The following is a 115,343-nucleotide window of genomic DNA, read 5'->3' as shown; positions in this document are numbered from 1 at the left end:
GGTCTCCCAGCCGACGGTGGGCCACTCTTCATCGGAATCGATGACATTGCGCATGCCCAGCGTGTCGAGCATGAAATTCGGAATGCCTTTGCGGCCCGCGACAAAAGGGTCGCTGTTGAGATCAGGGCTGGAGAACCAGAACACCGCCGACACGTTGTGGCTGCCGTGTTTTTTCGCCTGGTCGACGGCCTGGGCGAGACGCGCCTGATAGCCTGTAATCAGTTGTTGGCCGCGATCCTGTACGTCGAAGATCAGGGCCAGTTGAGCCAGGGTCTTGTACAGCGTCTCGACCTTGAAAGCCGTCAGGCGCGTGCCGTCCGCACCGACACGGTTGTTCTTGCCCTCACAGTCCGAAGGCAGAATGTAGGTCGGGATATTCAGGTCGTGAAACTGTTCCCGCGTGCCGACCGCGCCTTGAGGGCCGACCATCCATTCGAACTGGACCGGCACGAAATCCGGGTGCAGGCCAATCACGGACTCGAAGCTGGGGGCGTTGTCGGCCAGACGCGCAATGTGGTCGTTGTCGTTTTTGAAGGCGGGCAACACGTCGTTGAACCACAACGACGTGCCGATGACCTGTTGGCTGAGCCCCAATGCGTAAAGCATCTCCGTTGCGGCCTGGCCAATGGTCACGGTTTTTTGCGGGGGCTGGGTAAACGTCAGCGGCACGCCGCAGTTGTCGACCGTGAGCGGGTAATGCGTTGATGCCGCGAGGAGAGGGTTCGACAGCATCAGACCGGTGAACAACAACGCGAAGCGGCGCAGTGACATGAACGGGTATCTCCAGTGAACCTGATGGCTGAAAGCAGGCACTGGAAAGCACATCCCGCTCGCCGCTGCCGAGGCAGGGCAAGTGCCGATCACGCCGGAAAGGCGCGCACGGGTGTCCTTCCCGGACACCCCGCCGGTGAGTGATTAACGCTGGCCGGCAGGTCTCCTGACTGGCGCGTCCTCGCCTGGCTTCAGCCTTCCCGGGGGGACCCAGTGGCATTTTGAAGCAGGGCTCAGCGCCTACAGTTGCGGGGACAGTTCCGTTTGAGCCTGGCAAGGCAGGCCCGTGGATTCCCTATTAATTCCGAGTGGAAACCGGCGGCGGGGATACTAAACGATTCAGTCGCCTGAGGGGAATCACCTGTCAGTGAGATGTTCGACAGGGCGGGCATGCGCGCCGGACATGCCTGCGATCTGCCGATCATCGCTATCCTTCGGGCTCCCGTCCGGCAGCATCAGGGTTTGACCGGGACCGGCGCGTGTTGGGCAATGAGTCCTTGATCCCGCATCGCTTGCCAGAAACCATCCGGTACCTGGGCGTGAAGTGCCGTGACGTCTTCGATGATGCGTGAAGGGCGGCTGGCCCCCGGAATCACGGCAGCGACCAAAGGGTTGGCCAGCACGAATTGCAGCGCCGCCGATTTGATATCGACCTGATACTGACGGGCGATCTCTTGAATGTGCGCCACTTTGTCGAGCATCGCCTGCGGCGCGTCCTGGTATTCGAAATGCTTGCCGCCCACCAGCACGCCGGAGCTGTAAGGACCGCCGATGACGAATTCGGCGTTATGCTCACGGGCTTTTGCGAAGAGACGCTGCAGTGGCTGATCGTGGTCCAGCAACGAATACCGGCCGGCCAGCAGGAACCCGTCAGGTTGCGCCTCGGAAAGGTCCAGCGTCAGTTCGCAGGGTTCGACACGGTTGACGCCCAGCCCCCAGGCCTTGATCACGCCTTCCTCGCGCAAGCGCGTCAAGGTGCGAAAAGCGCCCTTGCGGGCGACGTTGAAGTGCTCGATCCACTCGTCCCCGTGGGCATCCTGCGCCACGTCGTGCACGAACACGACGTCCAGTCGATCGGTCTTCAGCCGCTCGAGACTGGCAGCGATGGAGCGCAGGGTGGCATCGGCCGAATAGTCGGTGACAATCCTGTTTTTCAGCCCATGGCTGAACGGGCCGCTTTGGGGTTCCGAATTCAACTCGTCGGAGATCAGCCGGCCAATCTTCGTGCTGAGGGTGTACTGCTCGCGCGGCACGTGGGCCAGTGCCCTTCCCAGGCGCTGTTCGGACAAGCCAGCCCCGTAGAGCGGCGCGGTGTCGAAATAGCGAATGCCCTGATCCCAGGCGGTTTGCACGGTCGCCGCAGCCTCTTCTTCGCTGATCTCACGAAACATGTTGCCCAATGGGGCGGCGCCGAAACCAAGGCGGCCGATGATCTTGTCGTGCAGACTCATTGAGGTGTCCTGTCTGGCGTCATGGAGATCCGGGTGTACGCTCTGCAATGAGCTTCCGGTGTTGATTACTGATCGTTGATTGAAGCAGGAGTTCTGGTTGATGGAGGCTGATGCCGCGCATTCCATCAGGACCGGCCTGCCGCCTCGGGTCTCCCGTGCAACTTTTCCGCAATGATCTGCAGCGTTGTGTGACTATCTATCTGAGCCAAACCCAAGGCGCGGCACACCCACTGGACTGTCAGCGGAAGCTAATCTGAACCTGTTGACCGGGTCTTGCCTGACCCCCACTGAATGTAAGGATCCTGCCATGCACACCCCTTTACCGAGCGACCTGGACACCGCGCATCAGCCCGACATTCACCCGGAGGAAGAGGACGTGGAGGTGGACGTTGATAACGATCCGGGCAATGAAGACCCCGGGTCGCAGTTTGACCGCGATGCCACGGTGCCTCTGATCGATCCGGACGCGTGACCTGGAAAAACGGCGATAGCGCAGAACTGGAAACAAAAGAGCGAGCGCTTTGGCCCTCGCTCGGTTCTCTGATCAACAGCTCATCAGGGCCAACGGCCTGGTGGCACCGTGGCCTCGTCGTCGTTACGTCCGAACCTGCTCCGATAGATCGATGCCTGCCGTTTGCCGGCTCCACATCTCCAGCAGGAAATCCGTTTCTTCATGCCGCAGCGTGCGTGTCAGCGGCAGGTGCCGGCTGATGAGTGCGTGAGCGTCAGCGCCGTGCATGGGACAGCCGTCGATCGGATGCAGCCAGTGGCACGCCAAGACTGCGCCATCCGGGGTGAGCGAGTTGGCAAGGCGTTCGATCACTGCCACGAACAATTCAGGTTCCAGGTAGTACGCCCACTCGCTGATCACGATCAGGTCAAACTGGCCTTTGGGCCAATCGTGCGGCAGGCACCCCTCGACGACCTGCGCCTGGGGAAACGGCGCGAGTCTCGTTCGCGCCAGTTCAACCGCCCGACTGCTCATGTCCATACACAGCAACTGATCGCAGCGTTCTGCAAGTCGCAGGCTTAACTCCCCATTCGCGCACCCCGGCTCGAACCCGCGTGCATAGCGTTGGCGGGGCAGGGCAGCCAAGGTGACGTCGCGTTTACGCTGTTCGTACCAGCGGGTGCGAAAGGCCCACGGGTCATCGTTATCGGCGAACAGTTCGTCGAAATAGTCGGCCGGTACACTCACAGAAGTACTCACAGAAACACCAATTCGAAAGGTTGAAGCAATCGCTCCAGGGTGACCGTGTCAAGGACTGGGGCGGCGCCCGTGCTGACGTCGTCGTGTAACTGGCTGGCATGAGCGTTGATTGCCCGGCGCTTGCGCTGCAGTTGCGCGTCGCTGAGCATGAACTTTCGCGCTTGCTGCCAGGGAATACGCGGGTCGTTGGGTTCGGCCCAGTGCCAGGCCCAGACGGGGATTTCCAGCAACGTAGCCCCCGTGTTCGCGACAGCCTGAGCGGCACAATGCCCGACCGTCTCATGATCGCAGTGGCCATCGTGACGCCAGGTGGTCACGAGCACATCGGTTGGCCGCAGATCTTCGGTCAGCAGCGCGATCAAGGCGTCTGCGCGGTCGGCGACCTGGCCGTCGCTCATGCCCAACCGCTGCCAGGCCAGTCGCGGCAGGTCGAAGCCCAAGGCGGTGACGGCACGCTCGCTTTCCTTGCGCCGTTCGACGCGCAAGCGTGAGCGAGGCCACTGCGTGGACCCCGGGTGACTGCCTTCGCCGTCGGTCACTGAAATCAGCTGTACGTCTTCCTGCCGGTTGGCCATGGCCGCCAGCAGCCCGCCGCAGGCGAGCACCTCGTCGTCGGGATGAGGTGCCAGCACAACCAGCCGCGCACCCGGTGGGACCAACGCGTCGAGTTCAACGGGGCGAACGCCGCTCAACGCCACGCTGTCGCGCCATTCGCTCAACGGTGTACCGGTGACCCCAAAAGGGGCTGTCTGATTCATAACGACCAATCCTCGGTTGTGCGGTGGCTCAACAGTTGACCCAATTGCGCGAGATCCCGTTCAGCATGGCTTTGCCGGATGAACACCGGCAGGTCCACGGCCAGCCGGGCAAAGTGCGGGTCGCGGCAGAACGGCGTCGCGCCCAGTGCGCGGCCGACATGGCGGCATACTTGCTCCACTGCCATTTCGACGTGGGCGCGAACGCGTTGTACGGGCAGCCGGGCATCGTCATGGGGGTGAGCATCGATCCAGGCTGCGCATTCCCTGAGAGCGGCGGAGGCGCCCAGCAGGGCGGCGTCCACCGATCCCAGGTGCGCGTCGGCATGCGGATCAGCGCGACCCTGTTGACGTTGTCGGTGGAGTGAACGAGCCAGTGCGACGGCGGCGCCATACCAGGACGCTGCGATACCCGCACCGCCTTGCCAGAACCCTGGACGCTCCAGGTACGCGCCGGGTTCTCCCACGCAGTAACCTGTCGCTCGTTCGAAATGGACGTCGACACTGGCCGTGCTGCCCATGCCCACTGCCTGCCAGTGTTGCGCATCGACACGGATGCCAGGTCCATTGAGGCGCACAGCGATCAATTGCGGTTGATCCTGTTCCGTCCAGGCGGTGATCAGCGCATAGTCGATCTGTTGTGCGCCGGAACACCAGGCCTTGGTGCCATCCAGGCGGACTTGATCGCCCTGTCGGTCACGGATGATGACCCTCGCGGTCGGCGGCTCAGCGGCCCAGACACCCCAGATGCCCGGCTCGGCGAACGGCGCGCAGCCAAGTTCCTGGAGAATGGCCAGCGCATCGGTATGACCCTCATACAGTTTGAGCAGGGCGAGGTCGGTTCCGGCGACGTGAGCCAGTTGTTGCCATCGCACCAATGTTTCACCGCTGCCCGGCAACGGCAAGCGATCCAGGTTGCGTGCGATGCACAGGCGCATCGCTTCGCTGAGCCGTTCGTCGGTCATGGGGACATTAGGCCGGCGGGCAAAAGCTGCCAACGCCGATTCAAGTCCTTCTTCATCGCGCATATCCAAATGTCTCCGCCAGGTTCAACGTCGACGCGACGTGCGTGCGCTGTTCGTGAAAGGCTGTTCATGAAATGAGGCATCTGGCGCCGGGCGGGGTTCAAAAAACTTCGGGACGGCATTTTCACGGGGATGGGCGGGCACACCATCGGGGAATGGCGGAGTTTTCAGACAACGACACCCGCTGCGCGGTTTTGTCGCACCCGGCAGTCCGGCGTCAACGGATGTCGCGGAGCGCAAAGCGGTAGAATGCCGTCCCATGAAATTCGTCCGAACCCATCAATCGCTCATTGCCTGGATGCTGTACGGCATCGTCCTGTTCAGTGGGCTTGTGTGCAGCCTGAGCCACGGGCAGATGCTGCGGGCGTTCAATCAACTGAGCGCGAACGTCCACTGTAGCGAGCATCAGGAACGCTCAGGGCACATGGACATGACGCAGATGGGCGAGCACGCTCAACTGATGAAGCTGTCGATGACCGATTGTGCGTTTGCCGGCGCGGTTGCACTGTCGCTGGTGTTTTTCATCAGCCTGAGCTGGCTGACACGTCTACCGCATCAGCGCGTGCCACGCTCCGATGACCGGCTGCGCAGACCACCTCGACAGGCCTTCCCCGGAATCGCCCCGCAGGCGCCTTGAGCGCAGCGGCATCAAACCGTGATGTTTAGGATCGTCCCTTCTTCGCCGTTCAAGGCAGGGTTCTGCCGTCAGTGAGAAGCGGGACGAGTCAAGGCCGGCGTTGGCGCTGGCTGCTGCCTCAGAGAGTTCGTCACATGAATGATTTACTGACCCGCCGTCAGGTGGTCACGGGTCTGGGCCTGTTGGGCCTCGGACTTCTTGCCGGGTGCGACGGTTCGACCACCGCGCTGGATTTCAAATACGGAAAGGATCTGAGCAACAAGATCATGGGCCGTACCTTCAAGCTCACCGACACCCAGGGTGAGGTCAAGACACTGTCCAGCTATCGCGGACTGATGCCGGTGGTGTTCTTCGGGTTCACCCAGTGCCCATCGGTGTGCCCGACGGCATTGGCGCGCGCGGTTCAGGCTAAAAAGCTGATGGGCGAAGACGGCAAGACCATGCAGGTAATCTTCATCACCGTCGATCCCGAACGCGATACGCCTGAAATACTCGACGCTTACGTCAAGCAGTTTGACCCGAGCTTTGTCGCACTGCGCGGCACGCTGGAGCAAACCCGGGCAGTGGCCAAGGAGTTTGGTGTGTTCTACGAAAAGGTCCCGGTCGGGGACACCTACACCATGTCCCACACGGCAACCAGTTTCGTGTTCGATTCGCGCGGTAACCTGCGCCTTGGCCTGTCGCCCTCGCTGTCCGCCAAACAATGCGCGGAAGATCTGCTCACTGTCATGGAGGTCTGCTGATGACTGCTCTTTTTTCCAACGCTGCCCGGGTTCTGATGGCGTCGCTGCTGGCCGGTTGCAGTCTGTCGGCTCTCGCGCAAACCACCGTGGAAGATGCCTGGGTGCGCACCTCAGTGCCGGGTCAGCCGTCCTCGGGCGCGTTCATGCGCGTGACCGCCGACAGCGACAGCCGGTTGCTCAGCGTCAGCTCGCCTGCCGCCAAGGATGTGCAGATTCATGAAATGAGCATGACCAACGACGTCATGCGAATGGGGCCAGTGGATTCGGTGGCACTGCCTGCCGGCAAGACTGTCTCGCTTGATCCTGACGGGTACCACGTGATGCTCATGGGGCTGGTCAGGCAGATCAAGGAGGGCGATCTGGTTCCGCTGACCCTCACTGTCGAGAACGACAAGGGCGTACGGGAAACGATCAACGTGCAGGCACCGGCGCGCGCCATGATGGAGAAGATGGACATGGGCCACGATCACGGCGCCATGAAATGACGTGAGCTCCAGATGCCGTTGATGTTGCTGACCCACCGCGTTCGCCAGCAAGCCGGCTCCTACAGGGTCTGCGGTCTGGACACCGGTTTACGAGCCAACCCGCGCTCTGTAGGAGCCGTCCGAGGTCACGAGGGTCTGGGCCGCACTCGGACGAATGCGGTGGGGCATTCACCATCGATGTCGCTGACCCACAGCATTCGCCAGCAAGCTGGCTCCCACAGGTCTGCGGTCTGGACACCGGTTTATGAGCCAACCCGGACTTGTAGGAGCCGTCCGAGGTTACGAGGGCCGCGAATGGGTGTCCCAGGTCTCACGCTCGAAACATGCCCACCAGCAGCACCAGATTCAGCCCGATGATCAACAGCGCGATGGCCCACGACAGTGTCGTTAACACCGGGCCGGTCACGAAGGCGCCCATCAACTTGCGGTCCGACACGAAGCGCACCATTGGCACGATGGCGAAGGGCAGTTGCATCGACAGGATGACCTGGCTGAGCACCAGCAGTTTTGCGGTCCCTTCGGCCCCGTAGAGGCTGGTGACCACCACCACGGGGATGATCGCCAGCCCTCGGGTCAGCAGGCGGCGGACCCAGCCGGGGAGTTTGAGGCTGAGAAAGCCTTCCATGACGATCTGACCGGCCAGGGTGGCAGTGACTGTTGAATTAATCCCCGATGCCAGCAGTGCCACCGCGAATAAGGCCGACGCTATCCCCACCCCCAGCATGGGCGAAAGCAGATGATAGGCCTGCTCAATTTCCACCACATCGGTTTTACCCGCCTTGTGAAAGACCGTCGCGGCGGTGATCAGGATCGCGGCATTGACAAACAACGCAATGGTCAGGGCGATGGTGCTGTCGGTCACTGCCCATCGCAAGCCAATCTTGCGGCCTTCATCGGTTCGTGGGTAAGCGCGGGTCTGGACGATGGAGGAGTGCAGGTACAGGTTATGCGGCATGACCGTGGCGCCGATGATGCCGATGGCCAAGTAAAGCGCTGCCGGGTTGGTCACGACCTCAGCCCTGGGGATGAACCCGGCAAACAGTTCGGCCATGTCCGGACGGGCCAGGACCATCTGAATGGCGAAACAACCGAAGATGATCAGCAGCAGCGCGATGACAAAAGCTTCCAGTGCCCTGAACCCTCTGCCCATCAGCAGGAAAATCAGGAAGACGTCGATGGCTGAAATCACCGCGCCCCACACCAGTGGAATACCGAACAGCAGATTCAAGGCGATCGCCGTCCCGATGACTTCTGCCAGGTCGCAGGCAATGATTGCAATTTCGCAGGCGATCCACAACGCGATGCAAACGGGCCGGCTGTACCGTTCGCGGCATGCGCGGGCCAGATCCCACCCGGTCACGATGCCCAGGCGTGCAGACAATGCCTGCAATACGATCGCCATCAGGTTGGAAAGCAGGATGACCGAGAGCAGGAGATAACCGAATTGCGACCCACCCGCAAGGTCCGTCGCCCAGTTGCCCGGATCCATATACCCCACGGCGACCATATAACCCGGCCCGGTAAACGCCAGCAGGCGTTTGAACCAGTTTCCGGTTTTGGGCATGGCGACGCTAGCACTTGGCATCCCGCCGCCCAAGGTGTCGTCCCCTGGATTGGCCCGGTTCTTTATCAGTTGCATCAGTCGCTGTCCCGCTCAGGTGAGGGCCGCCGTGTCGCAGATCGAAGTATCGTTGCGCGCAGTGTGCGGAGGGTTAGCCTAATAACGTTTGAGTCGCCAGTGAATTTAGATAATCGCCAAAGCCTTCTTTGCACCGGCAATGCTTGCGCGCGCTGGTCGTGACACTGTTTCGAGCGGTCCAGACGATCGCCGCCCCTGTGCGCTCCAGATCCTGCACCAGGTGAACATCCTCATGGGCCTTCAGCGCCCTGAACCCTCCGGCACGGCGGTACGCTGCTGACGACACGCCCAGGTTTGCGCCGTGAATGTGTCGATGCCCATCGACGGGACGGTACAGCGCGTCGTAACGCAGGCGAACCTGCTCGGAATGTTCGGACCAGTCACCGACCTGGACAATGCCGCAAACCGCATCCGCACCAAAGGCAACCTGCTCGGAAAGCCATGCATAAGGGACGACGCTGTCGGCGTCGGTAAACGCGAGCCAGCGGGCGCCCCGTTCGAGCATCAGTTGGGCGCCTGCCGCGCGGGTCATGCCGACGTTGCGGTGTTGGCATGCATGCACGGAAACGCCGTGACTGCGGGCAATCAATTCGGAGTCATCGGAACAGTCATCGAGCATGATCAGGATCTCTACCGCCTCGCCCCCGAGGTCTTCGTGACCGGAAGCGGTAATCAATGACTTGATGCAGTCATCCAGAAAATCTTCTTCGTTGTGCGCGGGGACGATGATTCCAATCATGGACAAGTCTCGTGTCGGGGCTTGCGATGATCGCGTGGGCCTTTCTATCTCGACGGGAGTGTGAATCATTGGTTTCAAGTTTTTTCGTTTACGAAGACGAGTTGTCGCCAAGACAGGTAGAGAATCGAAGGCCTCTGAAAAAAAATTGAATTAGTTGCGAGGGGGCTGCTCATACGTCGTGAGTGCGAGAGCTCCCCCGGTGGTCTGTACGTCGCTGTCTTCCACCGGGGTTATCGATTCCCCAAACGCATCGACGCCGCTAAAAAGCGGCGTCGATGCGTTTTTCGTTTAGGCGCTACGAAAAACTGGGCAGGTTCAGGCGGCCTGCAACGATTTGCCGATCGCTTCGTTGAACGCTGGCAGGTCGTCGGGGGTACGCGAAGTGATCAGCGTCCAGCCGTTGGCCGGGCACTCTTTGACTTGCGTGTCGACCCAGTCGGCGGCCTTGGCGTTCAGCAGGTCGGTTCGGACGCTGGGGTAAGAGGTCAGTGTCTTGCCGGCAATCACGCCCGCATCGATCAACAGCCAGGGCCCGTGGCAGATCGCTGCAACGGTTTTGCCCGCCTTGGCGAATTCGCTGACCAGACGTTGCGCGTCGTGGTCCTGGCGCAGGGTGTCGGCGTTGACGGTGCCGCCTGGAATGACCAGGGCGTCGAATTGATCGGCAGACAAGCCGGCCAGCGTGGTGTCTGAAGTGACGCTGGTGTCTTTATCGGTGTCGTGCAGGAAGGTCTGGGCGGTACCGCCCTTGATGGTCGCATGTGTCACCGCCGCGCCCATGTCTTTCAGCGCTTGCAGCGGCTTGAGCAGTTCATCGCGCTCGATGCCGGTGTTGGCGGTGATGATCAAAACCTTCTTGCCGTTCAGTTGGCTGCTCATGATGTGATTCCTCCTAGGTGAGACTGCACCCGCTAAAACGAGTGATACCGGCTCTCTAGAGGGAATCAAAAAAGTGAAGTTCAGTCCGATTGCTTCACTGGTATCACCCTGGATCAGGCATGACCGATGGCGGGTGCTGAAATCACAGGCACTCGCGTGCTGCTTTTTCCAAAGCACTTTGACCGAATGCCGAGGCAAGCGGTGCACGCTGATACAAGAACACGCGCGTGTTGGGGTTGCCTTTGAACACTTCGAGAATATCGTCCTGCGACAATTTGCCAGAGATCAGCAATTTGTAGTGTCCTTTGCCCTCGGACATCGTGGTCCCAGGCTTTAACTTCTGCCATTTGGGGAATACGCACTGGGCGTAGTCTGCGGCGGCCTTGGGCGTTTCCAGGTCGACGGAGGGGTTGTTGGGCGTGGAACCACAGCCCGCAAGGCTAATGGCCAGCAAACTTGTCAGCAGTAGAAGACGCATCTATTTCGTCCTGAAATCATAGAATGAGCTCACTTTAGAAGGCGGCACGCCCCAGCGATATATCAATTCAATATCATTGAAGGTCTGGGAAGAGGCGTTCGCAAGTGTTTGTTTTTTCGAAATTTTATGTGAAGGCGAGGTGTAAGACGTTTTCATTTACATCAGTTGACTTCGAGCCTGTTACGCCTGGGCACGTATGTTGACCAGCTCACGCTTAAATGAAAAGAGCGTTGCCGAAAAAATCTATGATGGCCGTCCTAAAGCGCAAGTGAATATTAGCCGGCGATCGCATGTTTACCCCCAAGAACACCGTCCGGCACTGGAGGACCCAATCGTCGGGCCTGATCTCTCCGATGTGACCTGTCAGCGCGAAGGCCTATGGCTAGGGCGCTGGTTCAAGGACCGGCTCTGATGCTGCCCGAGGAAGATTCCTGGTCATGCGTCTGATTCCTGGAATCGATACACGCATCGTCAAACGTAAGGGTTTTCACTGCTTTGATCCCAGTCACGGCAGAATCGAGCATTGACAGTGCTCGGTTTGCATATAAAGTGAGCTAAAACGAGCAGTGCGGATAGTATTCCCCATTGGGCGCCGCCGTGATCAACCGGGTGAAGGGCAAGTCAATGACAGATGAAATCGAAAGAGCCGCGTATGCGGTGTTGCTGCCAGCCGTTTCCAGCCTGGAGCTGGATGAAACCGTGCGCCGTTACTTGAGTCGGGGTGGGGTCTCGATCCTGCTGGGTGAGACACGCGATGAATACCTGGCGCGCAGCATGAGTTTCGAGCGCCGTCGTTCCGAAACCCAGGCGCACTTTGCGGGCATCGCCAGACAGGCCGCCGCCTGCGCGGGTTCGCCAGTTCTGGTGGCGGTTGATCAGGAACTGGGCGGCATCCAGCGCCTGCACCGTTTGGTGCCTGGGATGCCGTCGGCCGATGCGCTGAGAGACTTGAGTGTCGACGTCATTGAAGCACGCAGCTATGAGATGGCCAGTTCGGCGCGGGTCATGGGTGTGAATCTGTTCCTGGCGCCGATTGTCGACGTGGTCACCGGCATTAATCCGTGGTTGCATGACCGTCATCTGGGGGCAGATCCAGCCGAGGTTTCGCGCATTGCCTGCGCGTTCATTCGCGGCGTACAACGGGCGGGCGTCATCGCAACCGCCAAGCATTTCCCCGGTCATAACCAGACCGAGCACGATCCAGCAGTAGCGCACGCAATCGTGCACGGTGGAATGGAGGCGCTGGAGGATGGCCTGGAGGTGTTTCGCCAGGTAATCGCCGCAGGTGTTCAGGCCGTAATGCCCGGGCCGGCGGTATTTCCGGCGCTGGATCCAGCGCAATCGGCGAGCACCTCGCAGAAAGTCATAGGCCTGTTGCGGGACACGTTGGCCTTCGACGGTCTGATCATCTCCGACGACCTGGATGCGGTGTCGATTCTGCGTGGCCACGGCATCACCGAAACCGCGGTCACCGCGTTGAAAGCGGGGGCGCAGTTGCTGCTGGTATCAAGCGAGTCGGGGCTGGACCGCATTGCCCAGGCGATCATTGGCGCCGTGAAAAGCGGCGAGCTGGATCGACAGCAACTGTTGGGTGCAGCGGACAAGGTCCGTCAACTGGCGCACAAGTCACGAGCGCAGGTCGACGCAGGACTGTATGTGTCATATCCGATCTCCGCAGGTCATCTGACCCGTCGCGTGACGCTGTAAGCACCGGGCAGCAAGGCACCACGTTGCAGTAGGCAGGAGGCGGGTTGCGCTGCACAATGCACCCACGCCCAAAGACCTCATCTGCCAAGAGTCTGCTGCCCATGTTCACGCCTTTGACCTACGGACGGGCGTCAGGGTGCTGAGGGTGCAGGGCGTCGATGCCGTCCACGCACCGCTCTTCATTTGTGCTCCGCCAACGCAGGCTTTAACCTTCCCGGCATGCCTTTCACCACAAAAAGGAAACGCCTGATGAGTTGGTCAGCGAAGCAGTATTCGATGTTCGAGCAGCAGCGCACGCGTCCCGTCCGCGATCTGGTGGCTGCAATTCCGACCCGCGACGTCAAGACCGCGATCGATCTGGGCTGCGGACCCGGCAACTCCACCGAGGTGCTGGCCGAGCGTTTCACCGATGCGCGAATGACCGGCCTGGACAGCTCCGAAGACATGCTCAGCGACGCCCGTCAGCGTCTGCCAGCCCTGACGTTCGAACTGGCCGACATCGGTCGCTGGAACCCGCCGCAGACATACGATGTCATTCTGGCCAATGCATCCTTGCAGTGGGTGCCTGATCACGCGCACCTGTACCCGCGGCTGGTCAACCGGTTGAATCCGGGTGGCAGTCTGGCCGTGCAAACCCCCGACAACCTTGAGGAACCTGCACACCGACTGGCGCGCGACATTGCCGCCAACGGCCCGTGGGCGGACAAGATTGCCTCGGTCAGACACCCTGACCGGCATCCAGCGGCCTATTATTTCGAGCTATTGCAACCGCACTGCGCTGAGGTCGATGTCTGGCGCACGACCTATCATCACCCGCTGGCGGGCGGCCATGCCGCCGTGGTCGAGTGGTTCAAGGGCTCGGCGCTGCGCCCCTACCTGCAAAAGCTGGATGAAAACGAGCAACAGGCCTTTCTCGACACGTACCTGGAAGCGATCAGTCAGGCCTATCCAGCGCTGGGCGACGGCACCGTGCTGTTGCCATTCCCGCGTTTGTTCATCGTCGCTGTGCGCTGAGCGGGGCCTGCCATGACCGATGCCGAAAGCACGCTGGCCACGCGCCTGATTCGCAACTTCAATGAAGTGCCCTTGCAGGACGAACAACGCTTGCCGCGCTATCAGAGTCAGGCTGCGCGTCTAGCAGCGGGTACGGCGGCGCAGAAGCTGGGTGCGTCGGTGGATATCGTCCCTGCGGGCAAACGTTCGTGCCCTTACCACTTCCATTACGCACAGGAGGAGATGTTCGTGGTCGTCGAAGGGCAGGGCACGCTACGGGTCGCCGGGCAGATGCTGCCGATCAAAAGCGGCGACGTGATCTTCATTCCTCCGGGGCCGGAATACCCGCATCAGATCATCAATACCTCCAACGCGCCGCTCAAGTACCTCTCCATCAGCACGCGGGAAACGCCCGAGGTTTGCGAATACCCCGACTCCGGTAAATATCAGGCGATGGTGACGATCAACGGGGCGCGAGCGTTCACGGCGATACATCGGCCAGACACCCGTCTGGATTATTGGGAAGGGGAGCCCTGATCTCCCACGGGGACAGCCTGACGGTCGTGCCAGCGCGCCTGGTTATAACGATAGATCGTTTCGGTCTACTGTCTTTATAAGAAAGGTCGTTATCCTGCGCGCCAGTTTTTTCCCGCATTTGCGCATTCGTTAGGCATGACAATGGATTTTGGCAATATAGGTTTCGTCGTTGCAGGTTTGTTGGTCGGGTTCATTGTCGGCATGACTGGCGTTGGAGGCGGTTCGCTGATGACGCCGATTCTGTTGTGGTTCGGCATCAATCCTGCCACGGCCGTCGGCACCGATCTGCTGTACGCCGCCATCACCAAAAGCGGCGGCGTGCTGGTGCACAAAAAGAACGACAACATCGACTGGGGCATCACCGGCTGGCTCACGCTCGGCAGTGTGCCCGCCGCGGGGCTGACGCTGTGGTTTCTCAGCAGCCTGCATACAGCGCCCGAAGCGATGAATTCGGTGATCAAGCAGGGGTTGGGGTTTGTCCTCCTGCTCACCGCGCTGGCCATTTTTTTCAAGCAGCGCTTGCTTGCGTTCGCACATCGTCATGCTGGTGATCACTATCGCCTGAGCGACAAGAGCCTTAACACCCTGACCGTGATCACAGGCGTGGTGCTGGGGGGCATGGTGGCGTTGACCTCCATCGGTGCGGGCGCCCTGGGCACTGTTGCGTTGTTTATCCTCTATCCGTTCCTCGACACCCGTCGACTGGTGGGCACCGAGATCGCCCACGCCGTTCCATTGACCCTGATTGCAGGGCTCGGTCACGCCAGCATGGGCAACATGAACTGGTCGATGCTGGGCTTCCTGTTGATGGGCTCGTTGCCGGGCATCTACATGGGCAGTCATCTGACCGGCCGTATTCCTGACACTGTCCTGCGTCCGTGTCTGGCCGTGATGTTGATCGCCATCGGCTACAAACTCGCGTTCTGAGCACGGCGTCGTCGCCACTCCGAGCCTTGCCCCCAAGGAGATCCGACTGATGGATATCATCGCCGAACCCCAACGGATCCATCTGGTTACGGAGCGCCTTGTCCTTCGCCCGGCCCTGGGCGGGGATGCCGCGCAAATCCAGGCGTACAACATCCGCAACCGCAAGCATCTCCAGCCCTGGCAGCCGACCCGTCCTCCCGGTTTTTACGCGATCGAGAACGTCATTCGCCGCGTCAGCTTCATCGAGCAGGAACGGCTCGCGGGACGCGCCTTGCACCTGTTGATCTGCGAGCGGGACAGTGGCGAGATGATCGGCGAATGCAACTTCAGCAACATTGTCCTCGGCGTATTCCAGGCCTGCCACTTGGGTTACTCGCTGGCAGAGCAGGCACAGGGCAGGGGCCTGATGACGGAGGCCCTGCGCAAAGCGATCGGCTACGTGTTCGAGGACCTGCAACTGCACCGGATCATGGCCAACTATCGGCCAGAAAACGAACGCAGTGCACGGGTGTTGTCAGGGTTGGGGTTCCAGCGAGAAGGCTTTGCCCGTTCCTATCTGAAGATCAATGGCGAGTGGGCAGATCATGTGCTGACGGCGCGGGTGAATCCCGATCAGCACTGACCGGTTGCACCTGAGCCGCGACAACGAAAAACGCCGCGGGCCACTCGATAATCGAATGACCCGCGGCGTCAGGGTACGACTCAGCAGAGCCTGTCGATGACGCGTACGCCAGGTTCTTTCTGAGCGCTGCCCCATGCACTGCTCAGGGTGTCGAGTACCTGACCGAGGAACTGCTTGTCGGCAGCTGCTTTTTTGCCGACATAGCCTTGGCCTTTGCGGTACATCCTCAGTCGTGCACGCATGTGCGGGTGTTGTTCGTCGAACTGTTGTTCCTCGGTGCATGCACCCAGGCTGTCCATATGCACATCACCTTTCTCACAGACCCAGAGAATGTGGCTATCGAGGGAGTCCTTCTGCGCCGCGAACAGTCGAGCCAGTTGATCAATGGTAGGTTGATTGTTCAGATTCATGACCGGATACCCCTTTGTGCCTATTCGTTAATCTATCTGGTTAGTTCAAACGCAATGGCGAATCGTCCATCGATCCGCAGTCCTTTTACACGCTGACAAACAAGGTCCGTCGGTACACAGAGCCGGTACCGGGCGGTCTGGATGTAGTGAAAAGAAGAGGCTGCTACGGCATGTCGATACAGAGGAGAGAATCAGCGGGCGTCATGAGGACACTGGCGACGATGCGTGGTCGACCACAAGTGTCATGAGGACGTTTCGCCAGCGCTCGGCCTTTGGGTCGATCATGCCGGTTCAGCTCTTCAATCTGCCTTGTGGGCAGCCCACATCCAGAGGTTGTCCGACGGCTATGTCGAACGGGCCCGGAATACTTTTGCCAGCTCTCCCGATCGGGGAGACGCTTGAACTATGCCGTTACGAAAAAGCTTCGTCAACCATTTTGTAGTGAATATTTTCGCTCGCTACATATTTTGTAGTTTCAATACACAAAGGTCGATTCGTGACTACAAAGTCAGTGAAGTCGGGGGTTTCAAGCGGCGAAAAGCTGCCGTCAAAAAAATTGGCGAAGGCAGAGATTGCTTGTCCGTGGGAAATCCATACAAAGTAGCCGATGGACCTGCCTGTTGGCTCAACCCGACCTTTGAGGATGAATATGGACACCCTCCCACTGACGAACCTCGTGCTTCCCACCTATGACGACGTGGTCGCCGCTGCCGCACGCATAGAAGGCCATGCCCACAAGACACCGGTGTTGACCTCGCGCACGGCAAACCGTGAGTTGGGTGCCGAGGTGTTCTTCAAGTGTGAAAATTACCAGAGGATGGGGGCGTTCAAGTTTCGCGGCGCGTTCAATGCGTTGTCGACGTTCGATGCCACGCAACGCAAGCATGGCGTGGTCGCGTTCTCCTCCGGCAATCACGCGCAGGGCATCGCACTGTCGGCCCGATTGTTGGGCATCCCTGCAACCATCGTCATGCCCCACGATGCTCCGGCTGCCAAGGTCGCCGCGACGAAAGAATATGGCGCGACGGTCGTGCGCTATGACCGTTACACCCAAGACCGTGAGGCGATTGGGCGGCAGCTCGCCCACGAGCAAGGCCTGACATTGGTCCCGCCTTACGATCACCCGCACATTCTCGCCGGGCAGGGCACGGCGGCCAAAGAACTGTTCGAAGAGGTCGGCGCGCTGGACGCGCTGTTCGTCTGCCTGGGCGGCGGCGGTTTGCTCAGCGGGTCAGCGTTGGCCACTCGCGCGCTGGCACCCGATTGCAGGTTATACGGCGTCGAGCCCGAAGCCGGTAACGACGGTCAGCAATCGCTGCGTAGCGGACGCATCGTCAAGATCGAAACGCCGAAAACCATCGCCGATGGTGCACAGACCCAGTACCTGGGCAACTACACCTTCGGCATCATCCAGCGCGACGTCGACGACATCCTCACCGCCAGCGACGGGCAACTGGTCGAAGCCATGCGCTTCTTCGCCGAGCGCATGAAAATGGTTGTCGAGCCCACGGGATGCCTGGGATTCGCAGCCGCCCGGGCCATGGCGAGCGAACTGAAAGGACAGCGCGTCGGTGTGATCATCAGCGGCGGCAATATCGACCTGGGTACCTATGCAGCGCTGCTGGCGCGCTAGGCCATGCTTCTTCGCCGCTCCGGCCCGCATGCACCAAAAAGCATCTGAACCGCGCGTCGAGCGCCTTGGCGACGATGCAGGGCGACGTGCAGGCCGCCGAGTGCTTCATGTTCGATACCCTGCAGCGCGATCAGCGTTTCGAGTTGTTCTACCTGGTGGACCGCACCGGCACGCAGATCAGCGAGAACATCGGGTTGGAGAAGGATAGCGCCTCACCCAACTGCAAGGGCCGCAACTGGGTTCAGCGGCCCTGGTTTCGTGAAGTGGCGGAACACCTCACCAGCCACATTACGCCGGCTTATCGTTCTTCCGCGACGGATGCGTTCTGCATAACGGTGTCGGTGCCGATCTTTGCCGCGAACGGGCAGTTGCATCGGGTATTGGCGGCCGATGTGAGGTTATCGGCCTTGGTGTGACACGGAGCATGCCCTTCAGAAGGAGGGCATGCAGGCGTATGGAGGGCGTGAGCTGAAAACGCAGGGTCGAGAGTCCGCAGGACCGTGAGCACGATCCTGCGGAACCAGGGTCAAGCCTGACTTTCCTTTTGCAGCTCGAACAGCAGCAATGAACGCGGCGTCACTGTGTACTCCGTGCCGAATTCAAACTGTTCCTTGCCTTTGATTTCGGGCTGATTGGTGTCGACCAGGCAGGTCCAGTTCACACCCTCCGGCACCTCCGGCAGGGTAAAGTTGACGCCTTCATGGTGCGCGTTCACCACCAGCAGCAAGGTCGCTTCGGAGCCTCGACGACGAATCCCGGTTTCCTGAGCGCGGCCGTCCATCAGCATGCCCAGGCAGCGGCCATTGCTGTCTTCCCACTGCTCGATGGTCATCTCCTCACCGCTCGGCGAGAGCCAGGTGACATCCTTCACGCCCAGGTCTTCGTTGTAGTCACCGACCAGGAAACGCCCGCGACGCAGGATGGGATAGGTCATACGCAGCTTGATCAGGCGTTTGACGAAGGTGTGCAGCGCCTTGCCGTCCTCGTCCCAATCCCAGTTGACCCAGCCAATCTCGCTGTCCTGACAATAGGCGTTGTTGTTGCCGTGCTGGGTGCGGGCAAACTCGTCGCCGGCCACCACCATCGGCGTGCCTTGAGAGAACAGCAGCGTGGCGAAGAAGTTACGCATCTGACGCAGGCGCAGTGCGTTGATTTCCGGGTCTTCGGTCGGGCCCTCGACGCCATGGTTCCAGGAGCGGTTGTCGTTGCTGCCGTCCTGGTTGTTCTCGTCGTTGTCCTCGTTGTGCTTGTCGTTGTAAGAGACCAGATCGTGCAAGGTGAACCCGTCGTGCGCCGTGACGAAGTTGACCGACGCATAAGGCCGGCGACCGCGCTGGTTGAACATATTGCCCGAGGCGGTCAGGCGGCTTGCGAGGTCGGCCAGTTGACCTTCGTCGCCTTTCCAGAACGCACGTACGGTGTCGCGAAACTTGTCGTTCCATTCCGCCCAGCCCGGCGCGAACTTACCGACTTGATAGCCGCCAGGACCGCAATCCCAAGGCTCGGCAATCAGTTTGACCTGACGCAGCACCGGATCCTGCCGGCACGCCACGAGGAAGCTGTGGCGCTCGTCGAAACCGTCGTGATAGCGGCCGAGGATGGTTGCCAGGTCGAACCGGAAACCGTCCACGTGCATCTCGCTCGCCCAGTAGCGCAGGGAGTCAGTGACCATCTGCAACACGCAAGGGTGGCTCAGGTCGAGCGTGTTGCCGGTGCCGGAGTCGTTGATGTAAAAACGCTTGTCGTCGGGCATCAGACGGTAATACGAGGCGTTGTCGATGCCGCGCATGGACAGGGTCGGACCGCGTTCGTTGCCTTCGGCAGTGTGGTTGTAGACCACGTCCAGAATGACCTCGAGCCCGGCATGGTGCATGTGCGCGACCATCTCTTTGAACTCGGCGATTTTGCCATGGGCCAGGAACCGCGGGTCGGGCGCGAAGAACGCGATCGTGTTGTACCCCCAGTAGTTGGTCATGCCCTTTTGCAGCAGGTGCTGGTCGTTGACGAACGCGTGGATCGGCAGCAGCTCGACGGATGTCACGCCCAGCCCCTTGATGTGCTGAATGACGTCATCGACCATCAAGCCGGAAAACGTACCTTTGATTTCGTCCGGTACGGACGGATGACGCATGGTGAAACCGCGCGTGTGGGTCTCATAGAAAATGGTCTTTTCCCACGGCACGTTGACCCGCTGATCGCGGCCCCATGTATAGGCCGGATCGATGACCTTGCACTTGGGAACGAACGGTGCGCTGTCGCGTTCGTCGAAGCTCAGATCCTCATCCGGGTGACCTATGGTGTAACCGAACAGCGCTTCGGACCACTTCAGCTTGCCGACCAGTTGCTTCGCATAGGGATCGATCAGCAGCTTGTTGTGGTTGAAACGGTGGCCGTTTTTCGGGTCATAAGGGCCGTACACGCGGTAGCCGTATACCAGCCCCGGGTGAGCATCAGGCAGATAGCCGTGAAAAATCTCGTCGGTGTATTCAGGGAGCTCGATGCGCTCCAGTTCTTCCTCACCGGTGGAGTCGAACAGGCACAGCTCGACCTTCGTGGCATTGGCCGAAAAGATAGCGAAGTTGACGCCCAGGCCATCCCAGTTGGCGCCAAGGGGGAAGGGCAGACCTTCACGGATGCGCGTCGCATTGACCTGCGGGCTGTCAGCCTGGGCGGATTCATTCTGGGGGGATGTTTTTTTCTCTTGCTTGCTCATGTGTATTCCTGACGTGCGAATGATTTCCTGAGGGCGAACGAAGCCTGTGTCGCAGGCTGGGACTGCGCCATTCCTGATCCATTGATAAAACAAGCGGGTAAATGCCGCAGGGGGGTGTGATCGTTTTCAGGCGATCCCTGCGGCAAGGGTCTGCTGCGCGATGGATATTCGTCGACGACGAATACTCAGGGCGCGGGCGGCTTGGCGGCCGGCGGTGTTTTCTTTGCGGCCGGTTTGGCGGCGGGCTTGGCAGCAGGTTTTGCAGCGGGCTTGGCAGCCGTCGCATCGGCGCTGGCAGCCTTTGGCTTCGCGGCTGGTTTAGCTGGCGCCTTGGCAGCGGGCTTGGCCGCCGGTTTAGCGGCATCTTTCGCAGCGGGCTTGGCGGCTGCTTTGGCCGGCGCCTTCGCTGCAGGTTTTGCGGCTGCTGCTTTAGGCTCGGCCTTGGCGTCCGGTTTGGCTTTGGCGGTCTTGCTGGCGGCGGCTTTTTTCGGCGCTTTGGCCTCAGCCTCTGCCAGCTTGCGGGCCATTTCCCAATGACGCGCGTCCTGACCGTGGGGCTTGCCCTCCGTTTCCCAGATCTGGTGGGCTAGCTCACTGATTCTCTTTTCGTCGGCACTCATCTCGACACTCCCGGGTATTACAAGGTTTGAATAAGCAGGTTTACAGAAAATTCCTTGAGCGCTGCGCTGAGCGACAATTCCTTGTTGGTTGTGACTGTAGCCTGCGAAAAAAGTCCCTTCCAATTTGGATTTGAATCAGCGAACGGCAGGAGGATTCGTGTATCGCCCCAATGTGTTGCGTTGATCAATGGAGTTTGCGCGGTGCCCAATAGTTCAGCCGGCAAACGTGGAACCACAACAATAGCCCGCTGACCTCCTTTTTCCCGGGCAAATGCCAGGACGTGTCCGGCGTGTTCGCCCATCACGTCAAGCGGTTGGTATCGGCCTTCACTGAACAGGTCAGGGTATTGATTTCGCAGCATGAGCACCTGCGCGATCAAGGCCTGTTTGATCCGGCCGTCCTGCCACTGGGTAAGCAGCTCGCTGACCCCCACGGACTCGCCCAGGGCGCGTTCGCGAGCGGGATAATCGACCGGACGGCGGTTGTCCGGATCGACCAGGCTGAAGTCCCAGAATTCGGTGCCCTGATACAGATCAGGAACACCGGGCACCGTCATTCGCAGCAAAGTTTGCGCCAGACTGTTCAGGGCGCCCGCCGGAGCGATTCGATTGGCTGTGGCACCGATGGACTGACGCAAGGCGAGCGCCTCGGGGCTCAGCAGCAGGCGCTGCAAGAACTCGCGGCAGGCCGTTTCATACGCTTCGTTGGGCGCGCTCCAGCTGCTTTGGAGTTTGGCTTCGCGCAGGGCTTTTTCCTGCCATTGCACGAGACGCTTGGCGTAATCCTGAAACGCGCTTTCACCCTCAAGGCCAAACGGCCAACTGCCCAATATCGCCTGGTAGAGCATCAGCTCGTCGCCCGGGCTGATGTGGGTTTCGGCCGCTTTAAGCGGGGCGGACAGTTGCTGCCAGCGTTCGACCTGTTCGGCGTACCAACCGGCCTGTTCACTGAGCACTGCAAGACGGGTCCGCGTGTCTTCACCGCGCTTGTGATCGTGGGTCGCCGTGGTGAGCAGATTGTCCGGGAAGTGTGCACCGCGTTCGATGCACGCGTGATGGAACGCTTCCACCGGTGCACTGAAATGTTGCGGATGAAAGCCCACATCGTTGCGTGACAGCAACACGGCCGAGCGGTAGAACGAGGTGTCCTCGACCGATTTGGCCGCGACCGGCGAGGTCAGCTGCTGAAAGCGGTTATGGGCTTTGCGGCGCATCTCGCGAAGCGGGCCTGCCGGGTAGTCACGCAGGCGTTCGCCGCCCAGCCAGCGCTGAAGGTAATCGAGCACCGGCCAGTCGCCTTCGCTGAGCATTTCCCGCGCGCCTGTCATCGCCTGCTGGAAGAAGCGTTCATCTTCCTCGCAACGTCCGCTGGCGGTGATGTAGGTGCGATACACCGGGAAGTTGCTGACCAGCGCCAGCAACGAGCGGCGGATCGCGCCCAGGGTCAGATCGCGGCTCATGACGTCACTGCGTGCCACCTGAAGCAGCGCTTGAGCAAGGTTTTCGAAGTCGCCGGCCAGGGTGCCGTGCAGTACCAGGTCCCGGGCTTCCAGTACTTCCTGGTTAAAGTCGGCCGTACGTCCACTGACTCGGCTCCACAGCTCACCCAATACCGCTTCGCCTTTGGGATCGTGCTGCAGCAACGACACCTGGTTCATGAATTCGTAACCCGTGGTGCCGTCGACGTTCCAGTCCTGACGCAACGGCTCATCGACGCCCAAGATCTTCTCGACGAAGATCGGCACGTGATCCAGTTCGGTGCCCGCAGGACGTTGGCTCAGCAAGCTGTCGACGCGGCGCCGTAGTTTGCGGCAATAGCCGCGCGGGTCGGCAAGACCGTCGATGTGGTCGATGCGCAGGCCGTCCACCAGGCCCTCTGCGATGAGCTCGAAAATCTTTGCATGGGATGCCTCGAACACCTGCGAGCGCTCGACCTTGATGCCGCCCAGCTCGTTAATGTCGAAGAAGCGCCGCCAGTTGATATCGTCGCCAGCGGTGCGCCAACTGGCCAGGCGGTAGTCCTGACGCTCGAGCAGACGGTGCAGCTTGTTAAAGCCTTCCGGCTGCCGCGAATCGAATTGCGTAAGGCCCGTTTCGATGGATTGCGTCAGGTCCGGTTTGGCCTTCAGCAACGTCACCAGTTCGGCTTTGATGCTTTGCGCTTCCTGGTAGGCGTCTGCACGCTCGTCGAGCCGCGCAAAACGCTCCACCAGCTGATCCAGCTCCGGACGGTTGGCCGCCTTCAGCAACGGGCCGTAGGTGCCGGGGTTGATCGGGAAATGGTGCTGGTAATGTTCAACGCGGAAACTGCCGTGCTCACTGTCGAACCGCAGAGGCACCTCGCCATTCTGCAGCACGGTGCCGTAGTCGGTGCTGAGAAACGGCAGCAACAGTTGGCCCTTGAGCAGTGGGTCAGGCGAATTCCACTGGATGTCGAAGAACTTGGCGTACGGGCTGCGTTGACCCCACTCGAGCAGGTCCAGCCACCAGGGGTTGTCCGCGCCACCCACGGCCATGTGGTTGGAAACGATGTCCAGAATGAGCCCCATGCCGTGTTGCCGCAGCGCGGCCACCAGTCGCCGCAAGGCAGGTTCTCCGCCCAGCTCAGGGTTGATGACCCTCGGGTCGACCACGTCGTACCCGTGCATCGAGCCCGCTCGCGCCTTGAGCAACGGCGAGGCGTATACGTGGCTGATGCCCAGCCTGGCAAAGTAGGGAACAAGCTCGACGGCGTGATCCAGGGTGAAGTCTTTGTGGAACTGCAGACGTTGTGTTGCGCGCAGGGATTTTAATGGTGGATTGACAGACTGACTCATTGATCACGCTCCGCGGCCTGCAGTCGAGCCGCAGCCAGTATTTCCAGGCGCCGTGCAGCGTTGGCATTGTCCAGCAGTGTGGCGCTGTCTCCGGGCAGTCGACGACGCCAGTTGGGATGGCTGTCGATGGTGCCGGGCAGGTTGGCCTGTTCTTCGATGCCCAGTGCGTCTTCGATGGGCAGCAGCACCAGCGGTGCAGGGGTGTGCCCCAGATAACGCACGCTGCCGTCGATGAGGTCGCTGTCGGAGCTGTCGTGCATGCCGTAACTTTCCTTCAGCGCCGCGCGCAGACCCTGACGCTCGCGTTCTCGACCTTCGCGCCAATGACGTTCGGTGTCGTCATCGATGTGGCCCAGCGTCTTGTTCCACTCAATGTCCAATTCACTGAGCCAGCCGGTCAACGTGGGCAGGTCATGAGTGCTGGTGGTCGCCAAAGCGTCTCTGGACCATTTAATGATCGGTTTGAACTGCCCGTCGTTTTGTTCGAACAACAGCACGCGCATGCCCAGAATGCCGCGGGCGGAGAGTTTTTCGTGCAGGCCGTCGGGCACCGTGCCGAGGTCTTCACCCAGCACGATTGCCTTGTGGCGCCAGGACTCCAGGCACAGCAGGCGCAGCATGTCGTCCAGCGGATAGTTCAGGTAAGCGCCTTCGCTGGGCGGTGAACCCAATGGCACCACCCACAGGCGCTGCAAGCCCATGACATGGTCAATGCGCAGACCGCCTGCATGGGCGAAATTGGCCCGGAGCATCTCAATGAAGGCGCGAAACCCGTTACGTCTGAGGCCCGTGGGCGAAAATGCCGAAATGCCCCAGCTTTGACCGGAGCGATTGAGAATATCGGGTGGCGCACCGACGGTCAGTGCGGACAGCAATTCATCCTGACGGCTCCAGGCCTGGCTCCCCGCACCGTCGGCGCCGACCGCCAGATCGCCGATCAGGCCCACGCTCATGCCACTGCTACGCGCTGCCGTTTGCGCACGCTCCAGACCTCGGGCAATCAGCCACTGGGCGAAGGCATGGAAACCAATCTGCTCGCTGTGGCTGGCCGCGAAGTCGTCAATCGCCTTGCTGCGAGGGCTCTTGTATTGCTCCGGCCACTCGTGCCAGTTGCCGCTGATGCCGAGCAGGTCGCACTGATCGCGCATGGCCTCGAACCGGCAGTGGTTTTCCAGTGCTTCACCGCCGGCGTGACGAAAGCTGTTGAAATCTTCGTGCAGCGGATGGTCACTGGCGATGAAGGCAGCGTACAGCGCGCGCAAGACTTTCCACTTGGCCGAGGCCGCTGCGGGCCAGTCGATCAAGGGAAGCGTTTCAAGGCGCTTGAGTTCCGCACCCAGGCCTGTTTCCTCGATTGCCATGCGCACGGCGCGCTCGCCGAGGATCGCGCCGGGTGCGGCGTACAGTGCGTTGAGGAACAGACGACTCGAAGGGGAGTACGGACTGAAGCGTTCGCTATCACTGGCGAACATGGCGTGGACCGGACTGATTGCGACCGCGGCCGCACCCCGCTCGCCAGCCGAGCGGACAAAGTTTTCAAGGGCCTGGGTATCGCCGAAACCGCCGTCGCCCTCGCGACGCAGGTAGTACAACTGCAACGTCAGGCCCCAGGCACGGGGCACGGCAACATCGGTGGCCATGGCCAGCGTGTAGGCCGTTTTCGGGGCGACAGCAATGGTCAGGTGCTGACCATCGATTGCCAGTTGCTGATAACCCACGGTCGCCAGCGCGGGCAGTTCGGCGTTGGCGGTGAGCTTTGCATCCAGACGAGACCCGTCCTCCAGTTCGAGCACGAAGGGTGTTTCGGGTTTGAACCAGGGCGAAAGGTCGAGGTTGGTGCCGTGGTCGACCGTCAGCAGCGGTGGAGGCGAGGTGGAAAGGCGCTGGTCTTGCAGACGCTTGAGGCTTGCAGTGATCTGTTCATCGTTTTCAGCCGGGTAACCCAGGCCGTCGAGGACTTTGCGTAACACCTCTGGGCTCACCCGTTGCGGTCGTGCGTTGGCGTCTTTCCAGTCGACCGACAATCCTGCCTCGGCCGCCAGCATTTCCAGTTGCTCATTGCTCATCCTGTTCCTCCACAACGTCACTCGATATCAGGCTGACAATGGCCGTGTATGGATTGAGGCTGCCGCGTTGGGAAAGTTCTGCCGATTTTGGATGAGACTCATAAAGAACGTGCTGCACCGGGTGCTCGTCGATCTCGACCTTGTGCGCCCCAAGATTGAGATCGATGCGCAGGGTGCTGCCATCGCCCAACCGCCAGCGTGCGCTGACGGCTTTTTCCGCCAACACCTCGGCGCCGAGGGCCTCGGCGCCTGACAGACGCGGCACAATATGCGCGCGACGGATGTCCAGCAGCGTTCGATACAGTTCCAGCCAGTTGCGATGGTCCTGCCCCTTGTCGGTTTCCAGCAGCAGGGCATCCACGGCGGGGCGCGACGCCTCGAAGGTCTGCAAGGCATTCGGATCGGGGATGCGCTCGCGTTGAGCCGGGTCTGCGAATGCAGCGAAGTCGGCGAATTCGCCGCGACGGCCTTCGCGAACCGCGTCGGCGAGTTCGTCATGGAAGTCGGTGAAAAACAGGAACGGCTCGCTTGCACCCCATTCATCGCCCATGAACATCAACGGAATCATCGGCGACAACAGCAACAGGGCTGTCGCTGCGCGCAACGCTTCGGGCGGACACAGTTGCACCAGCCGCTCACCGAGGGCGCGGTTGCCGATCTGGTCATGATTCTGCAGAAACAGCACGAAGGCGGTCGGGGGCAGGTGCGCGCTGGGTTCGCCTCGAGCGTGACCGTGGCGGGTGGATTCGCCCTGATACACGAAGCCTTCGCTCAACAGACGTGCCAGCTTATGGGTGGGCTCGTGGGCGAAATCTGTGTAGTACGCATCCGTTTCGCCAGTCAGAAGAACATGCAGCGTGTTATGGCCGTCATCGTTCCACTGAGCGTCGTAGCCTTGATCCATGCGACTGGCTTCGTTGAACTCGTTTTCCAGCATCAGCCAGACATGGCGCTCGGATGACGTGTTCTGCCTGACGCGCTCGGCCAGCTCAGTGAGGAACGTCGGGTCTTCAATGGCATGCACGGCGTCGAAACGCAGACCATCGAAGCGGTACTCCAGCAACCACATCAGGCTGTTGTCGATGAAGAAGTCACGCACTTCACGACGCCGGAAATCGATGGCATCGCCCCACGGCGTCTTTTTATCACTGCGGAAGAAGTGCTTGGCGTAGCTCCCCAAATAATTACCGTCGGGCCCGAAGTGGTTGTAGACCACATCCAGAATCACCATCAGACCAAGGCCGTGGGCCGTGTCGATCAGGTGCTTTAGCTGCTCCGGGGTTCCATAGGAGGACTGCGGCGCGTACGGCAAGACCCCGTCGTAGCCCCAGTTGCGGTTGCCGGGAAACTGCGCGATGGGCATTAACTCGATGGCCGTGATGCCGATGTCCGCCAGCCGTTGCAGATGGCGTTCGACTCCGGCAAATCCACCCAGTGCACCTACGTGCAACTCGTAGATGACCGCTTCATGCCAGGGACGACCGAGCCACGCAGCGTGCTGCCACGTGTAGGCATTTGGGTCGATGACCACGCTGTAGCCATGCACCTCGCTGACCTGAGCCCGGGAAGCCGGGTCAGGTACCAGAAGGTCTTCATCGATTTTGTAGCGGTATCGCGTGCCCGCCGGGCATCGTGTTTCGAGGACAAACCAGCCATCGTCCTGCGGCAGCAGGGCCAGTGACGGCCCATCCTCTAACTCGACGCTGACGTAATAGGCATCCGGCGCCCAGAGGGCGAACCGAGTGTGTTCAGGATCCAGCAAGACGGCGCCGTGGCGCCAGCTTTTATCCGTGCGCGAAGGCATCCGTTACCCCTTTTCCAGTTCATGAATCAGTATTGCAGCGCAGCACCCACGTTCTTCTTCAACAGTTCCTGATAGAGATCGGCATACGGTTCTACCGCTTTGTGCCAGTCGAACGGAGCAGCCATGGCGCGGCACCGCATAGCGTTGAGCAGTGGCGGGTTAGCAAAGACATTGAACGCACGCGTCAGCGCTTCGGTATAGCTCTCCACCGTCGACTCATCGAACAGGAAGCCGGTGCATCCGTCTTCGATGGTGTCCGCCAGGCCGCCAGTACGGCGTGCGACCGGCAGCGAACCAAAGCGCTGGGCGTACATCTGACTCAGCCCGCACGGTTCATACCGTGATGGCATCAGCAGGAAGTCGCTGCCGGCGAACATGCGACGGGCATCGGTTTCGTTGAAGCCGACCCGTACGCTGATCTGACCGGGAAAACGAGCGGCGAGGGCGCGCATGGCGTCTTCTTCTTCCGGTTCTCCACGGCCGATGATCGCAATCTGACCACCGTTTTTGACGATGTACTCAGACACCCCGATGGTCAGGTCCAGGCCCTTTTGATAAACCAGACGGGAGACCACCGCGAACAGCGGGCCGGTAGAGGGTTCAAGCTCGAACAGCTCGCGCACGTGATCGGCGTTGATCTCCTTGCGCGTCCACTCGTTGGGACCGAAGCGGCAGATCAGGTGTTCGTCGGTCGCGGCATCCCAGCTTTCGTCGATGCCGTTAGGGATCCCGCTGAGCTGACCTCGATTGGCCTTGCTCTGGAGGAAGCCTTCCAGGCCGCAACCGAAGTCTGGCGTGGTGATTTCCTTGGCGTACGTCGCGCTGACGGTGGTGATGTGGCTGGCGTAGGCCATACCGGCCTTGATGAACGACAGCCGGCCGTAAAACTCCATGCCATCGGGCCCCAGTGCCTCATCGGGAATACCCAGCTCGCGACTCGATGCCGTGCTGACAAAACCCTGATACGCCAGGTTGTGAATAGTGAAAATGCTCGGCGTGCTCTGACCGCGCCACTTCATATAGGCGGGTGCAAGGCCTGCTGGCCAATCGTGGGCATGAACGAGTTCCGGGCACCACTGGGTTTTCACCGCCCCGGCGGCGAAGTCGGCGGCTGCCAGCCCCAGGCGCGCAAAACGGATGTGGTTGTCGGACCAGTCGCGACCCTGATTATCGCCATAGGGCGTGCCTTCGCGCTCGTAGAGTTCAGGGCAGATCAGCACATAAATGACCAGACCGTCTTTCATGTCCATACGGCCGATCTTGCAGGGAGGCAGCGCGGCGTGGCCGCTCAGCTCACTGATGATGTGAATCGGGTTACCGCTATTGATGACCTGTGGATAGCCGGGAATCAGCACGCGTACATCGTGCAGGTGGCGCATGGCGCGCGGCAGTGCAGCAGACACATCACCCAGACCGCCGGTTTTTACCAGATCGGCCATTTCCGATGTCACGAACAGGATTTTCTTCCTGTTCGCCATTGACATGCCTGGTTGTACAGGGGGCAGTTGCAGCAAAGGTGCGCTCGTCGTTGCGAAGACCGGCAGATGGGTCAGCTCGCTGGCCGGCTGATTAAAACTCTCTCCCTTCTGGGTTTTGACAGCGGCACTAATCATCGTTTTCTCCCATTCGATACGCAGTGTTGGTACAGCACATGAGTTGTAATTGGCCATGTCCGTTGGCCAGGCACACAAGGCCTACGCAAAATCGATACCCATTTACCGACTGCATAGTGAAGGACAAGGTGATAGCGGCCTCTGCTCGGGCTTCAACCAATAGCATAGGCGCTCTAATGTGCTGACCCAGTGCATTATCAGAAGTTTCGACTTTTTTTCTGGGAAATGTCTGGCACGCGGGATGGCGCGTTTTTGTAGGAAAAAATTCATCTCGCTACACCAAGTTGCTGACCGCGTCGTGCGCCGTTCTGGCGCACTCAAAGGGTTAAAAATAGCGCCGATACCGTCGGTCGGATTGTTCGACAATCAAACCAGTACACCGCGGATTCCGTCGTCTTTGAGGGCCTTCTGCCGGCGAGTCGGATCAGCACATTGGATGTATCGCCTTTTCTCGGTGCGGGGAAGCGCAAATCTTGTGCATAACGAGAAATTTCCTACTTCTGTATGGGGATATCTTGGTGCGCACCACGGTAGAATTCCGCCCACGAGACAAAACGGCGTCCCGCCGGTTGCCCATACCCCCCTGAATGTTAGAGGAAGTCAATGCAAGCCCCTGAGGTTCTGGTCCTGCAAGCCAGTTACACCAACCCGGTCCACGCTGAAGCCATCGGTTTCCTGCTCAATCAATATGCCGAAGATGCCATGGGCGGCGGCGAGTCCTTGTCACTGGACACTCGTCAGCAACTGGCGATCGAATTGGCCAAACGACCCCATGCGTTCAGCGTGCTGGCGTTTATTGCGGGTGAGCCGGTCGGGCTGGTCAACTGCTTCGAAGGTTTTTCTACCTTTGCCTGCCGGCCCCTGGTGAACATCCACGATGTCGCCGTCATTGCCAGCGCACGAGGGCAGGGCATCAGCCAGAAAATGCTGGCCAAGGTCGAAGAGATCGCCCGTCAACGCGGCTGCTGCAAAATGACCCTTGAGGTGCTCGAAGGCAATGAAGTAGCGCTCGGCGCCTACCGCAAACTCGGGTTTTCCGACTATCAACTCGACCCGCAAATGGGCAGAGCGCTGTTCTGGCAAAAAGCGTTGTAGTGCTTGAGTGGCGAGAGCCTGATTCAAGCCTGCCGCAGCGAATTCATTCGTCCGGCCTGTGTGCAACGGGAACCGAGTTTCCAGGAGCTGTGCCGGGCGAATCGATTCGCTTCCACAACGGACGCCTGCGGGCGCGGTCCTGTCCCATAGCGGCCAGGCACATCCTGGGGTGTTGCCCGGGCAACACTGTTCATAACATTTGTAACAGTTCTGTCCTGTAAGACCCTTCCCCCGCCGAGATAGGATCGCGTCCCGTATTCATCTCAGGACGCTCATGTCTCTTTCACTGGAACCTCCCAGTTGTCGATCTCGTTCGCTGAACGTTCACGGCTGCCTTTCGCTACTTTGCGCTGATCTGCGCCTCCTCCACTTTTCATTCGCGTGTACCGTTCCCGATTCCGTGACGTCGGTCGTTCACGTACCTGTCCTTTCGCCGCCCCCAAGGAATAACTGACCATGGAATGGATTGCAGATCCAACGGCCTGGCTTGGCCTCCTCACGCTCATCGTTCTGGAACTGGTGCTGGGCATCGACAACCTGGTGTTCATCGCCATCCTGGCCGACAAGCTGCCACCGGAGCAGCGTGATCGCGCGCGGGTGCTGGGGTTGTCGCTGGCGCTGATCATGCGTCTCGGGCTGCTGGCGAGCATCTCCTGGATGGTAACGCTGACCGAGCCTCTGTTTGACGTCTTCGGCAAGTCCTTCTCGGGTCGCGATCTGATCATGCTATTCGGCGGCATCTTCCTGCTGTTCAAAGCAACGATGGAGTTGCACGAGCGGCTGGAAGGACACGTCGCTCAGAAGACCGGCAGTGCGACCTACGCCTTGTTCTGGCCAATCGTCGCGCAGATTGTCGTGCTCGATGCCGTGTTCTCGCTGGATGCGGTGATCACGGCGGTGGGCATGGTCGATGAACTGTCCATCATGATGATTGCGGTCGTGTTCTCCATCGCCATCATGATCGTCGCCAGCAAACCGCTGACCGCTTTCGTCAACGCGCACCCCACCGTGATCATGCTGTGCCTGGGCTTCTTGATGATGATCGGCTTCAGCCTGACGGCCGATGGCCTGGGGTTCCACATTCCCAAAGGTTACCTGTACGCAGCGATCGGTTTTTCAATCCTCATTGAGGTCTTCAACCAGATCGCGCGTTCGCGCCGCAAACGCAGTCTCAAAGGGCATTTACCCCGCCGCGAGCGCATGGCGCACGCGGTGCTGCGCCTGCTGGGCGGGCGCAAACCGGATGTTGAGGAGGTGGGCGAGGACATCGTGGACATGCTGGAAGGCGATACCGATGAAGTCGTCTTCGATCGCCGGGAGCGCGTCATGATCAGCGGCGTCCTGCAGCTCGCGCAGAAGCCGATTCGCAATGTGATGACCGCGCGTACCGACGTCGACATGATCGATCTGGATGACGACGAAGCCGTTATTCGTCAGCGATTGGTGGCGTCGTCTTACTCCCGCCTGCCGCTTATTCGGGGTGGGCGGGTGGAAGAGCCACTGGGCTTTGTGCACAAGAAAGAGTTGCTTAACGGCTTGCTGGCGGGGGGCGCCCCGAATCTTGAACACCTGGCGCGCACCACGATCAACTTGCTCGACAGCTTTTCGATTCTCAATGCGCTCGACCAGATGCGGGCGGAGTCGACGCACATCGCGTTTGTGGTCAATGAATTCGGCGATTTTGTCGGCATTCTGAGCATGACCGACATCCTCGAGTCCATTGCCGGAGAACTGCCGGATGCGAGCGAAGCGGACGGTCCCGGTCTGGAGGAGGAGGGTGACAGCGTGCGGGTCGACGCGTCGATGAGCCTGACTCACCTTCGCGAGCGGATTGGCTTCAAGGCGCCCGCGACCGACGAATACCAGACGTTGGCGGGTCTGATCATGAGTTTGCTGGACCGTCTGCCGGTGTCGGGCGATGAGGTGCAATGGGAGGGCTGGCGCTTGAAAGTGGTCCAGGTACAGGAGCGCCGGGTGACCCGCGTGCTGATGCGCAAGCTGTGACACGGACGCGCTGAATACACGCGTAGATACGATGCGTAAATAAGTAGATACGACGCGACGCGTAAATACAAAGAAGGCCTGCATTGCGCAGGCCTTCTTTTTTACATCGCACCTGAATGCGACGGATTACTTGGCGGCCACTTCAGGCGTTGTCTGAGGCTGTTTGGCAACCTTTTCCATCACCGCAAAATCACTCAGGCCCTTCTGCGCATAAGGATCGCCGATCAGGCGCGGACGCGCCTTGAAGTCCAGGCTCACGAGGCTCTTGGTGGTGTCCAGTTCGTCAAAGCTCAGGCCGGCCAGTTGCGCCCACGTATGAATCAGGTTCGAACTGGTATAAGGACGGTCTTGAATACTGTCGAAATTCCAGTCGTGTGTCTGGCGCCACTTGGGTGAGGCGTACGCGATGAAGGGCACGGTGTACATCGGAATCGTCGGCTTGGCTTCGTTCCTGCCCAGCGTGTTGTGTCCCGCCGAGTCGTAGACGTCTTCACCGTGGTCGGACAGGTACAGCAGGAAGCCGTTCGGGTCCGCCTTGCTGTATTCCTTGATCAGACTGGAGACCACGAAGTCGTTGTACAACACCGCATTGTCGTAGCTGTTATAGAGCTCAAGCTTGCTGTCATCGATCGCCGCAGGCACGCCGTCACGACCGGTGAATTTTTCATAGTCCTGCGGGTAGCGGTACTGATAGCTCATGTGCGTCCCCAGCAGGTGGACGACGATCAGCTTGCGCGGTGCGGCATCGGTCAAGGCTTTGGCAAACGGTTCCAGCACATCGCCATCGTACTGGCGAGCGTTCTGGTTGCGGTTGTTGTTCAGGTAAACCTGCTCGTCAGCCTGCTCGGAGAACGTTGTCAGCATGGTGTTGCGTTTGGTCATCGTCTGCTGGTTGGTGATCCAGAACGTCTTGTAGCCTGCCTGTTTCATCACGCTGACAATGGAGGGTGTCTTCAAATACAGGTCCGGGTTTTCCTCGTCGGCGAAGGTCAGAACCTGCTGCAGCGCTTCGATGGTATAGGGACGCGGGGTGATAACATTGTTGAACACCTGCAACTGATCTTTCATCGCGTCCAGGTTCGGCGTGGTCTGGCGCGGATAGCCATAAAGGTGCATGCGGCCCCGGTTGGTGGACTCGCCGATGACCAATACCAGCGTGGTTGGCAGGCCGGCCTGTTGGTCCTTGAGGTTATTCAAGGGTGGGATGTTCGTGCTGCTGGTCAGCATGGCCTGCATGCTGTCCAGTTGCTGCGTGTAGCGGTGATAGGCCACCAGCATCTGCCAGGGCACTGCTGGCTCGATGCGCGATTCGAACGCTTCAAGGCCTGATGCCATGTCGTCGTGACGCGCCATCTGCTTGGCCAGCGGATAGCCGATGATTGCCACCAGCAGGGCGGTCGCGACAACCCAGGCGCGCCCTCGCGGCACGTAGACCGGGCGCAGACGCGTCCATAGGAAAATCGCGAAAGCGGTATGGGCAATAAACGCCAGGACAATCCACCAGGCGAAATACTGAGTCATGTACTCGCCCGCTTCAGAGATGTTCGACTCGAACATGATGAAGATGACGCTTTGCGAAAATTCTTGCTGGTAGATGAAGAAGTAGCCCAAGCTCGCCATCGAGCAGGCCCACAACACCACCCCGATGACCGCGGCCATGATCCGGGTCTTGTTGGGGAACAACAGCATGGGTGCCAGCCAGATGCCGCTCATCACGAACGCCTGACGGAACCCGGCGAAACCGGTAATGCCCGTCAGCTGAATCAGCAGTTGAGTGATCCCGGAAAAATACCAGAAGAAGACAAACAGCCAGACCAGTCCGGCCCAGTCGAAACCTTTCGGAGCCGGGGAGCTCCCTTTCATAGTTGCCATCAAGCGCTCCAGCTATGGATCTTTCATGCGACGGAGCAAGGCCGTCGCGTCGTGCAGGTGTAAGGGCCGCGCTATCCGACAAGGGTCGGCAGACGGCTCACACAAAGGTGCGCAAGTATGGTGATCGGCAGGTGAAAAAAATGTGAGTCGGGGGCAGGAGCGCGTCTAAAAGCACGGAATCGTGAATTTTCAAGGAGCAGGAACATTACAGAATGTGTCTGGTCCGACGGAAGACGCCCGTTGAAAGACGTTGGGAGAAGTGTGAAGGGTAGGCAACAGGCGGGCAAGCCGGCAGATCGGGCTTGCCGCGAACGGTCGGGACAATCGGGATAGATCAGGCCTGCAGGGCGGTACCGGGTGCCATGAGCTGGGTGTGCTGCAGCATCAGGGTCAACTGGGCAACTTTCTTTTTCAACTGATCGCGTTCGGCCTTGAGCTGGCTCAATTCGTCGCGACGGACGGTAACGTACAGGGTCTGTGGAACGCTTGCCGGTAGTACTGTGCCCATTGCTCACCTCGCAAATGGCGGATTCAACGTCGTAAAGGTTCAAGCAATGACGCAATCGCTGACCGACGTGTCCGTGCTCTTACTTCTATCGGCGCGAATTCTGATTTCTTTTGAGCGAAAAAGGAACTTTTTTATTTTTTAAGGTCGCGAACGTTTCCTGATCGCGAAAAACGGCGTCATAGGGCAGGCTTGACGCTTGAACATGAAACTATTTTTACCGGGAAACCTTCGTTTGCCTCCCCGGACTAACCCTACATGCGGCACTGGGCTATAAAATGAGGCACCCCTGTTTACGAATTAAGGAGCACCTCTACATGCAACTCGGGATTGTTGGACTAGGCCGCATGGGCGGCAACATCGCACGTCGACTGATGCTCAATGGCCACTCGACTGTGGTCTATGATCGCGATGAGCAGTCTCGCACCGTGCTCGCCAACGAAGGTTCGACACCAGCCAATGACCTCCAGTCGCTGGTCGCCGCGCTTGAGAAACCGCGAGCCGTCTGGGTGATGTTGCCGGCTGGCGCTCCAACAGAAGACACGATCAATGTGCTGGCCGACCTGCTCGATAAAGATGACGTGATCATCGACGGCGGTAACACCTTTTACAAAGACGACGTGCGTCGTTCCATCGCGCTGAAGGAAAAAGGGCTGCACTACGTCGATGTCGGCACCTCTGGCGGCGTCTGGGGCCTGGAGCGCGGGTACTGCATGATGATCGGCGGCGAAACCGAGGTGGTTGATCGCCTGGATCCGCTGTTCAAAACCCTGGCGCCCGGCATCGGTAATATCCCGCGCACCCGGGACCGTGCCAAGGATGCCGATCCGCGCGCCGAACAAGGCTACATTCACGCAGGTCCGCCGGGCGCCGGCCACTTCGTGAAGATGATCCACAACGGCATCGAGTACGGAATGATGCAGGCCTTCGCCGAAGGCTTCGACATCCTCAAGACCAAGAACTCGGACAACCTGCCGGCTGAACAACGTTTCGATCTGAATCTGGGCGATATCGCCGAGGTGTGGCGTCGTGGCAGCGTGGTCTCTTCCTGGCTGCTGGACCTGACCGCCGATGCACTGGCAACCGACCCGCAGTTGAACGCGTACTCCGGCTCCGTGGCTGACAGTGGTGAAGGCCGCTGGACCATAGAAGCCGCCATGGAACAGGCAGTGCCGGTTCCTGTGCTGTCGACATCGCTGTTCGCCCGCTTCCGCTCCCGTCAACAAAGCACGTACGGTGACAAAATGCTGTCCGCCATGCGTTTCGGATTTGGTGGTCATAAGGAACCAAAATAATGGGTTTATCCCGCAGCAAGCAAAAGGCCCCGGTCGCTCCGGCGACCACGCTGTTCCTGTTCGGCGCCCACGGCGATCTGGTCAAACGGCTGTTGATGCCGGCGCTCTATAACCTGTTCCGTGATGGATTGGTTGACGAGAACCTGCACATCGTCGGCGTTGACCACAACACCGTCAGCGATGCCGATTTCGCCAGGAAGCTCGAGGATTTCATTCGTCAAGAGGCGGCCAACAAGGTCGCGCAGGGCGGAGAAGAGCCTCTGGATCCGGCGCTGTGGGGCAGCCTTGCCAAACGCATCACCTACATCACAGGCGATTTTCTCGACGATGGCACCTACTCGGACATCGACGCGAAGATTAAAAGCACCGGCACTCAAAATGCCGTGTTTTACCTGGCGACCGCGCCGCGTTTCTTCAGTGAAGTGACCAAACGGCTCGGCTCCTCGGGCCTGATGGTCGAGGGCGACGACTATTTCCGTCGCGTGGTGATCGAGAAGCCGTTCGGCCACGACCTGCCCAGTGCGGTCGCGCTGAACAACTGCTTGCTGAAAGTGATGAGCGAGAAGCAGATCTATCGGATCGACCACTACCTGGGCAAGGAAACGGTTCAGAACATTCTGGTCAGCCGGTTCTCCAACGGTCTGTTCGAGTCGTTCTGGAACAACCACTACATCGATCACGTGCAAATCACTGCGGCTGAAACCGTGGGTGTCGAAACCCGCGGCAGTTTCTATGAGACCACCGGGGCGCTGCGAGACATGGTGCCCAACCACCTGTTCCAGTTGCTGGCCATGGTAGCCATGGAGCCCCCGGCAGCGTTCGGCGCCGACGCCGTGCGGGGCGAGAAGGCGAAAGTGGTGGGGGCGATTAGACCCTGGTCGGAGATGGAGGCGTTGGCCAACTCGGTGCGCGGTCAGTACAGCGAGAGCACGATCGGCGACAAGAGCGTGCCTGGCTACCGTCAGGAAGATCGTGTGGACGCCGGCAGCAACACGGAAACCTACGTGGCGCTCAAGGTCATGATCGACAACTGGCGTTGGGTCGGCGTGCCGTTCTATTTGCGGACCGGCAAGCGCATGAGTGTGCGCGACACCGAGATTGCCATCTGCTTCAAGCCCGCGCCATATGCTCAGTTCCGGGACACCGACGTGGACCGGGTCGAGCCTAACTTCCTCAAGATCCAGATCCAGCCCGACGAAGGCATGTGGTTCGACCTGCAGGCCAAGAAGCCGGGGCCGACCCTCGACATGCAGACCATCGAGCTGGGTTTTGCCTACAAGGACTTCTTCGAGATGCAGCCGTCGACCGGGTATGAAACCCTGATTTACGACTGCCTGACGGGAGACCAGACCCTGTTCCAGCGGGCCGACAATATCGAAAACGGCTGGCGTGCGGTGCAACCGTTCATTGATGCCTGGGCCAAGGATCCGCACGTGGAGATGTACAACGCCGGTGAAGATGGTCCTGCAGGCGCCGATGAACTGTTGGCGCGTGACGGCCGCAGTTGGCAGCGACTCGGATGAGTGATTCCACGCAGCCCCTCATCCGTTTCCTGTTGTCCGACATCGATGGCACGCTACTGCGACCCGATCACAGCCTGAGTCAGGCCAACATCGACGCGGTGCGGAAGTTGCGCGAAGCCGGCATCCATTTCACGGTCGCCAGCAGCCGCCCACCGAGGGCCATGCGTCAGCAGATCGAGGCCTTGGGCATTGACCTGCCGACGGTGGCATTCAACGGCGCCAACATCATCAAACCTGACGGCAGCCTGCTCAAGGCTCACCGTATCGCTCCCCAAGCGGCCCGGACCAGCCTCGAGCTGTTCGCCACCGAGCGAGTGTCGGTGTGGGTGTTTGCCGACGATCAGTGGCTGTTGCTCGACCCGCAGGGGGATTACGTCGAGCATGAACGCAATACGCTGGGGTACGACTTCGTTCAGGTCGAGCATTTCGATGATTACATCGATCGCATCGACAAGATCGTCGCCGCCAGCAAGGATTTCGAGCTGCTGAAGCGGCTTGAAGTCCGGCTCAATCCTCTGATCGCGGACACGGCGCTCGCCGCCCGTTCGCAGTCCTACTATCTGGATGTCACTGCACTGAACGCCAATAAAGGCACGGCGCTGGAAACCTTGTCCGAGGAATTGGGCGTCGCGCTGGCGCACACGGCGGCGATTGGTGATGCCGGCAACGATGTGGCGATGTTCCTGCGCGCTGGCCTGTCGATTGCGATGGGGCAGGCAGAAGCGATGGTCAAGCGCCAGGCCGACTACGTCACCGGGAGCAATCTCGAGGACGGGCTGGCGACCGCTGTCGAGCGATACATCCTGCCGCGTTGACCCCAGGCCCTGAGGGCCGGCAGGAGTTGGGCACGCTGACTCCCGCCGGTTCGCCGGATGCTTCGCGACTGAGCCGTCTGAACGTCTGCTTTCCGTGCTCGATGGTCGGGTACACCAAGAGGGAATATCGCCCCATGGCTGTATTGATTGAAGATTACGCGCTGCTCGGCAATTGCCGAACCGCGGCGCTGGTGGCTCGCGACGGGTCGCTGGACTGGTTGTGCTTTCCGCGTTTCGACGCACCTGCCTGCTTTGCAGCCCTGCTGGGCGACAGCGACAACGGTCGCTGGAAAATCGCGCCCTCTGAGTCTGGGTGCCAGTCTCGGCGCAGCTACCGCCACGGCACGCTGATTCTTGAAACCCTGTTCACCACGAGCACCGGTCAGGCGATGCTGATCGAGTTCATGCCGATGGAGACGGACAGCAGCGTTGTCCGTATGGTCGTGGGGGTGGAGGGAATCGTCGAGTTCACAATGGACCTGGCGATCCGCTTTGATTATGGCAGTACGGTGCCGTGGGTCGAAAAGCGCGACCCTCACACCATGACGGCGGTGGCCGGTCCCGAGATGCTGGTGCTACGTACGCCCGCCGAGCTGCATCCTCTGGATCACCACACGGCAAGCCGGTTCACGGTAAAAGCGGGTCAGCGCCTTGGTTTTGCGCTGGCATGGCAAGCCTCTCATGAGCCGGTTCGGGAATCGTTCGACGTTGAGCAGGCGTTGAAGCAAACCGAAACGTTCTGGCGAGCGTTTTCGGATCGCTGCCCCGATGTCGGCCCCTGGACCGATCAGGTCAAGCGCTCGCTGATCACGCTCAAGGCCATGACCTACGCACCCACCGGCGGTATCGTCGCGGCGGTGACCACCTCGTTGCCAGAGCAAGTGGGCGGCGAGCGCAACTGGGATTACCGGTTCTGCTGGTTACGCGACGCGACCATGACGCTGTTGGCCTTCATGAACCTGGGCTACTACGAGGAGGCGACGGCGTGGCGCAACTGGCTGCTGCGGTCCGTGGCAGGGAATCCCGAGCAGATCCAGATCATGTACGGTCTGGGTGGCGAGCGACGTCTGCCCGAGTATCAACTGCCGTGGTTGAGTGGCTATGAGGGTTCGCGCCCGGTGCGGATCGGCAACGGGGCGGCCACGCAGATGCAGCTGGACGTGTACGGGGAAGTGGCGGATGCCATGACGCAGGCGCTGAAAAGTGGTCTACCGCGTCTGCCGCGCAGCACGGAGATCCAGAAAGTGATCATGCCGTTCCTGGAGAGCGTCTGGCGGCTGCCGGATGCGGGCATCTGGGAAATTCGCTCCGAGCCGCGGCACTTTACCCATTCCAAGGTCATGGCGTGGGTGTCGTTCGACCGCAATGCAGGTGTGCTGGCGCAGAGCGATAATCCGCAAGACCGTGAGCGAGGCCGGCACTACCGGAAGGTCGCCGACGAGATCCACGCCGATGTCTGTCGCAACGGGTTTGATGCGCAACTGGGCAGCTTCGTGCAGACCTATGGCGGCAAGGAACTGGATGCGAGTCTGCTGCAGATTGCGCTGACCGGTTTTCTGCCAGTGGACGATCCGCGGGTCAGCGGCACTGTGGCGCAAATCGAGCGGTCATTGATGCACGACGGCCTGCTGCTGCGCTATGACAGCGAGCGCAGCACCGATGGCCTGTCGGGCAGTGAAGGCACTTTCCTGGTCTGTTCGTTCTGGCTGGCGGATGTGTATGTGCTGCAGGGGCGCGAGCAGGAGGCCAGCGATCTGTTCGATCGTCTGTGCGGCTTATGCAACGACGTCGGCCTGCTGGCCGAACAGTACGATCCGCGCGACGGCCGCATGCTGGGCAATTTTCCGCAAGCGTTCAGTCATATCGGGATCATCAATACGGCGCTCAACCTGCATCGTGTGGTGTGCCCGGTCAAGACGCGGGCGACGGTAGACGTCGTCGCCCCCTGACGCTGCCTGACGCGACGCCAGGGCGGCAGGTGCGACGAGCTGATGGCGTTTAGCGCGCCTTGCGGAAGGTGAAATTGATCCGCTGTTCACCGAGCTGTGGGTGCTCGGCCTGTTTGACGGGCATCACGCCATGAAACCTCAGCCGGTCTTCGCCGCCCCAGACCACCACGTCGCCATGAAACAGCGGCACGCGTTGGGTGGCATCGCTGCGCAGGTGCCCACCAAACAGGAACATGGCCGGGATGCCGAGCGAAATCGACACCACCGGCCATTCATAGCCCTGTTCATCCTTGTCCTGATGCAGCGACATCTTTGCGCCCGGAATGTAGCGGTTGATCAGGCAGGCATCCGGGACAAAGCCGGCGAAGCCCGCAGCATCGGCGGCCGAGCGCGCCAGCTCCATGAACACCTCAGGCATCTCGGGCCAGGGTTTTCCCGTCTGCGGATCAATGCGGGTGTACTTGTAGCCGCTGCGATCGGTGGTCCAGCCGAACTGCCCGCAACTGCTTAGCGCCACAGACATCGTGTGGCCCCCGGGTGTGACCATGTTGCGAAAGGGGGCGCGGGTGAGCACTGACGCAAGGGAGAGCAGCACGCGATCGATGAACGGCAGGGCGAAGCCGCGAAGCACAAAGGACCGAGGGCCGATGTTTTCGCAGGCCAACGGTTGCGGTGTGTCGTCGTCAAACAGATCGAGCGTAGCGGGGGTGGTGCCTTTGCGGTGCATCATCGCGGCGTTACCGGTTATAGGGGTGTCAGAGTGCCTTGCTGACTTTGACATCGCTGATCACATCGTTGCTGCCACTGTGCATTTTTTGCAGTGCAGCCAGGGCTTCTTCCGAGGAGGGCGATTTCAGGAGTGCAAACTCGAAGCGACGTTCACCGTTGAGTTTGTAGCTGATGGCATATTTGACGACAGGGGCAGTTGCGGTCACGTTGTGTTCCTTGAGAGCGGGATAAGGATGGCGCAGCAACAAAGCTTTCACGCCTGGCGGTGTTTAATGAGCGACTGGTCAGCGCAGGCGCGATGATGTTCGGCGCACGATTTTGATCGAGTGGGTGAACGTCGTTTTTCGACCGCCATGGGTGTCCATTTTGCGCCCGGCGGTGTCGATGGTGATGTTCCAGAAGCCGGTGCTCGGCACTGCGATCTTGGCCGGGAAGCGATCGAATGCGCCACCGTGATAAGTATGGCGTCCGCCGTTTTTGAAACTGCGGAAATTCGCGTCGCTCATCAGGCGGATGTTGCAGAGCTGGGAGCATTCGATGACGACCACGTCGTCCTCGTTAAGATGCTCGCGCTGGTGTACGAATTTCATGGGTGTCTCCGTGGGCAGGGCATTCTTGAAAACCCGAAACGATAGCACGGTGCATGCGGGCGTTGTCCGCACCCGCAGTGTCATGAGCGGATTTGCCGCTAAAAAAATGACGAGAGCACGGACTTTATCGAATGCCCGCTTGTCGTAGCACCTTTACTGGAGGGATTGTATGAAACTGGCTGTTGTTGTTCTGGCCCTGGCGATGACCGGCTGTGCCTCTGTCACCGAGATTGAGCACACGCCGCCCACCATGAGTGTGATGTCGGGCAAGAACCCTCAGGAATACACCGAATGTTTCATCGCGAGGATCGGTGACAGCCGAAAGCCTCCGCAGATCGAGGCCCATCATGAGGGCATGCGCATCATCGTTCCACAGAAGTTCACCAGCGATACGCCGACCGCGATCGTGGATGTCGAGAAGCGATCGGGGGGCAGTTCAATCAAACTGTTCGAAAGCGGTGGCAACAATCCGCTGCGACCCAAAGATATTCAGCACGCAGTGACTGCCTGCATTTCAGGAGAGTGATACCCCGCTGACTGACTGCCCTGAGAACGTGGACTATTTGCACACCACCAGGACATTACGCGTCTTGTAGTTGCCGACATCGGCACCCAGCGTCCGGTCGGCATCCTTGGGTTGCGGCGTACCGTTGGTGCTGATGATGTTGTAGCCAGTGCCGGCGCACGAGGCATCCGCTTTTTCGTAGCAGGCGGCCCAGGACATGGCTTCGCCGGAGCAGTCGATGCTCAGGGCCTGTTTGCCGTCTTTCAGGTAGGTGTCTTGCGCAGTTGCGCAGCCGGTCAGGCCCAGTACAACAATGATGGACAGGTTCTTGATCATTTCTAATGCTTCGCGATGAGAGCCGGTTTAATGGAAGGCTTTTGTAAGACTGACGGGCTGTGCCATCGTTCCGGCATCATCCAGAATATTTCACGTTTAGACGCCGCTCAGACGCATTTGTAAGGCCTGAGCGGCGGATCAGCGAAGAAATTATCGGTCGCTGCGGCGACGGGGAGCAGGCGTGTCCTCGAACACGGCGGCGACTTCAACAGCGCTGCGCTCGCTGTCGAACGGGCCGGCGACCGCTTCCTGGTCGTGGCCGACAAGCCACCATTTGCCGTCTTGCAGTTTTTGTATCTGGTACCCGTTTACCGTTTTGACTTCAGGCATCGACCTATCTCGATCAGTGATTCAGGCCGCCATGATACGGTGCAACGACATTATTTTCCTACGCAAACCAATGAAGCGGGCTACGCTTGCTCCTGTCATCAGGTGGCGGTTGTGAAGAGATGGACGGCTTCATACGCGTGACGCGACGGATCTTTAACGAACTTTCAACCCTAAAACGTTTGCGAGCAGCCTCTGGCCGTTTGTTGATGATCGGTGGTCGTAATATCTGAACGGGTGCGGAACTATCTGCGCATCCATTCCTCTACCATGGCAGCGAACGGCCAGTGGCGAGGCATTGTAAGGTGACCGCCGCCTGATTAGACTGCGCCGCAACACCCCCAGCCCCATCAAGGACTTATATGATCAAGAAATGCTTGTTCCCTGCAGCCGGTTACGGCACTCGCTTTTTGCCAGCGACCAAAGCCATGCCTAAAGAGATGCTGGCAGTTGTCAACAAGCCACTGATCCAGTACGGCGTGGAAGAAGCACTTGCTGCGGGTTTGAATGAAATCTCCATCGTCACCGGTCGCGGCAAGCGCGCACTGGAAGACCATTTCGACATCAGCTACGAGCTGGAACACCAGATCAAAGGCACTGATAAAGAAAAGTACCTGGTCGGTATCCGCCGCCTGATCGACGAGTGCAGCTTCTCTTATACCCGTCAGACCGAAATGAAAGGCCTGGGCCACGCAATCCTTAGCGGCCGCCCGTTGATCGGTAACGAGCCGTTCGCCGTGGTGTTGGCGGATGACCTGTGCGTGAACCTGGATGGCGAAGGCGTTCTGGCCCAGATGGTCAAGCTGCACCAGCAATACAAGTGCTCGATCGTGGCCATCCAGGAAGTCGACCCGAACGAAACCAACAAGTACGGTGTGATCGCCGGTGAGGAAATCAAGCCGGGCCTGTTCCGCGTCACCGACATGGTCGAGAAGCCAGCGCCGGATGTCGCGCCGTCGAACCTGGCGATCATTGGTCGCTACATCCTGACCCCGGACATTTTCGAAAAAATCGAAAACACCGAGCCGGGCAAGGGCGGCGAAATCCAGATCACCGACGCGTTGATGAAGCAGGCGGCCGAAGGCAACGTGCTGGCGTATAAATTCAAAGGCCAGCGTTTCGACTGTGGCGGCGCTGAAGGCTATGTGGAAGCGACCAACTTCTGCTTCGAGCACTTTTACAAAACCGGCAAATCCACTCAGTGATCTGGCTGTGTCGGTGAATTGATCGCCAGCTGTACCGCAAACAAGGCCACCTTCGGGTGGCTTTGTCGTTTCTGTCCTACAGACCTTGCCGAGCGCGCTGGAGCGGTTATGCTAGCCCTCCTGCCAAGGAGAAAGAAATGAGCTACGACTTCGACCTATTTGTGATCGGCGCCGGTTCCGGGGGTGTTCGCGCTGCGCGTTTTTCCGCAGGGTTTGGTGCCCGCGTGGCGGTTGCCGAAAGCCGTTATCTGGGCGGCACATGTGTCAACGTCGGTTGTGTGCCGAAGAAGTTACTGGTGTACGGTGCGCATTTCTCCGAAGACTTCGAACAAGCCAAAGGCTTTGGCTGGACCAGCGGTGAGGCCGAGTTCGATTGGCCCACCCTGATCGCCAACAAGAATCATGAAATCCATCGCCTCAACGGTGTGTACCGCAACCTGCTGGCCAACAGCGGCGTGACCCTGATGGAAGGGCATGCAACGTTGCGCGGCCCGCATGAAGTCGAAATCAACGGCCAGGTGCACACGGCCGAACACATCATGATCGCCACGGGTGGCTGGCCGCAGACGCCGGATATCCCGGGCCGCGAACACGCCATCACCTCCAACGAAGTGTTCTTTCTCGAGCAGATGCCCAAGCGTGTCGTGATCGTGGGCGGGGGTTACATTGCCGTTGAATTCGCGTCGATCTTCAATGGCCTCGGCGCAGACGTCTCGCTGATGTATCGCGGCGAATTATTCTTGCGTGGTTTCGATGGCGGCGTGCGTACTCACCTGCACGAAGAGCTGACCAAGCGCGGCATGGACATTCGCTTCAAGACCGAAATCGAAGCGATCGAGAAGCTCGCGGACGGCACGTTGCAGCTGTCGCTCAATGACGGCAGCAGTGTTAATACCGATTGCGTTTTCTATGCCACCGGACGCCGTCCTATGCTGGACAACCTGGGCATGGAAAGCGTCAACGTCGAGCTCGACGACAAAGGCTTCGTCAAGGTCGATGAGCATTATCAGACCACCGAGCCGTCGATCATCGCGGTGGGCGACGTTATAGGCAGGGTTCAGTTGACACCGGTCGCGCTCGCCGAGGGCATGGCCGTCGCTCGTCGTCTGTTCAAGCCCGAACAATACCGCGCCGTGGATTACCAGCACATTCCTACCGCAGTGTTCAGCCTGCCGAATATCGGCACCGTCGGGCTTACGGAGGAAGAGGCCCGACAGGCGGGTTACGACGTGCAGATATTCGAAAGTCGCTTCCGGCCAATGAAGCTTTCACTGACAAGCAATCAGGAGCGCACCCTGATGAAGCTGGTGGTCGATGCCAAAACCGATCGCGTGCTGGGTTGCCATATGGTCGGCCCGGATGCAGGTGAAATCATCCAGAGCCTGGCGATTGCGCTCAAGGCCGGGGCGACCAAGCAGATTTTCGACGACACGATCGGCGTGCATCCAACCGCAGCCGAAGAGTTCGTGACCATGCGTACGGCGACACGCTGACGCCGGGTGTCACGGTTCTGATGTGGCCCGGCCTCATGGATGAGGATCGGGAGGGCAATTGTTTTTGAAGGAAGGACCCACTTTTTGACCAGCAAGAGTTTTTCGGCATCCATGCCTTTGAATCCCTCTGCGCCTGACGACCACCCGATCGATCAGCAGTCGCCCGCTGTCGAACAAGCGTTGCACGAAAGTGAGCGGCAGTTCCGTACGCTCGCGGACAATATGAGTCAGTTGGCCTGGATAGCTGATCCGGCCGGTCGGATTTACTGGTACAACGCGCGTTGGTACAGCTACACGGGCACGTCGCATGAGGCGATGATGGCCCTGGGGTGGCGATCACTTCATCATCCTGATCATCTGGAGCGCGTGGATGCCCGCATGCGCCACTGCTTTGCCACCGGATCGATCTGGGAAGACACATTCCCCCTGCGTGGCAAAGACGGGCTGTACCGCTGGTTCCTGTGCCGGGCACTGCCCATTCGGGAGGAGCAAGGCAACATCACCTATTGGTTGGGCACGAGCACCGACATCACGGCGCAGGTCAGGGCCGAGGATGCCCTGCGTGAGCTCAATGAGAGTCTGGAGCGGCGCGTTGCGGAGCGCACGCGTGAGTTGGCGGAGATCAATGAGCGCCTGCAGATCGAGATCACCGAGCGCGCTCAGGCTGAAGAGGCATTGCGCCACGCGCAGAAGATGGACGCGATCGGGCAATTGACGGGGGGCATTGCCCATGACTTCAACAATATGCTCACCGGCGTGCTGGGCGCACTGGACCTGATCCAGCGTCGCGTCGCCGCCGGGCGTGTGTCGGAAATTGACCGCTACATCGAGGCAGCGATGAGCTCCGCTAACCGGGCGGCCTCACTGACCCATCGGTTGCTCGCATTTGCCCGGCGTCAGTCGCTGAACACGTCGGCGGTGGACATCAACCGCATGGTTGGCTCGATGGAGGAGTTGTTGCGGCGGACGATTGGCGAAAGCATCGAGCTGGAAATCGACCTCAACAGTACGCTGCGATTGACCCACACCGATGAACACCAGCTCGAAAATGCGCTGCTGAATCTGGTGATCAATGCGCGTGACGCGATGCCTGATGGCGGCCGCTTGCTGATCCAGACCGAAGTGGTTCACGTTGCCGTCCTGAACGATTCGCTAGCGCCAGGCGATTATGTGCGGCTGAGCGTCCAGGATACCGGCACCGGAATGTCCAGCGATGTGATCGCTCGAGCCTTTGACCCGTTCTTCACCACCAAGCCGATCGGTCAGGGCACAGGGCTCGGGTTGTCGATGGTGTACGGTTTTATCAACCAGACGGGCGGTCAGGTGCAGATCGACAGCGTTGAAGGGCAGGGCACGCGCATTGATCTGTATTTGCCGTGCCACTTCGAATCGAACGAGCGACAGGCGCCGACACGTGAAGAGTCGGCTACGCCGCGAGCCAGTCAGGGCGAGCGTGTGTTGGTAGTCGAGGACGAGCCGGATGTGCGGATGTTGGTGGTCGACGTGCTGCGCGAGCTTGGCTACTCAGTCGAGGTGGCGTCGGACGGCGCAGCGGCGTTGCCGATCCTGCTGGGCGCCGGGCGTATCGATCTGCTCGTCACCGATGTCGGGCTGCCGGGCATGAATGGGCGACAGCTCGCGGAAATCGCCCGTCAGCATCGGCCTGGACTGCACGTGCTGTTCATGACCGGATACGCACGCAATGCCCAGGTGCGAGGCGACTTTCTCGAAAGTGGCATGGACATGCTGACCAAACCCTTCAGCATCGACGAACTGGCGCAACGTGTGCGCGGGTTGATCGAGTCATCGTCGGATGGGGCCTAGCCTTCGCTGGGAGACTGTCCGGTGGCCTTTGCCGTTCGCAGGTTTTCCAGCGCTACTTCAGTCTTGATCAGGATGAGTTCCAGCACCCGGTTCTGTTGATCGCGTTCGGTCAGTCGTTCCTGGATTTTCTCGCTTTCCTTGACTGCGGTGTCCAGCCGTTCCTGGAGCAGCGCGCACTGGGTGTGCGATTGCAGATGCTGCGCTTCCAACGAGCGAATCTGCTCATCCTTTTCCCGCAGGCGTGACTCCACGTCCCTGGCGGCTTGGACCAGGCGCGTGTTCTCTTTTTGTTCCTTCTGCAGCTCCTTTTGTGTGCTGAGCAATGTGGCCGTCTGAGTACCCAGCTTTGTGGTTTGCAGGGCGTGGCGTTCGATCAGATCCGCCAACTGGCGCTGAGTCTGCTGCAGGGTGTCTTGCAGCACTTTCTTCTCGGCATCCAGCCTGGCTTGCGCTTCGTCGATATGCCCCTGCGCCTGTTCACGCAGGCGGCCAGCGAGTCGACTGACAAGGTTCATCAGCTCGTCGTCGATGTGAGCGGATGAAGCTTCGCCATCCGCCACGTCCAGTTCGCGCATCAAGCGGTGTATGGTGGTCTTTGAGCCCGTATTGCCCATCTCGATACGTACCGCATCGATACTAGGGTTCTCTCCGCGGGCGATCAATGCCAACCGTGCGGCCTGGACCTCTGCCTTGCTTATACCGCTGCGCGCCATGCCTTCTCCTGTCAAACCGTACCGCGTTACGTAAAGAGTGTTACATACCATCGAGACAGGGCATTGTGCGGGATTTGCCGCCGAATGTCTTCGCGACTTGAACAGATCCGGAAGAACTCGCTAGGCTGTGAGCGCATTTAAACAGGTGGGGGCTCAGGCTATTCGTCATGGCAGGGCGTGAGGCACGAACAGGTGTCACGGGTTTCTTCTATTTATAGAGTGGCTCTATAGCGAAAACCAATCGCCAGCATGAGGTTTGCCAATGAGCCATCGCCGACGAATGTGAGTAAGATCCTCCCCATCGATTTGACACACCGAATCTTTCAACCCTAAGGAGATCCACCCGATGCCTATCATTAACAGCCAAGTAAAACCGTTCAAAGCCACCGCTTTCAAAAACGGCTCTTTCGTTGACGTTTCGGATGCTGACCTGAAAGGCAAATGGTCTGTGGTGTTCTTCTACCCAGCCGACTTCACCTTCGTCTGCCCAACTGAACTGGAAGACCTGGCTGACAACTACGATGCGTTCCAGAAACTGGGCGTGGAAATCTACTCTGTTTCGACTGACACCCACTTCGCTCACGCTGCCTGGCACAACACCTCGCCAGCGATCGGCAAAATCCAGTACACCATGATCGGTGACCCAACCCTGACCATCTCCCGCAACTTCGACGTTCTGATCGAAGAAGCCGGTCTGGCCGACCGTGGCACCTTCGTGATCAACCCTGAAGGTCAGATCAAAATCGTTGAGCTGAACGACGGCGGTGTAGGCCGTGACGCTTCCGAGCTGCTGCGCAAAATCAAGGCTGCTCAGTACGTCGCTGCTCACCCGGGCGAAGTCTGCCCAGCCAAGTGGAAGGAAGGCGAAGCGACGCTGGCTCCATCGCTGGACCTGGTCGGCAAGATCTAAGTCCCCATGATGTTGATGGCCGGACCGGGAGCGATGAGCTCTAGCACGTAAACCGCATCGCCCCCAAAAAACGCCCGGGCGGTCATCGCCTGGGCGTTTTTATTTCCAGATTGTGAATTTTGAAGAAAAGGAAGCCGAATCATGTTGGACGCCAATCTTAAAGCTCAGTTGAAATCGTACCTGGAGCGGATTACTCGCCCGATCGAGATCGTCGCGTCCCTTGATGACGGCGCGAAATCCCAGGAAATGCTGGCACTGCTCAATGACATCGTCAGCAGTTCCAGTCAAATGACCCTGAACACCGATGGCAACGACGCACGCACGCCGTCTTTCGCCCTGAACAGCCCGGGCCAGGACATCAAGCTGCGTTTTGCCGGTTTGCCCATGGGCCATGAATTCACCTCACTGGTCCTGGCATTGCTGCAGGTCGGCGGTTACCCGTCGAAGTCCAGCGAGGACACCCTCGAACAGGCGCGTTCCCTGACCGGTGAGTTCAAGTTTGAAACCTATTTCTCGCTGACCTGCCAGAACTGCCCTGATGTGGTTCAGGCGCTGAACCTGCTGGCCGTGCTGAACCCGAATGTGCAACACGTCGCCATCGAGGGCAGCCTGTTCCAGCAGGAAGTGACTGACCGTCAGATCATGTCGGTACCCAGCATCTACCTGAACGGCGAGCTGTTCGGCCAGGGTCGTATGAACCTGGAAGAGATTCTGGCGAAGATCGACACCAGTGCCGGTGACCGTCAGGCCGAGAAACTCAACGCCAAAGAAGCGTTCGATGTGCTGGTCGTCGGCGGTGGCCCGGCCGGTTCCGCTGCGGCGATCTACGCTGCGCGTAAAGGGATTCGTACCGGTGTCGCGGCTGAGCGCTTTGGCGGTCAGGTGCTGGACACCATGGCGATCGAGAACTTCATTTCGGTGCAACACACAGAAGGCCCGAAACTCGCTGTCGCCCTTGAAGAGCACGTCAAGGAATATGAAGTTGACATCATGAACCTGCAGCGCGGCGCTCAGTTGATCCCGGGCAAGGACGGGGAGCTGCATCAGGTCAAATTCGCCAGCGGTGGCGTGCTCAAGGGCAAGACCGTGATTCTGGCGACCGGTGCCCGCTGGCGCGAAATGAACGTGCCCGGTGAACAGCAATACCGCAACAAGGGTGTCGCTTACTGCCCACACTGTGACGGCCCGCTGTTCAAAGGCAAGCGTGTGGCTGTCATTGGCGGCGGTAATTCGGGCGTCGAAGCGGCGATCGATCTGGCCGGCATCGTGTCGCATGTGACCCTGCTCGAGTTCGACAGCTCGCTGCGTGCCGACGCCGTGCTGCAACGCAAATTGAACAGTCTGCCGAACGTCACCGTGCTGACCAGTGCATTGACCACCGAAGTGACGGGTGACGGCCAGAAGGTCAATGGCCTGCGCTACAAGAACCGCACCACCGGCGAAGAACTCAACATCGAGCTGGAGGGTATTTTCGTGCAGATCGGTCTGCTGCCGAACACGGAGTGGCTCAAGGGCACCATCGAGTTGTCGCCACGCGGTGAGATCGTCGTCGATCAACGCGGTGAGACGTCGATCCCAGGCATCTTCGCGGCCGGTGACGTGACGACGGTGCCGTACAAGCAGATCGTGATCGCGGTGGGCGAGGGTGCCAAGGCTTCGCTGAGTGCATTCGACCACCTGATCCGCACCAGCGCACCGGCTTGATATCTGCCTGAGTCAGCCGAAACAAAAAAACCTCATGAGCGATCATGAGGTTTTTTTTCTGCTGTCGTAAGCATCTGTAGGCGTGAGCTTGTTCGCGATTGCGGTGTGTCTGTTCAAGCAGGGCTGACTGATCCGACGCCATCGCGGGCAAGCGCGCTCCTAAAGACAGCGTTATGCGGGTGTCAAACCGGAGTTGGCTGGATGATCTCGACCCAGTAGCCATCCGGGTCCTTGATGAAGGCCAGGCTCTTCATACGGCCGTCGGTCAGACGCTTCTGAAAGTCGACACCCAGCGCTTCAAAACGCGCGCAGGCAGCATGCACGTCCGGCACGGAAACGCAGATATGGCCGAAACCACGCGGATCGGTATTGCCGTTGTGGTAGGAAAACTCGGCATCTTTTTCGGTGCCGTGGTTGTGAGTCAGCTCCAGAACGCCAGGGATACCTTTCATCCAGACATTTCGCGCTGCGTCGTCAGCCGGAATCTGCGCCTTGTCGACCAGGGCCAGGAAGTAGAGGCTGAATTCAGCTTCGGGAAAGTCACGCTTTTCCACCAGGCTGAACCCCAGGACGCGGGTGTAGAAATCCAGCGAGGCAGTGATGTCTTTGACGCGCAACATGGTGTGGTTGAACACGAATTGCGCGGTGGCTGCGTCAGGTTGGGCAGTGACGCCAGGGAAAGTGTTCAGTTCGTGCAGGCTCATCGGTGACTCCAGGGTGGTCCTGTAAATGTTGCCTCATGATACGGGACGCGGCGCTTGAGCCAAAACCCAATGTGCAGAGGGCGACGCCGGGGTCTTGTGACTGCGGCGTGTCTGGCTCACACTTTCCGGCTCGACGTTCAGGTATTGGTCATGTTCTTCACGTTACGCACGTTCATCCTCGCGGGGCTGTGTCTGCCTATGAGTCTCAACCTCGCAGAGGCGGCGGACGCCATGATCCTCTGGCCGAGTGACTGGGAAGTGGAAGTCTTGCCTCAGACGCCTTCGACGCCTGACCATCCCTCCGTGCAAATCCGTCAGCGCGCCGTCAAGAAGGATCAGAACGGTGACCCGGCTATGGTGGTGGAGCTGACTCAGACCCGACTGCAACCTGGTCATGACGTCAACGTGCAGGGCGTGCTGCTGGAAATGCGCAAGGCGGTGCAGGTCAATTTCGTGCACAGCGGGTTTCAGAGTGTCTGCACCCGGATGAAAGACAGCACGCTGAGCGAAGTTCCCGCCATGGAAACGACCTGCACGATCACCCAGAACGGCGCCCATGTCATGACACAGACCCTTGTGGCCGCAGCCAACAAGGAGATGGCTTGGTCGTTGTCATACGCGGGGTCGGCGCTAGGCTATGCCGCCAACAAGGAGGAAGTCTTGCGGATCCGGGACAGCCTGCGTCTGAGCGACACGCCCTGAGCCTAAATCCGTCACCGCCCGATCACAGGCATCAAATCACAGGCATAAAGAAGCCCGCCGAAGCGGGCATGGGGTGCTAATCCTTTAGCTGTGTTCATCGTGTAGAACCGGGTGTGAAAAAAATGTGAAGATTTGCGCCCTTCGACGGATGGTGAGATGAGCGTCTCCTTCATTATCGGGAATGCTGGGAGGAGGGGTGTTATTTTGGCCCCTGAAATCAGTGTGGCTGATAACACGCATTCATTACTCTTTTTATTGCGCGTAACGCGGTGATGAATATCAGCGTGTCGAACGATGACTGGATTGAGTTCAAAGGTGTTATACGAAGTTGAACTGTCGTTCGGGAGGGAATCATTGTTCCGCTGCCCGATTGACCGGCTGTCAATAATCTGTCTGGTTAACTGCGCTTATAAAAAAGCCCCGAAGAACGGGGCATTTTTTATAACGCTTCGGGCGTGCAACCACGAAGATCAGCCACGCAACCAGGAATCGACAGTTTCGGCGCCGTACTGCTCTTTCCACGCCTTCAGGCCACGGTGATTTCCACCCTTGGTTTCGATCAGTTCACCGGTGTGCGGGTTCTGGTAAACCTTGACCACGCGGGCGCGACGGCGTTTCGGGCCAGCCGGCGCGGCGGTGACAGTCGACGGGGTCGGATCGAGGATGGCAATGATGTCACGCAGACTCTTGTCATACGTGCTCATCAAGGCCTGGAGCTTCTGCTCGAACTCGATCTCTTTTTTCAACCCGGCGTCATTCTTCAGGCTCTCCAACTGAGCCAATTGTTCCTGAAGGGCTTTTTCTGCTGCGCGAAACTCGGCAAGTCTGGACAAATATAGTACTCCGGCGATAAGTGGCTGTTGTCAGCCCAACGCAAGCTACATGGACGCACGTCAGGGTCCTGTGCTCATTTTGTCACTACCCCGATGCCTTGACAGATCAACACTTGAAGACACTAACGTTGCGCTGTCAGCGTCACGTCCGTGGCGGGGGTAGTTGTGATGCGCGACGGGCAAATAATGCACGTTTTTTTCGAGTTGTAAAATAGGGGAGGTGCATTTGTTATATGAAATATGAGGGCGAGATAAACCGGTCTGACAAAAACTGACATCATCGGTGTAAAGCCTTGTAAGTAATTTCTCAAACTAGGCCAATACCGGCAACTATCGGATATGCACGCAGTGCCGCCAGTCTTGCGTTCTACAGGCCCTGTTGTAAGGCGGGGTCATCGGGGTTCAACTGCTCAAGCTCTGCCAGGAGTACCTGAACTTTCTGCAACTGACCGTTTTCCTGCCAGTAACGGATAAGCAGCGTCCGGGCGCGCCGATTGGCCGGTTGCCGTTGCAGAATGTCTTCAAGCTGCCGCTGTGCCGCCTCCAGTTGATGAAGGTCATGAAGGGCAACTGCCAGATCGTATCGGTAAACGGTGTTTTCGGGTTCCAGTTCCACCGCCTTGGCCATGGCCAGCAATGCATATTCATTTTGCTGATGCCGCAACAGCCATTTGCCGAGTGCATATTGCAGCCTGGCGGACTGCGGGTGCTTCTCGAGGAGCTCGGCCAGCTGTTGGCGCGAACGATCAGTCTGGCCTTGCTGGTCAAGCAGTTGAACTTGAGCCAGTGCTGCCTGAAGGTTGTGAGGTTCCAGTTTCAAGGCCAGGTCCAGCGCGTCGAACGCCTTTTGAATGGCGCCGGTATTCACGAACAGTTTCGCCAGCTCCACCTGGCTTTGACCGCTGGGTGGCTGAGAAGCCAGCGTGCTCCGGTACTGCTCGGCAGCGTCTTGAACACTACCGTAATACAACCCCAGGTCATCAGGTGTCAGGCCGAGCAGTGCGCGGACGGCGCAGAAACGTACCCCCTGATCGGGGTCGTCCAGTAACGGACCGATCAGGACACTGCGCTGAGCGTCGGGGACCATGGCAGACACGGTTTCTATGGCGGCTTGCTGGACAAGAGGGGCTGGGCGTTTGAGGTCGCCGTCGAGAATTTTCAGGGCCTGGGCGCTGGGGTAATTGACCAGTTCCGCGAGCAGACCGGCGCGGCGAATGTCCGACAGGTCGGTTCTGCTCAGTTGCTGATAAAGCACCCTCGCAGCACCCGGTTTACCGTTGTGGGCTTGTTCCAGGGCTTCGGCATAACTGTGATTGACCACCGGCGCAGGTGGCGGTGAGTGCCAGCCATGGACCAGCAGGCCCACGGCGATGAGTAGCGCCACTGCACCCAGTGCGATCACGGTCTGCCAGCGGCGGCGAGAGTTCAAGTGAGCCGGGGAGTGCGGCGAAGACGGGTTAGGCATACCGGTTTCCGTTTCTGCGTGAGCAGCAGCTTCGGGGAGAGAGGGGCGAGTGTCAAACGGCAATAACCCCCTGAAAACGAAAAAGCCCCGAACCTTGTGAGCCCGGGGCCATGAGGGGCGATGGGTGAGCCGCCCCTCTGACGTTTCAACGCGTCAGGCGTTTGGCTGCCAGCCGCCACCCAGCGCTTTGTAGATCGCGACAATGCCGCGATACAGGTCGATTTCGGCCTGCGCCTGGCTGTCCTCAGCTGCCAGACGTTCACGTTCGGCATCCAGCAGGACCAGGAAGTCAGCAGTACCCTCCTTGTATTGAATGCTCGCCAGATTCGCCGCCGAGCGACTTGCCTCGCTCTGACGCACCAGCGACACCAGACGTTGTTGACGCTTGTCGTAATCGCTGAAGGCGTTCTCGGTTTCCTCCAGCGCGAGCAATACCTGCTGTTCGTAGTTGGCCAGGGCGCCTTCTGCATCGGCGTTGGCACCACGGATCCGCGCCCTCACGCTGCCCAGGTCGAACGCCGCCCAGGTAATGCTCGGGCCAAGGCCCCAGGCTTGCGCCGCGCCGGATCCAAGCTGCGACCCACGGCTGGCTGTGAAACCCAGAAAGCCGCTGAGGCTGACGCGCGGAAACAGGTCGGCGGTCTGCACGCCAATGCGCGCCGTCTGAGCGGCCAGTTGCCGTTCGGCGCTGCGCACGTCAGGGCGGTTTTCCAGCAGTTTCGTCGGATCGCCGATCGGCAAGGCCTTGGAGATCGCAGGCAGCTTGGCGGGTGCCAGGCTGACGGTCATGGCGTCCGGACGCTCGCCCAGCAGGGTCGCGATACGGTTACGTTCGCGTACCTGTTCGGCCTGCAACTGAGGAATGGTCGCCTCGACAGCGGCTAGGCGCGCGTCGGCACGGACCACATCGATTTCGTTGCCGACCCCTTCGTCACGCAATTGCACGGTCACGTTGCGCGATTCCTGTTGGTTCTTCAGGTTGTCGCGGGCGATGTGTTCGCGAAGCTGCGCGCCACGCAGTTGCCCGTAGGCATCGACCAGTTCGGCGATCATCGTCACCTGCAACTGGTACAGGTTGGCCTCGGCCACTTGTTGATCGGCTTCGCTGGCCTCCAGTTCGCGCTGGATGCGACCGAACAGGTCGATTTCCCACGCCATGTCCAGGCCCAGGTCATAGCGTTCCTGATTGACCCGGTGTTCGGTTTCACCCGGCACCTGCGCGCGGCCGATCTGGCTGCTGGCACGGCTGGTGACCACCGGCATGGCATCGTTGCTGATGTCATCGCGGATGGCGCGTGCTGCTTTCAATCGGGCAAACGCCACACGCAATTCACGGTTGCCTTGCAAGGATTGTGCGACCAACTGGTTCAGGGTCGGGTCGTCGAACTGCTGCCACCAGATGGTTTCCGTCCGGGTGCGGTCATACGCGCCCTGTGCAGCGGCCTGAATGTTGGCCGCTACGGTGTCGGGCGTCTTGTAGTCAGGGCCGACGGCACAGGCCGCCAGCGCCAGGACCAGCAGGCTCGGCAGAAAGAGTTTTGCAGCCTTCATCAATGAGCCTCCGCAGGGTTGTTCTGGACGCGTTGAGCCTTGGCCGCCTTGCGGGCCTCTTTGCGTCCAACGTAGTTACGAATCAGCACATAGAACACAGGGGTCAGCAACAGACCGAAGAACGTCACCCCAAGCATCCCGGAGAACACCGCCACGCCCATGGCATGACGCATCTCGGCACCGGCACCGCTGGACAGAACCAGCGGCACCACGCCCATGATGAACGCGAAGGACGTCATCAGAATCGGACGCAAACGCAGGCGGCAGGCTTCGAGCACGGCCTCCAGCGGGGTCTTGCCTTTCTCTTGCTCATCCTTGGCAAACTCGACGATCAGAATCGCGTTCTTGCACGCCAGACCCACCAATACGATCAAGCCGATCTGGGTGAAGATGTTGTTGTCGCTGCCCGCGATGATCACACCGGCAATGGCCGACAGCAGGGTCATTGGTACGATCAGGATCACCGCCAGCGGCAGGCTCCAGCTTTCGTACAACGCTGCCAGTACCAGGAATGCCAAGAGTACGCAGAGCGGGAAGACCAGCAGTGCCGTATTGCCCGACAGGATCTGTTGATAGGTCAGGTCGGTCCACTCGTAAGTCATGCCGTTAGGCAGTTCTTCCTTGAGCAGCTTGTTCATCGCCGCCTCTGCCTGACCCGAGCTGTAGCCAGGGCCCGCAGCGCCGTTGATCTCGGCCGTGATGAACCCGTTGTAGTGCATTACGCGATCCGGGCCGGACGTGTTGGTGACGTGCAGCAGGGTCGCCAGCGGAATCATTTCGCCCAGGTTGTTACGCACTTTCAGCTGACCGATCTGTTCGGCGTCCTGGCGGAACTGCTGTTCTGCCTGAACGTTGACCTGATAGGTGCGACCGAAACGGTTGAAGTCGTTGGCATACAGCGAACCCAGGTACACCTGAAGGGTGTCGAAGATGTCGCTGATGGCCACGCCGTGAGTCTTGGCTTTTTCGCGGTCGATGGCGGCGTCCACTTGCGGCACGTTCACGGTGTAGCTGGTGAACAGCGCGGCGAGTTCCGGCACGTTGCGGCTCTTGGCGATGACGTTCATCGTCTCTTTATAGAGCTCGTCGTAACCCAGGTTGCCACGGTCTTCGATCTGCAGGCGGAAACCCCCGATCGTGCCCAGGCCCTGTACCGGCGGCGGCGGGAAGATCGCCATGTAGGCTTCCTGAATCGACGCATACTTACCGTTGAGCGCACCGGCGATGGCGCCGGCCGACTCACTGGCGTCCTTACGCTCGTCGAACGGTTTGAGCGTCACGAACACGATGCCGGAGTTCGGGCTGTTGGTGAAACCGTTGATCGACAGACCCGGGAAGGCCACGGCGCTTTCGACGCCCGGTTGCTTCAGGGCGATGTCGGACATGCGCTTGATCACGTCTTCGGTGCGGTCAAGGCTCGCGGCGTCCGGCAGTTGCGCGAAGGCCACCAGGTACTGTTTGTCCTGCTGCGGCACGAAACCGGTCGGCGTGCTGGAGAAGCCCAGCCAGGTCATGACGATCAGGCCCGCGTAGACCACCAGTGCCACGCCGCTGATGCGGATCACGCGCCCGACCGTGTTGACATAGCCGTTACTGGCTTTGACGAAGAAGCGGTTGAAAGGGCGGAACAACCAGCCACCCAACAGTTTGTCGAGGAAACGCGAGAAGCCGTCTTTCGGCGCGTCGTGGGAACGCAGTAGCACTGCCGCGAGGGCGGGCGACAGGGTCAGCGAGTTGAACGCCGAGATCACCGTCGAAATGGCAATGGTCAGTGCGAACTGTTTATAGAACTGCCCCGTCAGACCGGAGATGAACGCCGCCGGTACGAACACCGCGCACAGCACCAAGGCCGTCGCGATGATCGGGCCCGTCACTTCGCGCATGGCGATTTGCGTGGCTTCCATCGGTGGATGGCCAAGTTCGATGTTCCGCTCGACGTTTTCCACGACCACGATGGCGTCGTCCACGACGATACCGATCGCCAGTACCAGGCCAAACAGCGACAGGGCGTTGAGGGAGAAGCCGAACAGGTGCATGACAGCGAATGTACCGATCAGCGACACCGGCACGGCGGCCAGCGGGATGATCGAGGCGCGCCAGGTCTGCAGGAACAGGATCACCACCAGCACCACCAGAATCAGGGCTTCGAACAGCGTGTGAACCACCGCCTCGATCGAACCACGGACGAAGATGGTCGGGTCGTAGACGATGCTGTAGTCCATGCCTTCCGGGAAGCTCTTCTTGAGCAGTTCCATCTCGCCGCGCACTTCATTGGAAATGTCGATGGCGTTAGAGCCCGGACGCTGGAAGATCGGAATCGCGACCGCAGGCTGGTTATTCAACAGCGAGCGCAGTGCGTACTGGCTAGAACCCAACTCGATCCGTGCGATGTCTTTCAGGCGGGTGATTTCGCCGTTCTCGCCCGCGCGAACGATGATGTTTTCGAACTCTTCCTCGGACACCAGGCGGCCCTGGGTGTTGATCGACATCTGGAAGCTGGTGGCGCTCGGGGAGGGTGGTGCGCCCAATTGACCGGCTGCGACCTGACGGTTCTGCTCGCGGATGGCGTTGACCACGTCCGTGGCGGTGAGGTTGCGCGAAGCGGTTTTGTTCGGGTCAAGCCAGACACGCAACGAGTAGTCGCCCATGCCGAACAACTGCACGTCGCCGACACCGTTCAGGCGAGCGAGCTCGTCCTTGATGTTCAGCACTGCGTAGTTGGACAGGTACAGCATGTCGTAGCGTTTATCGGGTGATGTCAGGTGGACCACCATGGTCAGGTCAGGAGAGGCCTTGTCCACGGTGATACCGATTCGGGTCACTTCTTCAGGCAGCTTTGGCTCGGTCCGGGTCACACGGTTCTGCACCTGCACCTGCGCGGTGTCCAGATTGGTGCCCAGCGCGAAGGTGATGGTCAGGGTGAGCTTGCCGTCGGCGGTGGCCTGCGAGGACATGTAGAGCATGTTCTCGACACCGGTGATGGCCTGTTCCAGCGGCGCGGCCACGGTCTCACCGATGACTTTCGGGTTGGCGCCCGGGAAGTTGGCGCGCACGACCACGGTCGGCGGCACGACTTCCGGGTATTCGCTGATCGGCAGCTGGAACAGCGAGATGGCGCCCGCGATCAGGATCAGCAGCGACAGCACCGCCGCGAAGATCGGTCGCGTAATAAAGAATCTGGAAAAATTCATTGAATGAGTCCCTTAACCGCGTGGCGTAGCGGCAGCGGCAACCTTGGCGTCCAGTTTTGACTGGGCGTTGGGTTGATTGCTGGCTTCAAATGCTTGGCGTTGTTGTTGCAGTGCAGCGAGCGTCTCAGCACTGGCCATCGGGGTGTCCTGCGGATCGATCGGCGAACCGGGGCGTACGCGTTGCAGGCCGCTGACCACGATACGGTCGTCCTTGGCCAGACCACTGCGTACGATGCGCAGACCTTCAAGCTTCGGCCCAAGGTCGACGTTGCGATAGGTCGCCTTGTTGTCCTTGTCGACCACCAGCACGAATTTCTTGCCCAGGTCGGTGCCGACAGCTTCATCCTTGATCAGCATGGCCGAGTAGGTGCCGCTGCCGACCAGCTTGAGGCGGGCATACAGGCCCGGGGTGTATTCGCCCTTGCTGTTGTCGAACACCGCGCGCCCACGGATGGTGCCAGTCCGCGGATTGACCTGGTTGTCCACGAAGTTCATCTGGCCCAGGTGCGGATTCTCGACTTCGTTGGACAGGCCCATGTACACCGGAGTGGTTGCGCCACGTTTACCGTCGCGCGCCAGCTGGTTGTACTTGAGGAACACACGCTCGTCGGCATCGAAGTAGGCGTAGACCTTGTCGGTGGAGACGACGCTGGTGAGAATGCTTTGATCCGCGGTCACAATGTTGCCGGCGGTGATTTCCGCACGACTGACCCGACCGCTGATCGGCGCGGTCACGCGGGTAAAGCTCAGGTTGAGACGGGCGAGATCAAGCTGCGCCTGAGTCGCCGCGACCGCTGCTTTGGCTTCTTGCGCCGTGGTCGTCCGGGAATCGGCCAGCTCGGCCGAGATAGCGTTGTTGGTGCGCAGGCGTTCACCACGCTCGGCCTCGTTGTTGCTGCGAACCGAGGCGGCCTTGGCCTGTTGCAGTTGCGCTTCCAGACGATGCACTTCGGCTTCGAACGGACGCGGGTCGATCTGGAACAACAGATCGCCTTTCTTGACCAGCGCACCGTCGGTGAACGCCACCGAATCGATCTGACCGGAGACACGAGGGCGAACCTGTACGGTTTCCGGTGCCTCAAGGCGCGCAGTGACTTCGTCCCATTCGTTGACCGGTTGCTCAAGCACTTTGGCGACGTTGACTTTGGCCGCAGCCGGGGCTTGCGCTGCCGATTCCGGGCCTTTTCCGCAAGCGCTGAGTACCACCAGAGCCAACGCGGCGAGGGGATAGCGCAAAGGAGTAAGTGACTGAACCATGGGAAAATCCGCCGATGTTATTGAGATGGGCGGATTCTGTTCCCGAGGGTTTTATTGCACGAATCGAATACGACGAAGGTAACTATCAGTGGGAATGATATTGATCGCCGCGAGGGCTCTGGAATGGGGGTTCAGACAAGTCGGTCCGGATCTCGGAAGAACGTTTTGACCTGAGCCTGGAATGCTCTTCCTGCTTGACCCCGCGGGCCTGGATCCGGGTGACGGCGGTGCTCTTGAGGCGCCCTTGAGGCAACAGACGTCCACACCTGGCTTATTACCGCTATGAGTCGGCGAACAGCCATGCCCTGCTCGAGCTCAGTACCTCTGGATCATGTCGGCCGCCTGTTGGGTGGCTTGGCTGGTCCGGGTGGCCAGCTTGCGAACTTCGTCGGCCACGACCGCAAAACCCCTTCCCGCATCACCGGCTCTCGCCGCCTCTATTGCCGCGTTCAGCGCCAGTAGATTGGTCTGTTTGGCGATGCTCTGGATGGCGGCGACGATCTGCGTCAGTTGAGCGAGGTTTTCCTGCATCGCTTGATGCTGACGTTCCTGAGTCTGGCGCAACTGGCCTTCCTCGCGCAAGGCGTGCACGTCCGTGATCGCCCCCACGGTACGTAAGGGCGTGCCGTCGCTGCTTCGCTGGGTCTGACCTTTGCCTCTGAACCAGCGATACTCGTCGTTACGGTGCCTGAGGCGGTAGGTCACGTCGAAGGGTGTCTGGCCGGAGCGGTCGGCGACATGATCGACAAACGCCTGTACGGCACGCTGCTTGTCATCGGGATGCAGGCGAGACAACCAGCTTTCGAATACATTGGGAAACTCTTCGAGGGTTTCGTAGCCGAGCAGGCGACGCATCTGTGACGAGAACCAGATGACGTTGTGCGGGTTGGCTGGATCGCCTGCGAGGATATTGATGTCCCAAAGTGCGTCCTGAATGCATTCACGGGAAATATCGAAGCGGACTGACAGCATCGCGAACTCCTGGTCTTGCAGGCGCCTGGAGTGGATGTCACGCACAATACCGACGCTGATCTGTGGCGTGCCCCGTTTGTCCCGGAGCGTTTCGCCGGCGATCTGGACCCAGCGGTAATCTCCCGAGTGGTCCGCGAGGCGCACCTCCACCTGATAGGGAGCATGCCCGTTATGATCGGCGAGGTGATGAGCCAGGGCATTCAGGTGGGTCTGGCGGTCATCAGGATGAAGGCGGTCGTTCCAGAGGCCGAAGTAGAGGGGGAGGTCCGTTTGGGTCGGCAGGTTGCCGAACCATTGCATTGCTGCGTTCGGGGCCGGCTGCAGGCTGCCATTGAGCTGCAATGTCCAGAGCAAATCCCCCGACGCGCAAGCCGCCAGTTGCCAAAGTTGCTCTTGATCGTGCAACCGGGTTTCGCATTCACCCATCTGACGATTGAGGCGTTGTCGCTCTGCATTAAGGTCGTCAACGCTGTCCCGGAGTGCCTTGCGATCGGCGAGCAGGCGGTCGATGCCGTCGAGTACTCGACGCAGTAACGAATCTTTCGCCGCTATCGACACCCTTTCGCCATCGGGTTGTTCCAGCCTGTCACCAAGCAGCTTCAATTCCTTGCGGGTGTTATTTCTGAAAAACATCAAATACCTCTGGTTCTGCTCACGAGGTGTGGGCCGGGCTTGCTCTCGGTGCCCCCGGGCATGACGGCCTTCGAATGCCCGGGGAGTCCGGTCTGGACGGGATGAGGCCGACTCAGGCGGCTTGGTACAGACGGCGCTCGAGCAGTGTGCTACCCCGCAGGCGGTGGGTGGCCTTGGCACCGGCCAGAACGGCCAGGTCCAGCAGCGGTTCGAGGGTGACGACTGTCATGTAGGCGCTGCCGAAGGTCAGAATCGACAGGGTGTTTTCCGCCGTGAAACCTCGACCGTAAAAGGCCCAGAAAGCCACCCAGGCGACAATCCCCGCCTGGAAAGCGGTCGACAGTCCCAAAGCCTGTCTGTAGCTCAGTTCCACATACGGCGTGTCCGGCGCGATGATGCGTTTCGCCAGGACAGCGACTGCAAATAGCGGTACCAGCAGGGTGGTGACGTTCATACCGTATTGCGGCAGGTCGAAGGGAGCGAAGAACAGGCCCTGAATCAGCAGTCCCAAGGCGAGCCCCGCCGCCGCGGGCGCGGCGCCAAGCAGCAAAAATAACGTTGACCCCAGGATCAGATGCACCTCGGAAACACCGACCGGGTAGTGCGGCAGTAACTCGAAGAAGCTGAAGACCAGGGCCGTGGCCGTGACAGTGCGAGCCAGTAGCGAAAAGACACCACGCTCACCGATGGTTTGCTTGGCGAGTTTGAGGGTATAGGCGCCGGCACCTGCGGCGGTGACATAGCTCAGCCACAGTTTTCCAGCTTCTACCAGATCAGGTTCGATATGCATGATGATTGCCCCTTGGCCGCTTCGCGACCTCGAAAGTGAAAAACGCGAAAGTAAAAAACAGGATGACGCCGGTCTCAGTGGGCAGCCCGGCTGATCGCTACCGGCTCGCGCCGTGGCAGGTGCTCGTGTTCATGGGCCGGCGGACAACTCGCATTAAGCAGCGTGACCGGTTGTCCATGGGGAGTGTTCAAGTAAGCTTGCTGCCATTGCTCGGTGCGCCGGGTGATGTCTTCGATACCGGTTAAACCGAGTGTGGTCACCATGCTTTCCATGGCAGCAAGCCACTGCCGGTAGTAAGCGTCTTTGACGCTTTCTCCGGGTTGCGCCGGGCTAGCCTTGATCTCGTCGCTGAATGTCTGCACCCATTCGTTCCAGGGAAAAAGACCGGTCTGGTGCAGGTGTACCAGCAGGGAAAAAGCCTGGGCCTGCCAGGGTTTGTCGAACACCGGACCTTCTTTGTCGAGAGACAGGCCGGCCATGGCCGGGATGTGAGGCGTGCTGGCGTTCATACGGCCTCCAGATAGTTGTCCCACAGATCGATGCAAACACTGTCCGGTCGCGCCACTCCCCACAGTTCTGTTGCACTGAAGCGAACGGCATAGACCTGTTGTGGTTGTTCGCCCAGACCGTGGGCCATCGTGTCTGGGGTGGCAAACGCGCCGTGTGCCATCTCGATGGTCCCGACCTTGCCCCGCGCGTACCGCGGCAGTCGGGTGTGGGTGGCTGGGTTGAAGTGCTTCGTCCGCACCCGGTCACCGACCCGGAAGCGGCCGCCGACCGGTTCCTTTGCCCTGGATGAGGCGCCTCCAAGCACCACCGCCTCGACGATGTCCGGTGTGAGCACGGCAGGGGGGTGCGCCGGTGAGCTCGGTTTGACCTTGCCCTGCAGTTCCTCAGCGCTGATCACGCCTTTTTCCAGCAACAGACTCTCGAAGGCATGCAGCCAGTGTTCGTAGTAACTCGACTGCAAGTATTCAGCCGGTTCCATGCGTTCGATGGCGTGGCGGAATTCGTCGACATTGAAGTATCCGCCGACGAAGAGCGAGGCGAACAGCGGAAAGATCTTGCGCTCCCAGTCATAATGGAAGACCGGTTCATTTTCGTCGGGGAGCACCGGTCCGAAACCGTGCATACCGCCTAAGTCGTGTATACCGTTCATGGTTTTCTCCTTCTCGGGGTCAGGCTTGGTCAGCCGGCGTCTTGGGCAGGCCAGTACCGATCATGGCGTCACGCGTCACTAGTTCGACCAGGCGTTCTTCGCTCCAGCCCTCAGTGCCCTCTGGACGCTGTGGCAATACCAGGTAGCGCAACTCGGCACTGCTGTCCCAGACCCGGACTTCTTTATCACTGGGAATCAGCAAACCGAATTCGGCCAACACGCCGCGCGGGTCGATGACGATCCTTGAACGATAGGGCGCGGATTTGTACCAGATGGGAGGCAAGCCCAGGGTCGGCCAGGGGTAGCAGGAGCACAGCGTGCAGACCGTCACGTTGTGCACGGTCGCGGTGTTCTCCACCACCACCATGTCTTCGCCCTGCACGCCGGAAAAACCCAGTTCGGCAATGGCCGCAGTGGCATCCGCCAGCAGCCGATGTTTGTAGTCGGGATCGAACCAGGCTTTGGCGACCACCTGAGCGCCGTTGCGCGGGCCCACCTTGTGCTGGTAAGTGTCCACCAGCACATCCATGGCCGTCGGGTCGACCAGCCCCTTTTCTACCAGCAGGGATTCGAGCGCCTTGACGCGCAGGGCGATGGCCTCGGGGGGCTCGGTGTGATCGTGATCGTGATGATGTTCGTGCGTATGGCTCATGTATTGACCCCTCTGGATTGAATACTCACTTTCAGTGCGACGTGCCGGTGTTTGTTTGCTCATGCGCCGCGCAGGTTTACAACGTCCGCCAATCGACAGAAGCCTCGAATGCCGCTGCGACCTGGTAGAGGGTGCCTTCGGCATAATGTTTGCCGACGAGCATCAGCCCCACGGGCAGTCCGTCCACCAGGCCGCAAGGGATCGACATGGCGGGGTGCCCGGTAACGTCCTGAGCGGCCGTATTGCCCAGCATCTCCAACGCACGCGTGACGGTTTCGGTGATTGAAGAGCCTGGTTCAGGGAGCGGCTGAGCGGTGGTCGGCACCGTCGGCATGACGAGCAGGTCGTAGGTGTTCAGCGCCTTGTCGTAGGCAGCGCGGGCAAAGCGCGCAATGTTCTGGGCCTTGGCGTAGTAGCGACCGTTGTAGCGCTGCAGACCGTACTCACCCACGAACATGCAGAGCTTGAGTGACGGCGACAGTGCGTTTGCCTGGTCGCGCCAACCGGCCTGTTTGTCCAGCAGACCCACGTCGTAAAGCCCTTTCCAGTTAAAACCCGCACCGTTGCCGTGCATCATTTGCATGGTTAGGCCTTCACAGCCGATAGGACCCCACAACGCCCCCGCCAAGGTGTGTTCGGGAATCGAAACGTGCTCGACCACCGCGCCCAACGCTTCGAGCCGGGCGATAGCGCTGCGCACCTTTTCTGCGATACGTGGATCCTGGTTAGTGAGTTGAAAGCCTTCCTGGAGAATGCCGATTCGGAGCCCGCTCACGCCTCGATCCAGATAGTCGCAATACGCATCGACCTGCGGAGCGGCCTGGCGAGGGTCGAGTCCGTCCGCTCCGGCCATCACTTCAAGCATGAGAGCGTTATCGCGGACATTGCTCGTCAGGGGGCCGACATGGTCGAAGGTGGATTCGATCGCCATGACCCCGGTATAGGGCACCAGACCGAAGGTGGGCTTCATCCCGTAAATGCCGCACCATCCCGCCGGAATGCGGATGGAGCCGCCCTGGTCGCCACCGACAGCCAGATCGACTTCGCCTGAGGCTACCAGCGCCGCGCTCCCGGAAGACGAGCCGCCGGTCGTGAAACCATGGCGAAAAGGGTTGTGCACGGGGGCTGGGTCTGAGGTGTGGCTACCGCCGGAGAGGCAGTAATGTTCACAGGTGGCTTTGCCGAGAATGGTTGCGCCAGCGTCGAGTAGACGCGTCACCACGGTGGCATCGAACGACGGTACGAAACCCTCCAGTGGCGCGGCACCGTTCATCATCGGGATACCGGCCAGAGAGATATTGTCTTTGAGCGCGACTCTCTTGCCAGCAAGCTTGCCCGAACGGGCGCCCATCACCTCGGTTCTGTAGTACCAGGCATTGAGCGGATTATCCGCGCTTGAGGGGCGGTAACCGGCACTGCGCTCGTAGCGCACCGGGGGGGTGAAGTCTGGCAACTCATCGACGAGATCGTAGGCATCAAAACTGGATTGCATAAGCGCCAGGTATTCGCTGGCTTGCTCGGGGGTCAACTGTATGTGCAGGCGGCTGGCGAGATCCTGCACTTGTTCGAGCGTTGGGCGGATGATGGCCATGGGGTGTCCTGTGTGCTGTGCCAACCTGCGGGGTTGGCAATGTCTGTTCAAACGTCGTCTCAGGGATGTCCAGGCACGATGCTCACCATTGGCGACATCGCGGCCGGGCTGATATCAAGCTATCTGCGCACGTTGAGCGGTGCTTGGTTGAGGAGGACATTCGCTTGGTTGATAAGGACATCGGGTGGTAGGGGGCCTAGAAAACCCTGACGTAGCGCAGGTTCATGCGAAAGTCCTCTTTGGGACCATTCTCCACCGTAAGGTCGCGCCCCAGTTGCACCTGGAATTGGTCCTTGGCGGTGAAGAACTTTTTGGCCGTGACGCGCACATTTGTGGTTTCCATCCTGTCGTCCTGGTTCACCCCATCGATCTGGTTTTCCCCACCCCAGTTGTGTCCAAAGCCGAGGGCCAGTTCACTGGTTTCATCGGGCATGTAGCGCCCGATCAACTGGGCACCATAGGAAACGTCCTGTTCGCGCCGAGCGGAGCTGGCGCCGAAGTCGTTGTTGTCCCCGTACCAGATGGCGTCACCGACGACGTCCATGGCCCATTTCTCTGTGAAGTGCTTGATGTAAGCGGACTGGAGATCGAACTTCCAACGGTTCTCGCCCAGGTTGAGCGCATGGTTTTTGTCATGGTTGCCGGTTGGCACGTACAGGTAAGCGGTCGCACCTACGGTGTCGTTGGCATCGTTGAGACGGTATTTGAGCGGCGCTGTCAGTATGAGGTCGCCGATGCCGCCTGCATCGCCCAGACCCGACGCGTCACCCCGTCCGGAAACATGACCGAAGGGCAGCAGGAATTGCGGAGAAATGGTCAGTCGTTCGCTCAACTCGTAGACGTGCAGCAGACGCAGAATGCCGACGTCGGACGTCAGGTTGAAATCGGAATCGGTCTTGTGCCCGTTGGAATAAGCGTTGTCCGTGGTGGCGTGCTGGTAGTAGATCAGGCCGACGGTCGATCCCGCGGGGAGCACCTCGTAGTCGCCAGGATCCACCTCGATCGCGTGGGAGGAGAGGCTGGGGAGAAGGGCTGCAAGCGGTAGATAGCGAAACTGTTTCATGATCGAAGATCCTTTTTTCGGGCAAAAAGAGCCCCGCTATCGCCAGTCAGGCAACGCGCAGGGCTAAAAGTGGAGTCAGCGATGCAATCAGGCGGGCGACATGTGTGCGTCGCGCATCATCCCGGTCTGGGGGTGGCAGTTGATGTATTCGAACAGTTGCTGGCTACCATCGGCCACCGAGACCTCGTGATACAGCCGCAGCTTCGAAAGCCCTCCGATCACGCGGAAGAATGTGGTGAAAATGCGCAGGTGAGTGGGGTGGGATTCCGCCCAGCGCTCCAGCTTGTCGAGCGATCGCCAGTGACCGATGTCGTAGGCGATGTCGAGGAGATTGCCATCAAGATCGATATTGCGTACGAAGCGGTTGCTGTAGCAGCCCAGTGCCTGACCCTCGTCGCGAAGGAAATTCATGCCGTCTTGCAGGGGCGGCAGCATCTCGTTGAAATAGAGCGCGCGTTCTTGCTCCCCGGCTTCGGCCCAGTCTTGTCCGGAGCGGATGAGCGTCAGGTTATCGTGGCCACGTACGACGACCCTGCCGCCTTTGGCGGGATCGCCTGAAATGACTTGCAGTTCGCTTGTCGGCTGCATCCAGTCGGTCTGTGAGATGGCGAAGCGATCGCGCGCCGAGCCCCAGTAGCCATGCTCTTCAATCTCGCCGCTGATGCCGTCCATTACCGCCCCGACACCCGGCAAATCGTCCTTGAATGCATACAGCGTCTCGAACTGGTCAGCGCGCGGCGCGATGACTTCGCGAAAATACCCCAACCCTTCGCTCAGGCGCGCCTCGTCGTCCCACCAATCGGCCACAGGCGCTGAACGTAACCATCGCTGATAGGCGGCAGGGTCACGCCAGTAGCCCACGGCGATGAAGTTTCCATACCCTTGATTGTCGAGGTGGTAGGTCAAGTCGTTATGCCCGGGGCCGTCGGCGAGCGCAAAGCTGGCGTTAATGTCGCGTAAGGCTTGAAGAGCGGCGGTGCGTTGTTCTTCGCGAAATTGCACCCCGAGGTAAGCCATCACAACCTGTTTCACGCTTTCGTCAGCCCGCCCCACAAACATCGGAAAGGGTGGCTGGTAATCGTCGTGAACACGACGCGACAAAGTCCGGGGACATTTAAGATGCTTATCGATTGCAGATTCCATCGGCGCTCCTTTATTTCCATCTCAAACGGACGGCACGCATGTTCCACATGCCTGTGGATGTTTTTGGTTTGCAGGTGGGACCCCGTCATTGGCGTTGCAGCGCCAGGGTCCCGAGTTACACCAGATCAGTGGCGAACTCTTCGGGTGCCATGTCCCATCGCTGTCATTACGAGGACGAATCGGACAGTCGCCGCTGTTCTCGTCGTTGCATGAGACTCCTCGTCATTCGCGTCGGGAGGGACACGGCATGGGGTGAAAATTATCGAGGCAGGATGGAATGCGCTTGGCTTGAATGGACAACCGCTTGGTTAAGAAGGACAGGTTTAAATGGCCGGCTTATCAATGTGCGGCAATGGTGCGGACCCTGTGAAACAAGGGAAAAGATGCCCCGGTAAGTTGCATGGGAAGTGCTTGTAACGAGCGGTCTACATACACTTCAGTCAAATGCGCAGAGGGCAATATGGCGGCGCCTCTAGTTGTCGGGGGTGACACTATGCGTATGGCCTGATAATTGCTGAGTTGGGCAAAAACATTACCGCGCTTTTTTGTTGAACCGCCGCTGCGAGATGAATGCAATGAGCCAGACATGTCAGTATTCAACCCTTGCCGTCACTGCACCCCATCGGTTCGATTATTGGAAGGAAGTGGTCTGCCACCACTGCCTCGACGCCGACAGCAAACTGCTGGCGCAGAGCGATTTTGACGGGGTGCTGGAGGTGCATGGAATGGGTGCATTGGACATCTGCACGTTGTCCGCCCCTTTGCACTATTGGGAGCGGTCCGCCCAGCACCTGCGCAGTGATCCGAATGATGATTTGTGGTTGGGCTTTACCCGCAGCGGTTATGGCGAACTGGAGCAGGCTGACCGGCGGACGAAGCTGAAGGCGGACGATCTGTTCCTTTATGATGCATCCCAACCGTTCAGATTCAGCTTCGGTGGCACCGATAATCACCTTGTACGCATTCCACGACACCTGCTTATCCAGCGGCTGCCCGGCATAGCGGATTGCACCGCTATGGTTCTGGATGATCGCCGACCAGGGGTGACTCCGTTACGCGAGATGTTACGCCAGGCCGCGAGCATGTCTTCAGGCTTCCATAATCCAGGCCTGTCCAGTCGTTACTCCAGTACGCTGCTCGACCTTCTGGTGGTCAGCCTGGAACTCCAGGATCTGAAGCAGACGCATGACGAGTTGGACCTGTATGGCCGGATCATGAATTACATTCGCCAGCATTTGACCGAGGCCGACCTGTCACTGGAGCGCATCGCTCAGGCTCACCATGTCTCCACGCGCACTGTGACGCGCGCTTTCGCCCGTCATCAGAAATCGCCAGCGGCAGAAATCTGGAAGGCTCGCTTGCTCGCCAGCCGCGACGCGATCGAGCGGGGTCAGGTGCGCAGTATTTCCCAGGCGGCGCTGGATTTCGGGTTCTCCGACTTCTCTCATTTCAGCCATGCCTTTCGCAAGGCGTTTGGCATCGCGCCTCAGACGCTGCTGCGGCGAGAGTGACAGGAGCGGAGTTTATCGCTTCTGCAACCAGGCCGATGTTCAATCCGTCATCACGCTCGCTGTGGACGTCGGGCGGGATCTGCTGCTGCCCGTGCGCATGTTGCGTTGACACAGCAACAGCTTCACCGGCCAGATCATCGGCATCTGCCTGTTCCGCTGTAGAGAGCTCTGAGGCGGTGTGCCCGATACGCTTGAGCAATAGCAGCATGCACACCAGCGACACCAGGGCATAACACGCCGAAGCGATGGCCACGCCAATGATGCTTCCCGTCGAATTCAGCAGCCCTTGTGCCAGCACCGGTGTCGCGCCGCCTACCAGCAGGGAGCAAAGTTGATAGGCAATCGATAACCCGCTATAGCGTACCTTGGTGGGAAAGGCACGGGCCAGAATGCCACCGACCGCGCCGTAGAACATCGAGTGAGGAATGGTCGCCAGGCACATGCCCACTACGGCAATCCAATAGACCTTGGTTTCCACCGCAAAGAACATCGCCGGCATCAGGATCAGTTCCGGGATCACCATGAAGGCGAAGGCTCTGCGCATATCGATCCTTGACACCAGGATGGCGCCAAAGGGCTGGGCGATGAACTGGACGATCAGGGAAACAATGATGACACTCAGAAAGGTGCTTTGTGCATAGCCCAGTTCCTTGGTGGCCCAGGACAGCGCGAAGGTGCTTTTAAAGTAAGTCACATGGATGATCGGCAGAACGCCGGCGCCCAGCAAGACGATCTGCCAATGATCGCGCAGCACCTCCAGGATCGGCAGCTTGACCGTCTTCTTTTGCGCCATCAGACGCTTCATGTCGTCCGATTCTTCAAGCTTGAGGCGGATGACCATCCCTACGATCACCAGCGCCGCGGACAACAGAAACGGAATGCGCCAGCCCCACAGCATGAAGTCAGTCACCGGCAGGGCGCTCAAGCCAAAGAACACCACCGTCGCCAGCAGGTTGCCGGCCGGTGAGCCTTGCTGGGCGAATGCGGCGTAAAGAATGCCTTTGCCTTTGGGCGCATTTTCGCTGGCGATCAGAATCGCACCGCCCCATTCGCCACCGACTGCGACGCCCTGGATAACCCGCAATACCACCAGCGCAATCGGCGCCCAGATGCCGATTTGCAGGTAGGTGGGCAGCAAACCGATGCACGTGGTGGCAACCCCCATCATCACGAGGGTGATGACCAAGGTGGTCTTGCGGCCGATTTTGTCACCCAGGTGCCCAAAGATGATGCCGCCGACGGGGCGAGCGATGAAGCCTGCCCACAAGGTGAGAAATGACAGCAGTGTGGCAGTCCCCGGGTCGAGGTCCGCGGGGAAGAATATCTTGCCGAAGACCAGCGCGGCCGCAATGCCATAGGCATAAAAGTCATACCACTCGATTGTCGTTCCGATGAACGAGGCAATGCCGGCTTTGCGGGCCCTCTTGTGAGCGGCAATATCCTGGCGGGTAGTCATGGTGGGTTCCTGTTGTTTTTATTGGATATAACCCTTCTTGCACGCTCGATGGGTTATTAGCGAAACGGCACGCCATGACAGTGCGGGGTGCCGTTCGCTAAGAGCCTATACAGGCCCCAACGATAAAAATAATGATTAATAATTATTGCTTGATACGGGATTTCGTATCGTAGACCGCCGGTTCGGATGCCTGCGAAGGCTGTAGCGTCTTGAATAGTTCCAGAAAGCTCTGCGCTGCCGCGGACGGTAATGCCGCCAGGCGGATCGCATGAATTTCCGATAGCGCCCCGTCACCCTTGATCGCGCAATAGTGCACACCTTCGGTCAGGGTCTTGGCCAGTGTCTGGGGCACGAGCGCCACGCCCATGCCGTAAGCCACCATGGTCGCTACGGTTTGCCACAGGCGCGTTTCATGGCGGATGCGGGGACTGAAACCGGCTGCCACGCAGCGCGCGATGATCAAGTCGTGGTAGTGCGGGGAGACGGTGCGGGGGAACAGAATAAAGTCATCGTCGGCCAGCTCCGTCAGGTCGATTTTTTCGCGTCCGGCGAGCCGGTGGGACGCAGGCAGACAACACACAAACGGCTCACGCAAGATCAACTCACAACGGATGCTCTCGGGGAATTGGCTCCAGTGCACGAATCCAATATCGATCTGCCCGCGCTGCAGCGCCTGGGCTTGTTCTGCACTGTTCATCTCCATCAACACGATTTCGGTATCGGGATGGTCTTGCTCGAAGGTTTTTACCGCCAGGGGTAAGCCGCGATACAGCACCGAATTGACGAAGCCCACGCTGAGACGTCCTGCAAAGCCCTGGGCTGAACGTAGGGTCAGGCGCCGGGCCTGGTCGGCACGCAGCAACAGATAACGCGCCTCATCCAGCAGGACCTGGCCAGCGTTGGTCAGGCTTACCGACTTGTTGTTGCGGTTCAGCAGTTGAATACCCAACTGGCTTTCAAGCTTTTTGATATCGAAACTCAGGGCGGGTTGGGAGATGAACAGCCGTGTGGCAGCGCGCCCAAAGTGCAACTCTTCAGCAACGGCAACAAAATAACGCAGCTGTTTGAGGTCCACGGCAAGCCTCCGGTTAACGATAGTTTTTCGTTATCGTAGTTGATTTATTTTGTATTAGATACTTATCGATGCTGACTTTACCCTGAATTCACAAGAATCAGGAGAGTCACCATGAATGCGCTGTCCGAAGTGCTCCACGACCCGCTGAACATCCCCGATAGTCGTGGCCTTAACCTGTTCGAGTGTGACGCCGGCCTTGCCGCGTTGCTCAAGGTTTACCTGCCGAGCGATCTCTACAACCACTGGCTGCCGACCTGGCAACAGCTGGGTGCGCGCGCGGGTAATGAATTGGATGTGCTGGCCCTGTCGGCCGACAAGAACCCGCCCAGACTGTTGCCGCGCACACGCCGTGGTGAAGATATCCAGAGCATCCAGAAGCACCCGGATTTCGTCGAGCTGGAACGCGTTGCGTATGCCGAACTGGGCTTGGCGGCCATGAGTCACCGCGATGACGGGACGCTGCCGCTGGTTAAATACGCCCTTACGTATCTGTTTGTGCAGGCCGAGTTCGGTCTGTGCTGTCCCGTCAGCATGACTGACTCGCTGACCCGCACCTTGCGCAAGTTCGGCGCGCCGGCACTGGTGGCGCGCTACCTGCCGTCCCTGGTCTCTCAGGACTTCGACACCTTGTTCCAGGGCGCTATGTTCATGACTGAGCAGGCTGCCGGCTCGGACGTATCACGCACCCAAACCCGCGCCACCCTCAAGGACGGCGAATGGCATTTGAGCGGCGAGAAGTGGTTCTGTTCCAACCCGGATGCCGACCTGGCAATGGTTCTGGCACGCCCGGATGACGCACCGGACGGCATGTCCGGTGTGAGCCTGTTTTTACTGCCAAAGCTGCGTCCGGACGGTTCGCGCAACGCCTACCGGATTCAGCGTCTGAAAGACAAACTCGGCACGCGCTCGATGGCCAGCGGTGAAATCACCCTGGAAGGCGCTACGGCCTACCTAATCGGCGAAGTGGGGCGCGGTTTTCAGCAGATGGCCGACATGGTCAACATGTCGCGCCTGTCCAACGGTGTGCGCGCCGCGGGCTTGATGCGGCGCGGCGTCAACGAGGCGCTCTACATCGCTAGGCACCGCCGGGCATTCGGCAAGCATCTGATCGAGATGCCGCTGATGCAACGCCAATTGCTGAAAATGATGTTACCCACTGAACAGGCACGTTCAATGTTCATGCAGATTGCCACGTTGCTGCCCAAGGCCGATGCGGGCGATGAAGCGGCTCGCCAGTGCGTGCGTATCCTCACGCCGCTGATCAAATTCCGCGCTTGCCGTGATGCCCGTCGCGTCACGGGTGACGCCATGGAGGTACGCGGTGGGATTGGCTATATCGAAGAGTGGAGTGATGCGCGGCTGGTACGCGATGCCCACCTGGGTTCCATCTGGGAAGGTACCAGCAATATCGTGGCCCTGGATGTTGGCCGTGCCGTCACCCGCGAACATGCGCTCGAGCCGTTAAAGCAATACCTGGTGAACGTGTTGATGGAAGCGACGCTGCCCGCGATCAGTCATCAGCGTTTCGCCGACCTGCTGGACCGTACCGTGGCTCGGCTCTCGGCAGTCGCCGTGGAGCGCCGTGATGAAGAAGTGCGCCAGGCCGGGAGTGCCCTGTATCACATCGCCACGGCGATTTTCATGGCGTGGGAAGCCAGCCAACAAGCCGATAACAGTCGCCGCCTGGCCCTGGCCCATTTGGTGTTGCGACACAAGCTGCTGCCCCGCGACCCGCTGAACCCTGAACCTGCGATCGACGCGCAATTGCTGTCTCGCCTGGCCAATGAAAGCCCGCTTTCCCAAGCCGAGGCCATGCAACTGTTGCCGGTTTGAATCCGCTTTTTCATTGATAGCAGGTGTATTTATGAACCCTTCCAAAGGGGCCCTCGACGGCCTGAAAGTGATTGACCTCAGCCGCGTGCTGGGTGGGCCTTACTGCTCCCAGGCACTCGCCGACCATGGCGCCGATGTGATCAAGCTGGAGCCGTTGAGCGGCGACGAAACACGCGGCTGGGGGCCTCCTTTCGAAGGCGCCGACGCCTCCTACTACCGTGGCGTCAACCGCAACAAGCAGGGGATCGCCGTGGACCTGTCCCGGCCCGAAGGCATTGATGTGCTGATGGGCCTGCTGGAAGGCGCGGATGTACTGATCGAAAACTTCAAACCTGGCACGCTTAAACGTTGGGGAATCGGCTTCAGCGACGTCTTGAGCCAGCGTTTCCCAGGCTTGATCCATTGTGCTATCTCCGGGTTTGGCGTCGATGGCCCGCTGGGCGGCCTGCCAGGCTACGACGCGGTGATTCAGGCCATGGCCGGCCTGATGAGTGTCAACGGCGAAGCCGACAGCGGTGCGTTGCGCATCGGCCTGCCGATTGTCGACATGGTCACGGGGCTCAATGCGCTGGCCGGCGTGCTGCTGGCGCTGAATGAACGTCATCGCAGCGGCCTCGGGCAATCCCTCGACATCACCCTGTACGACTGCGGTGTGTCGCTGCTGCACCCCCATGTGCCCAACTACCTGGCCGCCGGTAAAACCCCGCAACGCACCGGCAATGCACACCCCAATATTGCGCCTTACGACAGTTACACCACCGGCACCGAGCCGATTTTTCTGGCGGTTGGCAATGACCGCCAGTTCGCCAGGTTGTGCGAGCAGTTGGGCGCGGGCGAGATACTCGACGACCCACGATTCGTCAATAACGGCGCTCGTTCGGTCAATCGCGAGGCGCTCAAACAGGTGCTGCAACAGCAGATGGCCACGCATGACGGCGCGGTGCTCGCCCGGCAACTGATTGACGCAGGCGTGCCGTGCGGGGCGATTGCGACCATCGACACCGTGGTTGCCCATCCCCATACCCGGCATCGCGGGCTGTTGGTGGACATCGGCGACTACCGGGGCATCGGCTCGCCGGTGAAACTCTCGCGCACACCCGCGACCTATCGCAGCCCGCCGCCGACCTTGGGGCAGGACACGCGCGCAGTGCTTGAGGACCTTGGGCTGGATGCCGAACAGATCAAGCGTCTCTATGCCGCCGGCATCGTTCGCGGTTAACGGCCGTCTATTTTCCTGGCCACGGAGCCCCTATGAGCCACGCATCTGATAGTCCCGAAACCTTGGTTCTATACGAACAACCCGCGCCGGGCGTTGCACTGTTGCGCCTCAACCGTCCCAAGGCTCGCAACGCGTTGAACAGGGGGATGCGCGAAGCGCTGGCTACGCATTTTCGACGGCTCGACGGATGCCCTGATACCCGCGTCATTATCCTCACTGGCAGCGATACGGTGTTCGCCGCGGGCGCGGATCTGGGTGAGCTGGTCGACGCCACGGCACTCGAGCTGTATGCCCGACATGCCGAGCGGCACTGGCAGGCGATTTCTGCGTGTCGCATACCGGTGATCGCGGCCGTCAACGGCTTTGCCCTGGGCGGCGGCTGTGAGTTGGCGATGCACTGCGACGTGATCATTGCAGGGGAGTCGGCTCGCTTTGGTCAGCCCGAAGTCAAGGTCGGAATCATGCCCGGCGCCGGCGGCACCCAGCGCCTGTTGCGTGCGGTGGGCAAATTCCAGGCATTGCGCCTGCTGTTCACGGGGGCTCAGTTTACGGCGCACGAGGGTCTGCGCATGGGCCTGATCAGCGAAGTTGCACCCGACGTACAGACCCTGAACGCAGCCCTGACGATGGCGATGACCATCGCTGCCATGCCGCCCATCGCCATCGCGCAGATTAAAGAAGTGGTGCTGGCCGGCATGGATCTTCCGCTGGAGCAGGCACTGACCCTGGAGCGCAAGGCCTTTCAACTGCTGTTCGGGTCCCACGACCAGAAAGAAGGTATGCAGGCGTTTTTGCAAAAGCGCACACCGGAGTACCTCGGCCTATGAACACATCACCCATTCAGAGACTCGGGGTGGTCGGTGCCGGTGCCATGGGGCAGGGCATTGCCCAGGTCATGGCGCTGGCTGGCCTGAATGTCTCACTGTTTGATGTGCGCTTGGGTGCGGCGAGTGCTGCGCAACGTGCATTGGCGACGACGCTGGCCATGCTGCAGAGCAAGGGCCGCATCGGCGCACAGGCGGCGCACGATGCACTGGCGCGGGTGCAGGTGGTTGATCGCCTGGAAGCGCTGGATGACTGCGAGCTGGTGATCGAGGCGATCGTCGAAAACCTCGAGGCCAAACAGCAGCTGTTCCGACGCCTGGACGAATTGCTCGATGAAACCACGCTGTTGGCGAGCAATACGTCCTCGCTGTCCATCACTGCGCTCGCATCGGTGTGCAAGCACCCAGCGCGTGTGGCCGGCCTGCATTTTTTCAACCCGGTGCCGCTGATGCGTCTGGTGGAGGTGATCGGCGGGATTGCCACTCAACCGGAGGTCCTTGAGCGACTGCGAGCGTTAGTGCGAACGATCGGCCATTACCCGGCGAACTCAACGGATTCCCCTGGATTTATCGTTAACCACGCCGGTCGCGCCTATGGCACCGAAGCCTTGCGTATGCTCAGTGAAGGCGTGGCTTCACCCGCGCTGATCGATACGGTGCTACGTGACGGCGCGGGGTTTCGCATGGGCCCCTTCGAGTTGCTGGATATGATTGGCCTGGATGTCAGCTTGCCAGTGATGGAATCGGTGTATCACCAGTTCTATGAAGAACCGCGCTACCGCCCCCATCCCTTGTTGCGCTTGATGCAGGCGGGGGGGCATTTGGGGAGAAAGACTGGCCAGGGCTTTTATCGATACGACGGCAACGGCGGCGCCCCCTCGCAGGCCCAGCCCGTACCGTTGCGTGCGCAACTGCCCTCGGTATGGGTCGCTGCGGACGATGACCTCGGCAAGGCCCGTGTGCTGGCGCTGCTTGAGCGATTGGGCGCACAGGTCGAGACGGGGCCGCACCCATCGCCCGGCGCGTTGTGTCTGTTGGCGCCCTTGGGTGACGACGCCAGCGAATCGGCCGTGCGCCATGGGGTCGACCCGACCCGCAGCGTGGCGATCGATACCGTGCTGGAGCTGGGTGCATTGCGCTGCCTGATGGTCAACCCGGCCACCCGCGCGGATATGCAGGACGCCGCTCACGCGCTGTTGAGTCGGGACGGCGGTCAGGTCGTAATGCTGCGTGACAGCTGCGGTTTTGTCCTCCAGCGCACCCTGGCGTCGATTGTCAACCTGGGTTGCGACATCGCTCAGCAGGGCATCGCCAGCGTCGAGGATATCGACATGGCGGTGCGCCTGGGCCTCGGCTACCCCCACGGGCCGCTGGCATGGGGGGACACCCTGGGCGCGGGGCGACTGCTGCTGATCCTGGAGCGTATGCATGGCCTCACCGGCGACCCGCGTTACCGCCCCAGCAACTGGTTACGCCGCCGGGCACGCCTTGGCATTGCCCTGTGCAGCGCCGAAAACCCAATGCCGGCAGCCGCCGAGCCACTTTGATTGAGCGAGAACTTTGCCATGCTTGATGCCTATGTCTACAGCGGTTTGCGCACCCCCTTTGGCCGTTACGGCGGGAGCCTGTCGGGCGTGCGGCCGGATGACCTGGTCGGCAACCTGCTGGCGCGGCTGATGCTGACCTCAGGTCTGCCAGAGCACGCCGTGGAGGATGTGATCCTCGGTTGCACCAACCAGGCCGGCGAGGACAGCCGCAACCTGGCGCGCAACGCTTTGCTCAGCGCCGGCCTGCCGTGGTCCGTGCCGGGCCAGACGGTCAACCGCTTGTGTGGCAGTGGATTGTCCGCCGTTATCGATGCGGCGCGGGCAATTACCTGTGGCGAAGGGCATCTGTACTTGGCGGGCGGCGTCGAGAGCATGTCGCGGGCGCCGCTGGTGCTCGCCAAGGCAGAGAGTGCGTTCAGCCGCACTCAAGTGCTGGCGGACAGCACCATTGGCGCACGTTTTTCCAACCCGAAACTGGTGCAGCGGTATGGCAACGACAGCATGCCGCAGACCGCTGACAACCTGGCCCTGATGTTTGGCATCACCCGCCATGACGCCGATCACTTTGCTGCCGCGTCTCAGGGTCGTTATGCCCACGCGTTGAAGTCGGGCTGGTTGACCGATGAGATCCTGCCGGTGGAGGTGCCCACGGGGCGCAAGGGGCAAACCCAACTGATCAGCGTCGACGAACATCCACGGCCACAGTCCGATTTTGCTGCGTTGTCGCGGCTCAATCCGCTGTTCCCCGGCGGCGTCGTGACCGCCGGCAATGCGTCGGGCATCAACGATGGCGCCGCAGTCTTGCTGGTGGGTAACCAATCTATTGGCCAGCTCCACGATGTTGCGCCCATGGCCCGAATCCTGTCTTCGGCAGTGGTAGGCGTAGAGCCGCGCGTCATGGGCATCGGCCCGCACCAGGCGATTAACGTGGCGTTACAGCGCGCCGGCATCAACCTGGCACAGGTGGATCTGATCGAGATCAACGAGGCATTCGCGGCGCAGGTGTTGTCGTGCCTCAAGGCCCTGGAGCTCAGTTTTGACGACAGCCGCGTCAACCCGCTGGGCGGTGCTATCGCCATCGGGCATCCATTGGGCGCGTCGGGCGCCCGGTTAGTGCTCAGTGCTTGTCGCACGTTGCAACGTAACCAGCAGCGCTACGCCGTGGTCAGCCTGTGTGTCGGGGTCGGGCAGGGCGTCGCGATGGTGATCGAGCGCGTTTGACCCTTGCACGACGGGGGATTGAAGAGCGGCCGTCTGGCCGTTCTTCGATAAGTGCCGTTCATAACAACAAGAATCTCACTGGACAGACTGCCCATGAAAACACCCCCTGGCCCTCGATCTTCAAGCGCGGCGGGTGTCGACCAACAGGACGAAACCTAAAGACTGTCAGGATCGCCAAAGAACATCTGGATCCGCGAGCGCAGCCAGCGCTCGCCGGGGTCGTTGTCCTGGGAGCCGCGCCAGGCCATATGCAGCTCGAACGTGCGCGTTTCCAGAGGCACTTCCTCGGCCCTGACGCCGCCGGCTGCCGCGAGCACGTCGGCGGCGTAATCAGGCACGGTGGCGACGATGTCAGTGCCGGCAATCAACGTTGCAAGGCCGTTGAACTGCGGAACCGCCAGCACGACGTGACGCTTGCGCCCGATCTTTTCCAGATGCTCATCGATGAACCCGCCCAGATCCCCTGCAAACGACACCAGCGCATGCGGTCGTGCGCAAAAATCATCCAGCGTAATTGCACCGGGCATGGTGTCCGCGCGCAGCAATTTGGGCGTACTGCGACGCAGGACCTTGCGCTTGGCGTTGGCCGGCAGGTCATCGGTGTAGCTGACGCCAATGGAGATTTCGCCGGAGGACAGCAGCGAGGGCATCAGAATGTAATTGGTGCGACGGACCACCAGCACGATACCGGGCGCTTCTGAACGCAGGCGCTTAAGCAGCGAAGGCAGCAGGGCGAACTCGACGTCGTCAGACAGACCGATGCGGAACACTGCGGTGCTGGTGGCCGGATCGAAATCGGCCGCGCGGCTCACTGCGGTGGAAATGGAATCCAGCGCAGGAGAGAGAAGGCCGAAAATCTCCACGGCGCGCGCGGTGGGTTCCATGCTGCGGCCAGTGCGCACGAACAACGGGTCATCGAACAGGCCACGCAGGCGGGAGAGGGCGGCACTGATCGCCGGCTGACCAAGGAAAAGCTTTTCGGCGGCACGCGTGACACTGCGTTCATGCATGAGGGTTTCGAACACGATGAGCAGGTTGAGGTCGACGCGACGCAGGTCGTTGCGATTCATGACGGGGGTCTCAGGGACATTGGTCGATACGTTGGCCACGATGGCAGGCCAGTGTTCAGCTCAGGCACGAATAGTACGAGGAAAAATTGATTCTCCGCACTGTTAAATTCATCCGCAAGCATACAAACGTGTTACCCATCACGCCCGTCGATAATCGGTGCTGAACCTTTTGGGAAGGATCGTGCCCCACTCATATAAGCCGTCAGCCAGGGGAAATCGTTCCGGCGTGCCACGGTTTGCGCGATTGTCATCGTCACGTTCATCCGGAAATGACCCGTCAGGTTGCAATGTCGGGAGGAGCAAAGAACAATGGCCGCGCTTGAACAGGCGAGCATTCGATGGTTATCTAATGACCGCTTTTCAGCAACAGAATCGATGACAGGCATGTCGACTATTAATAGCCACTGATAGTGTTACCGGCAGCGCCCGGATAGAGTTCATGGCATCAAGGTTCATAAGGCGAGGTTCGAAATGTCCCGCACGATCCGTTTTCATCAGTTTGGCCCGGCCGAGGTGCTCAAGATCGAAGAGCGACCCGCCGCGTTGCCAGCACCCGGAGAGGTGCAGATACGCGTCCAGGCGATCGGTGTGACCTGGTACGACGTGCTGTGGCGACAAAATCTGGCTTCCTCCCAGGCCCGGCTGCCTGCCGGTCTGGGTTCTGAGATGGCCGGCGTCGTGACCGCCGTCGGCGATGGCGTGGCGGATTTGAAAGTGGGCGACAAGGTTGCCAGCTTTCCCTCGGCTGACCCGAACGTGCACCCGGTGTATGGCGAGGTGATCACGCTGCCCCATACCTCCGTTACCCGTTATCCGGACGTACTGACGCCTGCTGAAGCGGCGGTTCACTACACCCCGATGCTGGTGGCGTATTTCGCATTCGTCGAACTGGCGCGTGCCAAACCAGGCCAGACAGCGCTGGTGACGGACGCCAGCCATTGCGCAGGGCCTGCGTTTCTGCAACTGGGAAAGGCGTTGGGCGTAAAGGTCATTGCGGCGACCAAGACCGAGTCGTGCCGTGAGTACCTGTTGAAAATGGGAGCGGACAAGGTCGTGGTCACCGAAGAGCAGGATCTGCTCATGGCGATCAACAAGTACACCGACAACCGTGGCGTGGACATTGTTCTCGACGGCCTGGGTGGCCCACAGATGTCCATGCTGGGCGATGTATTGGCGCCTCGCGGCAGCTTGATTCTCTACGGGCTGCAAGGTGGCAATCAGACGCCATTCCCGGCGTGTGCGGCGTTCCAGAAAAACATTCAGTTCTTCGTTCACTGCGTGGGCAACTTCACCGGCAAGCCCGAGTTGGGCATCCAGCAGGATGAAGAGGCCGTTAAACGTGCGCTGCGTGACATCAACCAGTTGACCGCTGATCGGGTGCTGGTGCCGCAGATCACCAAAGTGTTTTCGTTCGATCAGATCGTGGAGGCGCATCGGATGATGGATGGCTGCCCGGTCGGTGGTCGTGTGGTGGTGGAAGTCGAGACTGCCTGAGTGCAATTCACCGTGCTCAGCTTACCGTTCGACGCTTCTGGCCGGGCGTCGAAAAGGGTGATCCGGTCATCGATTCACAGATGCCGGTCCTGAATACAGACAATTCATGCAATACCCGACAAAGCCTTCCAGGATCCAGGAAGGCTTTTTTGTTTATATATCTTTTTGCTGAATAAACACGGTCGATTGCGTGCGACAGGCTGTTTTGCCAAGTGGTGGAGCAAGGCGGTGGCGATAACTTAAACAGGCTTGTTTAAAAAGCGGCACGGCTTATTCATTTACTGACAGGCAATACCTCATTGATCTGTACCTTGTAATTGTTTTTCAGATACCGATAATAACGGGGTCATTCATACTCAAGGAACGAGTCATGCCTCATGCATTGTCATGGCCGTCTGTTTTACGGTGTCGAATACCCGCCCTCACGGGCGCTTTATCACGCTGCACGCTCATGTCGATCCCGGGTGATTGGCCTGGCGGGGGCGCGGCGTTACGCTGCATCGGGCAAGTTCGTGGCCCGGCCTTGTTGCAGGACAGTTGTTGACGATCAATAAACTGGATTGTGTTGTTGCAGGACAACATTGAAGAAGTATCGCCTCTGCTGCCACGACGGCTGTCGTCTCGAAGTCGATGGGTTGGTTGTACCGGGTTATTCAGGTGTTGACGTATGGGTTCTATTCACGAGCAGGCCATGAACTATGTTTATCAACAAGTGCTGCAGCGTTTGTTGAGTTATTTCAATCGTGCGGAACGGACGGCGTTGCAATTACTGATTCAACGTCTGATCGTCGCGGCAGGCGGAATGGAGAACATTGGAACTTATAAAGTTCTGGTGGCCTTTAGCGGCGGAAAAGATAGCGCCTATACCGTGGCGTTGATGCGCGCCGCGCAGTTGAGCATCGCCGGCCGGGCACCGGCAACGTTCCAGTTGCGGGTGGCCAACATGCGCCATGCCGGGATGACCTCGGCGGTCATGGCCAACATTCATCGCTGCTACTCCGCGCTGTTCCTGCACGACGATCCGAGGGTGGAATTGCTGGTGGTCGATCACCAGTACGTCCAGACGTTCGAACCTGATCTCCCGTTTTCCAGTGCCGGGCGGGAGCAGAACCGATCTGACATGCTGCTCGGCGGGCATCTGACCGCAGGGGATGCGAGAACGACGTTCTGCAACAGCTGTTACCTGGGCATGGCCGAGTTTCTGGGACGAGCCGCGTGTTGGGGCGAAGGTGTCGATGCGGTCATCAGTGGCGACTCGCTCAAGGAGCAGAAGCAGTACGCGACCTGGATCATGCGCCTGGCACGGCATGAAGGGCAGGCGATAGAGAACTGGCACAAGCTGGGCTTCATGACCGCGTTGAATACCATCGACAGCGTGGGGCGAGCTTACTACCGCGAACTCTACGGTGAAGAAGCACAACCGGCCGGATTCATGTTGCGGCCGCTGGGGTATCCGAACAAGCCGGTTGCGCCTGCGTTTCTCACGGTGGCCGACCTGATCGGGTTCCGGCTTGAGGAGCACTGGGCGCTGCTGACGGATTTCCTGGGATTCCGGTTCGATGATCTGGCGTTCAGCTTCAGTGAATCGGACTGCGCCAACCCGTTGCTGATGGCCCACATGCGAGGTCTGAAGGCGCAGTTTGTCCAGGGGCGCGCGTACGCCGATGGCGTTGCCGAGTACCTGGAGCTGGCGGCTGAAATGATGCGCCGCAAGCGCATGCCCAAGCGCCTGATCACCCAGGCGCTGGCGGCTTATGACCGCCCGGACAAGCTCGAGGAGCGCCGTGCTCTGGCGGCGGGCTATGCGCAGGAAGCATTGGGTCTGAGCGAGACGCAACTGGTGTGTCTGCTGTTCGCACCCTTCGTCGATGCGGGCGCACAGCTGGAAGCGTTCCTGCGCATCTGTCATCCCGGCATGCTGGTAGCCCTAGCGGACCTGCACAGGGCATTGTCGGGGCTTTCGGCGCCGGATCAGGTCATTCAATGGCTGGTGGATGTCAGCGGGTTGAGTCTCAAAGGGCTGCAGAACCTGTATGAGAAGCGTCGGGTGGATTTCACCGATGACAGCTCGATCATCGCGCGGGTGCGGGCCAGCGATCCGGACAAGGGGCACGTGACGACGGTCGATCTGCAAACCGGTGAAGCGGTCACGGAGCTGATCTCAGGGCGTTGATTACGTCCTGTTCACACGCCGGGCGCGAAGAGTCTGCTTTCGACCGTCACCCGGTGCATTTTTGTCATTTGACCCTGCGCCTTGCGCATGGATGGGGTGTGTCCAGTGAATAACAACAAGACCGATTTCGCCTACCAGATGGTGTACCGCTATCTGTCGAGGCTGACCAATGAGCTGCCCGGAGGACCGGCAGTCAAGCTGCCTTCGTTGCGTCTGCTGGCGCGCCGGCTGCGCGTGTCCATTTCCACCGTGCAGAATGCCTACTCGTTGCTGGAAAGGGAGGGGCGCATCTGTTCCGTGCCCAAATCCGGTTATTACGCATTGCCCCAGCCGTGCAACGACATCCACTGTGAAGGTGACGATGTGCTCGAACGCTATCAGGCGAGTGCCCGACGGTCAGACATGTTTGTCTTCGGTGCCGATGAACCGACGCTCCTTCAATCGCTGGACGGAGCGCTGTTGAACATCGAGCGCGACCTCATGCGTCATTACCCTTGTCAGCCCGATCCACGCTTCCAGCCGTTCGGCGACGTAGAGCTGCGTACCGCTATCGCGGCGTCCTACACCACGTCCACCGAACGTTGCTGGCACCCCGATAACGTCTTTATCGGACCGGACAAGACCGGTGTCTTGAAGACCGTGCTTAAAGCCCTCCAGTTGCGTGACTGCGCGGTGCTGGTGGAATCACCGTGCGGCTGGAGCGTGCTGCGTACCCTGCAGTCTTTTGGCATCCGGGTCATTGAGTGGTGCGCCAGTCCTGAGGGTGTGGTCAACCCGGATGAGCTGAACGGCCTGTTGAAACATGGCGAGGTCAAGATGGCGATCCTGTCATCGCGCATGGACCCCGTTCGCGGGCGCGTCATGGCGTTGGACCAGCGCCAGTTGCTGGCGCAGGTCTTGAACCGGCATGGACTGTGGGTGCTGGAAAACGACAGCCAGGGCGGGCTGTGTTTTGATCAGCAGGTCGAGCCGCTGCGCAACTTCATCGACCCTGAGCGGCTGATGATACTGGGGGCGTTCGACAAGACGATCGGACTGGAAGCGCCTTTTGGTTACCTGTTGAGCCGCCATTCGCGGCCACTCTGGCATCAGCAGATGCTGCTGCGCTCGTTTCGTCTGCCGCCCATCAGACAGAAAGCGATTGCACGCTTGTACAGCTCCGGCCAAATGGACCGTCATCTGCAAGGGTTGCGCATCAGTCTTCAAGAGCGGACCGCGAACCTTGGAACGATGATTGACCACTATCTGGGTGACGACGTCCGTTTCGAGCGTCCCGGCGGCGGTGCCACGCTCTGGCTGGACAGTACGCACCGCGTCGACATGACGCGGGTTTTCGAGCGCCTGCTGGATCAACGTATTGTCATTGCCCCCGGGGAGTTGTTCAGCGTACGGGGGCTGCATCAGCAAAGCCTGTGTCTGAGCGGTGCGGCAGACTGGAGTCAGAACATCGAATCGATGTTGGTCATCATTCGGAATGCGTTGATGCAGGAGCGGCTGGTCTAGCCATCCGCCGATCCGTTTTGTTTGCCAGACAGGGCATGCAGCTGTTATCTGTATGCCTGTCCAGTATTCAACCGTCGGTCAGCGTTACCCAGTGAGTGCCATTCCCCCGATCAATCCCGATGCCGACCTCGTGCCCGGTGAGCTGCCTGCTGCCGCACCCGACCCGGTCGTCGAGCCGCGCGCGGGCTACACGATCGCCGTTCGGGCCCTGTGCGAATTCACCGCCAAGGCCGGGGATCTCGATCTGCGTTTCACGCCATCACCCAGCGCACTGGAAGGCATTGCCGGCCATCGCACCGTCGCGGCTCGACGTGGCCCGCAGTACCAGCCAGAAGTGGCCGTGCGTGGCGTCTTCCATGAATTGACGGTACGGGGCAGGGCGGACGGCTACGACCCCGCGCTCAACCAACTGGAAGAAATCAAGACGTTTCGTGGTGACCTCGACGCCATGCCTGACAACCACCGGCAGCTACATTGGGCGCAGGCCAAGGTCTATGCCTGGCTGATCTGCCAGCAACGGCAGCTGCCTGAGGTGAACGTTGCGCTGGTCTATTTCAATATCGTCAGCGAGCAGGAAACGGTTATTCGCGAGCGGTATCTGGCGGCGCAACTCAAAGCGTTTTACGAAGCGCAATGCGAGATCTTCCTGCAGTGGGCGCGGCAGGAAATGGCTCACGTTGAGGCGCGCAATCAGGCACTGACCGAGCTCAGGTTCCCCCATCCCGAATTTCGCAGCGGGCAGCGCGTCCTGGCCGAGTCGGTCTATAAAGCCGTCAGCACAGGACGCTGTCTCATGGCCCAGGCGCCGACCGGCATCGGCAAGACCATCGGCACGGTGTTCCCGATGCTCAAGGCCGCGCCGGGTCAGAAGCTGGACAAGGTGTTCTTCCTGACGGCCAAAACCCCTGGCCGCAAGCTGGCGCTCGACGCTTTGAGTGTGATCGGTCAAAGCGCACCGCAGCTTACGTTGCGCGTGCTGGAACTGGTCGCGCGCGACAAGGCGTGCGAGTACCCGAACAACGCCTGCAACGGTGATTCATGCCCCTTGGCCAAAGGGTTTTACGACCGGCTCCCGAGTGCTCGTAGCGAGGCGTTGATTGCACCCTGGCTGGATCAGGCGGGTCTGCGCGATGTCGCTTTGCGGCATCAGGTCTGCCCCTATTACCTGAGTCAGGAGCTGGCGCGCTGGGCGGATGTGGTGATTGCCGATTACAACTATTACTTCGACCTGAGCGCCTTGCTGTTCGGTCTTTGCCAGTTCAACCAATGGCGCGTTGCGGTGCTGGTGGACGAGGCGCACAACATGGTCGAGCGCGCACGCCAGATGTACAGCGCAAGCCTTGATCAGCACGCGATGAACCAGGTGCGACAGGTGGCGCCGGAACCGTTGAAGAAATCCCTGCAGCGGGTCAATCGCGAATGGAACGCGCTGCATAAGGAGCAGGTTGCGGCGTACCAGGCTTACCCCGGTACGCCGGCAAAGTTTCTGGCCAGTCTCGCGCTGTGCGTCGCGGCCTTTGGCGATTACTTCAACGACCATCCCCAGGCGGCGAATGGCGAGCTGCAACGTTTCTATTTCGACGCCATTCAGTTCGCGCGCATTGCCGAATTGTTCGACGAGCATTACCTGTTCGATATCAGCAAACGTGCGTCGGGCAAAAAAGACCTGTCGCGCTTGACCCTGCGCAACGTGGTTCCGGCGGGATTCCTGCGTCCGCGTCTGACGGCCGCGCGCAGTACCGTGCTGTTTTCCGCCACGCTGAATCCTCGTCACTATTACCGGGATTTGCTGGGCTTGCCGGATAACACCGCGTGGGTCGACGTGGAGTCGCCGTTCCAGCGCTCGCAGCTGGACGTACACATTGTCAGTCGGATCTCCACGCGATACACCCATCGACAGGCCTCTCTCGGCCCCATCGTCGCGTTGATGGCCGAGCAGTTTCAGGCGCGGCCGGGCAACTACCTGGCGTTCTTCAGCAGTTTCGATTACCTGCAACAGGTGGCCGACCTGATGGCGGCCAGTCAGCCCCGGATTCCGATGTGGCAGCAGTCCCGTGGTATGGCAGAAGCCGACCGGCAGGCTTTCCTGAACCGATTTACCCCGGACAGCCAGGGCGTCGGTTTCGCCGTGTTGGGCGGGGCGTTTGGTGAAGGCATCGACCTTCCCGGCGCACGCTTGATTGGCGCATTCATCGCGACGCTGGGCCTGGCGCAGATCAACCCGGTCAACGAGCAACTTAAACAGCGCATGAGCCTGTTGTTCGGCGAGGGTTACGACTACACCTATCTTTACCCTGGCATGCAGAAAGTGGTGCAGGCTGCGGGGAGGGTGATTCGCGGGCAAGACGATCGCGGCGTGGTGATGCTGATCGATGACCGTTTTGCCGAACGCAAGATTCAGCAATTGTTGCCCGCCTGGTGGCAACTTTGAAGCTGCTCTGCTAATTGTCTCAAGCGTTTACGGATCGATAGCCGAGCAGGGCGGTCCAACTGCCAGTAAACTGCCGCGCTGGCGGTGGTTTCAAGCCGTTTTTTCGCTGCGCCGAGCATTTTTTATTTTTCGTCAGTCATGACTAATCACGGTTTTTCATCCACGGAGGTTTCGCATGAGTATCAGTCCATTCGCGGGCAAACTGGCGCCTGCAGAATTGCTGGTCGATCTTCCTCGTCTGGTGACGGCGTATTACACCGGTCAGCCGGACGCGTCGATTGCCACCCAGAAGGTTTCGTTTGGTACGTCAGGCCACCGTGGCAGCTCGTTCGACCTGAGTTTCAACGAGTGGCATGTGCTGGCAATCAGTCAGGCCATCTGCCTGTATCGCCAGGCGAACGGCATCGACGGCCCTTTGTTTCTCGGGGCCGACACTCACGCGTTGTCCACGCCTGCGGCCGCATCGGCGCTTGAGGTACTGGCGGCAAACGGCGTCAACGTGATGATTTCCGAGGGTGACGAGTACACGCCGACGCCGGCCGTGTCCCACGCCATCATTTGCTATAACCGGGGTCGCACCTCGGGCCTTGCGGACGGTATCGTCATCACACCGTCGCACAACCCGCCGGAAAGCGGCGGCTTCAAATACAACCCTACCAATGGCGGCCCGGCCGATTCGCATATCACCAAGTGGATCGAGAACAAGGCCAACGAACTGCTCGCCGAGAAAATCGCCGGCGTGACCCGCATGCCGTTGGAAAAGGCGCTGCGTGCTGACACCACTCACCGCCATGACTACCTCAACACCTATGTCGCGGACCTGAAGAACGTCATCGACATGGACGCGATCCATGGCGCCAATCTGCGTCTGGGCGTCGATCCACTGGGCGGCGCCGGCGTGCGCTACTGGTCGGCAATCGGGGAGCACTACGGCCTGAACCTGGACGTGGTGAACACATTCGTCGACCCGACCTTCCGCTTCATGTGCGTGGACTGGGACGGCAAGATCCGCATGGATCCATCGTCCAGTTTCGCGATGCAGGGCCTGATCGGGCTGAAGGACCGTTTTCAGGTGGCCTTTGCCTGCGACCCGGACCATGACCGCCATGGCATCGTGACCCCGACCGGGGGCTTGCTGGCGCCGAACAACTATCTCGCGGTGTCCATCGACTACCTGTTCCAGAACCGCCCTGACTGGCGTGCTGACGCGGCCGTCGGCAAGACCGTGGTCAGCAGCGGCATGATCGACCGCGTGACCCAGCGTCTGGGTCGTCGCCTGTACGAAGTGCCGGTGGGCTTCAAGTTCTTCGCCGAAGGCCTGTATGACGGCTCGCTGGGCTTCGGTGGCGAGGAGAGTGCGGGTGCCTCCTTCCTGCGCCGCGACGGTACGGTCTGGACCACCGACAAGGATGGTCTGATCCCGGCGTTGCTGGCGGCCGAAATCCGCGCTCGCAAGGGGCGTGACCCGAGCGAGGTGTACAAGGCGCTGACCGATGAATTGGGTGAGCCTGTGTCGACGCGGGTCGAGGCCAAGGCCAACTTCGAGCAGAAGGCCCTGCTGAGCAAGCTGTCGCCTGAGCAGGTGACGTCGACGGAACTGGCGGGCGAGAAGATCACCGCCATTCTGAGCAAGGCACCCGGCAACGATCAGGCGATTGGCGGTCTGAAGGTGATGACCGAGAACGGCTGGTTTGCTGCGCGCCCTTCGGGCACCGAAGACATCTACAAGATCTATGCCGAGAGCTTCAAGGGCGAGGAGCACCTCCAGCGCCTGGTGGCCGAGGCGCAGGTATTGGTCGATGGCGCGATAGCACCCTGATAAGCCTCTCTCGGGCACCGGCCCGCCGGTGCCCGTTTGCTACAGCGAGTGGCGTCGACCGCGCGCCATTCTCAACGCTCTCACCTTCATGCGTCACCGCTCGTCCATCTTGCGGCACTCCTGATTCCCTCACGTATCCCACTTCTACGTGTGCTTATCGCGCGCATTGACGAGGAGAGTCGAGATGGAGATGAATCGCAACGCACCCGGCAACATTTCCCAGAAAGGCGTGAACAGCGAGGCCGATAACGAAACCGGCTTTGATCCGCGTGCTCAGGGTGGTGCTGGTCAACCAGACCACGTGGATGAAGAGCTGGGATTCGACCCGGAGTCGCCCGATCTTTCCGATCCGGCAGTGGACCCGCTGCATCCTGCCCGCACCAGCAACGACCCCGATCCGTCCGCGGACGACGACAAGCCAACCGCGTCTCGGCCAGACGTCCGTTGATTCGGACGGTCCCTCTTCGAGCCCGGCACATTGTCGGGCTTGCAGGACCAAGTGCCTGACGGCGCTTGTGGCGCACGCACCGGCTGACCAAGGCACGATCAATTCGGTTGTGGATTTCGTTCGGAACGAATCGATTCACACTTTGGTCAACCAGTTTCGACTTCCTGAATCCGGTATTACTTTATGAGTCAGAAGATCAACGACCTTGCCGATACTTTGAGTGACAATCTGTATGAGAAAACCCGTGCGCAGTTGAACGCGTTTCTCGACGAGACCAACGCGTTGCTCGCTGCGGGAGACGCATTGCATGAAGACCGGACCGCATTGGCCCATGAGCGGCTGGCAGCGTTTCTCAAAAGCTCGGCGGCTGCGGTTCATGCAGAAGGGGAACCACCGGTGACCCGGGTACTGAACGATGCCAAGCGGTACGTCAAAGCCAATCCGTGGCTCGCGGTGGGCGCGGCGGCCGGCGTCGGGCTGCTGGTCAGCGTGTTGCTCAACCGTAAACACCCTTGAGGAGGATGCGTCGTGAAGCGCCATCGCGGAATCTTAACGATGCGCAGAGAACCCGGGGGCAGGTTTTCGCTTGCCAGTTCGTATACACGCTGTGAGCACCGGTCTGTGCTCTGCGTTGATCACCGTCTGGTGTCCGGCTTGCCCGGACGGCGGTTCGATACGGATCTTGAAGTGTGTCCCGGGGCAGGGAACAGACAGCGATATGAAAGGGGGGCATGCATGAATGTCGACGAAGAGGCTGTTCGTCAACTTGCGCAATTGATATGGGAGACCGAGGGACGGCCCGAGGGGCAGGACGCCCGGCATTGGGAGATGGCGACGAAACTGGCGGAGTCGGCGGCCATGGCGCCGGTGCGTACGCCTCATCGGGCCAAGGTCGACACGTTGTTTCCGGCCCCCGATGAGGAGCCAAAGGGCTAGTAAGGGTCTGAAGATCGTCGTGAAAGAGGCCGTTCAGGCCTCACTCGACTGCAACTCGTTCAGCAGTGATCGTGCGAAGTCTTCCGATGCGATGAAGTCCAGCGCCTCACGCAGTTTGACGGTCTCTTCGACGCCAAATGTCTTGTCGAACACCTGGGACACGCGTTCGGAAATCTTGCGGGCTTCACAGTACTTCAAGTGACCTGCTTCCGTGAGCAGGACGCGTCGGCTGCGACGATCGGCTTCGTCGACCTGCAGTTCGACCAGGCCATCACGAACCAGCGGTTTGAGGGTGTGGCCCAAGGCAGAAAGGTCCATGACCAGGACCTGAGCCAGATCGCGCATCTTGGGCTGTCCACTGCGGGCGATCTGCGACAGCAATGAATATTGGGTGGCCTTCAAACCGCAGGGCAGGAAGGCTTCATCGTAAATTTGGCCCAAGCGCCGAGAGGCCCGGCGCACCGAGCCATTGGCACAGCTACTGGCCTTGGCGGGATCTGAACAGAATGTCGCGCGTTTCAAAGCCTTATACTCACTGCGGACAAAGTTAGGCCGGATTATGCCTGCCCAGCCTGCCGCGACAAGGTTTTTTCGGCCGGTCGGTTGATGACAGAGTGTCGCACCGGCGCCGGGCACCCCTGACAATCAAGCCTGGCTCGCCGATTCCCGCGCGAAACGTTCCGTTGCCCGACGCGCATCGGTCACCGCCCAATACCACATTCCCAGTCCGCCCAGCGTCAGCGCTGTGGCGGCATACCCGGTGGCCGGCAAACCAAAGCCGGCAGCGATAACGATGCCGCCCACCCACGGGCCGATGGCGTTGGCCAGGTTGAACGCGCTCTGCACCAGCGCGCCCGCCAGGGATTGCGCGTGGGGCGCAACGTCCATCAAGCGGGTTTGCAGGATCGCGGCCAGGCCCACGCCGCAACCGATAAAGAATACCAGCGGGATCAGCAGCCACAGGTTGTCGGTGGCCGAGGGATAAAGTGCGAGCACCAGCGCAGTGAAACCGAGCGATACACCGGCTGCCCGCATGGTGGCGCGATCCGCGGCCCAGCCGCAGACCAGGTTACCGACGGTGGTGCCCAGACCGAACACCGCCATCACCACGGGAATCATGAAGTCCGAGGCGTGGGTCACCTCGATCAGGGTTGCCGCCAGATAGGTGTAGACACAGAACACACCTCCGAAACCGATGCCGGCGATGCCCAACGTCAGCCACACCTGCCGTGAACGAAGCGCATTGAGCTCGCGCAGCGGGCTGGCATCGGCTTGCGCGGGAGAGGCGGGCGCCAGGCTGCGAATCAGCACGGCGGTGATCACCGCGAGCACCGCAACGATGGCCAAGCCCCAACGCCAACCGACGGTCTGGCCGATCCAGGTGGCGAACGGCACGCCGATGATGGTGGCGATGGTCAGCCCCAGGAATACGCGCGATACCGCCTGCGCCCGCTGGGTTTTAGGGACCAGCGACGCGGCGAGGAGCATGGCGACACCAAAGTAGGCGCCATGAGGGAATCCGCTGAGAAATCGGAAGAACACCAGCCAGGGCAGGCTCGGTGCAATCGCGCTCAGGGCGTTGGCGATGCCGATGAACGCCGCGAGCCCCACCAGTAATGCCCGGCGCGGGAGCCTGACGCCCAGCACCATAATCACCGGAGAGCCGACGACCACACCCAGTGCGTAGGCGCTGATGGCGTGCCCGGTCAGCGGCTGGGTGGTCTGGAAGTCGCTTGCAATGAACGGCAGCAGTGTCATGGAGGCGAACTCGGTCGTTCCGATCGCGAACGCGCCCATGGCCAGCGCGAACAACAGCCAGCCCATATGAAATTCAGCAGGGGTATCGGGGGTGGTATTCATTTGAAAAACTGACGTGAGGATGAGAGGAAGACGAGCTTGCTGTTATACCTGAAACCGGTTTCAGGGGAACCTGCCCATCGACAGTTGACAGCTTGAACATGACCTTGGCTGTCATGTTCGAGCGTTTCCCTTCGGTCTCGGCCTGGAACAACCGCGAGCCATATCCGCGCTGCAAGGGCACCGAGGGGCAGCATCGCCGGTCAATGTGACGTCTTCAATCGCCACCGGTTCCGTACGGGTGGACCGTCAGTTCTTGGGTTTGGCGTTGGGCAGCGCTGCGCCCTTGGGCCACAGCATCCAGATCTGGCCCTGTTGCTTCATGTTGCCCGCCAGTTCGCCGGCGGCATCGCCGGTGCCCCAGAACATGTCGGCACGGACCTCACCGGCGATGGCGCCGCCCGTGTCCTGTGCGGCAACGGGCCGGACCAGCGGCGTGCCATCAGGGCGGGTCGACGACAACCACAACAGACTGCCCAGCGGAATCACCTTGCGGTCGATGGCCACGCTGTAGCCCGCCGTCAGCGGAACGTTGAGCGACCCGCGAGGGCCTTCGTTGCTGTCTGGACGCAGGGTGAAAAATACGTAGCTCGGGTTGCTGCCGAGCAGTTCATGGATACGCTCGGGATGGGCGATGGCCCAGTCACGGATCCGGCCCATGGACACCTCGTCCTTGGTCAACTGGCCTTGCTCCACCAGCCAGCGGCCGATGGGTTTGTACGGATAGCCGTTCTGGTCGGCATAGGCGATCCGTAGCTGCCGGCCGCTGTCGAGTTGCACTCGGCCCGACCCCTGAATCTGCAGGAACTGCAGGTCAATGGGGTTTTCCAGCCAGGCGAGAACCGGCGCATTGACGCCTTTCTCGTCGATGGTCGCGGCGTCGTCGTAAGGGCGCAGCACCCGACCGTCCAGACGACCCCGCAGGCGTTTGCCCTTGAGCTCTGGATAAATACTGTCGAGATTGACGATGATCAGGTCATCCGGAACGCCATAGATGGCTACCGGGTGTTGATCGTCGTGCTCTTCGCTGCCTTTGTAGATCGGTTCGTAATAACCGGTGATCAGGCCATTGGCGCCGTGTTCGGACGAACGCAGGCTGTAGACCTGCAGTTGATTCTTCAAAAAGTCGCGGACTGCGGCAGGGTTGGGTGGCACCTGCGCGGCCATGGCACAGGTCGGTCCCCACACCGGGTCCTTGGCCAGGCGCTTGCACGCCGAGAACCAACTGTTGTAACCCGCCATCAGGTCCTGATCGCTTACCACGGGCAGTTTGTCCCATTCCACGCTGACGTATGTCGTGGCCTCGGAAGGCTTGGTTTTGGGCGCGCCGCCGTCGCAAGCAGCGAGCAGTGCGATCAGCGGAGCGAGGCAGAACAAAAAGCGGCGCCAGTGCAGGCTTGTGGTGATCACGCGGGGTGTTTCCTGAAAGCAGAGTGAAGTCGGCTAGCTTGGTGAAACGTGAGCGCGGCGTCAAATCCCAGGCTGTCACATAGCTGAATTTAACGAGGGTTCAGCAACCATTGAGCGCCATATTGCTTGCTTGCCGCACTTTTTGCCGAATTACGGCTCTATCCATGGCCAGGACGTGGCGAATCCGCGCGACGTCTAGATGCTGAAGCTTGTGATTGATGGTTGGTGTGTCTCACTTTTTCTACGTACACCGCAGTGTTCGCGCCACGCTGGCGGTCGGCACGCTGATGCTGTGCGCCGCCGGCTGCACACGTCAGGACGGGCGCGACATGGCGACGCAATTCAGTGAAACCCGCCCTCAGGAGTTTTTCCAGACCAGCGTGGATCGCATGGCCACGTTAGCCATGCATGACAACCTGGAAAGTTTGTATCTTTTGATGAACAAGCTTTACGCCCGCAACCCGGCGGAGTGGCGCAAGTCAGGATTTATCGACGCTCGTGCTGCCGAGCGGAACGTGCGCAACGCCATCGAGCAGCGAACGGCTCTGGCGCAACTGGGCAATCGTCGTGACCTCGCCGCGCTGAGCTATGCCCTGAGCCCTGAATTCCTCGGAGACCGCGTAGGCGCCTTCATCTACGCCATCGGCAGTATGTTGGTCACCGCGCATGGCGGGCGTCTTGAGTTTTTCATGACCGACCAGATCAACCCGACATTCGTCAGTAATGCCGCGCGCAACATCGAGAAAGCGACCTGGCTGCTGAGCCAGCGCCAGAATGCCAACGGCGAGTTGATGCTGTTTTCCAACGAGATTTCGGAAGAGGGCAGCAACCTCAGCTTCGCCACCGAATTTGGCAAAATCGTTGCGCGACTCGATTTACTGGCTCAAATGCTCGACGAGCGCTATCGACGCATTGGCCTGAACTACGCGCAAAGTCTGCTGTTCCTGAATTTTCTACCGGTTCAGTGAGCGTGCTGTACTGGGATCCACTGCATTCATCGAAATGCCGCTCAGAGCAAGCTCAATCCCACAGATCTGCGGTCTGGACACCGATTCGTGCTTCACCCCAGTCCCTGTAGGAGCATCCGAGGTTACGAGGGCCGCGAAGGCGGTGGGTCAGTCACCGTTGATGGTGCTGAACCACCGCATTCGCCAGCAAGCCGGCTCCCACCGGTCCGAGGTTGCACAGGATCTGAGGGATGGCCTCGAGCTCGTCAACGACGCGGACTCTGTAGGAGCAGTCCGAGGTTACGAGGGCCGCGAAGGCGGCGTGTCAGTCACTGTTGATGTTGCTGAGCCACCGCATTCGCCAGCAAGCCGGCTCCCACCGGTCCGAGGTTGGACAGGATCTGAGGGATGGCCTCGAGCTCGTCAACGACCCGGACTCTGTGGGAGACGTCCGAGGTTACGAGGGCAGCGAAAGCGGTGGGTCAGTCACCGGTGATGGTGCTGAACCACCGCATTCGCCAGCAAGCCGGCTCCCACCGGTCCGAGGTTTGTAAGAGATATCAGGGGTGGTCTCAAGCTTGTCAACGACGCGGACTCTGTAGGAGCAGTCCGAGGTTATGAGGGCAGCGAAGGCGGTGGGTCAGTCACCGGTGATGGTGCTGAACCACCGCATTCGCCAGCAAGCCGGCTCCCACCGGTCCGAGGTTGCACAGGACCTGAGGGATGGCCTCGAGCTCGTCAACGACGCTGACTCTGTGGGAGACGTCCGAGGTTACGAGGGCCGCGAACGCGGTGTGTCAGTCACTGTTGATGTTGCTGAACCACCGCATTCGCCAGCAAGCCGGCTCCCACCGGTCCGAGGTTGGACAGGATCTGAGGGATGGCCTCGAGCTTGTCAACGACGCGGACTCTGTAGGAGACGTCCGAGGTTACGAGGGCAGCGAAAGCGGTGTGTCAGTCACGGGTGATGTTGCCGACCCTCCGCATTCGCCAGCAAGCCGGCTCCCACCGATCTGATGCGCTGTTTTTTATGTTTCTCAATAACTCTCGCCGCGGATGTATTGCTGCATCTTTTCGATCAGCCGGCCCTGTTCGGCGATGGCCTCCTTGACCAGGTCGCCGATAGACAGCAGTCCAACCAATTGACCGTCATCCACCACCGGCAGGTGACGCAGGCGCAGGTCGGTCATGATGTTCATGCACTGATCAACGGTAGCGTTGGAATTCACGGTTTTGACGTCATGGGTCATGATGTCGCTCACCGGCGTGCCGACCGATGCGCGGCCCTTCAATTCCATCTTGCGCACGTAATCCCGCTCGCTGACGATACCGACCACCTTGCCGTCCTGCACCACCGGCACGGCACCGATGTTTTTGTCCGCCATGAGCATGATCACTTCAACGACCTTCTGATCCGGCCTCACGGTATGCGGGACGCGGTGTTGCACGTCTTTCAACTTCAGTAGTTCGGCTACTGTCTTCATGCTGGCCTCTCCGGCGCGTATTTGTGAGCTCGGCCACCCTGTGGGGGCGGTGCATACAGAATCGTAGAGAGATGGCATTCCGGCAAGTTTTGAAAGCGGCGCGCAGATGGTGAAAAACGTCATGCCGGGCTGGCGGTGCGGGATACCCTCGAAAACCTCCGCTTCAGCCGCTCATGGCGGGAGCCGATCTTGCCGGGCGAGGTCCAGATTGGGTCGGTGTTGCAGGCCCGAAGAGAGGGTTCCTCAACAGGGCCGGGATGTCCCTGGCCTGTTGCACAAAACCCTGCACCCAGTGCACGAAGCTGATTTCGTTCAGCGCGTCCAGAGGGGCATGCGCACAGAGGCGCACATCCGAGCGTTCGTCGAGGGCCATCCAGCAACCGTGCATCGCGTCCGTGTTGAAGTTCAGGCGTAGCAACCGCTCGTGCAGCCCGGCGTCCACGCCCAGTGACAGCTTGCAGTGAAGAACCGCGACGTCACCTGACATCGGGATTTCGATGATAGCCACCTCGCGGTCACCTTCGAACAGTGCGCAGACGCCGTTTTCCAGTTGCAAAGGACTGCCTAACTGTCTGCCCAGCGCGTCAATCAGTGCGTTTGCCGTTGCCATGTGGGGCTCCTCTGACGGTAAGTGAATGATTCAAGGGGTTCTCTGGGTTCAGCTCGGCCTGTAGCCGCCGTTGCTATCGCTTGCCATTTCGCGTGCGGGCTGAGGGTCGTGCTGATCGGCCTGCTCACCGTCCAGGCTGAATGCCTTTGGCCGGGTCTGATCCAGCCCGTATTCGAACGTGACCTCGCCGCGCAGGCGCTCGATGCTTAGGTTGCTGCCGCTCTTGAAGCTGACGTAGGGCAGCGCTACGCCCAGCGCATCGTCTTTGGCGGCGGAACGAAAGATCGAGATGCTCTTGATGCGCAGGTTGTCTTTATCGGCCAGCATGGCCTTGAGCGCTTCGTCGGTGAGGTTTCCGGCCAGCGCCCGGTCCTCGATGCGTTGTTTGATCTCGTCTTTGACTTCCAGTTTGAGTTCGGCGCGTGTCGTGCCCTTGGTGCTTTTCAATTCGTCGAGCAGGCCTTTGAGCTGCGCGTCGGCACTCATCAGCGCGTGAATGTGTTCGGCGTTTCCGGCGTTGACGTCCAGACCGAGCAGTTTCTTGGTCCAGTCGATACCGCGCTTGCTCATGGCGACCTGATCGATGCGGTTGACGTTGTTGTGCTTGACCACCATGTCCATCAGGGACATCAGACTGGAGCCTTGCCGGGCCGCAGTGTTCTGGCGGTCCAGCTGCCGCAGGCTGGTCAGCGCTGCGTACTGCGCATCATTTTTTGCCGGGCCGATGCCCAGGTATTTAGCCTTCAGGTGCTGCAGGGTCTGCTCAGCGGATTTACCTGAATCCGACGGGTTTTTTGTCATTTCGGGAAAGGCTTTCTCCAGCGTCTGGCCCAGACTTTTCACGTCGTTGTCCTGAACCGGCAGGGCGTGCTTGAAGCGCACGTCGTAGGATTTTCCCGTTTTGTTGTCGAACGACAGGCTCGCGGTCACGCCCAAGGGAGCGCCGCCCGCGATGAACAGGTTGTCGGGGCGCGAGCTGAAGACCGTGCTGAACATCCGCGCATACACCGACACCGAGCCCTTTTCGAGAAACCGCGCTCGGTTGCTGCTGTAAATATCGGTAGTCAGCCCGTCGCTGCCGCGTCCTTCGGTTCGTTCGCGCTCGGCACTGAGCAGCGACAGACTGGCCAGCAGGCCCGCACCGAAGCGCATGAAACCGGCAACGGGTTCGGCGTCGGTCTGGCCATAGTTGGTGCGTGACTCCAGGTTCAGCCCCAGATCCAGATCGAAGGTGTGCTTGCTACCGGTCCGCACCTCCTTTTCCACGCCACGGTCCATCAGCGCCATGGGCTTGAGACCGGCATCGTCGGGGCGCTTGCTGGTGTGCAGCGGCGTCTGCATCAGGTCGCCAATGAAATCTTCCAGCTCGTCGTCACGGATAAAGAAGCTCAGTGCCGTGTTGTCGGTGTACTTGTGTTTGGCGTCAAGGCTGCCGCCGAACCAACCGGCGTTGGACTGAATGTTCTTGTGACTGTCGCCGGGTGTGTTTTTGGTGTCGGAAATACCGCCACCAAAGCCAAAACTCGCAGTGCCGCTGATCGCACCCTCGCGGCTGAGCGCCACCTTCAGGCCCCGGTCGAAGCGGGTGAAGGTCAAGCCATAGGTTCGCTCCGGGTCGATACTGCCGCGAAAGCCCAGAAACGCCTGGCCTTCGGGGCCCGAGACACCGCCGGTGATGCCGCCCCCGTAGTTGCGGTTGAGTTTTAGACTCTCCCGGGGTTCGAGGTCGCGCAGGGCATTGGTCAGGTTGCCGACCAGTTCCTGAGGGTTGCTCTCCAGTCCCTGAAGCACATTGCGTTTGACCGGGTGGTTGTCCTTGCGCATGTACTTGAGCAGGCTTTTGGTCGCGTCGTAGCTGGCCTCCAGTGCAGCGTGATTGCGGAACCCGGCATCGGTGTAGCGTTTGACCGAGTTGCCTTCGTAGACGTCGTTGTGCAAAGTCGCCAGATTTTTTGCGAACGTGTCCAGATCCTGGCGCCCCGGCTTCTTCGCTTCCCGGGTCAGCCCGTCCAACTGAGCACTGAGATCGCTCAGGACCTTGACGTCCAGTGCCAGTCGCGCCCGCAGCAGCGCCTGATCGTCACCCCGTTTGCGCGATGAATCGAGGGCGGTCTGTGGGTTGCGGTGTTCCAGGGTGAAGTGCTTGTCCTGCAGCGAGGCAAGCAACTGGCCCAGCGGATGCGCATCGTCGATCCCGCTGTGGCGAGCGACCTGGGCAATGTCGGCAAGCATATCGTCGGCGCGCGGTTTGCCCTGGAATTGAGGGTTGATCGCCCCGTTTTTCAGCAGCGCGTTCTGACCCTGCGCCAATTCGCGCAAGGTGCGCTGCATATCCTCGACCACGCCTTTCTGGAACCAGTCGAACAGCTCGGTCAATTCATTCAGTTTTACCGACTGCGGCGAGGCCGGTAGCTCTCTGAGCGCGTCGATGCGGGCCGATAGTGTCGCTGAGCCGGGATTCATCACGGCTTCGGAAGCTTTCAGCGTCAACGCTTGAAGCACGTCTCGCTCATCGGTGTAGATCGGCCTGAGGCCTTCGCGTCCCTTCCACGCATGCTGAATGCTGTCGGCGGGAACCTTGATGGCGCCGGTTGGTGAGACGTGTGCGGTGACGTAGTTCTGGGTCAGGGTGTTGGGCGCGAATTGTTGCGCTTTGATCGTTTCGACGTTGCCGCGTCCCAGCACGTTGAAGCTGGTCTTGAGGTTGCCGCGCCGAGTGAAGGCCGGTTCGCCAGCGACCAGTTGATCATAGTGACGGTGCGCCTGGCGGGTCGGTCCAGCTTTTGACTGAGCCGTGCTCCAGGTGCCGTCTTGCGCCCTGACGAATTCGCCCTGGTCAGTGCTGGCCAACAGACGACCGTCGGAAGCAGGCCGTATATCCTCAAGTCGGGCGCCCGCCGCAGGGCCGGTCAACGTGATGGCTTCCCAGGGATGCTCGCCCTGGATCGCCTTCGGATCGGTACTCTGACCAGGCAGACGGAAGAGCACGTCATCGCGCAGCGCGTACCAGTCCTTGCCGCCGCTGCTGATCGCCTGGACAGGTCCTGTCCCTGGCGGCAAGGGCAGCGTTGCCCGTTCGCCGTTCTGGTCGTGCAGGCGTAGTTTTCCACCACTTAAGGTCATGTATTTCTGGTCGTTCTGTACGGCGACCTGGTCCACCTGCAAATGCTCGGCGCCCCGCATGACGGTGCCTTTGGCTTCGGTGCCGCGCCCCGGCAACGCCAGGTCGACACCTGAGCCCATGCCGTGAGCGCTGGCCTGAGGCGCGACTTTGAGCTGCTTGAGCTTGCTGTCTTTGTCGATCAGGTAAGCGAACCCGTCTTGCCCGCGTTGCAGTCCCTTGATGCTCTTCTCGCTGGTTTTTTTCCAGACCTCGGTGCGCGGGTCCTGGACCAGCAGGTCGTCGCCGTGCCGCGCAATGTTGCCGCGGGCGAGGTGGATCTGCTGGTGAGGCAGGGGGTTGAGCGCGGGCAGTCCGTTCTGGCGGTCCATGATCAGCGGTGCCATCTGCCAGCCCGGGCGGAAATCCCGGCTTGCGTTGTCCCATGACGCGCTGTGTTCGACGCCTTTCTGATCTTTCACCCGGGCATGCAGACCACCCTGTTCGTCGTTGAACAGGTCGCTGATCGAATAATTGCCATACGCTGCAGTCAGGTTGGCCGAGGACAGGGCCACGCTCAGTTTCAGCGGCAGGCCGATCACCGGCGGGCGTGGCACCAAGGCGCCCGCCGGGGCGTCAGGGTCCAGCGACGGCATGAGGTCGTGGTCGCGCAGGTGGGCTTGAAGCAGTTTTCCAGAGGCGCTGGTGGCGAACAGCGTGTCTGCGACAATCGCAACGGCGTTGGGTACGAAGGCCTCATCGTTGCGCGTCCCGGTAGGCGGGGTGAGTGCTTGCACATCGTGCAGCCCTTCGCCAAACGCATTGAGGCGTTCAACCGTAAGGTTTTTGAGCGGGTCTTCAGACAACGCCACCAGCTCCCCCTCGGGAGTACTGGCCAGCGACAGCACCTTGTGGGTGAAGGGCAGGGGAGTGTCTGGATGGTCCAATGATCGTACTTTGCCGTCATCGCCCAGCCCATACACCTTACCGTCGCCCGTGCTGTGCAGGCTTTTCAGCCCGGAAATGGCAGCGTGTGTCGTCCACTTGCCGTTCTCCAGCGCGTACAGCGTGCCTTCATGGAGGCGCCAGGCCTTGTTGTTTTCGTCGACATGAACGCCAGTGATCTGCGCACGATGGGCGTTGTCCGGAAGTGGGACATTGGACGCATTGTTGGGCCGGTTTTCGCTGCTTTTGAACACTGACACGGCCCGTCCGCTGGCGTGGGCGTGAACCAGTCGGTGCTCGGCATCGACCATGAGGTACTCGGTTTTTTCGTCGTTGCGGTTGAGCTCGGCCACGCCCTGATAGTACTGGCCGGGTTTGTTGAGAATGCTGTCCAGCAGTTTTTCCGTGCGATTGAGGTGTTCACCTGTGCCGAAGATCAGTTGCTGATGTTTTGCGGCATTGCTCAGGGCAATGTTCAGCCGGGGACCCATTTCGATGGCTTCTGGCGTCGACGCGCGAGTCCCGACCGGTGGCGTTGGCGACAGTGACGGCGTCGCTGAACGTGTGCTGCGCGGTATCGACGACGCATCGCCCTGTTTTGCCTTGAAAAGGCCTGTGGCCAGGTGACGCCCTTTACTGATCGTCGATTGACTGAACGTAGCGACCCGCGCGAGCACGCCTTTGCGTTGCCGGGGGCCATCAACGGACTCGGCAGAACCGCCGGGCGATACGTGACTGGCGCGTAAGGCCGGATTGAGGGGGTGCGGGGTTAAAGCCATGCTGACGCCGTCCATGCAGTAGAGACCGTATGGGCTGAGTGGCGTCAGGCGCAGAAGCGGTTCCGGTGAACCGGGTGAAAATCAGTCGGCTTTGCCGGGTGGCTGGCGGCGAGGGCGGGACACCACCGATTCGATGTTCTTGCGTCCGATCAGCAGCGGGCTCTTGGCCTTGCGCGAGGCGGGCATGTCCGCCAGCCATTTGTACATCACCAGGCAATCGACCAGACCGTGCCGGGCGTGGCGATAGGCGCGAGGCAGTCGCCCGACGGTTTCGAAACCCAGCTTGTGCCACAGCGCCACCGCGACGTCGTTGGTCGAGACCACGGAATTGAACTGCATGGCAGAAAAGCCGTTGTCCACCGCCAGTTGCTGGGAGTGTTCGCACATCAGCCGGGCAACACCGCGTCCCCGTGATGCCGGGGTGACCATGTAGCCGCAGTTGGACACGTGACTCCCCGGCCCGGCGGCATTGGCCTTGAGGTAATAGCTGCCGAGCAGCACACCGTCCTCCTCGGCGATCAGGGTGTGCAGCGGGTACTCGAGCCACAGGTGCAAGGCTTGCTCATAGCTCAGGTCGGGATCGTAGGCGTAGGTTTCCTGTGCCTGAATCACGGCCTGGAAAGTGGGCCAGAAACGCTCGAAGTCTTCGGCGGTCATGGGGCGCAGTTGAATCATGAGGGTTCCGTCAGTTTGCGAAAATCCAACTGTAGGAGCCGGCCTGCTGGCGAATGCGGTCAGCCATTCAACATCGGTCTGGTCCGACGCATTCGCGAGCAAGCTCGCTTCCACAGGGGCGGGGTTGAAGCGGCCGTTACGACACGACTCGATAACACGGCACATACGCCGCGCCGCCCGGCAGTTTCATCCGGTGCTGTTCAACGAAGGATTGAAGCAGCTTGTCCAGCGGCTTCATGACCTCAGCATCGCCATGGATCTCGTAGGGGCCATTCTCTTCGATCAGACGGATGCCCTTGTCTTTGACGTTGCCCGCGACAATACCGGAGAACGCCCGACGCAGATTCGCCGCCAGTTCGTGTGGCGGCAGAGCGCGACTGAGCTGCAGGCTGGACATGTTGGCGTGGGTCGGGTCGAACGGGCGCTGGAAGCTTTCTTCGATCTTCAGCAGCCAGTTGAAGTGGAATGCGTCGGCGCGCTCGCGGCGGAACAGACGCACCTCTTTCAGGCCCTCGGTCATCTGACGAGCGACTTCGGCCGGATCGTCGATGATGATCTGGTAGTGCTTGTGCGCTTCTTCGCCCAGCGTGGCGCTGACGAACGCGTGCAACTGCTCCAGATACGGCGCGGTGCTCTTCGGCCCGGTCAGGATCACCGGGAACGGCAGCCCTTGGTTGTCCGGGTGCATCAGGATGCCCAGCAGGTAGAGAAACTCTTCAGCGGTACCCGCGCCGCCCGGGAAGATGATGATGCCGTGGCCGACGCGGACGAAGGCTTCCAGACGCTTTTCGATGTCCGGCAGGATCACCAGTTCATTGACGATCGGGTTCGGCGCTTCGGCGGCGATGATGCCCGGCTCGGTCAGTCCCAGATAACGCCCGCCATTGATACGCTGCTTGGCGTGGGCAATGGTCGCGCCCTTCATCGGGCCTTTCATCACACCCGGGCCGCAGCCGGTGCAGATGTCCAGTTTGCGCAGGCCCAGTTCGTGGCCGACTTTCTTGGTGTATTTGTACTCTTCGGTGTTGATCGAGTGACCACCCCAGCACACCACCATCTTTGGCTCGACGCCGGGACGCAGGGTACGGGCGTTGCGCAGCAGGTGGAACACGTAATCGGTAATGCCCTGCGAGGTGCTGAGGTCGATGCGCTGGCTGTCCAGTTCGCTCTCGGTGTAGACGATGTCGCGCAGGGCGCTGAACAGCATTTCGCGGGTACTGGCGATCATTTCGCCGTCGACGAAGGCGTCGGCTGGGGCGTTCAGCAGCTCCAGGCGGACGCCACGGTCCTGCTGATGAATGCGGACTTCGAAATCCTTGTAGGCCTCGAGAATGGTTTTGGCATTGTCGACATGGGCGCCGGTGTTGAGGATGGCCAGGGCGCACTGGCGGAAGAGGTTGTAGATGCTGCCTGACCCGGCGGCGCTGAGTTGCTGGACTTCGCGTTGCGACAGCGTCTCCAGGCTACCTTTTGGACTGACTGAAGCGTTGATTACATGTCTTGGAGCCATTCTGAATTCCTTGAAAGCGATGCCGGCGACCCATTGTCGGTCGCGAGCATTGGTACAGTGAACGAAACAACCGTTCACCCATGGGGGCCATTTTTTACATCGGTCGGTCAGGAAAGCAAACGTTGTAAGTGAAATCTTCGTGTCGACCTCACCGCAGGTCCTGTGGGAGGGAGCGTGCTCGCGGATGCATTCTGCCAGTCGGCACCGATGTCACTGTGCAACCGCCTTCGTGAGTGAACTCGATCCCGGTGCCGGATGTGCGTTCGATGCCACCCGTTCGGTCACCGGTTTTTTGATTTTCAGCGCCGCCCCGGTATGCTGCACATCGACGTCAAGACACCCGCGGCATCCTCGACACCATGCGTTCAACCTCATGATCCTCAACGTTGCGATTTTCCTCATCACCCTGATCGTCATGGAGGGTGTCGGCTTTCTTGCGCACAAATACGTCATGCATGGCTGGGGCTGGTTTCTGCACCGCTCGCACCATGAAGAGCATCTGGGGGCGTTCGAAACCAACGATGTCTATCTCCTGGCACTGGGTCTGGTCGCGGTGGGTCTGATCGTGCTGGGCAACAGTGGCTTCGACCCGCTGCAATGGGTGGGGGCGGGGGTGGCCGCCTTTGGCCTGATCTACGTGCTGGTCCACGATGGCATCGTTCACCGTCACTGGCCGGTGCGTCCCCAACCGCGCAATCGCTACCTCAAACGCCTGTATCACGCGCACTTGATGCACCACGCAGTCAAAGGGCGGCGCAACAGCGTGTCGTTCGGCTTTCTCTACGCGCCCTCGCTGCCAACCTTGAAAAAACAGCTGCGTGCCATGCGCGAAGCGGAGCGGGCGGCGTCCCGGGCCGATCTGTGCCGGCCCCCTGTGACGTCCGATCTGCAAAACGGCTGACTGCGCTCCACCCCTCACTTGATGCTAAGTTTGAGGCCTGAGTGTTCATCACCTCAGGCAACAGGCACGTGACGTAGAACACATGACGCTGGCGGCCTGTTGATCTGCAGGCCGCCGTCCAGACGCTTTCCTTCACATCGGGAGATCAATGTGACTCAACCAGCGAAACAGCCAGCAGGCACAATCATCAGCTACAAACGCCCGGACGGTAAGGACGTCAGCGGATACCTCGCGAGTCCGGCAAAGACCGAGGGCGCGCCAGCCATTGTGGTGATTCAGGAGTGGTGGGGCCTCAACGATCAGATTCGCGGCGTGGCCGACCGCCTGGCGGCGGCGGGTTACCTGGCGTTGGTGCCTGACCTGTATCGAGGCGAAATGACGGTGGAGGAAGAGGAAGCGCATCACCTGATGAGCAAACTCGATTTCGCCGATGCGGCGTCGCAGGACATTCGCGGTGCTGTGCAATACCTCAAAGGCCGCGCCCGAAACGTGGGTGTCACCGGTTTTTGCATGGGCGGGGCACTGACCCTACTGGCACTGAACTTCATTCCTGAACTGTCGGCTGGCGTGGTCTTCTACGGCATGCCGCCGTTGGAATACCTCGACCCCAAGGCTATCAAAGTGCCAGTCCAGGCGCACTGGGGCACACAAGATGAGTTCTTCCCGGCGGAAAACGTCGACAAACTGGAAGAAAAACTCAGTGAGGGCGGGGTGGACATCGAGTTCCATCGCTACCTGGCGCACCACGCGTTTGCCAACGAAGAAGCCGTTGGTTACGGACGGATCGCGGGCACGCAGTACGACCCGGTCTGGGCGCAACTGGCGTGGGACCGCACCCTCACGTTCTTCGGACGCACGCTCTGGAGCTGATGCTCGGGTACAGGGGCAAAACGCCTTAATGCAGGAAGCGAGACGCGCGACGGGGCGTGTCAGGCCCCATGCCCGGGCCGGCCGCTCGCGCGCTTCGCTTACTTCAACACGGATCGGCCAGCGTGCTCAGACACGCCGACCGCTGGCGATCAGATCACCCCGCACGCGACACGGTCGCCACCACCGCCCAGCGGCATGGGCATGTCGGCGTGGTTATCGCCGCCCGCATGAATCATCAACGCGTGGCCCTTGATGTCCGAGATTTTTTTCAATCGCGGCGCCAGCACCGGATAGGAGGCGGTGCCGTCGGCGTTGACATAGACCGCGGGCAAGTCGCCCAAGTGGCCTTCGCCATACGGACCGAGGTGTTTGCCGGTCTTTTTCGGGTCAAAATGCCCCCCAGCCGCCAGTGCCGCGCCTTTCTTGCCGTCTTTGGTGCCGGCATCACAACTGCCGTTCTCATGCACATGGAAACCGTGAATGCCCGCCGGCAACGAACTCAGTTTGGGTGTGAAGACCAACCCGTAGGCGGTTTCGCTAATGGTGACCTGACCGATGGGTTGCGGCGCGCCGTCGGCGCTGACCAGGTTCATGGGGACATCGAGTGTGGCCGCCTGGGCACCCAGAGAAAGCGAGCCGAGAAGACCGAGCCAGAGATAACGTTTCATAAGCGTTCCATCGAAGGGATGAGGGTTCGACGTTCAGACGGGCTGAACGGCCCGCAGCGTTCGGGGCTGCCTGGGGTTTGAGTGCTCGGTTGGCAGGAGGTTCGCGCAGTGTCGCTCAGCGCAGGTGCTGCGGCGGGATGGCATAGGTGCCGACGACATGGGCCACTGCGTCCGGCACCCCTTCGGAATACAGCGACACTTCGCCGATGGCCAGCGTTTTGCCGACTTTCATCAACTGGCATTCACCAATGATGCGTCGACCCGCTTCGGGTTTGCGCAGAAAATTGATGGTGAGGCTCGTGGTGACGGCCAACGGTACGATGCCGATGACGCCCAGCACCGCGACGTACAGCGCCACATCGGCAACGGCCATCAGTGTCGGCCCGGACACCGTGCCGCCAGGGCGCAGGTCCGCATGGTCAACGACCTGAGAGATCGTCGCCCGCTGATCACCCACCGCCTCGATGACGATCCGGGTCTGCGGAAACTCCCGGGCGATGAACGCCGAAATCTCTTCCTTGCTCGCCATCGTGTGCTCCTGTGCTGTGCGAGCGATAAGACTCGATGAGCGGCGACCCGCTTGTCAATGTGCTGTTGGAGCTGGTTGGTCCTGCGACACCACTACAGTCCCTGTGGCCAGCTTGCTGGCGATGCGCTGGGTCAGCAACATCAACAGTGACCGATCCACCGCATTCGCGGCCCTCGTAACCTCGGACGGCTCCTACAGGGTCTGGGTTGGCTCATAAACCGGTGTCCAGGCCGTGGACCTGTGGGAGTGAGCTTGCTCTGGGCGGCATTCCGACGAAGTAGCTGGGTCAGCAACATCAACAGTGACTGATCCACCGCGTTCGCGGCCCTCGTAACCTCGGACGGCTCCTACAGAGTTCGGGTTGGCTCACAAACCAGTGTCCAGAGCGCTGATCTGCGCAGGCCGAGAGGACAATGCCACCCTTCCTCAGCTAGTCTTGCCCTTCGATTCGGCAGTTCCCACGGACGTTGGCAGACGGTGATGGAGCAGGGCGCGCATGCAGAAGCTGGTAATCGGTATCGATCTGAGTACGACCACGTGCAAGGCTATTGCCTGGGATGCGCGGGGCATGCTGGTGGCGCAGGCGCGCGCGCCACTGGCGTTGTCCCGACCGGCGCCCAATGCCTATGAGCAGGACCCTGAAGACTGGTGGCGCGCTACGCAAGGTGCGCTGAAGTCGCTGCTGCCACTGATCGAGGGCAAAGTGGTTGCTGCCGTCTGCGTGGTCAATCAGCGGGAAACGGTGGCTGTCACAGACGCTGAGGACCGGTTGCTGCGGCCGGCGATTCTCTGGCTCGACGAACGCCGTAAGGAGGAAGTGGCCGCGCTCTGCCAGCGCGTCGGTCATGAACGGCTGCACGCCATCACCGGCAAACCCCACGACTGGGCGCCCGCCATTTACAGCCTGGCGTGGATGGCGGATGCCGAACCTGAGCGATTCAGGCAGATTCGCCATGTCTACGAGCCTCACGCCTGGCTGGTGCGCAAGCTGACAGGCGAGTTCCTCACCAGTTGGGCCAGTGCAGATCCGTTCGGCGCGTTCGATATTCATCAGCACGCATGGGCTGAGGACGTGCTCAAGGCGCTGCCCATCCCGCTCAGCACCGCGTGTTTCCCCAGTGCCATTGCCCCCGGCACCGTGCTGGGCACGGTCAATGAGCAGGCGCTGGCGCTGACCGGGCTTGCTGCGGGTACGCCAGTGGTCGCGGGCGGAGGAGACGGGCAGGCGGGCGGGTTGGGCATTGGCGTGGTCAGCGCCGGAACCGCCTACCTGAATCTGGGCACAGCGATCGTCTCGGGGGTTTACGCCGACGCGCCGAAGGTGGACGAAGCCTTCCGTACGATGTGCGCCATCGACCGCCATGGCTATGTGCTGGAAACGTCGCTGCGCTCCGGCACCTTGCTGATCAACAGCCTGTTGCGGCAGTTTTTCGAGATCGATGTGGTGGCCCAGCCCGACAGTCTGATTCGTCTGGAAATCGAAGCCTCGCGCGTCGCGCCTGGCAGCGCAGGTCTGATCCTGCTGCCGTACTGGAACGGCGTGATGAATCCCTATTGGGATCAGGACGCACGCGGGTGCCTGTTGGGGTTGTCGCCGGATCATGGGCGGGCGGAAATCTACCGGGCGGTGCTCGAAGGCATCGCCCTTGAGCAAGCCGTTGCCACGCAACGCATGGTTCAGGCCACGGGCGAGCCGGTGAATACGTTCGTGGCCATTGGCGGCGGGGCGGCCAGTCGTCTGTGGTGTCAGATCATTGCCGACATCACCGACCGCCCGGTGGTCCGTGCCGCGACGCAGGAGGCCTCCAGCCTGGGTGCAGGCATTGCGGCGGCAGTGGGTGCCGGTTGGTACGAGGATTTCGCCAGCGCGGCGCAGGTCATGACTCAGGACGGCGAAACCTTCTTGCCGAATCCGGCCCTGCGCGAATTCCACCAGGAACTGCTGGCGCTTTACAGCGAGTTGTATCCGAGGCTGCGAGACCTGTACCCGCGACTGGCCAGGCTCAACCGGCGCTGAAACCGCCATCGACCGTCAGCGTCACGCCATTGATCATCCCGGCATCGTCGCTGAGCAGGAAGGCGATGGTCGAGGCGATTTCGCTGGGTTGCACGAAACGTCCCAACGGAATGCGCGCGAGCATTGACGCAGCCTTGATTGGGTCGCTCCAGGCTTTGTCAGCCATCGGTGTCAGCGTCACCACCGGGTTGACGCTGTTGACCCGGATGGCGTGCGGCCCCAGCTCCACGGCCATGACCCGGGTCATCGCGTCCAACGCGGCTTTCGAGGCGCAATACGCCACATGATCGGGAGTGCCCACGGCGGCAGCGAGACTGGATACGTTGACGATGGCGCCCGGCGCTCCGCGCTTGATCAGGTCGCGGGCGACCACCTGTGACACCACCATCGGTGCGCGGGTGTTGACCGCCATCAAGTGATCGAACGTCGCCACTGACGTGTCGAGAAAAGACGCCAGTTCTACGACGCCTGCGCAGTTGACCAGCAGGTCGATCGGCAGCACCGACGTGACGGCGGCCTGGGTCGCCGCGACATCCGCCAGGTCCACCACCAGGGTGTGTTCGCAGTAGGACAGGTCGGCGGCGTTGCGTCCCGATGCAATGACCTCGGCGCCGCAGCGCGCCAGCCATTGCACGGTCTCACGTCCGATGCCTTTGCCAGCGCCGGTTACCAGAATGCGTTTGCCGCTGAAATCGTGAGTGGCCATGGCCGCTGCTTCCGCGTCAGGTGGGTTGTTCAAGCAGTTGCTGCGCAGCGCTTTCGTCGATCACCAGTTCGTGAACGACGTTGCGCAGCAGCACCGCGCGAATGATCTCGGCCTTGTACGGCCCCCCGGACACCAGCACCACTTTGCCGATCTTGCGCAGGTCTTCCAGGTCCAGCGAAACGGCACGTCGGTTGAGCGGGTGATTGACTTCGATGCCGTCGCGATCCAGCCAGCGCCCGAGCAGATCACCCACGGCGCCGGCCGCGCGCAGTGAGCGGGCGTCTTCGGGATTGACCAGCCCCAACTCCAGCATCAACGAGCGTTCACTGAGATCACCGACCGTCAACAGTGCGAGATCGGCCTGACGCGCCTTGCCCAGCACATCCTGCACCGACGCTTCTGCCAGGATCATGTCCCGGTATGGCTCCGAGGGCGCGAACACCGGCGCCGCAAGGTAGTAATAAGAACCGCCGAACAACCCGGCCAGGCTGGAGGCGATTTCCACGGTGTTGTTCGCTGACCCATAGTGCAGGCCGCCCAGTAACGACACCACGGTCATGTTCGGCAGCGCTCTGCCTTGCAGTTCACGCATCGCCTGACGGAGCGTGCGCCCCCAGCCCACCGCGATGATGCAGCCATCGACCAGATACGCCTCAATGCTTGGCGCAACGCCTACGCCGAGCACGCGAAAGATGGTCGAGGGGTCGTCCGGCGACGGCACCACGGTGACCCGCTCCAGGCCAAACCGCGCCTGAATCCGTTCTTCGAGTTCGACGCAGGACGCCAGCGGCGAGTTGATGCGAATCTGCACCACCCCGGTTTCGCGGCAGGTCGCCAGCGCCTTGTTGACCCGCACGCGGGTGATGCCGAGACGGTCGGCGATCTGTTGCTGGGTCATGCTGTTGACGTAGTAGTACCAGGCGATGCGGATGTTCAGTTGATCCTCCGCGTTCACCGTTTCGGTGTCGGCGGTCAGCTCCGAATAGCGATTCTGCACGGCGATGTCCTTGCTCAAGCCTGATTGGCGGCACGCCCTATTTCACGGCGCCCATGGTCAGACCTTGTACCAGATGCCTGGAAACCATCAACGCGAAAATAATCACCGGGAACACGATCAGTGTGCCGGTGGCCATGATTTCGCCCCAGGGTAAATCGTAGCCGCTCATGAAACTGGTCGCGGTCACCGGCGCCGTGCGTGCGACGTTGCGGGTCAATACCAGCGCGTAAAGCAGTTCGTTCCAGGAAAAAATGAACGAGAAGATCGCCGACACGGCCACCCCCGGCATCGCCAGCGGCAGGGCAATGCGCCAGAAAATGGTGAAGCGCGATGCCCCGGACAACCGGGCCGCTTCGTCCAGATCCTTCGGCACGCCGCGGAACTGATCGGTGCAGATCCACACCACGATCGGCAGGTTGAAGGTCAGGTAAATCAGGATCAGCACCAAGTGCGTATCGATCAGGCTCAGATTGCGCGCCATGAGAAAGATCGGCAGCGCGACGACGATCGGGCTGAGCATGCGGTTGGTGATGAACCAGAACCACAGGTCTTCCTTGCCTTTGAACTCGAAACGCGCCAGCGCATACGCAGCCGGGGTGCCAAGGCCCACCGCCAGCAGCGTGGTGCAGACAGCCACGATCAGCGAGTTGCCCAGGCTGTGCAGTACATCGCGCTCGAACAGCACTTTGACGTAGTTATCCAGATGCGGGGTGAACACCCAGATGGGCGGCGAGGCGAGGGCTTCAGCCTGGGTCTTCAGGCTGGTGGCGACCATCCAGTAGAACGGGAAGACCGCGAACAGGAAGATCGCCAACAGACCGACCAGGTGCCACGCGTTAACCTTCATGCGAGGGCGCGCATGCGCAGGGTGGCTGGCCGTCGTCGGGATGTGTGCAGCAGGAACGGTGGCCATGTCAGATCTCCCGGTAAACGAATTTGATGTACAGGCGCGCCAGCACAATGGTCAGAATCAGCATCAGAATCGCCTGGGCCGAGGCCACCCCCTGATCGAACACCCGGAAGCCGACGCGCTGGATGTACACGCTCACCAGTTCGGTCGCAGCGCCCGGACCGCCACGGGTCATGGTGAACACAGTGTCGAACATCTTGAGAATGTCGGCGGTGCGCAAAATCAGGATCACCGTGGCGCTGGGCAGCAGGAAGGGCAACTGTACGTAGCGCACGATCTGCCAGCGGCTGCGGGTCTCCAGGCGCGCGGCTTCTTCGATTTCATGGGGCACCATCGTCAGTCCGGCCAACAGCACCAGCGCGCAGAACGGGGTCCATTGCCAGATGTCCATCAGGGCCACGGCAATAAACGCGTTGGTGGTGTCGCCCAACCATTCGACGGGACCGGCGTTGAGCATCGCCAGTAACGCGTTGGCGACGCCGAAGTCGCGGTTGAAGATCAGCCGCCCGATCAGACCGGCGACAGCAGGTGCGGTGGCGAGTGGAATCACCAGGCTCATGCGCGCCAACAGCTTGAACCCGGACAGGCCTGGCTTGTGCAGCATCAAGGCAATGATCAGACCGAGCGCCAGTTGAATCGGCACCACGGTGACCAGGAACAGCCCGGTACGGCCTAGCGCTGCCCAGAACGAGGCATCGTTGAGCACATTGAGGTAGTTGTCGAAGCCAATGAAGGATGTCGGATCCTTGGGGCGTGCCAGGTTGTACTGGCGAAAGGAATTGACCAGCGCGAACACCGTCGGAAAGATGCCGATCAGCGCCAGCGCGACGGTGGCGGGCGCGAGGAAGGAAAACGCCGCCCGGGTGTTGTTCCACAGGGTCGGGAACACCGGTTTTTTGTGGTTGGACATAGCATGGGTCTCGAATCGGACACGGACATCCGGGCTGCCTGCATAACCCTTGTGGGAGCCAGCAAGCCGGCTCCCACCTTTATGCGCTTGGCCGGATAACCTTGGAGGTAATCGGTGCCTCTATTTCAGCAACTTCACCTTGCCGTCGTAGTAACCGGCTTTTTTGAGGATGTCCTCCATCTTGCTGCCGATGGTCTTGGCACCGGCTTCCACGCTGGTCTTGCCGAGCATCATCGAGGTACCGTTTTCGCCGACCACCTCAGAGATTTCAGGCCATTGCGGGAAGCGTGGGCGGTAGTCCGGAACGCCGCCTTCCCATGACGTCACCATCGGCTGAACGAAGGGGTACTTCTTCTGCACGTCCGGGTCTTTGTAAACCGACATCCGGCCACTGACGCCGCCCGCTTCCAGATACGGTTTGGCCATGGCTTCCGAGGTGACCCACTGAATGAACAGCCACGCCGCCGCTTTCTGTTTGTCGCCGGAATTGGCATTGACCCCGAGCGAGAAGCCTCCCAGTGCAGGCTTCAGGCCCGCTGGCCCCTTGGGCTCGGTGGCCACGCCCAGGCAATCGGTGATTTTCGATTTTGCGGGGTCGGCAAGGGTGCTGTAGAACGCCGACCACTCGGTGATCATCGCCACCTTGCCTTGGGCGAGGGCGTTGACCGCTTCGTTGTGGTCATAGTCGACGATGCCCGGCGGCATGAATTTCATCAGGTCCTGACGGAACTGCAGGCCTTCCTGAGAGGCTTTGGAATTGAGGTTGGACTTGAAGTTGGCGTCCAGCAGCGAACCGCCGAACGGCCAGAGGAAACGCATGAAGCTGTCCGCCGACTGGGTTTCGCCGCGCCGCGATTGCAGGGCGTACGCGTAACGATCCTTGGACTTGTCGGTGAGCTTGGGCGCGTAGACCTTGAGCAACTCATCCCAGGTTGCGGGTGGTTTATCGAAACCGGCGTCCTTGAGCATGCATTTGTTATAGAAGAGCAGGCCTGAGTAGTTATCGAAAGGCAGCCCGTAAGTCTGCTTGTCCCAGGTGCCGAACGACTCCAGCAGGATCGGAAAGAAGCCGTCGAGTTTCAGTTCCGGGTCGGCCAGCCTGGCGTCCTTGGTGAACGTGGTGATCGGTTCCAGCCAGCCGTTACCGGCGAATTCACCGATCCACACCACGTCGGTCAGCACCACGTCCAGCGGTTCGGCGCTGCTAAAGCGCAGGACTTCCTGCTCGCGGGTGTTTTCGTACGGGATGATTTCGTAATTGACCTTGATCCCCGTCTTTTTCTCGAATTCCGGCAACAGTTTGATGGCGGCGGCATAGCCAGGGCGATCGAGAAAAATGGCCTTGATTTCGGTGCCTTTGTAAGGCGCTGCGGCTTCCTCCAGCGTCCAGGCCTGAACGGCACCAGACCCGAGGGCAGCCCCCAGCGCGACGGACAGGGCGAGGGCGTTGCATACCAGCTTCTTCATTACGTGACCTCTTTATTATTGTGGGTGAGGATTACGCGTTGTCTGCGCTCACGCGCATCGGGAGTTACAACTTCTTGTTAATCGGCATCGTGCTCGGCGCTGGGCAAAATGATCGTTTTCAGGGCACCATCGAGAAACTCCGACGGGTAGCTGAAGGCCTCCGCCGCTTGTTGAAGATTGAAACGGTGGGTGACCAGGCCATCGACATCCACCGAGCCCTGGGCGACCAGCTGAATCGCCCGGTCATAGACATGGCCCATGCGCCGTGACATCCGAATGTCCAGCCCCTTTCGACGCAGCAAAGAGGCGCTCAACGGCGTGTACTGATCACCGTCGGGAATGCCCACCAATACCACGCGACCGCCAATGCGCGCGGATTGCGCGGCAATCTGAAACCCTTCGGGCGAGTTGGTCGCTTCCAGCACCAGGTCGACGCCCCGGCCATTCGTCCACTCGGCGATGGCGGCGTGGTCGGCGGCCACCTCATCCGCCCCCAATTGGCGGGCTTTCTCGGTGCGATAGTTGATCGGATCGATGGCATAGACGGCTTTCTTGCACATCATTCGCGCCAGTTGCAGCAGGCACAGGCCGATTGGGCCGCAACCGATGATGGCGACCGTTTCAAACAGCTTTTTGCTGCCCGCCAGGTCCATCGCATGAATCGCCACGCCCAAGGGTTCGAGCATGACCGCCTGGACGGGTGTGAAGTGATCGGGAACAGGATAGATCTGGCTGGGCGCAACCACGATGTATTCGGTCATGGCGCCGTGGGTGTGCGGCGGCGACCCCAGGAATTGGACATGGGGGCAGAGGTTCACATGACCGCGATGACACCATTCGCACTGGCCGCAGGGCCTGGCAGGATCGACCGCGACCAGCTGTCCGGCTTTCAGACCCAGCGCAGGTTGATCGTCGACCACACGTCCGGCGAATTCATGACCGGCGATAAAGGGCTCAGTGATACGCGCATGGCCGATGGCGCCTTCCTTGTAGTAATGCAGATCGCTGCCGCACACCCCGACAGCGCTGACCCGTAACAACACTTCGTTGCCCACCGGCACCGGCACCGGCTTTTCGCCGATACGGATGTCCCGGATGCCATGGATGTAAGCAGCCTG

At 60.3% G+C, this 115,343-nt stretch carries 97 protein-coding genes, 4 pseudogenes and 1 riboswitch (2 of these 102 running past the window's edge); of the genes and pseudogenes, 43 read left to right on the top strand and 58 right to left on the bottom strand.

What is annotated here, in order from left to right; genetic code table 11:
• Both BMY73_RS01425 and BMY73_RS01420 read right to left on the bottom strand, forming a co-directional pair.
• A protein-coding gene (locus tag BMY73_RS01425; RefSeq protein WP_092404486.1) for an ABC transporter substrate-binding protein crosses the window boundary here: on the bottom strand, positions 1-771 show its 5' portion. 243 nt of this gene lie to the left of the window's left edge; only the first 771 of its 1,014 coding nucleotides appear in the window; it begins with the start codon at positions 769-771; its stop codon lies beyond the left edge, outside the window.
• 138 nt (positions 772-909) lie between these two features.
• Positions 910-1,106, bottom strand: a riboswitch (cobalamin riboswitch).
• Between the two features lie 120 nt (positions 1,107-1,226).
• Positions 1,227-2,222, bottom strand: a complete 996-nt coding sequence (locus BMY73_RS01420) for an aldo/keto reductase (RefSeq protein WP_092404484.1) — start codon at positions 2,220-2,222, stop codon at positions 1,227-1,229.
• A 307-nt stretch (positions 2,223-2,529) separates the two neighbouring features.
• On the opposite strand from BMY73_RS01420, the gene BMY73_RS28235 reads away from it, so the two are divergent.
• The gene (locus tag BMY73_RS28235; RefSeq protein ID WP_175500102.1) at positions 2,530-2,694 is read left to right on the top strand and encodes a hypothetical protein; all 165 of its coding nucleotides are present in this window, start codon (positions 2,530-2,532) and stop codon (positions 2,692-2,694) included.
• A 123-nt stretch (positions 2,695-2,817) separates the two neighbouring features.
• On the opposite strand, the gene BMY73_RS01415 is transcribed toward BMY73_RS28235, so the two are convergent.
• Genes BMY73_RS01415 through BMY73_RS01405 form a run of 3 tightly spaced genes read right to left on the bottom strand, consistent with a single transcriptional unit; the run spans position 2,818 to position 5,215 of the window.
• Positions 2,818-3,420: an SAM-dependent methyltransferase gene (locus tag BMY73_RS01415; RefSeq protein WP_092404722.1), complete on the bottom strand. Its 603-nt coding sequence runs from the start codon at positions 3,418-3,420 to the stop codon at positions 2,818-2,820.
• An 8-nt stretch (positions 3,421-3,428) separates the two neighbouring features.
• The gene (locus BMY73_RS01410) at positions 3,429-4,190 is read right to left on the bottom strand and encodes a PIG-L deacetylase family protein (protein ID WP_092404482.1); all 762 of its coding nucleotides are present in this window, start codon (positions 4,188-4,190) and stop codon (positions 3,429-3,431) included.
• Entirely contained in the window at positions 4,187-5,215 is a 1,029-nt protein-coding gene (locus BMY73_RS01405) for an acyl-CoA dehydrogenase family protein (RefSeq protein ID WP_092404480.1), read from the bottom strand. Before BMY73_RS01405 ends, BMY73_RS01410 begins: the two co-directional genes overlap by 4 nt.
• A gap of 256 nt (positions 5,216-5,471) precedes the next feature.
• On the opposite strand from BMY73_RS01405, the gene BMY73_RS01400 reads away from it, so the two are divergent.
• The 3 genes from BMY73_RS01400 (at position 5,472) to BMY73_RS01390 (ending at position 7,077) form a co-directional block, all read left to right on the top strand.
• Complete coding sequence (locus tag BMY73_RS01400; RefSeq protein WP_092404478.1) at positions 5,472-5,849, top strand: DUF2946 family protein; 378 nt, start codon at positions 5,472-5,474, stop codon at positions 5,847-5,849.
• 134 nt (positions 5,850-5,983) lie between these two features.
• On the top strand, positions 5,984-6,592 hold the full coding sequence (locus BMY73_RS01395) for an SCO family protein (RefSeq protein WP_062388900.1): 609 nt from the start codon (positions 5,984-5,986) through the stop codon (positions 6,590-6,592).
• The gene (locus tag BMY73_RS01390; protein ID WP_092404476.1) at positions 6,592-7,077 is read left to right on the top strand and encodes a copper chaperone PCu(A)C; all 486 of its coding nucleotides are present in this window, start codon (positions 6,592-6,594) and stop codon (positions 7,075-7,077) included. The genes BMY73_RS01395 and BMY73_RS01390 overlap by 1 nt, the downstream gene beginning before the upstream one ends.
• 310 nt (positions 7,078-7,387) lie before the next feature.
• Here BMY73_RS01390 and BMY73_RS01385 read toward each other — a convergent pair whose 3' ends face one another.
• The 4 genes from BMY73_RS01385 to BMY73_RS01370 all read right to left on the bottom strand — a co-directional run bounded on the left by BMY73_RS01385 (position 7,388) and on the right by BMY73_RS01370 (position 10,812).
• The gene (locus BMY73_RS01385; protein ID WP_218190140.1) at positions 7,388-8,662 is read right to left on the bottom strand and encodes an Nramp family divalent metal transporter; all 1,275 of its coding nucleotides are present in this window, start codon (positions 8,660-8,662) and stop codon (positions 7,388-7,390) included.
• Positions 8,663-8,789: 127 nt separating this feature from the next.
• On the bottom strand, positions 8,790-9,455 hold the full coding sequence (locus BMY73_RS01380; RefSeq protein WP_092404472.1) for a glycosyltransferase family 2 protein: 666 nt from the start codon (positions 9,453-9,455) through the stop codon (positions 8,790-8,792).
• A 315-nt stretch (positions 9,456-9,770) separates the two neighbouring features.
• Positions 9,771-10,334, bottom strand: coding sequence for a type 1 glutamine amidotransferase domain-containing protein (locus tag BMY73_RS01375; RefSeq protein ID WP_062388888.1), 564 nt, complete (start codon positions 10,332-10,334; stop codon positions 9,771-9,773).
• Between the two features lie 142 nt (positions 10,335-10,476).
• On the bottom strand, positions 10,477-10,812 hold the full coding sequence (locus BMY73_RS01370; RefSeq protein WP_092404470.1) for a hypothetical protein: 336 nt from the start codon (positions 10,810-10,812) through the stop codon (positions 10,477-10,479).
• Between the two features lie 624 nt (positions 10,813-11,436).
• On the opposite strand from BMY73_RS01370, the gene BMY73_RS01365 reads away from it, so the two are divergent.
• The 5 genes from BMY73_RS01365 (at position 11,437) to BMY73_RS01345 (ending at position 15,598) form a co-directional block, all read left to right on the top strand.
• Positions 11,437-12,519: a glycoside hydrolase family 3 N-terminal domain-containing protein gene (locus BMY73_RS01365; protein WP_092404720.1), complete on the top strand. Its 1,083-nt coding sequence runs from the start codon at positions 11,437-11,439 to the stop codon at positions 12,517-12,519.
• A gap of 249 nt (positions 12,520-12,768) precedes the next feature.
• Positions 12,769-13,533, top strand: a complete 765-nt coding sequence (gene tam / locus BMY73_RS01360) for a trans-aconitate 2-methyltransferase (RefSeq protein ID WP_092404468.1) — start codon at positions 12,769-12,771, stop codon at positions 13,531-13,533.
• Between the two features lie 12 nt (positions 13,534-13,545).
• A complete protein-coding gene (locus BMY73_RS01355) occupies positions 13,546-14,049 on the top strand; it encodes a cupin domain-containing protein (RefSeq protein ID WP_092404466.1) in 504 nt (167 codons plus the stop codon).
• Positions 14,050-14,190: 141 nt separating this feature from the next.
• Positions 14,191-14,976, top strand: coding sequence for a sulfite exporter TauE/SafE family protein (locus tag BMY73_RS01350; RefSeq protein WP_092404464.1), 786 nt, complete (start codon positions 14,191-14,193; stop codon positions 14,974-14,976).
• Positions 14,977-15,025: 49 nt separating this feature from the next.
• Positions 15,026-15,598: a GNAT family N-acetyltransferase gene (locus BMY73_RS01345; protein ID WP_092404462.1), complete on the top strand. Its 573-nt coding sequence runs from the start codon at positions 15,026-15,028 to the stop codon at positions 15,596-15,598.
• An 80-nt stretch (positions 15,599-15,678) separates the two neighbouring features.
• Here the strand turns inward: BMY73_RS01345 and BMY73_RS01340 are convergent, their stop codons facing one another.
• On the bottom strand, positions 15,679-16,008 hold the full coding sequence (locus BMY73_RS01340) for a hypothetical protein (protein ID WP_062388864.1): 330 nt from the start codon (positions 16,006-16,008) through the stop codon (positions 15,679-15,681).
• 649 nt (positions 16,009-16,657) lie between these two features.
• On the opposite strand from BMY73_RS01340, the gene BMY73_RS01335 reads away from it, so the two are divergent.
• Positions 16,658-17,641, top strand: coding sequence for a threo-3-hydroxy-L-aspartate ammonia-lyase (locus BMY73_RS01335; RefSeq protein WP_092404460.1), 984 nt, complete (start codon positions 16,658-16,660; stop codon positions 17,639-17,641).
• A 107-nt stretch (positions 17,642-17,748) separates the two neighbouring features.
• Positions 17,749-18,057 (top strand): PDC sensor domain-containing protein, encoded by a 309-nt coding sequence (locus tag BMY73_RS01330; RefSeq protein WP_139214059.1) that lies wholly within the window; start codon positions 17,749-17,751, stop codon positions 18,055-18,057.
• Positions 18,058-18,167: 110 nt separating this feature from the next.
• On the opposite strand, the gene glgX is transcribed toward BMY73_RS01330, so the two are convergent.
• The 6 genes from glgX to glgA all read right to left on the bottom strand — a co-directional run bounded on the left by glgX (position 18,168) and on the right by glgA (position 29,273).
• Positions 18,168-20,354, bottom strand: coding sequence for a glycogen debranching protein GlgX (glgX, locus tag BMY73_RS01325; RefSeq protein ID WP_092404456.1), 2,187 nt, complete (start codon positions 20,352-20,354; stop codon positions 18,168-18,170).
• Positions 20,355-20,539: 185 nt separating this feature from the next.
• Positions 20,540-20,974 carry a DUF2934 domain-containing protein gene (locus BMY73_RS01320; protein ID WP_092404454.1) on the bottom strand — a complete coding sequence of 145 codons (435 nt, stop codon included), beginning with the start codon at positions 20,972-20,974 and terminating at the stop codon, positions 20,540-20,542.
• 17 nt (positions 20,975-20,991) lie between these two features.
• Positions 20,992-23,790 carry a malto-oligosyltrehalose synthase gene (locus BMY73_RS01315; RefSeq protein WP_092404452.1) on the bottom strand — a complete coding sequence of 933 codons (2,799 nt, stop codon included), beginning with the start codon at positions 23,788-23,790 and terminating at the stop codon, positions 20,992-20,994.
• Positions 23,787-25,856: a 4-alpha-glucanotransferase gene (malQ, locus tag BMY73_RS01310; RefSeq protein ID WP_092404450.1), complete on the bottom strand. Its 2,070-nt coding sequence runs from the start codon at positions 25,854-25,856 to the stop codon at positions 23,787-23,789. Before malQ ends, BMY73_RS01315 begins: the two co-directional genes overlap by 4 nt.
• Positions 25,846-27,660, bottom strand: a complete 1,815-nt coding sequence (gene treZ / locus BMY73_RS01305; protein WP_092404448.1) for a malto-oligosyltrehalose trehalohydrolase — start codon at positions 27,658-27,660, stop codon at positions 25,846-25,848. The genes malQ and treZ overlap by 11 nt, the downstream gene beginning before the upstream one ends.
• A 26-nt stretch (positions 27,661-27,686) precedes the next feature.
• A complete protein-coding gene (gene glgA, locus BMY73_RS01300; RefSeq protein WP_062388842.1) occupies positions 27,687-29,273 on the bottom strand; it encodes a glycogen synthase GlgA in 1,587 nt (528 codons plus the stop codon).
• A 603-nt stretch (positions 29,274-29,876) separates the two neighbouring features.
• Between glgA and BMY73_RS01295 the strand changes: the two genes are divergently transcribed.
• The gene (locus BMY73_RS01295) at positions 29,877-30,368 is read left to right on the top strand and encodes a GNAT family N-acetyltransferase (RefSeq protein WP_092404446.1); all 492 of its coding nucleotides are present in this window, start codon (positions 29,877-29,879) and stop codon (positions 30,366-30,368) included.
• A 456-nt stretch (positions 30,369-30,824) separates the two neighbouring features.
• Positions 30,825-32,372 (top strand): TerC family protein, encoded by a 1,548-nt coding sequence (locus BMY73_RS01290; protein ID WP_092404444.1) that lies wholly within the window; start codon positions 30,825-30,827, stop codon positions 32,370-32,372.
• 126 nt (positions 32,373-32,498) lie between these two features.
• Here the strand turns inward: BMY73_RS01290 and BMY73_RS01285 are convergent, their stop codons facing one another.
• Complete coding sequence (locus BMY73_RS01285; protein ID WP_092404442.1) at positions 32,499-34,244, bottom strand: phosphoethanolamine transferase CptA; 1,746 nt, start codon at positions 34,242-34,244, stop codon at positions 32,499-32,501.
• 334 nt (positions 34,245-34,578) lie between these two features.
• Complete coding sequence (locus BMY73_RS28230; RefSeq protein ID WP_092404440.1) at positions 34,579-34,752, bottom strand: DUF6026 family protein; 174 nt, start codon at positions 34,750-34,752, stop codon at positions 34,579-34,581.
• 275 nt (positions 34,753-35,027) lie between these two features.
• On the opposite strand from BMY73_RS28230, the gene gnd reads away from it, so the two are divergent.
• The 4 genes from gnd to BMY73_RS01260 all read left to right on the top strand — a co-directional run bounded on the left by gnd (position 35,028) and on the right by BMY73_RS01260 (position 40,331).
• Entirely contained in the window at positions 35,028-36,044 is a 1,017-nt protein-coding gene (gene gnd, locus BMY73_RS01275; protein WP_139214057.1) for a phosphogluconate dehydrogenase (NAD(+)-dependent, decarboxylating), read from the top strand.
• Positions 36,044-37,567 carry a glucose-6-phosphate dehydrogenase gene (zwf, locus tag BMY73_RS01270; protein ID WP_092404436.1) on the top strand — a complete coding sequence of 508 codons (1,524 nt, stop codon included), beginning with the start codon at positions 36,044-36,046 and terminating at the stop codon, positions 37,565-37,567. Before gnd ends, zwf begins: the two co-directional genes overlap by 1 nt.
• Entirely contained in the window at positions 37,564-38,382 is an 819-nt protein-coding gene (locus BMY73_RS01265) for an HAD family hydrolase (RefSeq protein WP_092404434.1), read from the top strand. Before zwf ends, BMY73_RS01265 begins: the two co-directional genes overlap by 4 nt.
• Before the next feature lie 134 nt (positions 38,383-38,516).
• Positions 38,517-40,331: a glycoside hydrolase family 15 protein gene (locus tag BMY73_RS01260; protein ID WP_092404432.1), complete on the top strand. Its 1,815-nt coding sequence runs from the start codon at positions 38,517-38,519 to the stop codon at positions 40,329-40,331.
• Between the two features lie 49 nt (positions 40,332-40,380).
• Here BMY73_RS01260 and alkB read toward each other — a convergent pair whose 3' ends face one another.
• The 3 genes from alkB to BMY73_RS01245 form a co-directional block, all read right to left on the bottom strand.
• The gene (alkB, locus tag BMY73_RS01255) at positions 40,381-41,058 is read right to left on the bottom strand and encodes a DNA oxidative demethylase AlkB (RefSeq protein WP_092404718.1); all 678 of its coding nucleotides are present in this window, start codon (positions 41,056-41,058) and stop codon (positions 40,381-40,383) included.
• Positions 41,059-41,086: 28 nt separating this feature from the next.
• Positions 41,087-41,266, bottom strand: coding sequence for a hypothetical protein (locus BMY73_RS01250; protein WP_062381258.1), 180 nt, complete (start codon positions 41,264-41,266; stop codon positions 41,087-41,089).
• A gap of 78 nt (positions 41,267-41,344) precedes the next feature.
• The gene (locus BMY73_RS01245; protein WP_062381259.1) at positions 41,345-41,650 is read right to left on the bottom strand and encodes a DUF1883 domain-containing protein; all 306 of its coding nucleotides are present in this window, start codon (positions 41,648-41,650) and stop codon (positions 41,345-41,347) included.
• A gap of 169 nt (positions 41,651-41,819) precedes the next feature.
• Here BMY73_RS01245 and BMY73_RS01240 point away from each other — a divergent pair, with 169 nt between their 5' ends.
• Positions 41,820-42,176 (top strand): hypothetical protein, encoded by a 357-nt coding sequence (locus tag BMY73_RS01240; RefSeq protein ID WP_062381261.1) that lies wholly within the window; start codon positions 41,820-41,822, stop codon positions 42,174-42,176.
• Between the two features lie 33 nt (positions 42,177-42,209).
• On the opposite strand, the gene BMY73_RS01235 is transcribed toward BMY73_RS01240, so the two are convergent.
• The gene (locus BMY73_RS01235) at positions 42,210-42,491 is read right to left on the bottom strand and encodes a hypothetical protein (protein WP_062381264.1); all 282 of its coding nucleotides are present in this window, start codon (positions 42,489-42,491) and stop codon (positions 42,210-42,212) included.
• Between the two features lie 150 nt (positions 42,492-42,641).
• A complete protein-coding gene (locus BMY73_RS01230; protein WP_062381266.1) occupies positions 42,642-42,821 on the bottom strand; it encodes a hypothetical protein in 180 nt (59 codons plus the stop codon).
• Positions 42,822-43,180: 359 nt separating this feature from the next.
• Here BMY73_RS01230 and galU point away from each other — a divergent pair, with 359 nt between their 5' ends.
• The 4 genes and pseudogenes from galU to BMY73_RS28475 all read left to right on the top strand — a co-directional run bounded on the left by galU (position 43,181) and on the right by BMY73_RS28475 (position 47,340).
• The gene (galU, locus tag BMY73_RS01225) at positions 43,181-44,023 is read left to right on the top strand and encodes a UTP--glucose-1-phosphate uridylyltransferase GalU (RefSeq protein WP_062381268.1); all 843 of its coding nucleotides are present in this window, start codon (positions 43,181-43,183) and stop codon (positions 44,021-44,023) included.
• A 137-nt stretch (positions 44,024-44,160) separates the two neighbouring features.
• Complete coding sequence (gene gorA / locus BMY73_RS01220) at positions 44,161-45,516, top strand: glutathione-disulfide reductase (RefSeq protein ID WP_092404430.1); 1,356 nt, start codon at positions 44,161-44,163, stop codon at positions 45,514-45,516.
• An 84-nt stretch (positions 45,517-45,600) separates the two neighbouring features.
• Positions 45,601-46,896 (top strand): annotated as a pseudogene (locus BMY73_RS01215) (ATP-binding protein); the annotation flags it as partial.
• 75 nt (positions 46,897-46,971) lie between these two features.
• The gene (locus tag BMY73_RS28475) at positions 46,972-47,340 is read left to right on the top strand and encodes a response regulator (RefSeq protein WP_256570786.1); all 369 of its coding nucleotides are present in this window, start codon (positions 46,972-46,974) and stop codon (positions 47,338-47,340) included.
• Here the strand turns inward: BMY73_RS28475 and BMY73_RS01210 are convergent.
• On the bottom strand, positions 47,337-48,053 hold the full coding sequence (locus BMY73_RS01210; protein WP_092404428.1) for a DNA-binding protein: 717 nt from the start codon (positions 48,051-48,053) through the stop codon (positions 47,337-47,339). The two genes, BMY73_RS28475 and BMY73_RS01210, sit on opposite strands and share 4 nt — an antisense overlap.
• A 346-nt stretch (positions 48,054-48,399) precedes the next feature.
• Here BMY73_RS01210 and ahpC point away from each other — a divergent pair, with 346 nt between their 5' ends.
• Together ahpC and ahpF are read left to right on the top strand one after the other, a co-directional pair.
• The gene (gene ahpC / locus BMY73_RS01205) at positions 48,400-48,963 is read left to right on the top strand and encodes an alkyl hydroperoxide reductase subunit C (protein ID WP_062381274.1); all 564 of its coding nucleotides are present in this window, start codon (positions 48,400-48,402) and stop codon (positions 48,961-48,963) included.
• Positions 48,964-49,104: 141 nt separating this feature from the next.
• Positions 49,105-50,667: an alkyl hydroperoxide reductase subunit F gene (gene ahpF / locus BMY73_RS01200; RefSeq protein ID WP_092404426.1), complete on the top strand. Its 1,563-nt coding sequence runs from the start codon at positions 49,105-49,107 to the stop codon at positions 50,665-50,667.
• 182 nt (positions 50,668-50,849) lie between these two features.
• Here the strand turns inward: ahpF and gloA are convergent, their stop codons facing one another.
• Positions 50,850-51,371, bottom strand: coding sequence for a lactoylglutathione lyase (gene gloA / locus BMY73_RS01195; RefSeq protein WP_062381278.1), 522 nt, complete (start codon positions 51,369-51,371; stop codon positions 50,850-50,852).
• A 35-nt stretch (positions 51,372-51,406) separates the two neighbouring features.
• Between gloA and BMY73_RS01190 the strand changes: the two are divergent.
• A pseudogene (locus BMY73_RS01190) lies at positions 51,407-52,073 on the top strand (DUF4946 domain-containing protein).
• A gap of 470 nt (positions 52,074-52,543) precedes the next feature.
• Here BMY73_RS01190 and BMY73_RS01185 read toward each other — a convergent pair.
• The 14 genes and pseudogenes from BMY73_RS01185 to BMY73_RS01125 form a co-directional block, all read right to left on the bottom strand.
• Entirely contained in the window at positions 52,544-52,906 is a 363-nt protein-coding gene (locus BMY73_RS01185; protein ID WP_092404422.1) for a histone-like nucleoid-structuring protein, MvaT/MvaU family, read from the bottom strand.
• A gap of 367 nt (positions 52,907-53,273) precedes the next feature.
• Positions 53,274-54,371 carry a tetratricopeptide repeat protein gene (locus BMY73_RS01180; RefSeq protein WP_092404420.1) on the bottom strand — a complete coding sequence of 366 codons (1,098 nt, stop codon included), beginning with the start codon at positions 54,369-54,371 and terminating at the stop codon, positions 53,274-53,276.
• Between the two features lie 153 nt (positions 54,372-54,524).
• Positions 54,525-55,922 (bottom strand): efflux transporter outer membrane subunit, encoded by a 1,398-nt coding sequence (locus tag BMY73_RS01175; protein ID WP_092404418.1) that lies wholly within the window; start codon positions 55,920-55,922, stop codon positions 54,525-54,527.
• The gene (locus tag BMY73_RS01170) at positions 55,922-59,113 is read right to left on the bottom strand and encodes an efflux RND transporter permease subunit (protein ID WP_062381287.1); all 3,192 of its coding nucleotides are present in this window, start codon (positions 59,111-59,113) and stop codon (positions 55,922-55,924) included. Before BMY73_RS01170 ends, BMY73_RS01175 begins: the two co-directional genes overlap by 1 nt.
• Before the next feature lie 12 nt (positions 59,114-59,125).
• On the bottom strand, positions 59,126-60,370 hold the full coding sequence (gene mexE / locus BMY73_RS01165; RefSeq protein WP_092404416.1) for a multidrug efflux RND transporter periplasmic adaptor subunit MexE: 1,245 nt from the start codon (positions 60,368-60,370) through the stop codon (positions 59,126-59,128).
• Between the two features lie 327 nt (positions 60,371-60,697).
• Positions 60,698-60,946: pseudogene (locus tag BMY73_RS28675) on the bottom strand (methyl-accepting chemotaxis protein); the annotation flags it as partial.
• Between the two features lie 36 nt (positions 60,947-60,982).
• A pseudogene (locus BMY73_RS28670) lies at positions 60,983-61,642 on the bottom strand (PAS domain-containing protein); the annotation flags it as partial.
• Between the two features lie 445 nt (positions 61,643-62,087).
• On the bottom strand, positions 62,088-62,765 hold the full coding sequence (locus tag BMY73_RS01155; RefSeq protein WP_092404412.1) for an energy-coupling factor ABC transporter permease: 678 nt from the start codon (positions 62,763-62,765) through the stop codon (positions 62,088-62,090).
• 74 nt (positions 62,766-62,839) lie between these two features.
• Positions 62,840-63,274: a nitrile hydratase accessory protein gene (locus BMY73_RS01150; protein ID WP_092404410.1), complete on the bottom strand. Its 435-nt coding sequence runs from the start codon at positions 63,272-63,274 to the stop codon at positions 62,840-62,842.
• Positions 63,271-63,924 carry a nitrile hydratase subunit beta gene (gene nthB, locus BMY73_RS01145; protein WP_092404408.1) on the bottom strand — a complete coding sequence of 218 codons (654 nt, stop codon included), beginning with the start codon at positions 63,922-63,924 and terminating at the stop codon, positions 63,271-63,273. Before nthB ends, BMY73_RS01150 begins: the two co-directional genes overlap by 4 nt.
• 19 nt (positions 63,925-63,943) lie before the next feature.
• Positions 63,944-64,576 (bottom strand): nitrile hydratase subunit alpha, encoded by a 633-nt coding sequence (nthA, locus tag BMY73_RS01140; protein WP_092404406.1) that lies wholly within the window; start codon positions 64,574-64,576, stop codon positions 63,944-63,946.
• A gap of 76 nt (positions 64,577-64,652) precedes the next feature.
• On the bottom strand, positions 64,653-66,167 hold the full coding sequence (locus BMY73_RS01135; RefSeq protein WP_092404404.1) for an amidase: 1,515 nt from the start codon (positions 66,165-66,167) through the stop codon (positions 64,653-64,655).
• Positions 66,168-66,363: 196 nt separating this feature from the next.
• Complete coding sequence (locus BMY73_RS01130; protein WP_092404402.1) at positions 66,364-67,230, bottom strand: transporter; 867 nt, start codon at positions 67,228-67,230, stop codon at positions 66,364-66,366.
• Between the two features lie 87 nt (positions 67,231-67,317).
• A complete protein-coding gene (locus tag BMY73_RS01125; RefSeq protein ID WP_092404400.1) occupies positions 67,318-68,373 on the bottom strand; it encodes an aliphatic aldoxime dehydratase in 1,056 nt (351 codons plus the stop codon).
• A gap of 575 nt (positions 68,374-68,948) precedes the next feature.
• Here BMY73_RS01125 and BMY73_RS01120 point away from each other — a divergent pair.
• Entirely contained in the window at positions 68,949-69,884 is a 936-nt protein-coding gene (locus BMY73_RS01120) for an AraC-like ligand-binding domain-containing protein (protein WP_092404397.1), read from the top strand.
• Here BMY73_RS01120 and BMY73_RS01115 read toward each other — a convergent pair.
• Together BMY73_RS01115 and BMY73_RS01110 are read right to left on the bottom strand one after the other, a co-directional pair.
• A complete protein-coding gene (locus tag BMY73_RS01115; RefSeq protein ID WP_256570766.1) occupies positions 69,823-71,340 on the bottom strand; it encodes an MFS transporter in 1,518 nt (505 codons plus the stop codon). The two genes, BMY73_RS01120 and BMY73_RS01115, sit on opposite strands and share 62 nt — an antisense overlap.
• 142 nt (positions 71,341-71,482) lie before the next feature.
• Complete coding sequence (locus tag BMY73_RS01110; RefSeq protein WP_092404395.1) at positions 71,483-72,415, bottom strand: LysR family transcriptional regulator; 933 nt, start codon at positions 72,413-72,415, stop codon at positions 71,483-71,485.
• Between the two features lie 111 nt (positions 72,416-72,526).
• Between BMY73_RS01110 and BMY73_RS01105 the strand changes: the two genes are divergently transcribed.
• From BMY73_RS01105 to BMY73_RS01085, 5 genes are read left to right on the top strand one after another with little or no spacing between them, the layout of a single operon-like run.
• Positions 72,527-74,248: an acyl-CoA dehydrogenase family protein gene (locus tag BMY73_RS01105; protein ID WP_092404393.1), complete on the top strand. Its 1,722-nt coding sequence runs from the start codon at positions 72,527-72,529 to the stop codon at positions 74,246-74,248.
• 31 nt (positions 74,249-74,279) lie between these two features.
• Positions 74,280-75,467 carry a CaiB/BaiF CoA transferase family protein gene (locus tag BMY73_RS01100; protein WP_092404391.1) on the top strand — a complete coding sequence of 396 codons (1,188 nt, stop codon included), beginning with the start codon at positions 74,280-74,282 and terminating at the stop codon, positions 75,465-75,467.
• 32 nt (positions 75,468-75,499) lie between these two features.
• Positions 75,500-76,294: an enoyl-CoA hydratase gene (locus BMY73_RS01095; protein ID WP_092404389.1), complete on the top strand. Its 795-nt coding sequence runs from the start codon at positions 75,500-75,502 to the stop codon at positions 76,292-76,294.
• Positions 76,291-77,838, top strand: coding sequence for a 3-hydroxyacyl-CoA dehydrogenase (locus BMY73_RS01090; protein ID WP_092404387.1), 1,548 nt, complete (start codon positions 76,291-76,293; stop codon positions 77,836-77,838). The genes BMY73_RS01095 and BMY73_RS01090 overlap by 4 nt, the downstream gene beginning before the upstream one ends.
• 18 nt (positions 77,839-77,856) lie before the next feature.
• On the top strand, positions 77,857-79,059 hold the full coding sequence (locus BMY73_RS01085; RefSeq protein ID WP_092404385.1) for a 3-oxoadipyl-CoA thiolase: 1,203 nt from the start codon (positions 77,857-77,859) through the stop codon (positions 79,057-79,059).
• A gap of 155 nt (positions 79,060-79,214) precedes the next feature.
• On the opposite strand, the gene BMY73_RS01080 is transcribed toward BMY73_RS01085, so the two are convergent.
• Positions 79,215-80,129 carry a LysR family transcriptional regulator gene (locus BMY73_RS01080; protein ID WP_062381320.1) on the bottom strand — a complete coding sequence of 305 codons (915 nt, stop codon included), beginning with the start codon at positions 80,127-80,129 and terminating at the stop codon, positions 79,215-79,217.
• A 471-nt stretch (positions 80,130-80,600) separates the two neighbouring features.
• On the opposite strand from BMY73_RS01080, the gene BMY73_RS01075 reads away from it, so the two are divergent.
• The 8 genes from BMY73_RS01075 (at position 80,601) to BMY73_RS01040 (ending at position 90,933) form a co-directional block, all read left to right on the top strand.
• Positions 80,601-81,623: a zinc-dependent alcohol dehydrogenase family protein gene (locus BMY73_RS01075; protein WP_062381322.1), complete on the top strand. Its 1,023-nt coding sequence runs from the start codon at positions 80,601-80,603 to the stop codon at positions 81,621-81,623.
• Between the two features lie 667 nt (positions 81,624-82,290).
• On the top strand, positions 82,291-83,796 hold the full coding sequence (locus tag BMY73_RS01070; RefSeq protein ID WP_062381324.1) for a hypothetical protein: 1,506 nt from the start codon (positions 82,291-82,293) through the stop codon (positions 83,794-83,796).
• 105 nt (positions 83,797-83,901) lie between these two features.
• Positions 83,902-85,299: an aminotransferase class I/II-fold pyridoxal phosphate-dependent enzyme gene (locus BMY73_RS01065; protein ID WP_256570765.1), complete on the top strand. Its 1,398-nt coding sequence runs from the start codon at positions 83,902-83,904 to the stop codon at positions 85,297-85,299.
• Positions 85,300-85,441: 142 nt separating this feature from the next.
• Entirely contained in the window at positions 85,442-87,730 is a 2,289-nt protein-coding gene (locus tag BMY73_RS01060) for an ATP-dependent DNA helicase (RefSeq protein ID WP_256570785.1), read from the top strand.
• Between the two features lie 175 nt (positions 87,731-87,905).
• On the top strand, positions 87,906-89,549 hold the full coding sequence (pgm, locus tag BMY73_RS01055) for a phosphoglucomutase (alpha-D-glucose-1,6-bisphosphate-dependent) (RefSeq protein WP_092404379.1): 1,644 nt from the start codon (positions 87,906-87,908) through the stop codon (positions 89,547-89,549).
• A 184-nt stretch (positions 89,550-89,733) separates the two neighbouring features.
• A complete protein-coding gene (locus BMY73_RS01050; RefSeq protein WP_092404377.1) occupies positions 89,734-89,997 on the top strand; it encodes a DUF6021 family protein in 264 nt (87 codons plus the stop codon).
• Positions 89,998-90,180: 183 nt separating this feature from the next.
• Positions 90,181-90,513, top strand: a complete 333-nt coding sequence (locus BMY73_RS01045) for an ElaB/YgaM/YqjD family protein (protein WP_092404375.1) — start codon at positions 90,181-90,183, stop codon at positions 90,511-90,513.
• A gap of 219 nt (positions 90,514-90,732) precedes the next feature.
• A complete protein-coding gene (locus tag BMY73_RS01040; RefSeq protein WP_062381334.1) occupies positions 90,733-90,933 on the top strand; it encodes a DUF2934 domain-containing protein in 201 nt (66 codons plus the stop codon).
• A 33-nt stretch (positions 90,934-90,966) separates the two neighbouring features.
• On the opposite strand, the gene BMY73_RS01035 is transcribed toward BMY73_RS01040, so the two are convergent.
• The 3 genes from BMY73_RS01035 to BMY73_RS01025 form a co-directional block, all read right to left on the bottom strand.
• On the bottom strand, positions 90,967-91,374 hold the full coding sequence (locus BMY73_RS01035) for a MarR family winged helix-turn-helix transcriptional regulator (RefSeq protein WP_238591698.1): 408 nt from the start codon (positions 91,372-91,374) through the stop codon (positions 90,967-90,969).
• A gap of 204 nt (positions 91,375-91,578) precedes the next feature.
• Positions 91,579-92,793 (bottom strand): MFS transporter, encoded by a 1,215-nt coding sequence (locus BMY73_RS01030; protein WP_092404373.1) that lies wholly within the window; start codon positions 92,791-92,793, stop codon positions 91,579-91,581.
• 246 nt (positions 92,794-93,039) lie between these two features.
• The gene (locus BMY73_RS01025; protein WP_062381338.1) at positions 93,040-94,200 is read right to left on the bottom strand and encodes a murein transglycosylase A; all 1,161 of its coding nucleotides are present in this window, start codon (positions 94,198-94,200) and stop codon (positions 93,040-93,042) included.
• A 218-nt stretch (positions 94,201-94,418) separates the two neighbouring features.
• Here BMY73_RS01025 and BMY73_RS01020 point away from each other — a divergent pair, with 218 nt between their 5' ends.
• A complete protein-coding gene (locus BMY73_RS01020; protein WP_092404370.1) occupies positions 94,419-95,168 on the top strand; it encodes a hypothetical protein in 750 nt (249 codons plus the stop codon).
• A 1,016-nt stretch (positions 95,169-96,184) separates the two neighbouring features.
• Here the strand turns inward: BMY73_RS01020 and BMY73_RS01010 are convergent.
• The 5 genes from BMY73_RS01010 to ppnN form a co-directional block, all read right to left on the bottom strand.
• Positions 96,185-96,631 carry a CBS domain-containing protein gene (locus tag BMY73_RS01010; protein ID WP_062381341.1) on the bottom strand — a complete coding sequence of 149 codons (447 nt, stop codon included), beginning with the start codon at positions 96,629-96,631 and terminating at the stop codon, positions 96,185-96,187.
• A gap of 163 nt (positions 96,632-96,794) precedes the next feature.
• Positions 96,795-97,241: a type III secretion system chaperone gene (locus BMY73_RS01005; RefSeq protein ID WP_092404366.1), complete on the bottom strand. Its 447-nt coding sequence runs from the start codon at positions 97,239-97,241 to the stop codon at positions 96,795-96,797.
• 48 nt (positions 97,242-97,289) lie between these two features.
• Entirely contained in the window at positions 97,290-102,065 is a 4,776-nt protein-coding gene (locus tag BMY73_RS01000; RefSeq protein WP_175500108.1) for an AvrE-family type 3 secretion system effector, read from the bottom strand.
• 81 nt (positions 102,066-102,146) lie between these two features.
• Positions 102,147-102,740 (bottom strand): GNAT family N-acetyltransferase, encoded by a 594-nt coding sequence (locus BMY73_RS00995; RefSeq protein ID WP_092404362.1) that lies wholly within the window; start codon positions 102,738-102,740, stop codon positions 102,147-102,149.
• A 136-nt stretch (positions 102,741-102,876) separates the two neighbouring features.
• Positions 102,877-104,250 (bottom strand): nucleotide 5'-monophosphate nucleosidase PpnN, encoded by a 1,374-nt coding sequence (gene ppnN, locus BMY73_RS00990; protein ID WP_092404360.1) that lies wholly within the window; start codon positions 104,248-104,250, stop codon positions 102,877-102,879.
• 373 nt (positions 104,251-104,623) lie between these two features.
• Here ppnN and BMY73_RS00985 point away from each other — a divergent pair, with 373 nt between their 5' ends.
• On the top strand, positions 104,624-105,151 hold the full coding sequence (locus tag BMY73_RS00985) for a sterol desaturase family protein (RefSeq protein WP_062381349.1): 528 nt from the start codon (positions 104,624-104,626) through the stop codon (positions 105,149-105,151).
• Between the two features lie 150 nt (positions 105,152-105,301).
• Positions 105,302-106,021: a dienelactone hydrolase family protein gene (locus tag BMY73_RS00980; RefSeq protein ID WP_256570763.1), complete on the top strand. Its 720-nt coding sequence runs from the start codon at positions 105,302-105,304 to the stop codon at positions 106,019-106,021.
• 149 nt (positions 106,022-106,170) lie between these two features.
• Here the strand turns inward: BMY73_RS00980 and sodC are convergent, their stop codons facing one another.
• Both sodC and BMY73_RS00970 read right to left on the bottom strand, forming a co-directional pair.
• Positions 106,171-106,689 carry a superoxide dismutase family protein gene (gene sodC, locus BMY73_RS00975; RefSeq protein WP_062381353.1) on the bottom strand — a complete coding sequence of 173 codons (519 nt, stop codon included), beginning with the start codon at positions 106,687-106,689 and terminating at the stop codon, positions 106,171-106,173.
• Positions 106,690-106,804: 115 nt separating this feature from the next.
• Positions 106,805-107,218, bottom strand: a complete 414-nt coding sequence (locus BMY73_RS00970) for a PaaI family thioesterase (RefSeq protein WP_062381355.1) — start codon at positions 107,216-107,218, stop codon at positions 106,805-106,807.
• Between the two features lie 496 nt (positions 107,219-107,714).
• On the opposite strand from BMY73_RS00970, the gene BMY73_RS00965 reads away from it, so the two are divergent.
• Positions 107,715-109,235, top strand: a complete 1,521-nt coding sequence (locus tag BMY73_RS00965) for a xylulokinase (RefSeq protein ID WP_092404358.1) — start codon at positions 107,715-107,717, stop codon at positions 109,233-109,235.
• Here the strand turns inward: BMY73_RS00965 and BMY73_RS00960 are convergent.
• The 6 genes from BMY73_RS00960 to BMY73_RS00935 form a co-directional block, all read right to left on the bottom strand.
• Positions 109,222-109,941 (bottom strand): SDR family oxidoreductase, encoded by a 720-nt coding sequence (locus BMY73_RS00960; RefSeq protein WP_092404355.1) that lies wholly within the window; start codon positions 109,939-109,941, stop codon positions 109,222-109,224. The two genes, BMY73_RS00965 and BMY73_RS00960, sit on opposite strands and share 14 nt — an antisense overlap.
• A gap of 16 nt (positions 109,942-109,957) precedes the next feature.
• Entirely contained in the window at positions 109,958-110,938 is a 981-nt protein-coding gene (locus BMY73_RS00955) for a sugar-binding transcriptional regulator (RefSeq protein WP_062381363.1), read from the bottom strand.
• A gap of 37 nt (positions 110,939-110,975) precedes the next feature.
• Positions 110,976-111,851 carry a carbohydrate ABC transporter permease gene (locus BMY73_RS00950; protein ID WP_202967441.1) on the bottom strand — a complete coding sequence of 292 codons (876 nt, stop codon included), beginning with the start codon at positions 111,849-111,851 and terminating at the stop codon, positions 110,976-110,978.
• A gap of 1 nt (position 111,852) precedes the next feature.
• Positions 111,853-112,758 carry a carbohydrate ABC transporter permease gene (locus tag BMY73_RS00945; RefSeq protein WP_092404353.1) on the bottom strand — a complete coding sequence of 302 codons (906 nt, stop codon included), beginning with the start codon at positions 112,756-112,758 and terminating at the stop codon, positions 111,853-111,855.
• A gap of 120 nt (positions 112,759-112,878) precedes the next feature.
• Positions 112,879-114,225, bottom strand: a complete 1,347-nt coding sequence (locus tag BMY73_RS00940; RefSeq protein ID WP_092404351.1) for an ABC transporter substrate-binding protein — start codon at positions 114,223-114,225, stop codon at positions 112,879-112,881.
• Positions 114,226-114,302: 77 nt separating this feature from the next.
• Positions 114,303-115,343 carry the 3' portion of a zinc-dependent alcohol dehydrogenase gene (locus BMY73_RS00935; RefSeq protein ID WP_092404349.1) on the bottom strand. Its footprint extends 3 nt past the window's final position, so 1,041 of the gene's 1,044 nt are visible here — the last part of the coding sequence; its start codon lies off the right edge, out of view — the gene reads right to left on this strand; its stop codon occupies positions 114,303-114,305.

The organism is Pseudomonas sp. NFACC02 (assembly GCF_900110765.1).
In the GTDB taxonomy this organism is placed as follows: Bacteria; Pseudomonadota; Gammaproteobacteria; order Pseudomonadales; family Pseudomonadaceae; genus Aquipseudomonas.
Note: the sequence above shows the minus strand (reverse complement) of the source record. Positions and strands in the feature narration are given on the sequence as shown.

Coding starts and splice junctions, on each gene's coding strand:
- BMY73_RS01420 (WP_092404484.1), bottom strand. CDS start 2,222: ATGAGTCTGCACGACAAGATCATCGGCCGCCTTGGTTTCGGCGCCGCC.
- BMY73_RS28235 (WP_175500102.1), top strand. CDS start 2,530: ATGCACACCCCTTTACCGAGCGACCTGGACACCGCGCATCAGCCCGAC.
- BMY73_RS01410 (WP_092404482.1), bottom strand. CDS start 4,190: ATGAATCAGACAGCCCCTTTTGGGGTCACCGGTACACCGTTGAGCGAA.
- BMY73_RS01405 (WP_092404480.1), bottom strand. CDS start 5,215: ATGCGCGATGAAGAAGGACTTGAATCGGCGTTGGCAGCTTTTGCCCGC.
- BMY73_RS01400 (WP_092404478.1), top strand. CDS start 5,472: ATGAAATTCGTCCGAACCCATCAATCGCTCATTGCCTGGATGCTGTAC.
- BMY73_RS01395 (WP_062388900.1), top strand. CDS start 5,984: ATGAATGATTTACTGACCCGCCGTCAGGTGGTCACGGGTCTGGGCCTG.
- BMY73_RS01390 (WP_092404476.1), top strand. CDS start 6,592: ATGACTGCTCTTTTTTCCAACGCTGCCCGGGTTCTGATGGCGTCGCTG.
- BMY73_RS01385 (WP_218190140.1), bottom strand. CDS start 8,662: ATGCCAAGTGCTAGCGTCGCCATGCCCAAAACCGGAAACTGGTTCAAA.
- BMY73_RS01380 (WP_092404472.1), bottom strand. CDS start 9,455: ATGATTGGAATCATCGTCCCCGCGCACAACGAAGAAGATTTTCTGGAT.
- BMY73_RS01375 (WP_062388888.1), bottom strand. CDS start 10,334: ATGAGCAGCCAACTGAACGGCAAGAAGGTTTTGATCATCACCGCCAAC.
- BMY73_RS01370 (WP_092404470.1), bottom strand. CDS start 10,812: ATGCGTCTTCTACTGCTGACAAGTTTGCTGGCCATTAGCCTTGCGGGC.
- BMY73_RS01365 (WP_092404720.1), top strand. CDS start 11,437: ATGACAGATGAAATCGAAAGAGCCGCGTATGCGGTGTTGCTGCCAGCC.
- tam (WP_092404468.1), top strand. CDS start 12,769: ATGAGTTGGTCAGCGAAGCAGTATTCGATGTTCGAGCAGCAGCGCACG.
- BMY73_RS01355 (WP_092404466.1), top strand. CDS start 13,546: ATGACCGATGCCGAAAGCACGCTGGCCACGCGCCTGATTCGCAACTTC.
- BMY73_RS01350 (WP_092404464.1), top strand. CDS start 14,191: ATGGATTTTGGCAATATAGGTTTCGTCGTTGCAGGTTTGTTGGTCGGG.
- BMY73_RS01345 (WP_092404462.1), top strand. CDS start 15,026: ATGGATATCATCGCCGAACCCCAACGGATCCATCTGGTTACGGAGCGC.
- BMY73_RS01340 (WP_062388864.1), bottom strand. CDS start 16,008: ATGAATCTGAACAATCAACCTACCATTGATCAACTGGCTCGACTGTTC.
- BMY73_RS01335 (WP_092404460.1), top strand. CDS start 16,658: ATGGACACCCTCCCACTGACGAACCTCGTGCTTCCCACCTATGACGAC.
- BMY73_RS01330 (WP_139214059.1), top strand. CDS start 17,749: ATGTTCGATACCCTGCAGCGCGATCAGCGTTTCGAGTTGTTCTACCTG.
- glgX (WP_092404456.1), bottom strand. CDS start 20,354: ATGAGCAAGCAAGAGAAAAAAACATCCCCCCAGAATGAATCCGCCCAG.
- BMY73_RS01320 (WP_092404454.1), bottom strand. CDS start 20,974: ATGAGTGCCGACGAAAAGAGAATCAGTGAGCTAGCCCACCAGATCTGG.
- BMY73_RS01315 (WP_092404452.1), bottom strand. CDS start 23,790: ATGAGTCAGTCTGTCAATCCACCATTAAAATCCCTGCGCGCAACACAA.
- malQ (WP_092404450.1), bottom strand. CDS start 25,856: ATGAGCAATGAGCAACTGGAAATGCTGGCGGCCGAGGCAGGATTGTCG.
- treZ (WP_092404448.1), bottom strand. CDS start 27,660: ATGCCTTCGCGCACGGATAAAAGCTGGCGCCACGGCGCCGTCTTGCTG.
- glgA (WP_062388842.1), bottom strand. CDS start 29,273: ATGATTAGTGCCGCTGTCAAAACCCAGAAGGGAGAGAGTTTTAATCAG.
- BMY73_RS01295 (WP_092404446.1), top strand. CDS start 29,877: ATGCAAGCCCCTGAGGTTCTGGTCCTGCAAGCCAGTTACACCAACCCG.
- BMY73_RS01290 (WP_092404444.1), top strand. CDS start 30,825: ATGGAATGGATTGCAGATCCAACGGCCTGGCTTGGCCTCCTCACGCTC.
- BMY73_RS01285 (WP_092404442.1), bottom strand. CDS start 34,244: ATGGCAACTATGAAAGGGAGCTCCCCGGCTCCGAAAGGTTTCGACTGG.
- BMY73_RS28230 (WP_092404440.1), bottom strand. CDS start 34,752: ATGGGCACAGTACTACCGGCAAGCGTTCCACAGACCCTGTACGTTACC.
- gnd (WP_139214057.1), top strand. CDS start 35,028: ATGAGGCACCCCTGTTTACGAATTAAGGAGCACCTCTACATGCAACTC.
- zwf (WP_092404436.1), top strand. CDS start 36,044: ATGGGTTTATCCCGCAGCAAGCAAAAGGCCCCGGTCGCTCCGGCGACC.
- BMY73_RS01265 (WP_092404434.1), top strand. CDS start 37,564: ATGAGTGATTCCACGCAGCCCCTCATCCGTTTCCTGTTGTCCGACATC.
- BMY73_RS01260 (WP_092404432.1), top strand. CDS start 38,517: ATGGCTGTATTGATTGAAGATTACGCGCTGCTCGGCAATTGCCGAACC.
- alkB (WP_092404718.1), bottom strand. CDS start 41,058: ATGCACCGCAAAGGCACCACCCCCGCTACGCTCGATCTGTTTGACGAC.
- BMY73_RS01245 (WP_062381259.1), bottom strand. CDS start 41,650: ATGAAATTCGTACACCAGCGCGAGCATCTTAACGAGGACGACGTGGTC.
- BMY73_RS01240 (WP_062381261.1), top strand. CDS start 41,820: ATGAAACTGGCTGTTGTTGTTCTGGCCCTGGCGATGACCGGCTGTGCC.
- BMY73_RS01235 (WP_062381264.1), bottom strand. CDS start 42,491: ATGATCAAGAACCTGTCCATCATTGTTGTACTGGGCCTGACCGGCTGC.
- BMY73_RS01230 (WP_062381266.1), bottom strand. CDS start 42,821: ATGCCTGAAGTCAAAACGGTAAACGGGTACCAGATACAAAAACTGCAA.
- galU (WP_062381268.1), top strand. CDS start 43,181: ATGATCAAGAAATGCTTGTTCCCTGCAGCCGGTTACGGCACTCGCTTT.
- gorA (WP_092404430.1), top strand. CDS start 44,161: ATGAGCTACGACTTCGACCTATTTGTGATCGGCGCCGGTTCCGGGGGT.
- BMY73_RS01210 (WP_092404428.1), bottom strand. CDS start 48,053: ATGGCGCGCAGCGGTATAAGCAAGGCAGAGGTCCAGGCCGCACGGTTG.
- ahpC (WP_062381274.1), top strand. CDS start 48,400: ATGCCTATCATTAACAGCCAAGTAAAACCGTTCAAAGCCACCGCTTTC.
- ahpF (WP_092404426.1), top strand. CDS start 49,105: ATGTTGGACGCCAATCTTAAAGCTCAGTTGAAATCGTACCTGGAGCGG.
- gloA (WP_062381278.1), bottom strand. CDS start 51,371: ATGAGCCTGCACGAACTGAACACTTTCCCTGGCGTCACTGCCCAACCT.
- BMY73_RS01180 (WP_092404420.1), bottom strand. CDS start 54,371: ATGCCTAACCCGTCTTCGCCGCACTCCCCGGCTCACTTGAACTCTCGC.
- BMY73_RS01175 (WP_092404418.1), bottom strand. CDS start 55,922: ATGAAGGCTGCAAAACTCTTTCTGCCGAGCCTGCTGGTCCTGGCGCTG.
- BMY73_RS01170 (WP_062381287.1), bottom strand. CDS start 59,113: ATGAATTTTTCCAGATTCTTTATTACGCGACCGATCTTCGCGGCGGTG.
- mexE (WP_092404416.1), bottom strand. CDS start 60,370: ATGGTTCAGTCACTTACTCCTTTGCGCTATCCCCTCGCCGCGTTGGCT.
- BMY73_RS01155 (WP_092404412.1), bottom strand. CDS start 62,765: ATGCATATCGAACCTGATCTGGTAGAAGCTGGAAAACTGTGGCTGAGC.
- BMY73_RS01150 (WP_092404410.1), bottom strand. CDS start 63,274: ATGAACGCCAGCACGCCTCACATCCCGGCCATGGCCGGCCTGTCTCTC.
- nthB (WP_092404408.1), bottom strand. CDS start 63,924: ATGAACGGTATACACGACTTAGGCGGTATGCACGGTTTCGGACCGGTG.
- nthA (WP_092404406.1), bottom strand. CDS start 64,576: ATGAGCCATACGCACGAACATCATCACGATCACGATCACACCGAGCCC.
- BMY73_RS01135 (WP_092404404.1), bottom strand. CDS start 66,167: ATGGCCATCATCCGCCCAACGCTCGAACAAGTGCAGGATCTCGCCAGC.
- BMY73_RS01130 (WP_092404402.1), bottom strand. CDS start 67,230: ATGAAACAGTTTCGCTATCTACCGCTTGCAGCCCTTCTCCCCAGCCTC.
- BMY73_RS01125 (WP_092404400.1), bottom strand. CDS start 68,373: ATGGAATCTGCAATCGATAAGCATCTTAAATGTCCCCGGACTTTGTCG.
- BMY73_RS01120 (WP_092404397.1), top strand. CDS start 68,949: ATGAGCCAGACATGTCAGTATTCAACCCTTGCCGTCACTGCACCCCAT.
- BMY73_RS01115 (WP_256570766.1), bottom strand. CDS start 71,340: ATGACTACCCGCCAGGATATTGCCGCTCACAAGAGGGCCCGCAAAGCC.
- BMY73_RS01105 (WP_092404393.1), top strand. CDS start 72,527: ATGAATGCGCTGTCCGAAGTGCTCCACGACCCGCTGAACATCCCCGAT.
- BMY73_RS01100 (WP_092404391.1), top strand. CDS start 74,280: ATGAACCCTTCCAAAGGGGCCCTCGACGGCCTGAAAGTGATTGACCTC.
- BMY73_RS01095 (WP_092404389.1), top strand. CDS start 75,500: ATGAGCCACGCATCTGATAGTCCCGAAACCTTGGTTCTATACGAACAA.
- BMY73_RS01090 (WP_092404387.1), top strand. CDS start 76,291: ATGAACACATCACCCATTCAGAGACTCGGGGTGGTCGGTGCCGGTGCC.
- BMY73_RS01085 (WP_092404385.1), top strand. CDS start 77,857: ATGCTTGATGCCTATGTCTACAGCGGTTTGCGCACCCCCTTTGGCCGT.
- BMY73_RS01080 (WP_062381320.1), bottom strand. CDS start 80,129: ATGAATCGCAACGACCTGCGTCGCGTCGACCTCAACCTGCTCATCGTG.
- BMY73_RS01075 (WP_062381322.1), top strand. CDS start 80,601: ATGTCCCGCACGATCCGTTTTCATCAGTTTGGCCCGGCCGAGGTGCTC.
- BMY73_RS01070 (WP_062381324.1), top strand. CDS start 82,291: ATGGGTTCTATTCACGAGCAGGCCATGAACTATGTTTATCAACAAGTG.
- pgm (WP_092404379.1), top strand. CDS start 87,906: ATGAGTATCAGTCCATTCGCGGGCAAACTGGCGCCTGCAGAATTGCTG.
- BMY73_RS01050 (WP_092404377.1), top strand. CDS start 89,734: ATGGAGATGAATCGCAACGCACCCGGCAACATTTCCCAGAAAGGCGTG.
- BMY73_RS01045 (WP_092404375.1), top strand. CDS start 90,181: ATGAGTCAGAAGATCAACGACCTTGCCGATACTTTGAGTGACAATCTG.
- BMY73_RS01040 (WP_062381334.1), top strand. CDS start 90,733: ATGAATGTCGACGAAGAGGCTGTTCGTCAACTTGCGCAATTGATATGG.
- BMY73_RS01030 (WP_092404373.1), bottom strand. CDS start 92,793: ATGAATACCACCCCCGATACCCCTGCTGAATTTCATATGGGCTGGCTG.
- BMY73_RS01020 (WP_092404370.1), top strand. CDS start 94,419: ATGGTTGGTGTGTCTCACTTTTTCTACGTACACCGCAGTGTTCGCGCC.
- BMY73_RS01010 (WP_062381341.1), bottom strand. CDS start 96,631: ATGAAGACAGTAGCCGAACTACTGAAGTTGAAAGACGTGCAACACCGC.
- BMY73_RS01005 (WP_092404366.1), bottom strand. CDS start 97,241: ATGGCAACGGCAAACGCACTGATTGACGCGCTGGGCAGACAGTTAGGC.
- BMY73_RS01000 (WP_175500108.1), bottom strand. CDS start 102,065: ATGGCTTTAACCCCGCACCCCCTCAATCCGGCCTTACGCGCCAGTCAC.
- BMY73_RS00995 (WP_092404362.1), bottom strand. CDS start 102,740: ATGATTCAACTGCGCCCCATGACCGCCGAAGACTTCGAGCGTTTCTGG.
- ppnN (WP_092404360.1), bottom strand. CDS start 104,250: ATGGCTCCAAGACATGTAATCAACGCTTCAGTCAGTCCAAAAGGTAGC.
- BMY73_RS00985 (WP_062381349.1), top strand. CDS start 104,624: ATGATCCTCAACGTTGCGATTTTCCTCATCACCCTGATCGTCATGGAG.
- sodC (WP_062381353.1), bottom strand. CDS start 106,689: ATGAAACGTTATCTCTGGCTCGGTCTTCTCGGCTCGCTTTCTCTGGGT.
- BMY73_RS00970 (WP_062381355.1), bottom strand. CDS start 107,218: ATGGCGAGCAAGGAAGAGATTTCGGCGTTCATCGCCCGGGAGTTTCCG.
- BMY73_RS00965 (WP_092404358.1), top strand. CDS start 107,715: ATGCAGAAGCTGGTAATCGGTATCGATCTGAGTACGACCACGTGCAAG.
- BMY73_RS00960 (WP_092404355.1), bottom strand. CDS start 109,941: ATGGCCACTCACGATTTCAGCGGCAAACGCATTCTGGTAACCGGCGCT.
- BMY73_RS00950 (WP_202967441.1), bottom strand. CDS start 111,851: ATGGCCACCGTTCCTGCTGCACACATCCCGACGACGGCCAGCCACCCT.
- BMY73_RS00945 (WP_092404353.1), bottom strand. CDS start 112,758: ATGTCCAACCACAAAAAACCGGTGTTCCCGACCCTGTGGAACAACACC.
- BMY73_RS00940 (WP_092404351.1), bottom strand. CDS start 114,225: ATGAAGAAGCTGGTATGCAACGCCCTCGCCCTGTCCGTCGCGCTGGGG.